The sequence below is a fragment of the Candidatus Methylospira mobilis genome (assembly GCF_009498235.1).
In the GTDB taxonomy this organism is placed as follows: domain Bacteria; phylum Pseudomonadota; class Gammaproteobacteria; order Methylococcales; family Methylococcaceae; genus Methylospira; species Methylospira mobilis.
Map to the genome: position 1 here is coordinate 4,428,499 of NZ_CP044205.1, position 115,343 is coordinate 4,543,841.

Below are 115,343 nucleotides of genomic sequence, written 5' to 3' on the forward strand. Positions count from 1 at the left end.
AATCACGATAATTACGCCGCACAGCAGCAGGCCTATGATAAAAACCGCCTTCAAGAAAGACAGGCACAGATCTGAATAACAGGGTTTTACCATCTTGATTGCGGAGGGAGAACGCGAGTCAGGACATGGCAGCTACCGCACTGCGGTATGCAGGCGCAGCGCGTTCCGCCATGAAGCGTTTTTCGTAGCGGTTTTGCAGCCGCGTCAAGTCAAGCAGAATAAAAACATCCATGACGTTGAAGTCTTCGTCCCAGTAAGGATCGCCGCAGACCCAGCACCCCAGACGAAGATAGGCCTGTAACAGCGGTGGGATGCCGCTTTCGTCATTAATGCAGCGTTTCCATTGCGGCACCGGCTTCAAAGGCCTGACTTTCAGGGAATCGGGGCCGAATTGGTGGCTTTGAATCTGGCGATAAACCGCATCGACAGCAAATCCGCTGGTTCCGGGGGAAATGCTGGCGCAGCCCATCAAATAATTAAAGTTTCCTTCGTGCACATATTCGGCCAATCCATTCCATAGCGTGCCGAGCACCACGCTGCCGCGATGCGACGGATCCACGCAGGTGCGGCCGATTTCCAGAAAACGTCCCGGCAGCGTCAATACTTTGCTCAGGTCGAATTCGCCTTCCGAATAAAACCGGCCGAGACGCGCGGCCTGGGAGTCAGTCAATAGCCGGGTACATGCGACAACTTTACCGGTACGGGTTTCTCGTACCAGCAGATGGTTGCAATAATCGTCGATTTCATCGTAGTCGAGCCCTTCCGTGCGTGTATGCAAGTGGGCTCCCATTTCCTCTGCGAAGATGCGGTAGCGCAAGGCCTGCGATTCGCGGACGCCCGCCTGATTTTTAGCTACCTCGGACACATAACGGCGAACCGGCAGATTGAGGGATATGGATGGTGACGTTCCCGGCATTCAGTGACTCCAGAAGGATAGGCGGATAAATAATCTCGGGAACTTACTTTAGGACTATAACATGAAGATCTTGTTACCGTTTCATTATGATTTGAAGACAGCGCGCCTGTATTTAGGCTGTACGCCAGGGTTCCGCGCTTTTTGCTGCCCCGGTTGGGATAAATGTCGATTGTTTATTTCTAACACTATAATATAAAAGTATTTTATTTCTATAAGCGGCTAACTCCAGTTTTTGGGCCGGTTATGTTACAATTGCTCAGTTTCCGGAGTTATCGCAAAGAACGTCTTTGAACGGGGCATACGCAATGCCTGGCGCAACGCATTCCCTGCACCCTGCCGTAATCAATTTCGTATCTATTCGGCATCACCGAGAGCGATGGGGATAGGGGCGTCTGTCTATGGCGGGAAGACAAAAAACGAGCCACCCTGGGCACGCTTCCGCGCGTCTCTACGACCCTTACCCCGCACTAAAAGCTGCGGTAGCTGAATAGTCTTAAAATTCAGACTCTTTGAATTCTTAATAGGTACAACATGGCTGTTAAAAACCGCTTACATCGTAGTGAGCTTGCCGTACCCGGCAGCAATAAACGCATGCTTGAAAAAGCTCCGGACGCTGGCGCGGATGTCGTTTTTCTTGATCTGGAAGATGCGGTTGCACCGGACGACAAGGCACAGGCTCGCCTGAATATCATAGATGCCTTGAACGGCTGCGACTGGTCGAAATGCGCAGTTTCCATCCGCATGAACGGCTTGGATACGCACTACGCCTACCGGGATCTGGTCGAGATCGTCGAAGTCTGCGGAGACAAGCTCGATACTATATTGATTCCCAAAGTCGGCTCGGCGGCCGATGTGTATTTCGTATCGACCCTGTTGTCGCAAATAGAGGAAGCCAAGGGTTACAAACTCATCAACATTCATGTTTTGATCGAAACTGCAATGGGAATGGCGAATGTGGAAGAAATCGCGCGCTGCTGTCCCGAACGCATGGAGGCCATGGTGTTCGGCGTGGCGGATTATGCTGCGTCGGTGCGCGCGCGAACGATCAATATAGGGGGTTCGAATCCGGATTACGGCATGCTGACCGACCCTGACGAAGCCGGTCGGCGCGATTTTCATTGGGGCGATCAATGGCATTTCGGCATCTCGCGCATGGTTGCAGCGTGCCGTGCTTACGGGTTGCGTCCCATTGATGGTCCCTTCGGCGACTTTAATGATCCGGACGGTTTCCGTGCCGCAGCTTACCGCGCGGCGGCATTGGGCTGTGAAGGCAAGTGGGCGATTCATCCGTCGCAGGTCGCGCTGGCGAATGAAGTTTTTACGCCGACTGAAAAAGAAGTCACGCGCGCCTATCGTATCCTGGAATCCATGGAGCAGGCTGCGCGTGAAGGCAAGGGTGCGGTATCGCTCGACGGGCGTTTGATTGACGCTGCATCGATACGCATGGCCGAAAACGTTGTGCGCCAGGTCAAGCAAATCGAATCGAGAAGCAGCTGAGTGCGGCGGCGGGGGCTGTCTGACCCGTGAAGCGCGCCTGAGATGACTAATGAAGGCTTGCAATCAAGCCACCCTTAAACCGGAGATTTTTTTGAATATCCATGAATATCAGGCCAAGGAGCTGCTGAAATCCTATGGCGTCTCGGTACCCTCGGGGGGGGTAGCGTATTCAGATAAACAGGCCGCCCAGGTTGCCGAAGATATCGGCGGCGCGAAATGGGTGGTTAAAGCCCAGATACATGCAGGCGGGCGAGGTAAGGCCGGCGGCGTAAAGGTCGTTTCTTCCATTGATGAAGTGAAGAAGACCGCCGACGCGATGATCGGGACGCATTTGGTAACGCATCAGACCGGCCCGGAAGGTTCGGTCGTGCAGCGCGTATGGGTGGAGCAGGCCAGCCAGATTCGCAAAGAATACTATCTGGGTTTTGTGATCGACCGAAGCAGCCAGCGTATCACGCTGATTGCCTCAAGCGAAGGCGGCGTGGAAATCGAAGACATAGCAAAAAATCAGCCTGAAAAAATAATTACCGAAGTCATTGATCCGGCTATCGGACTGCGCGATTTTCAATGCCGCAAAGTAGCCACGGCGGTCGGTCTGAAAGGCAGGCTCATGCCGCAGGCCGTCAAACTGATGAAAGCCATATATCGTGTCATGCGCGACAAGGATGCGTTGCAGGCGGAGATCAATCCACTGGCGGTGGTTGCTGTGGGCGAAGACGAACAACTGATGGTGCTGGACGCCAAATTCAACTTCGACGACAACAGCCTTTATCGCCAAAAGGAAATCGTTGAACTGCGCGATCTGGCCGAAGAAAACTCCAAGGAAGTCGAAGCCTCCGGTCATGGTTTGAATTACATCGCACTGGACGGTAATATCGGTTGCATCGTGAATGGCGCCGGGCTGGCGATGGCTTCTCTGGACGCCATCGCCCTGCACGGCGGAAAACCGGCCAACTTCCTGGACGTGGGCGGCGGAGCATCGCCGGAAAAAGTGACCAACGCTTGCCGCATCGTTCTGGAAGACCCCAATGTCAAATGCATACTGGTCAATATTTTTGCCGGCATCAACCGTTGCGACTGGATAGCACTGGGTCTGATCCAGGCCTGCAATACGCTGCAAATCAAGGTGCCGCTGATCGTACGGCTGGCCGGCACCAATGTGGAAGAAGGCCGCCGGATTCTGGATGAGTCCGGCCTTGCGTTCATTAGTGCCGAAAACCTGGATGCCGCAGCCGCCAAGTCGGTTGAAATTGTGAGGGCTTGATCGTGAGCGTATTTGTCAACAAGGATTCCAGAGTCATTTTTCAAGGATTTACCGGCGAGCACGCTACCTTTCATGCGCAGGATGCGATAAAAATCGGCACCAACGTTGTCGGCGGCGTAACGCCCGGCAAGGGCGGCACCACACATTTGGGGCTGCCTGTATTCGATACCGTTGCCGAAGCGGTGCGCGAAACCGGGGCAAACGTTTCTGGGGTTTTCGTACCGCCGCCATTTAGCGCCGACGCGTTGATGGAAGCCATAGATGCCGGAATCAAGGTCGCGGTAACCATAGCCGACGGTATTCCCATTCACGACATGGTGCTGCTGCAACGCTTCCGTGTCGGCAAGGACAGCATTTTGATCGGACCGAATACGCCCGGTATCATCACGCCCGGTGAATGCAAGGTTGGCATCATGCCGTCGCATATCTATAAGAAAGGTAATGTCGGCATCGTTTCCCGTTCGGGCACGCTTAACTACGAAGCAACCGAACAGATGGAAGCGCTCGGGCTGGGCATCACCACTTCGGTGGGCATAGGCGGCGATCCGATCAACGGCACTGATTTCGTCACCGTGCTGCAAGCATTCGAAGCCGATCCGGAAACCGAGATCGTGGTGATGATCGGCGAAATCGGCGGACCGCAGGAAGTTGCTGCGGCGCGCTGGGCCAAGGAAAACATGAAAAAACCTGTAGTCGGTTTCGTTGCCGGCGTCGCAGCGCCTGCCGGACGCCGCATGGGCCATGCCGGGGCCATTATCGCCAGCGAGGAAGACACCGCCAAGGCGAAAATGGACGCGATGGAGAGCCTGGGGCTCTATGTCGCCCGCAATCCGGCGCAGATAGGGCAAACCGTGTTTCGTGCGATGCAGAAAAACGGCATCCAGCCTTGACTCATAAAACACAACTATATTGGCATGTGGTTATGCACTCAGAATTTAAGGAATCGCTACGACCATGAACACGATTACCGCGGCTGAACTGGCCGAACGCCTGCAATCGTCTACGGACGGCCCTGTGCTGCTGGATGTGCGCGAGCCGCACGAGTTTCAGTTTTGCCATATTCCCGGCAGCATCAATATTCCTATGAGCAAACTAGCCAGTGCTTTGAATACGCTGGATAAAGTTCGGGAAACGGTGGTGATTTGCCATCATGGCATGCGCAGCGCGCAAAGCGGCCAGTTTTTAATCGGCAACGGCTTCAGCAATATCATCAATCTTAAAGGCGGAGTCGCGGCTTGGGCGGCGGAAGTCGATCGTAAAATGCCCACCTACTGAACAAGAGAGCACGGCATGATTGCCGTCATCCAGCGGGTTAGCCGCGCTTCGGTCGAAGTGGATGCGGTCTGCGTCGGGCAAATCGGGCGCGGGGTTCTTGCTCTGGTTGCGATCGAGCCTGCGGATACGGAAACCTGCGCCGAGCGGCTGGCCGAGCGCATCCTCAGCTACCGGATTTTCCCTGATGCCGATGAGCGGATGAACCTCAGCCTGACCGATATTGCAGGCGGATTGCTGGTCATTTCGCAGTTCACTCTTGCCGCCGATACACGCAAGGGCAGCCGTCCGGGATTTTCCACCGCCGCCGCGCCCGAACAGGCGCAACTCCTGTTCGATTACTTTCTGGCCATATTGAAAGCAAAGCACGGCCATGTCGAAACCGGGCGCTTTGGTGCCGACATGCAGGTTGCGTTGATTAATGACGGGCCGGTTACGTTTACGCTGTCTGTTCGATAAATCGTGTTTTGTGCAGGACAATGTGCGTTTGCACTGATTCTAAAGACATACTCTGTGCTGCCCGAAGCATTAATATCGCAACCACGAACGCTCTATGGTACCGCCGCCGAGACATTGGTCTCCATAGTAAAAAACCACGGCTTGGCCCGGCGTAACCGCGCGCTGAGGTTGCACGAAATGAACACGGCAACGATTTCCAGGCAGAGGAGTCACATCGCAAAGCTGATCAGGCTGGCGATAGCGGGTTTTGGCGGCGCAATGTAGTTGCGCATCGAGCATTCGGTCGTCTACCCAATCCAGGTTTCCTGCTTCCAGCCCATCGGTAAACAATGAAGCGTGGTCATGTCCTTGAGCAACGTTCAGCACGTTACGCGCCATGTCCTTTCCGACTACGTACCATGCTTCCTGGGCAGCCCCGTGCACACCGCCGATGCCCAAACCCTGCCTTTGCCCCAAGGTGTAATACATCAAGCCCTGATGACGGCCTATGGTCTCGCCGTCCACCGTGACGATATCGCCGGCCTGCGCGGGTATATAACGCTGTAAAAATTCACGGAAACGACGCTCGCCAATGAAACATATGCCGGTACTGTCTTTTTTGGTGGCATTTTCAAATCCGGCCTGCCGCGCCAGCTTGCGCACTTCGGGCTTTTCCATGCCGCCTAACGGGAACAGCGTTCGCGAGAGTTGTTTCTGCCCCAGGGTATAGATGAAGTAGCTTTGATCCTTACCGGTGTCTACGCCCTTGAGCAAGCGGTACACGCCGTTATCTTCTGCGACGCGCGCGTAATGTCCTGTGGCGATCAGCTCCGCTCCCAGCTCCAGCGCATAATCCAGAAAAGCCTTGAATTTGATTTCGCGGTTGCACAGGATATCGGGATTCGGAGTACGCCCTGCGGTATATTCCGACAGGAAAGCCTCGAACACCCGATCCCAGTATTCGGCGGCGAAGTTGACGGTATGCAGTTTGATGCCCAAACGCTCGGACACTTTGCGCGCATCCTCCAGATCGCGCATCGCGGTGCAGAGTTCGGTGCCGTCATCCTCGTCCCAGTTTTTCATGAACAGGCCGCTGACATCGTAACCTTGCTCCAGCAGACACAGCGCGGTTACGGAAGAGTCTACGCCGCCCGACATACCGACAACGACATGCCGGCTCATGCCGCGGAGCCCGTCGGCGGTTTCAATACCGATAAGGGATAGCGCTCTCCCGATAAATAATCGCTGATGGTATCGAGCACCAGCGGGCTGCGTAACCGGGCGCTACGCTCCAGCAAAGCCGCGTGGCTTAGCCAGACCGCCTGTTCGATACCATCGTCCAGGGCGCGGGCGGGGTCGTGATCAGCCGCCCGGCCGGCAAAGCAGACTCTTAAAAAACTGGTGTCGGCACGCGGATGTTTCCACAGATAGACGCCAACCAGAAATTCCGGAATAAAATGCCAGGCGGTTTCCTCCAAAGTTTCGCGTATTACCGCCTCCACCAGCGATTCGTTCATTTCGACATGACCGGCAGGCTGGTTGATTACCAGTTCTCCGGCAGCGTTCCGTTCTTCCACCATCAGGAAGAGACCCTGCCGCTCTATAATCGCGGCGACCGTTACGCGCGGGCGTCCTTGAATGGAAATATCAAGCATCCCGGTAGCGGATGTCTGTTCTTCAATAGAGGTATTCATGCAAATTGTCGGTCGTTAGGGACGTAACTTGTTGGCCTTGCCGGTGAGTGAACCGGACGTTGCGCTCAAGCGGTTATGGACAGCGCGCGTTTGGCTTGTTCCCAGCACAGATCCATTTCTTCGAAAGAACAATCGGCCATCTGCTTTCCTTTCTCTTGCAGCAAGCGCTCCATGGCCTGATAGCGCCGGGAAAACTTGTGGCTGCCGGCGCGCAAGGCGGTCTCGGCATCCACATGCAAATGTCTGGCCAGATTAACCACGGAAAAGAGCAGATCGCCCAACTCTTCCTCAATCTGCGCCGCGCTGCCCACAGTAAACGCTTCGCGCATTTCCCGAAGCTCTTCCTGCACCTTTTCGAAAACAGGGTCTATGCCCGGCCAATCAAACCCCTGGCGCGCAGCGCGAGTTTGCAGTTTTTGCGCAAACATCAGAGCAGGCAATGTATTGGCAACGCCCGACAACGCGCTTTTTTGCGCCGTGTCGGAGGACTGTTCAAGCTTGCGCGAGCGCTCGAGCTCCTTGCTTTGCTCCCAGTGATGGATACGCGCCTCATCGTTCTCAAAAACCATGCCTTGAAAAACGTGAGGATGCCGCCGCACCAGCTTCGAACAGATGGCCGCTGCCACCTGTTCGAAGTCGAACAGGCCCCGCTCTTCGGCAATGCGGGAATGAAAGGCGACATGAAGCAACAAATCGCCCAGTTCGTCGCGCAAATCGTCGTAATCTTCGCGTTCGACGGCATCGGCGACTTCGTAGGCTTCTTCTATCGTATAAGGCAGCAGTGATGCAAAATCCTGTTTTAAATCCCAGGGGCAGCCCTGCGCCGGGTCGCGCAGCAAAGCCATGAATTCGATCAGCCGGCGCGTATTTTCCATATTAAAATCCGGCGCCGAAATTTTCCCGGTAGCGCTCGCGGAATGCACTCATGGTGAAGGTATGATTTTGCGTGCCCGCAGTTTCTATTTTGATAGCCCCCATCAACGAGGCGATGCGTCCTGTTTCCGACCAGTTTAATCCTTTGAGCAGCCCATAAATCAAACCGGCCCGGTACGCGTCTCCGCATCCGGTCGGATCAAGCAAGCTCTGGGGTTTGGCTACGGGTATTTCATGAGTCTGGCCCTGCGCATAAATGATCGAGCCTTGTGCACCGCGCGTAATAATCAGCGCGTCGACGCGCTGTGCAAGCTGTTCCAGAGTTAAGCCGGTGCGCTCCTGCATAAGCTGGGACTCGTAATCGTTCAGGGTAATCCAGCGCGCCAGATCGGCGAACGCCAGCAAGTCGTCGCCATTAAACATCGGCATGCCTTGACCGGGGTCGAATATGAATGGGATACCGGCACCCGCGAATTCCTTTGCGTGCTGTATCATGCCGTCCTTGCCGTCGGGAGCGACGATTCCAAGCTGGATGCCGCGTTCGCGAGGCACATGATTATGGTGCGAAAACGACATTGCTCCCGGATGGAATGCGGTAATCTGGTTGTCGCTTTTATCGGTGGTGATATAAGCCTGCGCGGTATAGCTGTCTTCCAGTGTCAGAATAAATTCGCGCGATAATCCGTAAAGGGCCAGCCATTGAGCATAGGGATCGAAGTCCTTGCCTACCGTCGCCATAATCAGCGGGTCTACGCCCAGCAGTTTCAGGTTGTAGGCGATATTACCCGCGCAACCGCCGTATTCGCGTCTCAGCTCCGGTACCATAAAGCACACGTTCAGGATATGCACCTGCTCGGGGAGGATATGATTTTTGAAATGGTCAGGAAACACCATGATGGTATCGTAAGCCATGCTTCCACAAATAAGCGCCGTCATTTTTCCAGTTATTCCTTGTAGTAAATATTGTAATAAGTATTCGCATCCAGCAGCTTTTCAAATTCGGTGCTATCCGACGGCGCAATGCTGAACAGCCAGGCCGACCAGGCATCCCGGTTGATGAGTTCGGGCTCGATGGTCAGGGTCTCGTTCACGCCGACCACCGTACCGGCAACCGGGGTGTATACATCCGATGCGGCCTTGACGGATTCCACAACTGCGCAGGGTTTGCCGGCTTCCAGTACTTTGCCGACAGCCGGTAGCTCGACATAAACCAGGTCGCCCAACTCAGCCTGGGCAAAATCGGTAATACCTATGCGCACCGAACCGTCCGTCTCTTTTCTGGCCCATTGATGTGTTTCCGTATAACGGTAATCTTGTGGAAGCTCGCTCATAGTTCTCTCCTTGACTCGCGTTGCACTGATCTGATGATTATTTCGACGAGGAAACGCTACCCGGCGGGAAGCCTTTAAACATTTCCACGATAGCGTCCCTGGTATTTTTTACATTGGTCGAGGGATTGTCGGAAATTGTACCGGACGCGGTTCCTTCCCAAATCGCATTTTTGGTTTTGGTATCGAAAATATCCACAATCAGCGTGCCTATGGTAACGTGATAAACAGTGGAAGTTGACATACCGCCCATCCCCATTCCGCCGCCCCATCCCCCCCAACCCCAGCCTGGGCCATATCCATACCCCATGCCGTTGCTCATCGTATCAATGCGCTCTTGATCTTTGGTCGCTACGGTCGCGGAAAGCGCCGCATCGGCCGACTCGTGGGAGTCAACGTTTTTCCAGCCATGCTGAGCCAACTGAAGGTCAATATCGTTAACCATGCGTTCATCCATCAACGGATTTTGTGTTGTCGGCTTTTTAATCCAGGCGTAAGTCCTGATATGGGAAAAATCCGTTCCGGGTATAAAATCGGTGTGTACGACATCTTCCGCGCAGGCGGTCAAAAGCATAATGGGAAAAACCAGCATGATGAAACGCATGAGGACTCCTGATAACGGTTTTAACACTTTAAAAGTTCGACTCCGATGTCGTCCGGCGCTTCGATGAGATTCGAGAGCCGGAAGGGGGAAATTGCGTAGTTCAGGTTTTAATATTACTAATATACAGTGGTCGACGGAATACGCCCACTGTATATAGCCGATAAAAATAGCCGATAATCGGCATTATTCTGATCCGCGTAGCGTAAAGCAAACTCCAGCACCGCGGATTGCAGTGTATCGCTCTGGCCGATATAGCCGGAAATCATCGCAGCGTCGCCCGATTTCGCATGACCCAGCGCCAGCGACCAGCCGCACAGCGCGCAGTAGTCCTTGAATATCTTCGCATTGAGATGTTTGGTGCTGATGCGGATGCCTCCTTTCATGTCGCGCAATTGCCGGACATAGAAATCGGATTTTCCGCTGCGCCGCTCCAGGCGCCCATGCCCAAGAAACATATCCGGCGCGCCTTGCAGCTGATGCTGGCCGACAACGACGCGCTGCCCCTGGTTTTTGAACAGCGAACGTTTCACATAGGGCGCGAGTACCGATAACCCGGCGCCCTTGAATTGCAGAAACAACGGATCGCGCTCGCTTGACCCTTCCAGGTAAAAAATCCAGCAAGGCATGCCCACGCTGCCTATTCCTACTACCTGACGCGCAAAATCCACCAGCCGGTAACGCGCGAGCAGCATGCGCCGGTTGGCCGGCAATGAGCTCATATAACCGTCCAAAGCCTGATTGACCAGCGGCAAAATAGGGTCGCCCTCTTCCGTATGGTCTTCATGCACGATAAACGGCGGACGGTCGATCAGGCGGTGGGATTGGTCGACCAGGTCGGTCATTTTCTCCAGCACCTGCAGGTTGTTTCTGCCCCTGGCCTTGGTTATTGATTGTTCCAGAGCCGCCTTGAAGGCATTGGAGAATGGCATCAGCAGGCTTTCGCTGTCGATATGAGTTTGCGCCAGTTCGATATACCCCATTGCTGCAAATTCATACATGCGCGACTTGTATGCGCCAAACATGGCCTTCACCGCTTGTATGGCCAGCGCCTGGGTATAATTCAAATCCTGCGCGGCTACCACGATGCTGGCGGCAAGCCGCTTTACATCCCATTCCCATGGTCCCGGCAAGGTTTCGTCGAAGTCGTTGATGCCGAATACCAGACGGCGTTCGGTCGTCGCAAACAGTCCGAAATTGGACAGATGCATATCGCCGCAAGCCTGGACATAAAGTCCTGAAACCGGCGTACGGGCCAAATCCTCCATCATGATCGCTGCGGCTCCGCGAAAGAAGGCAAGGGGAGACTGCGCCATTCTTGCATGCCGCATCGGAATCAGCGACTGCAGGCGATGCCGCGCCTGGGATTCCAGTATCGCCACAGGATCGGCGCGAAGCGCGGCCGGGACGAGTTCGGCATGCACCGGTCTGGAAACCCTTTTTCTAAGCGCGCGTCCGGCAAGCAAACGATCGGCGATGCTGGCGTAGGGCCGATCCAGCATCAGTACATTGACCGGTTCGGACTCGGACATAACTGCATCCGGCACGGTCAGAAACAATCCTTCAGCGATCTTACTGCGGCAAAAACCTTTGCATCGCCCGCATCCGCGTCCAAGCCCAAATGCGCTCTGATCTCGGCGCTTTCCGGACGTAAAAAAGGATTGGTAGCCAGCTCGTCGCCGAGCGTGGATGGCACAGTAGGCAAGCCCTGCCGGCGCAGGCGGTCTACCTGACGCGCCCGGCCCTGCAATTCCGGGTTTTCCGCTTCCAGCGTCAGTGCGAAACGCGCATTGGCTTCGGTGTATTCGTGCGCGCAGTAAACATGAGTCTCCGGCGGCAAGCGGCGCAGACGATCCAGCGACTGCCACATCTGTTCGGCGTCACCTTCGAACAAACGTCCGCAGCCTAGGGCGAACAAGGTGTCGCCGCAAAAAAGGGCATGTTCGTCCTCGAACCACCAGGCGGCATGCCCGCGCGTATGCCCGGGTACCGCCAGTACGCGCGCAGTCGCCTCGCCTATTGCGACCGAGTCGTTATCGGCAACGACTCGGTCGATGCCGGGTATGCGCTCGGCATCGCCGGCCAGCCCGATAACCTGACAACCGGTAATGCGCTTCAGTTCCAGATTACCGTCGGTATGATCGGCGTGGTGGTGGGTATTTAGAATGAAGTCCAGCTTCCAGCCGCGCTCATTCAGGGCTTCGAGCACCGGCGCGGCAACTGCCGGGTCCACGGCGGCGGTGACTCCGGATACCGGCTCATGTATCAAATAAACGTAATTATCTTCCAGTACGGAAAGTTGCAAAATTTCGATGTTGCTCATAAGCGCTTCGTTTCCTTTTTTCCATCCAATTCCATCAACCTTATCCGTCTTTAAGCAAATTAGCGATATCTTCGCGCGAAAAACCAATTTTTTTCGCGACGCGGTCGGCGTGGCTGACGGTAGAAACGCCCGGTATCATCCGGTAAGTTGGATGGTCCTGACTGAACTCCGCTTGTCTGGCCTGCCCGATGTGCTGTTGCTGAAAATGTAAAACAAGTTCGTGGTTGTGTGTAATCAACAGTGTGGAGCAATGCTTTTGAAGGAAACCGTTCAGTATATCGGTGGAAATCTCAATTTTCTCCACATGCGTCGTTCCTTCCGACAACTCATCCATAATCACCAGGCTTTGCGCGCTGCTGGCGATAAAGATTTCGCGCGTGCGCTTCAGCTCGGTGCCGAAACGTCCTTCTCCGTCGCTCAGATGGCTGATTTCCGGTACCTGATAAAAAATTCGGTCCGCAACGCTCAACTTCGCCCGTTCGGCAGGCACATAACAGCCGATTTGCGCCAGCAACTGCGTCTGCGCCAGGGTTTTGCAAAACGCGGTCTTGCCTCCGCTGTTGGGGCCGGTAACAAAAGTGAGGCGTTCCTGCGTCAAAACCAGATCGTTGCCGACGTAATCGGGATTGTTTTTCGCCAGCACCGGATTGCGCACGCCGCTTAATTCAAGCTGATGATTTTCGGCCTGCACGATCTCGGGCAGCGGCAGCGGGCGCTTGAACGTCTGTGCATAACGATGGAAGCTGATCAATTCATCCAGTTTACCCAGGGAGTCCATCGTTTCCTGCAGTTCGACGCAACGTTTATAGATATTTCTGAGCGGGTAGATACAGGCGTCGCGGTCGAAGCTGCCGACTACCGGCACATAGATCATACTCATCGGCAACAGAAACAGCCAGAATACCGGGGTGACGGCAGAGGCGATTTCCAGTGCGAACGGTAAAAACTGCACAGCCAGGACTATCCCTACCATTGTCGACAACAACGCCATCGGTTTGAACATCGTCGGGCTAAAACGCACCGTTGGAATATACCAGCGCTTTTCCGCCCTGGTCAGCACCGTTTTTTCTGAGCGGTAAACCGGCCCCTGCATCAACGTATAGGCGCGCGAGCGCGCAAACCCGCGGATGTCGGCGATCAGATTATTCAGATAATCGCTTTGCGCCGGCGGCAGGCTCTCGGCGGCTGCGACCAGATCCAGCATGAAGCGCGTGCCTTTGACGTAAGACTCGTAACCGTAGCCGCCCATCTCCAGCGGATTCGCGGAAGCGCCGGTCAGCCCTAAAAAAGTGCCGTACAGTAGATTGTAAAAATCGTTTTCCAGCTGCGCCGCCTGCGCCAGCAGCTGCTCCAGACCTGACCGCAATGCCTCGTGTTCGGCAAGTTCGCGTAACGCGTCCTGTTTGGCGGCGATGTCGTCGCGTGACTGCAACGGCTGCAGCAGGGAGCGGTATAGCGTGGAACGACCGATGCGCGTCGAGGTCTCATTCAACGCTTCGAACAGCTTCTCGACCTCTATGGTGCGAAAAGTGGACTCATCCAGCACACCCTCGCCGGTTGCCGCAGGCTGCAGATCGGACAACACGGGTGGTGCAACGGAGTCGGACTGCAGCAATGTCGGATACAGCGTACTTTTATTTTTTTGCATGCGCTTTCGCCTCCCGGATTTTCAACTACCTTTTACCCGCTTTGGCAAGCGAAGGAAGGTATCCGACATATCGGAGTTCATTTACTCGCCAAGGCTCTATTATAGATACAGCTTGTACCATCAGCAGTCTGTTGAATCTCGGCAGTCATGCCGTCAGACGTTTCCTGCCAATAAAATACTAATTCTATATGCAATTAGTATTTTATTGACAGAGCACTCCATGCAACATACACTCTCACCCAACTACTAACGGCATTATAAATTAGTAGATAGCCAATGAAACTACCTCTTGCTCCACCCGATGCGAAAAAAATACTGGAAAATCTATCGCCAGACACCATGGCGCGCCTGTTTTTGGCGCGCCCTACTGCTCTGGTCAATGGAGAATACCTGCATTGGGATCAGCTGCGCCACCGCTCGCCTCCCGATGGTTTTAGTATCGAACATTGGTGGTTCGGCATCAAAATGGCGCGTCAAGGACTTTTGCAATCGCTTCCCTTACTGGACAAGTTGGGTCAGCCCTTCGTTTTCGGCGTACCCGAACCGCTACTGATTCATCTGCACCACATCGACCAGGATGCCGCCGGGCATATCCGTTTCGAGAGTGAAGTTGCCACGCCCGGCAACCGCGATCGTTACCTGCTGCAATCCTTGGTGGAAGAAGCCATTACTTCCAGCCAGCTGGAGGGCGCCTCGACAACGCGCCGGGTTGCGGAAGCCATGCTGCAGGAAGGGCGTCAGCCGCGCGATCACAGCGAACGCATGATTTTCAATAATTTCAGAACCATGCAGGCCATACAGGGTTTACGTGCCCAAGCCATTACCCCGGAAACAGTCCTGTCGCTGCACAGCCTGCTCACCGAAAATACCTTGCATGATTCCGCCGATGCGGGCCGACTCAGGCGCTCCGATGATGTGCGCGTCGTTGATAACCCCGACGACACCATTCTGCACCAGCCGCCGTCGCATACCGAACTGCCGGAACGCTTGCAACGCCTGTGCGGCTTCGCCAATGCGGATGAAAATGCGCGGCCTTTCGTACACCCGGTATTGCGCGCGATCCTGCTGCATTTCATGATCGGATACGACCACCCGTTCGCCGATGGCAATGGCCGCACCGCACGCGCGTTATTCTACTGGGCCATGGCGCGCAACGGTTACTGGCTGACCGAGTTCACTTCCATTTCCCATTTTTTACGGAAGGCGCCTGCGCAGTATGTCCGTGCCTATCTGCACACGGAATCGGACGGCGGCGATACCACCTACTTCCTGTTTCATCAACTTGAAACCATGCGCAAAGCCATCACCGCCCTGCATGACTATCTGGCGCGCAAAACCCAAAAGCAACGCAGCACCGAACTGCTGCTCGCCGCATCGCCGGAATTACGCGCGGAACTCAACCACCGCCAGATCGATGCGTTGACGCATGCGTTAAAATATCCCGGCGCGAGTTACCGCATCGACAGCCACCAGCGCAACTACGGCGTGGTGTACCAGACCGCACGCGCCGACCTGCTGGCTTTGGCGCAACTGGGCTTACTCGATCAAATCCGTTGCGGACGCGCATTCCTGTTCATTGCGCCAGCCGATCTGGAACAACGCATTGCCGATGCCGCCAAACGGAAGGCATAGCAGCGTCAACCTTGCAGCCAGCGTACTATCGAACCGGCATCCATTGCGCCCGATTGACGCCTTGTTTCATGTCCCCCGACAAACTCGATAAGCGTCGGAATACTGCGGACGTTATATTGATCACCCAATTTCGGATACTGTTCGGTATTGAGCCTGGAGAACCTGAAGCCGGGTTCGAGCCGATGCGCAGCCTGTTCGAAAGCGGGAGCCATCGTTCGGCACGGCGCGCACCACGGCGCCCAGAAATCTACGACGACCGGAATATCGTTACGCAACAAATGTGCGCCGAAGGCCGAGGGATTAAGCTCCACCGGTTTGCCGGTAAACAGCGGATGTTTGCAATTTCCACAAAGGCTCCGCTCTTCGATTCGCGCCAGCGGTAAACGATTGACGGTGACACAATGAGGGCAAACGATTTTAAGTGAGTTGGACATGGCGGAAACTCCCTAATATTATCGCTGGTGCAGGCCGGCGTATCTTCTGGTCAATATGGGATGCGTCCTCCGCGCGACATGGCTTGACCGTGCGAAACCTGTAGTTTCTGGTTGACTCGCCGTGCAGCCATTACCATAATCACTGAAGATGCATGTCTCAACGCGTGGTACGCCGTGTAACGACATTCCCGAATATTACCCTAATTTCATTCTTTATGGAGTCTAACTATTATGTCTCGTTTTCTTGCTACCGTCATTGATGGTTTGGTCTGGGGTTTTACCATGGCCGTCGGCTGGTTTGCCGCAGTTCTATTGATAGGCGTTGTCGCCGCCTGATCGGCGGCTTCGGGTTTTTTCAATCGATCGGCTTAACCGCGAAAGATGAAGTGAGCCAAACTGGGCGACACGTTTTGCGGTCGCGGATGACCGCAGCGCCGCCAGGGACAGACTTGCAGCGTGGTTAAATTTCCCGGCGCGCTTCCGCGCATCTCGACTGGCTTGCTTCATCCGACTGTATTGGTCTTGATTTAAAAGTTCAAGCTGAGTGGTTACGCTTTATTTTTGGGGTTATCCGTGCCCATACAGGAGCATTCATTCCCGGCACACAGGTCTTCTCCATGACTCTTCAGCGCGCGGCAATTAAATCGGAAAACGCGACAGGCAGATTTTACCAGACATCCAATAGAACAACGCTTTCGCCTGTTCGCTGGTATCATTTCCTTTGGCATCGTCGCTATCAAAACGGTTTGTCCGGCCCCCATGTAGTAAAATTACTCGGTGATTGTTAAGCTTATATTGCGGCAGGCCTGCTGGCCGTCTTCGTTAGAAAAAGACCGGATGCGTCTACTATTGATGACCCAAGTCGTATGCGATGGAATTTTTCAAAGTTCTCAGCCTGATTATCGGTTTATTCTTGTGCGCTACGGCTGTGGCAGAAGACTTGATATTGTCACGGGAAGTGTTCGAAGATCCCGGCGGCAATCTGACGTTGGAGCAAGCCGAACAGGCCTCTTTTCAGCCTATGGCGATCACGCTTTCCAGGGGGCATAGCGACTCCGCTTTCTGGGTACGGCTACGGATCAGGCGGCCGGCGGCGGGCGGGTTAGCGGTGCTTCGCATCGATCGTCCCGCTTTGGATGTAATACGGCTTTACGCGCCCGATCCGGCGCATCCGGGCCGCTGGACCAGCCGTGCGACCGGAGATCGCTACCCTTATGAACAGCGCGATCTGCTTGCGATCCCCTATGAGTTTTCTATAACGCCAGGCGCGCCGGATACGACCTATTACCTGTGCATCAAATCCACCAGTTCCATTATTACACATATCGAAGCGTTGGAGCCCCGTTCCGCCGATATGAAAAACAACCGGATTTTTGTAATCCAGTCGTTTTATTTTATCGCGATGTTGTTTCTGCTGTTCTGGTCATGCCATGACTACGCCGAAAACCGTCAGCCCGTTGTCGCCCTGTTCATCCTTTATCTGGCAACCTATATTCTCAACAGCATTGCCGCATTTGGCTATATACCCGCCATTGCTCCAGCCGGGATTTCACAATTTGCTGACGGAATTGCGAACAGTCTGCTCTGCTGCCTGATTTTTACTTCCCTGTTGTTTCATCAGAAGCTGCTCGCGCTGTTTTCACCTCCGCCCCTGCTGATGTACGGAGCCAGGCTGCTGTTGCTGTTGTTCCCGCTGGAATTGGGAGCGATGATGCTCGGCTATACGCGCCTTGCGCTGCAAACCAATAGTACGGCGATTTTATTCGCCGGGCCTTATTTGCTGATCCTGGCTCTCTTTGCCAAACGCCAGGTCGCGCCGGGCCTCAAGGTGCTCAGATTGGTGTATGGCATCAATGCGGTTTTATTGCTGTTTCTCGCGAGTATCGCTTTGGGGTTAATCAAGTTTTTTCAAGCTGATATGTTAGGATTTTTCGTGTATATGCATCTCGGTCATGGCTTGATTTCCAGCAGCCTGATCTTCACGATGATACATTTGCGCTCACGGCAGTTAAAACGCGAAATGAGTCAGTCGGTCTTAGCCAGGCATCAGTTGGAACAACGCTTCCGGATGTTCATGGATGTGAGCCCGACCATAGCCTGGATCAAGGACGCGGCGGGACGGTTTCAGTACGTCAACAGAACTTTCGAACAACGCTTCGGCCTGACTGCGCAGGACTTGCTGGGCAAGACCGACGCGGCTTTGTGGCCGGCGGATATCGCCGAAAAAACCAGAAAACACGATCTGGAAGCCATGACGACGAACCTGGTGGTCGAGGTCGAAGATACACTGCGGAGCGGCGATAATTCCGCCTCCTATTGGCATGCATTCAGAATACCGTTTCAGGATATAGCCGGAGGAAGTTTTCTCGGCGGTATCGCGGTGGACATCACCGCGCGTAAACAGGCGGAAGCGGCATTGGAGCGCAGTCTGGAAAAACTGCGTCAGGCCAATATCGCCTACGTCAATACCCAGGAAGGTATTTGCATCACTGATTTCGATACCCGAATAATTGCGGTCAATCCGGCTTTCAGCACCATTACCGAATACGGCGAAGAAGATATCATCGGCCAAAGTCTGAGCCTGTTGCGTTCCGATAGGCATGACCGCGAATTCTATCGCCGCATGTGGGACGACATTCTAAAGGCCGGACTATGGCAGGGGGAGATCTATGGTCGGCGCAAGGGCGGAGAAACTTTTCCGTTGTGGCTGTCGATCAGCACAGTGCATGACGATGCCGACAAAGCTGTCGGCTTTGTCTGTGTATTGAATGATATGACGCGCATCCGCCATGTGCAAACGCCGCTGGAGCGTCTCGCTTATTACGATGCGCTGACCGGCCTGGCTAACCGCAAGTTACTATTGATGCAGTTGGATCATGCGCTCGACCGCGCTATACGCGTGGGTAACCAGGGCGCCGTCCTGTTCATTGACCTGGATCGTTTCAAACCGGTCAACGATACCTACGGTCATGCCGCCGGCGACGAATTGTTGCAACGGATTGCCAGACGCTTGCAGGAACGCTTGCGTAAAATCGATACAGTGGCGCGTTTGGGCGGCGATGAATTCGTGGTTCTGCTGGAAGATTTGCCGGATCGGCAAGCGGTCGTATCTCTCGCGGAAGATTTGATCGATACGTTGGCAGCGCCCTTTCAACTGTCGGGAGGGCAGCAGGTCAGCCTCGGCTGCAGTATCGGCATCAGCCTTTATCCGCAGTATGGGACTGATCCCGATCAGTTGCTGCAGCAAGCCGACGAGGCGCTTTACCAAGTGAAAAAAAGCGGACGTGGCGCCCATCATTTTTATGCTCCCGCCGCTTGATATCATTTAAATTGCTTGTGGGCGCGTCAAACGCCGCCGTGACGTCATTGAAGGCCAATAGTCAGGCCGTTGTTGAATATTTGAAAACCGTCACCGACGATGCCCAGAGAGCCAGCGATACCATGCGCGGGGGCTGTAGGCGAGATGGACTGGAAAAATTATGCACTGGCCGGACTGACCGGGATATTCTCGGCGATTATCGTGAGCGCATTGTTGATCGGGCAAATGCCTTTCATCGCCACCCGGAACAGGTAGCCGCGCTCTACTCAAGCCCGCTGTGATCGAGGCGTTAAAAGTGAGTACCGGCGGAAACGATCCTGCCCAGTTTCAGCAGACGCTTTGCCAAGCGACATTTTAAAGTTCAAAGGCCTCTGGGGACAAATAGCCCAGTTTTTAATGAAACCGCTTTCTATTGTAATACACTTCGATATAATCGAAGACACGCTGTTTGGTATCGTCCCTGGTCAGAAATCGCTCTCCGTGGATAGCCTCGACTTTAAAGCTGTGATTCCAACCCTCCATAGAGCCATTATCATAGCAGTCACCTTTCTTGCTCATACTGCAAATCAGTTGGTGTTTTGCCAGCAAAGCCTGATAGGCGTTTAAGCAATACTGACTTCCTCGATCGGAATGGACGATAACCCCGGTGGGTAAATGCCGCAGCCACAAGGCCATCATCAATGCATCACCGACCAGCGTAGCGGTCATGCGTTCAGCGATGACCCAGCTCAGGACTTTACGCGAAAACAACTCAAGCACAACCGCCAAATAAAGCCAGCTTTCGTCCGTCCAGATACAGGTTATATCCGACACCCATTTTTTATTTTTCACCGGCGCTTCAAAATTCTGCTCCAGCCGGTTGGGCGCTACCGGCAAGTTATGGTTGCTGTTGGTCGTGGCCTTGTATTTCCGTGCGGCTTTCGCACGCCGGCCGCGATATTTCATGATGCCGGCCACAGTATTGCGACTGGTACAATGCCCTTCATCGTTAAGAAGCTGTTCACGATTTTTGCTGAAAAGTTGTAAAATAGTGGAATGAGAAAAAAATACCCGAGCGATATCAGTAAAGAAGCCTTTGAGCAAATCCAACCGATCCTGGGAAGCGTGCGCAAACGAACGAAACCGCGTACGGTCGATCGTTGATGCGCAGAGCGTCAGGAACACGGATAGCGCGCGGCATAAGGGTTACGACGCGGGCAAAAAAGTTTCAGGCATCAAGCGGCATAGTGCCGTGGACACGCAGGGTTTGCCGCATGCGATGCGGTCAGTACCGCAGAAGTAACCGATCGCCAGGGAGCGCTGGCGGCCTTCGATCGATGGTTTCTCGAATCTTCAGCAGGTGCGTAGCTTGCTGGTTGATGGCGGTTGCAGCGGACAACCGTTTGCCCGGGCGGTTAAAGAGAAACCGGGGGCAACCGTGCAGGCAGCCAAGCGTAACGAGCTACATACCTTTGCGGTAATACCTCAACGCCGGGTGGTTGAACGTTCTTTCGCCTGGTTGGAAAAATGCCGGCGTTTATGGAAAAACTGCGAGCGTGAGCTCAATACCGGCTTGCAGTTTGTCCATTTGGCCTTCCTGACGTTATTACTGAAAAGATTATAAACAGCTTCCAAGAGACAATTTGTCTACTAATGCGGTGAAAAACGATTTTGTGTCCATGCTTTTCTATCGCAGTTAGAGCGTACATAAACGCATAATATTATAGACACTTAGCCGCTAACTTACGTTTCTGTACCGTTGAACTTCAAATCCCAATACTAATTAAATACAGCTTATCGAAGGTTCATCGCTAATTGTCTTCATCGATTCCAAGAAGCGTTGCCGCCGTTAGCTCCGGTAGCGCTGCCTGAACCATCGCCAGCGGATACCGTGCTGCCGTTAGCCGAAGTCGCAGTACCACCCGACCCCGCATTCCAGGATGCACTGCCGCCTCTGGCGCCGGAGGCGCTTCCTGAGCCATCGCCTCCGGATACCGTGCTGCCGTTGGCCGAAGTCGCAGTACCGCCGGAACCCTTGCTCCAGGAGGCGCTGCCGCCTCGGGCGCCGCTGGCGTTTCCTGAGCCATCGCCTCCGGATACCGTGCTGCCGTTGGCTGAAGTCGCAGTGCCACCGGAGCCCCTGTTCCAGGAGGCGCTGCCGCCAAAACGGCCGGACGCGCTGCCGGAACCATTTTCGCTGGAAACGCTGCCGCGATATCCGGAAGCAGACCGCTCTCGCGCTTGAGCCGATGCGGAAAGAATTGCCGCGAAAAGAGTTACAACCAGAATAACAATATTATGATATTTCATTTTTTGGCACATAATCATACCCTCAGATGATGAACTTACTAGGTCCGCCCTTTCGCATACCGTCAAGATCATAGCTGTTTTCACCAAACCGAGTGATGCATACGCAGTCCGTAATGCAACAGGCTAAATGCATCCTGTCCTACACAGCGGGTTCGACAACATCAGCACTCGCCTCAGCGTAGGATGATCTGGAAAATATACCGAATACGAGCGTTATAACGATTATCGATACTATCAGAGCAATATTACAAATTGCTATTCCGCGCAGCCGATGAAGAGGGGCAAGTCTGGCGAGAACGTCGGCCAGCGGCTTGCTGCGTGCCTCGGCTAGCAGAGCGCCTACTCACTTACCGTTGCGGGGGCCGCGCCGGACTGGATCGAAATCGCACCGGCTTCCCGTTCAACCTGTTGCGTAGGATTACAACAGGCACCTGAATCAGGCCGAATATTCTACAACAAAGCTACCAAAAACCGACATAACGCCGAAGATCTAAATCATCTGTGCTTGCCCGCTGCGCATCGTCCGTGACGACCTTCAAATCTTCAACAAACGGCCTTTTATTAACCATACGTCACGCCCGACCAACGCTAGGGCAACCGCCAGATTAACCGCTAGTGTAACTAGGTTCTGTTGACGTATCAACGCAATCAAATGAGAGCTGAGACGAAGTGAAGGAAGGCCATGTAGTTGCGAGCCGTTTTTTCAAAACGCGAAAATATTCGCCGCTAATGTTTGATTTTGTTGAAGAAGCATTCAATCAGACGGCGTTCCTTGTAAATAAGCCAATCGCATTCGCGCACCTTGTTCCGATTGCAGCGCCGGAGGAATGGCGGCTTTCATATCCCTTGCTACGATAGCCTGGAGCAGCGCATCGCTGTCATGGCCTTTGTCGCCGACAAACGCACGCGCACCCGCCGGCGTCAGCGCCGGCAAGGTTTCGGCCGGCCCTCCGGTCAGCACGAATTCAAGCGGATTCCCCAAGGCATCCGTGATGGCGTGAATCCTGGTAGTAAAGCGCCCTTCGATCGTCCCAAGGTTTCGTCCCCGGCGTTGCCGCCCGCCGCGCCACCGGCGCAGGGATGAGCCCGGTTGATGGTGGAGTCGATAAACACGCTTAGCAAATCAGGATGATGGATGCATCCGGCGAACAGCGACCGCCAGACCCCATGCTCCAGCGGGAAAAACGCTTGAACACGGCGTTCCAGTTGCCATGCGCTTCCGGCAGCAAACGCCATTGCGATCCCGATCGAAGAATTTGCAGAACGGCGACCAGAAAGGCCCTGCTCTGTTCCCCGGACGTCGACCGGGCATGCCGATGTTTCATCAGTATGGGATAGATGACGCTCCAGTCTTCGGCGCTAATGTCGAGCCGGTTAGAGCCATTTTCGAAATGGCTCCAGCTTCACTGGTGGCGCTTGCTCATGTCAACAGAACCTAATATATTGATTGCAAAAATTTCTAAGCATATGTCAGTCGCTCTACTAATCATCGGAATCGCCATCATCTGCTTCGCCGCTGAGCGAGCGCTTCCCGGACGCGCGTTGCCAATTTCACAGGGTTGGTATTTTCGAGCATCTATCCTGAATCTTTGCCAATCAGGGGTCGTCATGCTCGCCGGAGTTTCGTGGAATATCTGGCTCCGTGAGCTCTCAATCCTTGATATTTCACAACGCTTGTCTGCGCCTGCTCAAGGGTTCCTGGCTTGGTTCATAGGCACGTTTGTTTTCTACTGGTGGCATCGCGCACGTCACGATTCAAAATTCCTGTGGCGAAGCCTGCATCAAATCCATCACAGTGCGTCGCGTATCGAAATGCTGACTGCATTCTACAAGCACCCGATTGAGATGGCGTCAAACTCCATTATCATCAGTTTCATGTTGTTCACAGTTCTTGGAGCCTCGCTTGAAGCGGCTGCCTGGTTCAATCTCTTTGCGGCAAGCGGAGAGCTTTTCTACCATTCAAACCTGAAAACACCGCATTGGGTAGGCTACGTCATGCAGCGCCCGGAACATCATTCAATTCATCACCAGTTCAATGTACATAAATTCAACTTTGGTGACATCACCTGGTGGGATAGACTATTTGGAACATTCCAAGACACTGACAAGTTTGCGCCGCGTTGCGGCTTCAAAGAAGGTAGCGAGCAGAGCGTTGGTAAAATGCTTCTGTTCAAAGACGTCTATTGAGGCCCAACCGGGTAGCCAGGAGCATCCCGGCACGGGGGTCCGCAGGCGCAGGCGTTTCCGCCGCTTTCGCGGCGGTCCTCAGTCCGGCGGCATGACGACCTCAACGACATCAGGATTCGATGGCTTACGTAGTATTTAAAGCCTCGCATATAAAACTTTCACTTAGCCCGCTTACCCCCAAAGATTGGGTCCATAGCCGGACTATTGGGGATTAACCGATTGCTGATAAATCGGCTAATTCTTCATTTTGAGTATATCTGATCGAAAATACCGCCATCGCTGAAATGTTTTTTCTGCGCGTTTGCCCAGTCGCCCGCTATCTGCTCGACGGTCGGCAATTTCAGCTCGGGAAATTCGCCGCGACTCTCCTGCAAAATTGCAGCTACGCTGGGACGAAAATAATGTTTGGCGATCAGCCGCTGTCCTTCATCCGACCATAAATAATTCAGATAGGCCTCCGCCGCCTCGCGCGTGCCTTTTTTGTCGACTACCGTGTCGACCACCGCGACCGGGGCTTCGGCTTCGATACTTGCCGGCGGCGTTACGACGTCGAAGTCTTTTGAATTAAGCTTCCTGGCAATCAGATAGGCTTCATTTTCAAAGGTGAGCAATACGTCGCCGATTCCGCGTTCGACAAAAGTCGTGGTTGCCCCGCGGCCTCCTGTGTCCAGAACCGGAACGCGTTTGAACAATTTGCCGACGAACTCGCGAGCCTGTCCTTCAGAACCATACTTTGCCGTAGCGTAGCCCCATGCGCCTAGATAACTGTATCGGCCGTTGCCCGATGTTTTAGGGTTCGGAATGATGGGGCTGACGCCGGCTTTGATCAGGTCGTTCCAGTCCTTGATACCCAACGGGTTGCCCTTTCTGACCAGGAACACAATGGTTGAATGGTAGGGCGAGCTGTTGTCGGGAAAGCGCGTCCGCCATTTTTTGTCCACCAGACCTTTTTCCGCCAGAATGTCGATATCGGTCTGCTGGTTCATGGTTACCACATCGGCATTCAAGCCGTCGATCACCGCGCGCGCCTGCTTGGACGATCCGCCGTGAGATTGGTTAATGCTGACGGATTTACCGGTCTTGCCTTGCCAAAACCTAATGAACAGTGTGTTATATTCATTGTAAAACTCGCGGGTTACGTCGTAGGAGGCATTCAATAAAACGTCATCATCCGCCATTGCCGGGAAGACGGGCAGTATCAGCGGAGAGAGTAGGAGGATAACGATTTTTCTTATCAACATGGTTGAACCCCGGTTTTTGAAGAAAAGAAGGCCGGTAAGATGCCGTGCTTGCCTGACACAATTATTCAGTGCGTGTTTGAAAATACCATATGGCGCAGCTAAAGTTATAGACGAAAAAAGCGCCATTCCGACACGGTTTGGAATAACGCACCGTTATTAGCCGTGCTTTCCCTGCGCAGGGGCTGCCGGTCGCGGTTTTTTTCCTGTCCAGGGTAGTTCCCATGTCTTATTCGGCAATAAGCTGTTCGGGCCGAGCATGTTCGGCTTCACTTACGCGGATACCAGCCCTTTCGTCTACCCCAAGATCGGCTATGTTTGCAAAGCGGTATTTCTCGAAATGGCTCTGGCGCGTCAAATGCGGGTATTACGGCGCCGTATCGACAACGGGCTGCGTCTGCATTTGGCCAAATGCGGAAAGTTTGCCGGCGAACGCCCCGGACATGCCTTGGGCTTGTATATCGCACATGGGCTGTGCGAGCAATCAGGCCATCGGCTGACGATAAGCGGCGCGGCAGTACGTTCACTGTTTGGATTCCGTTACAGCAGAGCAAAACGGATGAATTTCGAAAACCGATAGTCATATCAGAGTAGAATCCTTCGTTCGCTTGCGGGCGGATCAGTTTTCGCTATCCGCACGCGAGCAATTTTTTGCACATTGCCTCTCATCAATGCATAGCCATGAAATGAGAGCCATTTTATGAGAGTAGCGATGAAAAACAACAGGCTGACTGTCGCCATTTTGATCGCCATGCTGCTGGGTATCGGCTGCGGCGAGTTTGTGCATCGCACGATACCTTCCGCCGCTGCAATTGAAGCATTTGCCGGTTATGTTTCCATCCTCAGCGATATCTTCATGCGCCTGATCAAGATGATAATTGCGCCTTTGGTATTCTCGACGCTGGTGGTCGGAGTCGCAAAGCTGGGCGATGTGGCGGCCATCGGCCGCCTGGGCGTCAAAACCTTGTTTTACTTCCTCAGCGCAAGCCTGGTGTCGCTGACGCTGGGCCTGATTCTGGTCAATCTGTTGCAGCCTGGTATGCATCTGCACTTGCCCATACCCGCGGAAAACGGCAGCTCCGGCGTTTCTGCTAGCCGTTTCGATCTCAAGTCTTTCCTCCATCACGTCATTCCGCAAAATCTGGTGGAAGCGATGGGAAACAACGAAATTCTGCAAATCGTCGTGTTTTCGCTGTTTTTCGGCATCGCGGCCACGGCGATCGGAAAGCAGGGCAAGCCGGTCGTCAATGTGCTGGACGCCCTGGGCCATGTCATGCTGCGCATAACCTCCTACGTGATGCTGTTTGCGCCACCGGCGGTTTTCGGCGCCACCGCCGGCATTATTGCGCAGAAGGGTCTCGGTGTATTGGCGACCTACGGCCTGTTGATCGGCGAATTTTATCTGGGACTCGCGCTGCTGTGGGGAGTATTGGCGCTGGTAGGATTTTTATTTGTCGGCGCACGGGTAAAAAACCTGCTGTCATGTCTGCGTGAGCCGATGCTGCTGGCTTTCAGCACTTCCAGCAGTGAATCGGCGTTTCCGAAAACCTTGCAGGAACTTGAAAATTTCGGCTGTCCAAACCGGGTCGCCAGCTTCGTATTGCCCTTGGGCTATTCGTTCAACCTGGACGGCTCGATGATGTATATGAGCTTTGCGACGCTGTTCATAGCGCAGGCTTATGGCATCGCGCTTTCATGGCAGCAGCAGATCATCCTGCTGCTCACCTTGATGCTGACCAGCAAAGGCATCGCAGGCGTGCCGCGCGCTTCGCTGGTTATCATAGCCGGCGCGCTGGCGATGCACGGCATTCCCGAAGCGGGATTGCTGCTGTTGCTGCCTATCGACCATTTTCTGGATATGGGACGTTCGGCAACCAACATACTGGGTAATGCGCTGGCTACGGCAGTGATGTCGAAATGGGAAAAACAGTTGCGGGATTGATTGCGGGCTGCCCCGCGTCCCGGCTACGCATGAACTCTCATTTCCACCTTGCTTGAGGGTACTATTGAGCGCCCGCAACGCCGGGCTTTTCTTCAGTGCATCGGGCGTGTCGTCCTCATGACCCCTCATCCGCGCACCTCGCCAACGCGCTTCAGATACTCCTCGTATTCAAGCGCCTTGGATTTCCGAGCGGTGATGGTTTCGTCCAGCAAGGCCGAGACGCGCTCGAAACAGGCCGGGTCGTTCAGGTGGCCGGTCAGTACAACGTTTGCAGCGCCTGCACTGTCCATCTATGTTGCGCATGCTCGACGGTAACGCATTTCGCCCTATCACCGAGCGCAGCCGATGACTCGGCTGCGTACCCAGCTTTCGGTCCGGCGTAACAACACGGTTGGCGATTAACCGGTTCACATCCAACCCCGGAAGCACTCCGGGTATCAAGGCTTACGGGCAAGACTGAACTTTCCTACCCCGCATATTTCACACTGCAGCCATAAGGCTTGGTGCTGGATTTTGCTATCGGCTTGCCGGAGGCCAGATCCTTCAAGGCCGCGCTGATATAGTTTTCCGCCCTGGCGACGTCGGCTTTATCGGTCGAAGCAATGCTGTCTATGCCGCCTTTATAAACCAGCACGCCTTGCGGATTGATGATGAAAAACTGCGGGGTATTGGTAGCGCCATAGAGCTTGCCGATGGCGCCCGTGGAGTCGAGCACGGTATTGGCCGGCGTAGCGCCGCGTTCGATGTTGGCTTTTCTGGCCGTTTCGCCATCGACATAGCCTTGCTTACCCGGAGCGGAAGAAATAACCTGCAGCCAGACCACGCCTTGCGCGGCAGCCTGTTTTTGCAGGCCTTGAATATTGCCGCTTTCGTAATGCTTTTTCACGAACGGGCATTCGTGATTGGTCCATTCCAGTATCACGGTCTTGCCTCGCAAGTCGGCCAGAGTAACAGTGCCGCCGTCGGCTGCCGCGCCGGAAAACAACGGCGCCGGCTTGCTGACGGCAGGCTCAGCATTAGCAACGGAAAATGCGAAAACAAAAAAGAAAACGGCTAAGAACAATAGGGGAAAACGATGCATTAACATGGCGGCTCCTTCATGGTAAGGTTTGGCGGTTGTTTGCGGGCTGAAGCCCGCTCCTGTGAGATATGCAGTAACCGGATTTTACTATATACCATCCGCTTTCACTGGGAAACGGCCGATCCCGGACTTGCCGCAACCCTGATGGATTCGATCACGATTTCAGGCGTCAGGATTTGCGGCAGGACGACCGGATATGCCGATGTTCCGGCTGGATAATAGAGATAAAGCGGCACGCCGCCGCGCCCGAACTCGGCGAGCACCCCGGTAATTTCCTGATCGCGATTTGTCCAGTCGCCCTTTAGATAGGTAATGCCGAAGGTCTCGAATGCATTTTTTACCGAAGTTTGACTCAGCGCCACCTGTTCATTGACCAGACAACTGATGCACCAGGCCGCGGTAAAATTAACGAAAACCGGTTTTCCCTGCGCCCGCAATTGTTGCAGACGTCCCGTGCTATAGGTCTCCCATCGTTTGTCCTGTGTATTGGCGTTTTTCGCAGTAATAGCCGATAGCGGCGCCTGAATTCCGAAGTAGCCGCCGAGTACCGCCGCAACCAGGGCCAGAGCCACAAACCCCATGCATGGATACCTCACTTGGGTTCCATGGGTTTTGCTGATTTCATAAAGCCAGGCTGCGAAGGCGATTGCGATCATCCCGCCCAGTGCAACAGCCGCCGCGTTGACGCCTGCTTGCTGCGCCAGCACCCAAACCAGCCAAACTGCGGCCCCGTACATCGGAAACGCCAGAAACTGCTTCAGCCTGTCCATCCACACGCCGGGTTTGGGCAGGCAGCGCTGCAGGGACGGCCAATAGCACAGCAACAAATAAGGCAGAGCCAAGCCCAACCCCAACCCGAGAAACACCGCCAGCAGTATCGCAGGCGGCTGGGTTAGCGCGAACCCAAGCGCAGCGCCCATGAAAGGCGCGGTACACGGCGTGGCGACGACGGTCGCCAGCACGCCGGTAAAAAAACTGCCCGTATAACCGGAACGTTGCGCAAGGCCGGAACCTACGCCGGTAAACGCCCCCCCCAGGCTGAAAACGCCGGACAGACTGAGTCCCACAGCGAACATTAAATAGGCGACGGCCAGCACGAACAATGGCGACTGGAATTGGAATCCCCAGCCGATCTGCGCACCGCCGGCCTTTAGCAAGATCAACAACCCGCCCAAAATCGCGAAACTCAGCAGTATCCCCAGTGTGTAAGCCAGCCCGTGCAGCCGGACCTCCGCTCGGGACTGCTGTGCATGCGTCAGTAAGGATAAGGCCTTGAATGAAAGTATCGGAAACACGCACGGCATCAGATTCAGGATCACGCCGCCCGCCAACGCCAGCAACAGTGCGCTGGAAAGCGGCAAATCAGACTGAGCTGCGGAATGATCCGGCGGCACGGCGGCTGCTTCTAAAACAACATCGACCCTATAGCCCCGCGTAGCCGCTCCTTCCCCGCTGTTTTCGGTAACGGCGAGGACACCGGCCAGCATGCCGCCCGATGCAAGCGGATCGTCGCCGGGTTTCAGTTGCAATTCGAGGACATCGCCGGATACTTTGCTGATTTGATCGGCGCCATGCGCGATTCGCCCCCACTGCTCAGGGTAAAACCAGATGTCTTTCAGGCCGGCCCATTGCGCCGCTTTGCCGCTGATCCGCAGGCTCAATCTGTCGCCGATTTTTTCAAGACGGAAAGACCAGGGGCTGGCCACCGGCAGGCCGGCGCGCGCCTGGGCTATCAGCGGGCTGCCTGTTCCGATAGCCGCGCCGGGGCCTACAACCGGAAGCGTTAACTGCAGTTCGACCTGTTGGGGTATGCATTCTTCCTTGCAAACCAGCCAGTTCACCCTGGCTTTGACCGGAAACGCCGAACCAGCCACGCTGTCCCCGGGTATATTCAAAGTGGACAGCAGAGTTACTTCATTCTGATAACCGTAATTGACAACCGAGCCCATACTGATGCGGCTGGGCGTCGGCCACTGAATTTCACCGGCGGCCGAGCCGGGCGGTAAATCGTACTCTATCCGGGTGGCCAGTCCCGAATCGCCCGGATTGACCCAATAGGTGTGCCAATGCGGAATAATGCTCTGCCGCACGCCGATCAGAATTTCATCGCCGGGATGCACCGCATCAGCGGAAGCGATCAGTTGCGCTTTTACCTGTCCGGTAGCGGCTTCGCTGGAAGCGGCAACCGCGTGCAGTCCGCTCGTCGACAGAATAAAAGCAACGATAAGGGGAAACAGGCGCGCGTTAAACATATTAAAATCTGGCGTTAGGGTTACATATGGCGGATAGTCTCTGAACCGTCCCTTGTTTTTGATACTATCACGTTTATATTTATTGTTGTTTCGTTATTCCCGCTCCGGGCCGGCTCGCAAGGTGGAGCGGACTGAGCGCGAAACCAACGGGATACAAACCATACTGCGCCGGATTTAGTGATCATTTTGCACATCTGCCCGCTGTGCGCGCACGCCTCCCGCTTTTACGCGGAAGATTTTCAGCGCGCTTTTTCTCAATGTTCCGAATGCGGCCTGGTATTCGCCGATCCGTCCAGCCATCCGGATGCCGCGGCGGAAAAAGCTGTCTACGACCTGCATCAAAACGATCCCGGCGACGACCGCTACCGCGCGTTTCTGGCACGGCTGGCGAAGCCGCTGATAAAACGTCTGCAGCCCGGCATGGAAGGCCTGGATTACGGCTGCGGCCCTGGGCCGGCCCTGGCGCAAATGTTAAGCGATGCCGGGATGCGCATGGCGCTTTACGATCCGTTCTATGCTCCTGAAACTGCCGTTCTGGCGCGAACTTACGATTTTGTTACCTGTACAGAAACCGTAGAGCATTTTCGTCGTCCCGCCGAGAACTGGGACCGTTTGGCGGCCTTGCTGCGCCCCGGCGCGTGGCTGGGCGTGATGACGCAACTGGTAATCAGCCGGGAGCGCTTTTGCGGCTGGCAATACAAAAACGACCAGACTCATCTATGCTTTTACAGCCTGACAGTTTTTCAATGGCTGGCGGACCGCTATTGTCTCGAACTGCAACAGGTCGACCGCGATGTTCTGCTGCTGCGAAAACCGGGTCGGCCTATTTAGTGTCTGAACGGAAACGCTGCAAGCTATATGAATCAAGGGATTCAGAGATATTTTGAACACGAAGAAGTAAACTGTCCACGAAATACACGAAAATTTTTATATTTTTTTCGTGAGTTTCGTGGACAAAAAATCTTTCCTGCTTTACTTGTGTGAACATAGAACAAATTATAGCTTCATATTTCAACGATCTTCGATCAAGGATTTTGTCGGAAACCTTAGGTGGATAAGGCTTGTTGAATTTCCGCCCAAGCACTACCTAGCTTTTATATCCCTTTTCGTTTTCCAGCGCCTTATCCATGATTTCCTTATAGAGCCCGACAGCGCTCACGTAGATCTCCTGGTATTCTGGATGGTGTTCAATCTGCGGCTGGAAACTTCGGGCATCTGCGAAGATTTCGTGCAGGAAGGCGATAGCTTCGTCGTCAAGATGTTCGCCTCGTTCGACTTGTTCCTGAATAGCCCGCACTTTAGGTAAAACATCGTTGGTAAACCGGCTCAGGATCGCGGTAGCGACCCCTAAATCCCTAGATGAATCCGTCATGTCAGTCCTCGCTATTTATGAGTTAAGAAAATATGGCCTTTGTTTCCGCCTAAGCCACCCAACTCCCTCCATGGCCCGATAGAGCTTGATTGCGGCGGCGATATTCGAACTCTTGACGTCCGCCAGCTCGACCTGGGCGTCGAACGACTGCCTTGGCGAATCGAGTGCGGTTTTAGTAAGAGGACTGTCACCTGCTTGCCGCATTGCGCTTGCAATCGCTGTCGTTTTAGGGTTACTGGGCTTACCAGCCGGAAGTATCAATGCTTGGGAACTCCCGCGTCAAAGACTGAACAGTCACCCCGGTTTTATCTCAGCGGTATCGTCAACGCCGGGCCTACCGATTTCGCCGCCCCGGCTTCCAGGCGGAACAACTGCGTCAGCAACATGAAGGTCGATTTCGATTCGAGATCGTTGTCGGCAAGGTAGAACCAATAGCCGCGATACGGTATCGCCACGAACGCCTTTTCCGGATAGGTATCGCTTTGCAAAATATGAAAGGATTTCCCGGCCGCTGTTTTTCCCCAGTCGAACTCAGTTCCATGCTTGTCTCTGGTTACAGTCACCAGTCCTTCCTGTTTGTGCAATTCCGGAGAATCGACATGATGGGAGAGATAAAACATGATGCTCATCAGTGAGCGCGTGCGTATCGATACCGTATCCGGGCGCGGTTTGGTGAATTCGCCGTTTATCCTGTATATATCAATGTTCTCATCAAGACCCAGCAACTGTTTGATCTCGCTGGTCACCGCGCTATGATCGGGAGACGCGCTGATTCCCAGCATCGGTTCTTTTGTTTTCGGATCGGCATGCAGCATAACAACCTTGTTGTCGACCGCTTTTACCATAAGCTCCATCAGCCGGTTGAAAGGCTGGTCTTTTTCAGGGGCCAAACTGGGCGTAGGTCCGGAGGCGGAAGGCGCATTTTCGAGTCCGTTCACCCGTTCCACGCACACGCCGAATACCCGTCCGCCATTCCATCCCGACGCGATCAGGGAAAACAGGGCCTCGACCGGTATCGGGCTCAGCATGCTTTTAACAAAGTTTTCTCCCTGCAGCGGAGAATAGGAAATAGTGGGCTGCGTGGAGTAGGTGCTCAGCGCATTCAGTTTTAATATGTCGCTGCCGCTCCCGAGCGAGGACTGATAGAGACCGCCGCTGAATTCGAGCTTCAGCGTTGCGGCGACATTGGATACGTCAAGGAAAAAAGTAGGATCTCGGTAGTGCAGCCGGACTATGTTCTGTACGAATTGTTCGTTGATGGTCGATACGATCGCTTCGTTATACAGCGGGTGGGTGCCTCTTAGACCGTCCGGCCCGAAAGAATTGTTGCAACCGGAGATCAACAACGAAAAAATTGCCGAAAACAATCCGGCGATATATTTATACGAACCGAGCGGCGCTTTTATTCTACGATTCATGGGTGCATGCAGCTTTACATCATCGGATTATTATAGCAACACGCAAAGCGGCGGCTGACTGAATAACAACACGATTATTTTTCGCTACGTCTGATAATTTCACCGGCCAGCGCCAGATAAGCCACCGATCCTCTTGATGATTTATCGTATTGCATCGCCGGCAAGCCATGACTGGGCGCTTCCGCAAGACGCACATTGCGCGGTATCACCGTTCTAAAAACCTTGTCCGAAAAATGCTTGAGCAGTTGTTCGGAAACTTCGTTGGCCAAACGGCTGCGGGTGTCGTGCATGGTGCGCAGCAAGCCTTCTATCGCCAGACCGGGATTGACCGAGTTCTGCACGTTGCCCACGGTTTCCATCAAGTCGGTCAAACCTTCCAGCGCGTAATATTCGCATTGCACCGGTATCAGCACGCTGTCCGCCGCCACCAGCGCGTTCAGCGTCATGATGTTCAGCGAGGGAGGGCAATCGATCAGTATAAAATCGTAACTGTCGCGGACTTTATCCAATTCCTGCGCCAGTTTCCTTTCGCGGTTCTGATGTTCGAGCAATTCTATCTGCGCTGCGGTCAAATCGGCGTTTCCCGGCAACAGGTCGAATCCGAAGGCGTCGAGTCTGATCAGGGTCTGATGGACGTTAGCCTGTCCCATCAGCACGTCATAGGAAGAAAACCGCACGTTTTTCTTGTCGACGCCGCAGCCCATGGTGGCGTTGCCCTGAGGGTCCATGTCCACCAGCAGAACCCGGCGTTGCGCAGAAGCCAGCGTAGCCGCGAGATTAACCCCGGTCGTGGTCTTGCCGACACCGCCCTTCTGATTGGTTATTGCAATCACTTTACCCATAGGCCTACTCCTGAACCCCGATTCTGATCAGATGACGCTCGGCAGACAGCCCGGCGATATCGAGCGCGATTATCTGTGCGCTGAAGCCGGTCAAAGTCCTGATTTCCTCGTCCGAGGCCTGCCCTTTCAGCGCCAGTATACAGGCGCCCGGACGCAGCAAATGTTTCGTTTTTTCGAATATTTCCGGCAATGACGCAAACGCGCGCGTCAATATCGTATCGTAACCGCCGCCGGCCGGTGCGGCAAACTCCTCAACCCGCGCCTGCACGACGACGGCATTTTTCAAGCCGAGCTCGATCAATGCCTGCTGCACGAACCGGGTTTTCTTACCGTTGCTGTCCAGCAGGGTAAAGCTGCGCTCCGGCGACGCGATCGCCAGCGGGATGCCCGGCAGACCGGCGCCGGTTCCCACGTCCAGCACATCGGCGCCGGACAGATGCGGTAAAACCGCCAGACTGTCCAGCAGATGCAGATCGACCATCGCATCGGGCCGGGTAATGCGGGTGAGGTTATAAACGCGATTCCATTTCCGCAATAACGCCAGAAAATCCAGCAGGCGTTTTTGACGGTCGCGGTCGCAGGATAGGCTCATGATCTCCAGGCCTTCGGCCAGACGCAAGGCGCTACGCTCCATTTCAGCCCGCCTGTTTTTTCAGGTGGACCAGCAACAGCGACACCGCCGCAGGCGTCATACCTGGTATCCTCGCGGCATGACCCACGGTTTCGGGGCGCTGCGTCCTGAGTTTTTCCCGGACTTCATTGGACAGTCCCGGCACCGACGCATAATCGAACTGCCCCGGTATTTGCCAGTGTTCATGGCGTTGGCTGCGCGCTATTTCGGTTTGCTGACGCTGGATATAGCCCGAGTATTTGCTGCGGATCTCCACCTGTTCCAGCACAGCGGCATCGTTCTCACTGCTTAATGCGGCGGACAGCGGCTGTAACTGCGTGATGCTCAGCTCGGGGCGTCTCAGCAGTTCTTCGCAACTGGCGTCGCGCTGCAGCAACACGCCTGTGTTCGCGGTAAGCAGATCCGCTCCCGGAGTGTTCGGCTTGATCCAGGTCGTTTCCAGCGCACCCTGCAAACGTTCGATGCGCTCGCGTTTTTCGGAAAACGCCAGCCAGCGCGCATCGTCGACCAGACCCAGGCGGCGTCCCTGTTCGGTCAGGCGCAGATCGGCGTTGTCTTCGCGCAACAGCAAACGGTATTCGGCGCGGCTGGTAAACATGCGATAGGGTTCGCTGGTGCCGCAGGTAATCAGATCGTCGATCATCACGCCGATATAGGCTTCCTCCCGCCCCGGAAACCAGGGTTCGAGATCCTGCGCCTTGCGCGCCGCATTCAGTCCGGCGATCAAACCCTGGGCGGCGGCTTCTTCGTAGCCGGTAGTGCCGTTGATTTGCCCGGCAAAAAACAGATGCTCGACATGGCGGGTTTCCAGCGAGCTTTTCAAATTGCGCGGATCGAAAAAATCGTATTCGATGGCGTAACCGGGGCGCACGATATGCGCGCGCTCGAATCCGCGTATGGACCGCACCAGCTCCAGCTGCACGTCGAACGGCAGGCTGGTGGAAATGCCGTTTGGATAAATTTCACGGCTCTCCAAGCCTTCCGGCTCGACAAAGATCTGGTGCGAATCGCGCGCCGCGAAACGCACGACCTTGTCCTCGATCGACGGGCAGTAGCGAGGCCCGACGCCTTCGATAACCCCGGCATACATCGGAGAGCGATCCAACCCGCCGCGTATGATGTCGTGCGTACGGGCGTTGGTGCGGGTGATATGGCAGCACACCTGGCGCGGATGCTGGTTGCGCGCGCCGATGAAGGAAAACACCGGCGTCGGCTCGTCGCCCGGCTGTTGTTCCATCGCCGAGAAATCGATGCTGCGGCTGTCGATGCGCGGCGGAGTCCCGGTTTTTAGCCGGTCGACCCGGAACGGCAGTTCGCGCAGACGTTTCGACAGCGCATTGGAAGGCTCGTCTCCCGCTCTGCCGCCCTCGTAATTTTCAAGGCCGATATGGATGCGTCCACCCAGAAACGTGCCGGCGGTCAGCACCACGCAACGCGCATCGAAGCGCAATCCCATGCGCGTGACTACGCCGCATACGCGGCCGTTTTCCAGCACCAGATCGGCGGCCATTTGCTGAAACAGCACCAATCCGGGCTGGTTCTCCAGTGCATGACGCACGAATTGGCGGTACAACTGACGATCGGCCTGCGCCCGGGTGGCTCGCACGGCAGGCCCTTTGCTGGCGTTGAGGATGCGGAACTGTATGCCGGCATGATCGGCCGCTGTCGCCATTAACCCGCCCAGCGCATCGACTTCCCTGACCAGATGCCCCTTGCCGATACCGCCTATGGCCGGGTTGCAGCTCATCTGTCCCAGAGTTTCGATATTCTGCGTCAACAGCAGGGTGCTGGCTCCGCAGCGTGCGGCAGCCATGGCCGCTTCCGTCCCGGCATGTCCGGCGCCTACGACAATTACATCAAATCTGTTGGGAAACTGCATGAAATTCAGAAAAATGTCTGTTTACCCTAAACCTTATGATTTTACACGATTCTCCAGACTAGATGTTTCAATTATATCCATTCAGGCTAATAGTGTTAGCCTGGCATGTCAACCTATTGATTTATAGGTATTGTGTGGATTCAGTCCAGTGCAATTCGTAATCGGCAAACGCAATCCGGCATGTCTGACTTTTCAAGCTTTCCGACTATTGAAGACTCAGGGCTAACTATAAGTCGCATCAGTTAAAACAAATTAGATTTTTAAAAGATTATTACTACTACTATCAAGGCTTATTTTCTGTATAAGTATTAGATTGTACATATAAACAATATGTTATAAACAAGACAAGCTGTGAGCGATTTATTGCGGTTGAGGTGCACGATCTGTGGATAGCTTTGTCTTTAACTCGCCTTGTGGATAAACAGCCTGGTTATTCACAGGGTTTCACCTGTTTATACAGGCTTATTACACTGCCGGAACCGATATCCATACTGAAAAGATGTTGCCGTTTTAGGCAGTCGATGGCTCTAAATCGGCTTGATCTCCTTTGACGGAGGTTCAGTGACGTTTATACCATAATTTTAATATGGTATTTATCGGTTGCCGGTCAGCTTTTGGGTCGGAAGCAGAACTTCAATGCTGGAGCTGAAAAATCAAGCGATCCGATCCTTTTTAATCCTGTTCAGAACGAAAATGGAAGAGGCCAATCGTAAATAAATATTCTTTTTTTAAGGAAATTTATTATTATTACGCAAGCTATTTTCTTGTATAACCAAACTAATATATTTAAAATCAATATGTTATTTTTAATTTAAGCTGTGCGCCAATGCGCTGGTTCAGGTGTATGTCCTGTGGGTAACTTTGACTGTTCTTGTAGTTGTGGATAAAGGCTACAGATATCCACAGTATTTGACCATTTTATACAGGCGTCATCCACGGCCAAAAAAGCGTCGCAGTCCCACTGATTCAGAAACGAAAACAGCAGCGCCTTGCATACCCCAACCTGGACAGCGCATGGGCTCTACCACTCGAACCAGTAGGGGTTCATGCTGCTTTCTGATAAAGTTTCATAGGGAAGATAATGGATTTTGAAGCTTCATTTTTAAACATGGCGGAGTCTTACGTGGAAAATTTTCGTTCCGAATTGTTTTTGATCGCGCTGGTTGCGGCATTGGCGCCGCTGATTGCCGAAATCCCCAAGAGTTTTCGCGTACCGGTGGTGATAATGGAATTGCTGCTGGGTATAGTGATCGGCCCGCATATGCTGGGCGTCGCGGTACCCGACGGTCTGGTAGGCGCCATGGGCGAACTTGGATTGACCTTTTTGCTGTTCATGGTCGGCCTGGAAGTCGAGCCGGGCGCGTTGCGCGGCAAGCCGTTGAAATTGGCGGCGGGAGGTTGGCTGTTGTCGTTTGCGGTTGCCTTGCTGAGCATGTATGCATTGCAGGCTATAGGGCTGATACAAGCGCCTCCGGTGATGGAGGCGGTGGCGCTTTCGACTACGGCGCTCGGCATATTGGCGCCCATTTTGCGCGATGAAGGTATCCTGGATACGGATTTCGGCAGGCTGATTCTGTCCGCCGCGACCATGGCCGAATTCGGGCCGCTAATCGTGATTTCGCTGCTGGTACTGCCTACGCACAGTTTCGGCGTGCATACCTTGCTGATGCTGGGTTTTGTCGCCATTGCACTGTTGACCGCGTGGATGACGACTCGCATGCGTTCGGCCAAATGGCTGGAACTACTTACCCGCACCATGCAAAGCAGCGGGCAATTGCCGGTGCGTTTGTGTATTCTGCTGCAGGCTTTATTGGTGTTGCTGGCCGCAAAGTTCGGTTTGAATGTGGTGATGGGTGCGTTTGCCGCCGGCATGGTCGTCGGCATGGCGAGCAAGGGCGAAGGCGGTGTTGTGCTGCGCGAGAAACTGGATGCGATCGGCTACGGCTTTCTGATTCCGTTTTTCTTTATCGTTGTGGGCATGAAATTTAATGTCGGTGCGCTGTTCGCAAGTCCCTTGGTGCCGTTACAGGTAGTTGCATTGCTGGCTTTGATGGTGCTGATACGCGCCGTCCCGGTTTTTCTATATAAACAGGAGCTGGTTGTTCAAGACCGCGTGCCGTTCGCGCTGTATTCTTCCACCAGTTTGACTTTGATCGTGGTAATAACTGAAATCGGCGTTTCTTCCGGTTTAATGGGTTCCGATCATGCCGCGGTGCTGGTCAGTGTCGGTATGATCTCGGTGCTGGCGTTTCCTATATTGGCTGGAAAAATTCGGCATCAACAATAAGCATATGGCTTAAAATTACTTCCCGAATATGATGTATCCGGATTTTTTGGCGGATTGCGCGTAGCGCATCCGCCAAATGGCCTTCCGGCGCAGTCGGTTACGGGAAGTTATTGTTGATAAAATCCTAATGGTATCTGGGGACCCGGCTGCGGCATTCCTGCCGCTAATTCGGCCAATGTATCTACATAAAGCTGATGTTCCACATTCAAAACGCGCTGGGCCAGCGTCTCGGGCGTATCGTCCGGCAGAACCGGCACCTTGCGCTGAGCCAGTATCTCGCCATGATCGTATTCGCCGTCCACCAGATGCACGGTCGCGCCGCTTTCTGCTTCTCCGGCGGCCAGCACAGCCCTGTGCACGTTGATGCCGTACATGCCTTGCCCGCCGAATTTGGGCAATAAAGCCGGGTGGATATTGACGATGCGTCCGCGATAAGCTGACAGCGTAGCTGCACCCAGTTTGCGCATGTAACCCGCCAGCACTACCCAATCAGCGCCATGTTGCTGTAGTGCTGCGAGTATTGCATGGTCCAGCGCCTCAGTGTCGCGATGTGTCTGCAAACTCAGGTGCACGCTGGGAATACCTTCCTTTTGTGCGCGCGCCAATGCACCGGATTCGCGATTGTTGCTGATTACCAGCACCGGCTTGCAAGCCAGCTTGCCTGAGTTGCAGGCGTCGATGACAGCCTGCATGTTACTGCCGTTATGGGAGGCCAGGAATGCCAGTTTCATTTTTATAATTAATTCGTTTGTATGTTTTCAGGTGGCTTGCCCGGTTGATGGAAACAACATTTCCGTAGCGTGCCTGATATTCAGGTCGCATCATAACCCGCGCCGGCAATTCGTGCAGTTGCTGAATCGGATAGCGGGTGCGATTTGTGATCATTAGCCTCGTGTCAGTCAGATTGGGCGACAGTGAGTCAGTGTTAATAAGGAAATATTATGCGATTACACGCCAGTCACCGGCTTCAAATGCGAAATGTTGCCGTATTCATGTTGCTGCTGGTCATCGGCTGTCAACTGTCGTTTGTCCTGCTGGCGTTGTACGGCTCTCATATCGTTGATAATTATCTGCCGCTGCATACGATACTCGAAACATTTACCGTGGTGGTGGCGTCGCAGGTATTTTCGGTAGGCTGGAATGCTTATCGTCGAGGACTCCCCAGCAACATTCTGCGAATTGCCTGCGCGTTTCTTGGCGTAGGGCTGCTTGATTGTTCGCATATGCTGTCTTATACAGGCATGCCTGATTTCGTGACTCCGAGCGGCCCGCAGAAAGCAATCATTTTCTGGCTGGCTGCGCGCGTGCTGGCCGCTGTTACTCTGTTTACGGTCGCCGTTACGCCCTGGCGACCGCTTACATCGGCGGTCAACCGTTATTTTCTGCTTGTTCCCGTACTGCTTCTGGTCGCTGCTCTGCACTGGCTGTTCCTGTTTCATGCTGATTTACTTCCCATTTTTTTCATCCCTGGAAAGGGATTGACGCTGTTCAAAATTTACATCGAATACACGATTATTGCGCTCAATCTGGTTACTGCCTTGATTCTGTTGCTGCGCATGCGTAATCCGCTGCCGTTCAATGCGGCCGGTCTGGTCGGCGTGGTGTGTACGATGGCGATGAGTGAATTCTTTTTTACGCGCTATGTCGATTTCACCGATACTTTTAATCTGTTGGGACATATTTATAAAATCGTCTCCTATCTGTTTCTGTATTTTGCAATTTTCGTAGAGACTATCGAGCATCCTTACAACCAGTTGCAAGCATCGCAAAATCAAATGCAGGCCATGCTGGACGCCATGCCAGAAATGATGTTAGAGCTGGGATTTGATGGACGACTCTATTACTACCATGCCGCAAAAACAGGTTTTCTGGCTGTTCCCGTCAGCGAAATTCCAGGCAAGTCGATAAGCGACATTATGCCGGGGACCGCAGCTGAAATTCTGTTCTCCGCATTGCATGAAACCGAACGGAAAGGACATTCCCAGGGCAGGCAGGTCGAGCTAAACCTGCCGGAGGGGGGGCGATGGTTTGTACTTTCAGCATCCCGCAAGACCGCTCTCAAAGGAGAGGAACCCCACTTTATCGTACTGCTGCACGACATCACTGATCGTAAGCGCGCGGAGGAAGAACTTGGGCGCTACAAAGACCAGTTGGAAGAAACTATACAGCGCCGTACGGCGGAATTGCTGCTGGCGCGCGATGCGGCTGAAGCGGCCAATAAGGCCAAGAGCCTGTTTCTGGCCAATATGAGCCACGAGCTGCGCACCCCGATGAACGCCATTCTCGGTTTCTCCAATATGATGAGCCGCGATCCGTATTTGACGGAAAGCCAGTGCGAAAATCTCGGTATCATCAAACGTAGCGGCGAACACCTGCTGAGCCTGATTAACGATGTGCTGGAAATGGCCAAAATCGAGGCTGGACGGCAGCAGCTGGAGATCGCTCCGTTCGACCTGTCCGGCATGGTGCGGGATGTTACCGAGATGATGAGCGTGCGCGCCCATGAAAAAGGTTTGCTGTTGCTGCTTGATCAATCGTCCGAATTTCCGCGTTATATCAAGGGCGATGAGACGCGTCTGCGTCAGGTGCTGGTCAATCTGGTTGGCAATGCGCTAAAGTTCACCACACACGGGGGCGTGACCATTCGTCTGGGCGTGAAACAGAACGCGAAGCGGCACTTGCTGATTGAGGTCGAGGATACCGGCATAGGCATCAACCCTGAAGACCAGAAACGTTTGTTCGAGCCTTTTGTGCAATTGGCGAAAGCAGGAGAGCAAAAGGGAACCGGACTGGGTTTGGTCATTTCACGCCAGTTTATACAATTGATGGGTGGGACCATGGCCGTCGAAAGCGCGAAGGGTAAGGGATCGCTGTTTCGGGTTGAATTGCCGGTGGAACTGGCAGACATGGCCGACGTGCTGAAAGGGGAGAAACAAGGCGAAGTTATAGGACTTGCCCCGGGTCAGCCGCGCTACCGCATATTGATCACCGAGAATCAGTATGAGAACCAGCTGTTACTGAGCAGATTGATGACCTGCGTAGATCAGGACGTAAAAATAGCCGAAAACGGCGAACAGTGCGTGAAAATTTTCCAGGAATGGCATCCTGATCTGATCTGGATGGACCGGCGCATGCCGGTCATGGATGGCATGGAAGCCACGCGGCGCATCCGCCAATTGCCCGGCGGCGGAGAGGTAAAGATCGTTGCGGTTACCGCGTCGGCCTTCAAGGATCAACAACAGGAAATGCTGGATGCCGGCATGAACGAATTCGTACGCAAGCCTTACCGTTTCGAGGAAATTTATGACAGCCTGGCGCGGCAGCTGGACGTAAAGTACCGCTATGCTGCCGACGCCTGGCACGACCGTGCATCCGTCGAGCTGACATCGGCAATGCTGCTCGCGTTGCCTGCGGCGCTGCGCAAGGAACTTAAGTCGGCCCTGGAAAGTCTGGACAGGGATCGAATATCGGCAGCGATCCGGCAGGTCTGTGAAATTGATTCGAAATCAGGCGGAATTCTGTTTCTTTTGACGGAAAACTTCGACTATCCGGCAATTCTGAATGCGCTTGATGGGATCGGATAAATCCGTCATAAAGCGTAATTGCAAGACTGGCAATCCATGCTGACCAGCGCTGATCGCCTGCAGTTTGAGCGTTTCGACCGAGTACGGTCAGACCGGCTTTGTGGGGGGCTGCTCCATCGGCGCGACGTCGGCGCAATACAACCCCGGCCGTCTAACCAGCGGAGGCGCAACTGCGGCAACCAGTCAGGTAATCAATCGCCCTGACGAAAAAGTTATCATGCACCGCTCTTAGTTGTTTTTTTAAGTAAGGGTTCAAAGTCCCAACAGTGGTTGGCTCATGAAACTTATCCTCGGTTTTGTTCCTACTTTTGTGATTAATGCGAACTGAAGCAATGAAAGAACTTTGGAGCAACAGCATTCGGGGCCTCGAGCCTTACAGTCCTGGGGAACAGCAGGCAATTGACCGGCTTATCAAGCTGAACACCAACGAGAATCCCTATCCTCCATCGGCCGCCGTTCTCAGCGCCTTGCGGGATGCGGTTAACGCGGATCTCCGGCTGTATCCCGATCCGGAAGGAAAAGCGCTCAAGCAAACGATCGCCGATATGCACGGACTTGACCCGGCCAATGTTTTTGTTGGCAACGGTTCGGACGAAGTTCTGGCGCATGCCTTTTTCGCATTGCTCAAACACGAATTGCCCATTCTATTTCCCGATGTCAGCTACAGCTTCTATCCGGTTTATTGCGCGCTTTACGGAATCAAATACGAAACTGTGCCGCTGGACGACAATTTCCGGGTCAATGTCGCCGATTATGCACGCCCGAACGGAGGTATTGTGCTGCCTAACCCGAACGCGCCTACCGGTATGGCCCTCCGGCCCGATCAGTTCAGGTCTTTGCTGGAGCGGTGCAGAAATAGCGTCGTGGCAGTCGACGAAGCCTATGTCGATTTTGGAGCCGATAGTCTAGTACCGCTGGTTAAGGAGTTTCCCAACTTGCTGGTTGTTCAAACCCTGTCCAAGTCGCGTTCACTGGCCGGACTACGCGTCGGTTTCGCCATCGGTGACGCGAACCTGATTGCAGCGCTCGATCTCGTCAAGGGCTGTTTTAACTCCTACCCGCTGGATCGGCTCGCGCTTGCCGGTGCTGTAGCGGCGTTGCGAGACCGGGAGTATTTCGAAACGACGCGCGCGCAAGTGGTCGAAAGCCGGGAATGGCTCGCAAAAGAACTCTCGATGCTCGGCTTTCAGGTGTTGCCGTCTTCGGCAAACTTTATTTTTGCTCGGCATCCGTTGCATGACGCCCTGGAAGTGCAGCAGCAGCTTCGCGAGAAGAAAATCCTAGTCCGGCATTTTACACAGCAGCGTATCGCCGGGTTCCTGAGAATTTCCGTCGGTACCGACGAAGAGTGCAGGCGGCTTGTTGAAGCTATGCGTGGCATATTGCGAGATAGCGGGAGCCGACCTTAGCGCAGTAGCTGCTGCTCGCGCCATAGCATGGCTTCCGTTTCGCACAAGCCGGGCGCGGTCCGGCTCTCCTGAAGCGGTAATATCTTCCGATTGCTTGTGATCTGGGCGAACCTGACTGTGCGGATATTGCGTTTCCTGTTTCTTCCCGGAAGACAACAACCTCTCCGGCAGGCTATACTTTGTGGGTATTCTTATCCCCTGTCCGCTCCCTCCCTGCCGAAGGGGTAGAGGCAGAAAAACCGGGGTTCCGATTAAAATCTTTACATTCCATCAATCAACCCGGCAAACATTGAGGCGACAGCGGTGAACGGGGAAGTCATTCGTATAGCAACAAGACAAAGTCCGCTGGCGTTATGGCAGGCCGAGCATGTCGCCCTGAGATTGCGTGAAGCGCATCCCGGTTTGACAACCGAACTGGTGCGCATGACCACGCGCGGGGACCAGATGCTGGACGCGCCGCTGGCGAAAGTCGGCGGCAAGGGGTTGTTCGTCAAGGAACTCGAGCAGGGCATGCTTGAAAACCGCGCGGATATAGCTGTGCACTCAATGAAGGATGTGCCGGTGGAATTTCCGTCAGGCCTGCATCTCGCCGCGATATTGACGCGCGAAGATCCGCGCGACGCCTTAGTCTCCAACCGTTATGCATTCTTCCGCGATTTACCTGCAAATGCGCGCATCGGCACCTCCAGCCTCAGACGCCAATGCCAGATCAAGGCGCATTTGCCCGGCTGTGAAATCCTGAATTTGCGCGGCAATGTCAATACCCGTCTGGCCAAGCTCGACAGCGGCGAATTCGACGCCATCATACTCGCCGGCGCCGGCCTGAAACGCCTGGGTATGGGAGAACGCATTACCGAATCGCTTGCCGTCGAGCTGAGTCTGCCCGCGATAGGACAAGGCGCAATCGGCATCGAATGTCGAAGCGGCGATGTGCGCATCAACATGTTGCTGCAGGCTTTGAACGATGAAACTACCGCAATGCTGGTGGGAGCGGAACGTGCGATGAACCAGCGCCTGCAAGGTGGCTGCCAGGTGCCGATAGCCGGATATGCGCAAATGCTGGAAGGCCGGATAGCGTTGCAAGGACTGGTGGGTTCGCCTGACGGTAAAACCATCATCCGCGGCAATGTCCGTGGCGCGCCGAATGAAGCCCAGGCGCTCGGCGTGCGGCTGGCGGACGATCTGCTCGGACGCGGCGCCGAAGATATATTGAAGGCTTTGTACGCTGCCTGATCCCGTTTCCATGGGCAACACGCACAAAAAATCGCATAGGCTGACGGTTCTGGTCACTCGTCCTCCGGGACAGGCGGACGAATTGTGCTACATGCTGGAAGCGGCGGGAGTGCGCGCCGTTCATCTGCCGTTGATGGAAATCGACGCCTGTGGGCTGGATGCGGGCGTACTTGAACGGTCGGCGCAGGATAAATCGTATGACTGGCTTATATTTATCAGCGCCAACGCCGTACAATACGGCGCAGGCATGGTTGCCTTGCTTGCCGGACATGGCAGTAATCCGGCTTGCGCGGCGATAGGAAAGGCGACGGCGCATAAACTCGATAGTATGGGAATAGCGGTAGATCTGCTCCCGGAAGAACCTGCCGGCAGCGAAATGCTGTTGGCGTGCGCGCAATTCGAAAACGCCGCCGGACTGAAATGCCTTATCATACGCGGCGAAGGCGGACGTGAACTGCTGGCGGATGAGTTAAGAAACAGAGGCGCTACAGTAGATTATCTCGAAGTATATCGGCGCGTGCCGATAGTAATAAACCCGCAGCGCTTCATCGAACTATCCCGGCAGGATAAGGTCGATATCGTAACGGTAACATCGGGAGAAAACCTGGGACACCTGACCCGGCAACTCCCCGCCGATATGCGCGAGGCGTGGCTGAAAAAGCCTATAATTGTCATGGGAGAACGCATGAAGCAGCAGGCGCTGGCGCTGGGTTACGATACGGTAGTATCGACCGGGGCAAATAATCAGGCTATCGTGGATGCAGTGACGGCGCTCGGCCGCAACAGGTTTCAGTTTTAAGCAAATTCGAATGGGGATACGACATTGGCAGATTTCGAAGACGAAGCGAAAACAACGGAGCACGCTGCGACGGATACACCGGGAAAAGCGGAAGCAGCCCAGAAAAATGCAAAGCCGGCCAAAACGAAGGCGCCTAAACAGCGTAGCGGCGCGTGGCTGGGTTACATTGTCCTGATACTGATCCTTATCATGGCGGGAGGCGGTTTTTTCCTGCTCCATGAGTTGCGCGCCAAGCAGGAAGGTTTGGGCAGCGGACTGGATAAAGGCGATAAGCAGATTCAGGACTTGCTGCATCAGATCAGCGGCCTGCAGACCGAACTGGCAGCGGTCCACTCCGAAGTTGCGCTGCTGCAGTCGCGAGTCAACAACGAGGACTCTAAATTCGAGCGTGAAATTGCCGAACAAAGCACCAGTATCGGCGAACGGATAGAGTCCACCCAGGACGATCTGGCCGGCGCCATCGACCATATTCAGCAGCAAATGAATCTGACCCGCGGCGACATGATGGTGGCCGATGCCGAATATCTGTTGAGCATCGCCAATCAGAAGCTGCATCTGGTCGGCGACGTAAAATCGGTGCTATCGGCCATGGAAGCTGCCGACCAACGCCTGCACGACAGCGGCGATCCCGCCGTTTTCCGTGTACGCGAAGCGCTGGCCGACGAAATCAGCACCCTCAAGAAAATCGAACCGGTGGACAGTGTCGGAGTTTCGGCAAAGATACTGGTTATCGAATCCAAAGTCGGCGATATCCCGTTATTCCTGCCCCATTCCGATCGCGTCAGCGAGAACCACGAGCTTGCCGCGAGCGCGGCTGCGATTACCCCCAAATCGACTGCCGGCGGTTTTATGGACAAAGCGCTCGACAACATGAAGGATCTGGTCACCATACGCAGAACCGATCGCCCGATTCAGGCCATCCTGCTGCCGGAAGAAGTCGAAGCGCTGCGCCAGATACTGCTGTTGAAACTGGAAATGGCGCGCTCCGCCTTGCTGCGCAACGACGAGGCGGCTTACAAAAGCAGTCTCGATTCGGCGCTCGGCTGGCTGCATGAGCATTTCGATCATGACGCCGTTATTACCCAGGGCATCATTGATGAAATCAAACAGCTGAAGGATCTGCAAATACAGATACCGTTCCCGGACATCAGCAAATCCCTGACGCTGCTGCGCAATTCCGGTAAATTGCGTATGGAAGCCGAAAAAAATCCGGCGCAGCACAAGGCGGTGGCCAAATCGATAGACGCAGGCGGATCGCAGCAGCCTGCCCCTGCTGTAACGCCGGAACCCGCCGCTGAGGGAGTCAAACCGTGAAAACGCTGATCTATCTCTTCATCTGGCTGGTAGCCATCATTGGGACAGTTATCCTGCTGCATTTTCAGGCGGCCGCGTACGGTCCCGGTCAGGTAACGGTTTCTCTGGGACACTGGGAGATTGAGGCCACGCTCTTTTTTGTCGGCGCGGTGCTGCTCATCGGTTTTATATTCCTGTATATAGCCATACGCTTATCCATCGGAATTTTTCATCTGCCGCGGTTTCTCAAACGGCGCTCGCAAGAGCAGCGCGCGCTTATTTCCCAACAGGCGCTGGTCGCCGGCCTGATCGAATCGGCGGAAGGAAACTGGGAAACCGCTGAACAGTACCTGATCCGTCACGCCGCCAATAGCGGCACCCCGTTGATCCATTACCTTACCGCCGCGCGCGCCGCGCAGTCGAGAGGGGCGCACAGCGAGCGTGATTCCTATCTGAGCAAGGCCCATGAGCTGATGCCGGAAGCCGAGCTGGCCATCGGTCTGACCAAAGCCGAACTGCAGCTTTCGAATCAACAGTTCGACGAAGCGCTGGCCAGCCTGACGCACTTGAATAAAATCGCGCCCAGTCACGCCAAGGTGCTGAAAATGATGCATCAAGCCTATGCGCAAATGGAAGACTGGGACGGCGTCACCAAACTGCTGCCGCAAATGCACAAAAACAAGGTGCTGATGGAAGCGGAAATCAAACTGCTGGAAACCGAAACCTTCAGCGCGCTGCTCAAACGCAAGTCTGAGGCGCATAGCGCCGAAACCATGCGCAATACCTGGCTCGACGTGCCGGAGCACATACGCGCAGTACCGGGCATACAGCAGATCTATATCGCCGCGATGATCGAAGCCGGTTCGGGCGCGGAAGTCGAACCGATGCTGCGCAAGGCGCTGGACAAGGAGTGGAGCGAAACCTTGCTGGTGTTGTACGGACACATCAACCTGCCGGACCCGCAAAAACAGCAGCAGCAGGTTCTGGCGTGGCTGTCTAAAAAGGGCGAAAGCGCGGTGCTGCTGCGCGTACTGGGGAAACTCGCATTGCGAACCGGCGACAACGTAGCGGCGCGAAACTATCTTGAAAAAAGCCTGGGCCTCGAGCCTAGCGTGGAAGTCTATCAACTGACCGGCGACCTGCTGCTTAAGCTTGGCAATGCGCTGCTGGCCTGCCAGTACTTCAGAAACGGACTGCTGTTTGCTTCCGGCGGCGTAGTCGAACAGATTATCGAACCGCTGGAAGATCCGGTGACGGTTGCCATGGCGGAAGAAACGCCGGAGTCATAGTCAGAATGGCGTAACCAGCAGCCGTTTTTTAAACAGTTGAATAAGCCGCCGGTAAATGCAACAAAAACTGTCGAAATCCACAAAACCGGTCCATGAACGGCATAGCGGGATAGAGCTACGCTACGGCCTTGATGACCGGCTGCCGGCTCGGGAAACCGCACTCTATGCCATGCAATGGCTGGCGATGTCTCTGCCCTTTATTGTCATCGTCGGCGCGATTGCGGCTACGCATCATTCCAACGATTCGGGACTGCGAACCCTCTATCTGCAAAAAACCACCTTCGCCACAGGATTGATGCTGTTCGGGCAGGCGCTGCTTGGACACCGCCTGACGCTGGTCAGCGGCCCCGCCACGGTTTTACTACTTGGAATACTGGAAAGTAGAACCGGTCCGGACGCAATTTATACGGCCATTGCCGTTTGCGGCACGCTTCTGGCGATCGTCTCGGCGGCGGGTCTTTTCAGCGCATTACGCACGATATTTACTTCGCGCGTGACTGCTACGGTCGTTCTCCTCATCGCTTTCACAATGACGCCCATGATAGTCGAGCTGCTGACCGTGGGGGACGCCGGGACATGCAGCGTACGACTCGCCTTCGCAAGCGGATTTGTTCTGGCCCTGTTTTTGGCGCACCGTCTGCTTCCGCCGGCAGTACGTGCACTTCTGATAGTCGCTGGAATGGCGGCGGGAACAGCATTGTTCTCCGTCATCTTCGGTATTAACGGCACAGTGGCAAATCAGGAAACAATAGCGTCGTTTTTTTCGGGAATTACCACACCGGTCTTCGATATCGGCACGATTCTGTCGTTCTTTTTCTGCTTTATCGCCCTGTCACTGAATGAAATCGGCTCGATACAAGCGATTACGCCATTGTTGCGGCCGGATGGAATGGACGGACGCGTCAGGAGAGGCATGACCCTGACCGGGGCCGTCAACGCTGTAGCCGGACTGCTGGGCGTCATAGGCCCCATTGATTATTCGCTCAGCCCCGGCGTCATCGCCGCCAGCGGCTGCGGCTCTCGCTTTCCATTAATCCCCGCGGCAATAATACTCCTGCTGGCCTCGTTTTCTCCAGCGGTTCTGTCGCTGGCAGGGATAATTCCGCCGGCAGTGGTGGGAAGCGTTCTGATATACACACTCTCCGGGCAAATCTCCTCGGGATTGACTGCCGCCTTCAACGGGAAGGCTTTCACCTTCGAGGATGGCATGGTAATCGGACTACCGTTGCTGGCTGGAACGGTGACGACGCAGCTCCCGGCAGCGCTAGTAGACACATTTCCCGCCATCCTGCGCCCGATGGCTGGAAACGGGTTCGTAGTCGGCGTTATAGCCGTGCTGATTCTTGACCGGATATTCCACCGTCCGGTGCGGTAAAGCCAACAGGCTTCCGGTCTCTGGCGCCGTTTCAATTCGTTTCAGTCCACTCCCGGCGGTCAGGCCGGGAGATGTCCGTCTGTTACAATACTCCGTCATCCGACGGCAGTCCCAACCAATCCGGGCGGGTATCCGATGATAGCCCCATGGCTTTTTCGATGGCGCCGAGCCGATCGCGCGTTACGTTGGTTTCGTGGGACTTGCGCACCAGGTCCAGCACGTAGGCCAAGCGTGTACCGTCCAGGCAATCTATTCTGCCGCTGCGCATGTCCCGGTAAACGGCGGCCATTTCACGCCGTATGGTTTCAACCGATTCGTCGACGGCCGGCAGTTTGCCCAGTTTTTCATAGAGGGCCTCCACCGTTTCCTGTGCGGCGGAATCGGCGCCTGCATGCTGTTTCTGTTCATTTTTCGGCGAGGGGTGCGTCTCCGCCCACCAATCGGCAAGGCTCTTTTTAATCATTGTTTTTTCCTGTGCGTATGGTTTAAAAGGTTGTTTTTGTGCAGCTTGGGCGATTTACGGAGTGCTTTATCCGAAGTGCTGCGCTTGTCTTGTCATTAAACGCCCTGAGCGCAGGGTACGCTATGCGCACTGTTAACTGTACAGCGTAGTGCTGGTGCTACAATACAGGCAAAGATTATCCGGAAATCCGGCCTAATAATACACTCATCAACCGGTAAAGCCGCCATCTTGCCATGAAATTAGAATATTTTGCACCCGGAGTCAGCCCGGCACCCAATTCCCTGAAACTGCATCGGCGCGGCGTTGAACTGGGCTGGATTGGCTTTTTTGATAGCGCATCCATGCCTGCTGCGGAAACTGTAATACAAGCCTGGCATGCGCACAGCGCCGTATTGCTGCCAGACATGTTGAACGACGCGCTTGCCGGTCTGACGGAACAATTAGCTCAATCGCAATTGTTGATGAATCAGATACTGGAGGGCGAGGAGTTATCGGAGCTTTTCGAACAATCCTGCTACAGCGAGCGCCTGACGCCCGATTTCGAACTGACCGGCGCCAGTTTCGAAGATCATGACGATCAGGGCATCGAGAAAGTTTACTTCGATTGCTGGCGCGAAGACGAGTTGATCGCCGACGACCTGTGGTGCAAGGCATCCTGGCTATCGCTGGAAGACGACGATCCCAGCCTGCGTTTTCGTTTTTCGTTCGGCATGGAAGGTTACGAAGACGTCGCCTCCGACCACGAGCGTCAATTGTGCGCCGCGCGTTTGACCGATGCGATATTTCCGGAATCTTCGGCGATTACCGCCCATGTCAAACTGAATGCCTTGCTTGGTCAGGTGCTGGACGGCGCGCCGCCGGTTTATACCGAGCGCATTGTATATTTCAATGCGCCGAACGGCGGTGCGCAGATGCATCACGATGTCGAACGCGGTCATGAGGGCGTGGTGTTTGCCCAGCTCAGCGGCGCGACGTTCTGGCTGGCGCTGTCCAAAGACCGTTTGATCGACGAAATTAAGGCCTACCTCGACACGCAAGCCGGCGAAAATTGGACGCTGTTGCGCGACCTGCTGAAAGATCGAGAGCAATTCGCGCATTATCTTGAAGATGAGCACGAATTGGCGGAAGACTTGATGGACCGGCATCCCGATTTTTTTCGTTACCTGATTGATAAACAATATGCCTACATCCTGAAGCCCGGCGATGTATTGTTGCTGCCGCAGGCCGGTCTCGATACCTGCGTCTGGCATTCGGTGCTTTGCCTGGGAGACGAAACGGGCGAAGCGTTGAGCTTCGCGTTGAAAAAAGCCGCGGATGACGCCGTATGAGTCCATCCGATCCGGCCAATACAGAGTGGTTGCTTTATATCCTGATCGGCATCGGCGCGTTGACTTTAATATTGCAACTGATCTCTGCAGCGATGCAGTTGCTGCGTTCAGGCCGCGCCGCCGGCCTTGAAAACCGGCTGTTGCAGTTGGAACAAGCGTTGCGCCAGGAAATAGCCGGAAATCGGGGTGAACAGAATCAAGCCCTGCGTCAGCTGGGCGAGGCCTTGCAGAGCGAAGCGCGTCAAGGCCGCGAGGAAATGCAGAACGGTCTGCTGCGTTTCAATGAACAGATCAGCCAGCAGTTTTCCATACACAGCCAGCGCACAGCGGAGAGTCTGAAAGATCTGCGCGAATCGGTTGCTGCACGGTTATCCGAAATTCAACAGGACAACAGCCGAAAACTGGAGCAGATGCGCGTCACTGTCGATGAAAAGCTGCACAACACCCTCGAACAGCGTTTGGGCGAATCCTTCCGTCAGGTCAGCGAGCGCCTGGAGCTGGTGCATAAAGGGTTGGGCGAAATGCAAACGCTGGCTTCCGGAGTAGGCGATCTGAAAAAAGTGCTGTCCAATGTCAAGGTGCGCGGTTCCTGGGGCGAAGTGCAGCTGGACAGTCTGCTGGAGCAGATGCTAAGCCCGGCTCAATACGAAAAAAACGTCGCGGTGCGTCCCGGCAGCAACGAGCGAGTCGAGTTTGCGATCAAACTGCCCGGACGTGACGAGCATGGCGGCGCGCCGGTGTGGCTGCCGATAGACGCCAAATTCCCGCTGGAGGATTATCAGCGGCTGGCCGAGGCGCAGGAAAGCGGCGATATAGCCGGCATGGAGTTTGCTTCCAAGGCGTTGGACACCCGTATCCGCAGCGAGGCCAAATCGATACGCGACAAGTATCTCGAACCGCCGCACACCACCGATTTCGGCCTGATGTTTCTGCCGGTCGAAGGGCTATACGCCGAAGTAATCCGGCGTCCGGGGTTGATTGACAACCTGCAGCGCGATTACCGCGTTACCGTGGTCGGCCCCACCACGTTGACGGCGATACTCAACAGCCTGCAAATGGGATTCCGCACGCTGGCGATAGAAAAACGTTCCAGCGAAGTCTGGACCGTACTTGGCGCGGTCAAGAGCGAGTTCGGTAAATTTGGCGATGTGCTGGCCAAAACCCGCAAAAAACTGGAAGAAGCCAGCAATACCATAGCGGCCGCGGAGCAGCGCACCCGGGTCATCGGCCAGCGCTTGAAGACCGTCGAAGCCGTGCCGTCGAGCGAAGACGAACCGGTTTTGCTGTTCGGCGCGCAGGAACAGAACGGCGAGGAGTAAAAACCGCCTTTATTCAGCTACCGTTGCGTATCCCTTGCTATTCGCGGGCCAAAGCCCGCTCCTACAAAATATAGAGCACTGAGAAAACAAAGATACATTATCACCCTCTCCCTTTGGGAGAAAGTTGGGATGAGGGGTTTTTTGTTCGGTTATCTATACTTCCGCCGAACGCTTTTTTGCGCGGCCACCCTATGCGGACTCCACTGCTAAAAAATTATCTTCAGCTTTTCAATATCCCATACTGATAGGCCAGACGCGTCATCTCCGCAGCTGTGTTTACACCCAGTTTGCTTTTGATCAACGTAACGTAATTGGCGACGGTTTTATAGCCCAGACACAGCTCCTCGGCAATTTCACGCGTGGTGCTCCCGTTTACCAGTAAATGGAAGATATCGAACTCGCGCGCCGTCAATGTAGTCAATATGGCTGGTGACCCGTTGCCGGCTGCCGGCTGCACCACCATGCGCGAGGCGATGTCCGGGTCGATATAAGTTGCTCCGTGCGCTACCTTGATTATCGCCTCGACCAGAATTTCCGGAGCGCTGCTTTTGGTGACATAGCCTTTACACCCCGCTTCAAGCGCACGCGTGACGTAGAGCGGTTCATCGTGAACGCTGAACGCCAGAATTCTGGCATGCGGGTCGCGGCCGCAGATACGGCGTATCGCCGCCAGACCGCCTATGCCGGGCAGATTCAGATCCATGACTACTATATCGGGCCGGACCGTCACAAAGATCTGACAGGCTTCTTCGCCGCGCGCCGTTTCCGCCATCACGGCGATATTGTCGTATTGCGACAGCAACATGCGGTGGCCGGCGCGGACTACCGCATGATCGTCGACCAGCATGACCGTAATTTTCGCCATCATCCCGGCTCTCGCGGACATGGTACACGCACCGTAATCGCGACCCCGCCGCCGGGACGCGTAGTCAGATCGAATTCGCCGCCCAGACTCGCGATGCGCTCTTTCATGCCCAACAGCCCGAAACCGCTTCGGGTCTGCTCGGGATTGAATCCCTTGCCGTCGTCGCTGATGTCCAGGATGATGCTATGCAGCGGTGTTCTGGCGGACAGCCGAAAATCGATGCTGACCTGCCGCGCGCCGGCATATTTGACGATGTTGGTCAGGCATTCCTGTACGATGCGGAATAAATGAATCTTGGCGTCTCCTGCGTATTGCTCCACTTCGTCGTCGTAATGAAAATCCACCTCGACGCGCTGATTGCGGTTGCGCCAGTGAGCTATCAAATCCTCCAGCGACGCACGTAGACCCAGTTCGTCCAGCAGCATCGGCCGTAAGCGGCGCATCATTGCGCGCACTTCGATAAACATGTGGTCGCATGATTCGATTATGGCCTCCACGGCCATCAGACCGTCGTCGTCAACCCGTTTTTTGAGCGAGGCCGCCATGACCTTGACTGCGCTCAGCGACTGGCCGAATTCGTCGTGCAATTCCTGTGATATGTAACGGCGTTCCTCTTCCTGTATCGCCAGCGATTGCTGCGTCAGCGCGCGGTTTTCGCGGCGCGATCGGGTCAGGGCTTCCGCTGTGTGATTAAACGCCTGCGAAATCCGGTCGAATTCCAATAAATCCAGGTGCGGCAGCCGCTTTTCATAGTTGCCTTGCTCTATGCCTTCCAGCCCCTGCAAAATGACGCCCACCGATACAAACGCGCGCCCCAGGGTAAAATGAACCACGGCATAAACCGCGGCCGCCAGGATTATCATGAGATACAGAAAGTCCTCGGCCTCGCGCCAGGCTTCGGCTATTTCATCGCTGGGATCGGCTTCCACACTGATGCGGATCGGATTTCCGCCGCTGCTTTCCACCATTTTCTCACCGGTCATCAATTCCGGCGTGACCGCCCAGGCGAACCACGAAGGCACCGGGTTTTCGGCTTTATCGCGTGGAGGCGAGTCGAGCTTGATGATTTTCTCCGGCAGTTGCTGAACATGTATGCGCAAATGGCGGGTGTTTTCCAGATGCGCCAGTTCCGAAAGCCAGGCCCGCAGACGCGCTTCGTCGCCGCCGGTCTGCTGCAGCCCGGCGTCTATCAGTTGCAAGGCCATGTTGACCGACGACCGCACTTCTTCCAATACCGAGCGCCGCGCATTATGGGTGATGAACAGCGCGCCGACGCTGACGATGATGAACATGGTCAGAGAAATCGTCAGATTCAGGCGAAAGCGTAAGCTCAATATCGTCTCCGTTCAGGTGGCCGTCTAGAATGCATGAATTTTACCGCTCTTAATACAGGAAAATTTCCCTTCTGTAGCTGCTTGTACAGCTAAATGCAGGGTACACGCTCCATTCGTAGTTTTCCTCGAAGCGCAATTTTCGCAGATCAGCCTGACTTGCCTCAGTTTTACTGCATCAAACCGGCTTGCGCATGGTGACAAACTCCTCGGCGGTAGTCGGGTGTATGCCTATGGTCGAATCGAAAACGGCTTTCGTCGCACCCGCCCTGACGGCAACCGCGATGCCTTGTATGATTTCGCCGGCATCGGCGCCCACCATGTGTACACCCAGCACTTTGCCGCTCCCTGCTTCGACCACCATTTTCATCAATGTCTTTTCTCCCTGGCCGGACAGCGTGTGTTTCATCGGCGTAAACACGGATTTATAAATATCGATGGCAGGATAGCGTTTTCTGGCCTCGGCCTCGGACAAGCCCACCGTACCGACATTGGGTTGACTGAAAACCGCTGTTGGAATGTTGTCGTAATCGACCAGCGCGTTTAGTCCGGCATAAAGCCGGTTGATAAGCGCCATTGCTTCCGCCGTGGCAACCGGCGTCAGATTGATGCGGTTGGTCACATCGCCTATTGCGTAGATCGATGGAATATTGGTCTGATATTGTTCGTTCACCCTGACTGCTCCGGCTGCGTCCAGATACACACCGAGCGCTTCGAGCCCCAGACCGGCAGTATTCGGCTTTCTTCCGGTTGCGTATAACACCAGATCGGCTGCGATGGACTGGTTCTGTCCTGTATGCGCCATCAATTCGTCGCCGATTTTTTTAATGCTGTCGATGCTGGTATTGAGCCGGATGTCGATACCCTTGCTGCGCATTTCCTGACTCACGAACTCCCGGATATCCTCATCGAAACCGCGCAACAGTTGCGCGCCGCGATAGCAAAGCGTGGTTTGCACGCCGAGTCCGTGCATGATGCCGGCGAATTCCACGGCGATATAGCCGCCGCCGACTATCAGCAGTCTTTTCGGCAGCTTTTCCAGCGCGAACATTTCGTTGGAGGTAACGACCCATTTTTTGCCCGGTATCTCCGGCACCGAAGGCCAGCCGCCTGTGGCGATTAAAATACGCTCGCATGTGTAAACCCGATCAGCAACCGCCACGGTGTGAGCATCCAGCAAACGGGCTTGCCCCTCTATCACCTTGACACCGGATTGATTCAGCAATCCTTGATAAACGCCTTGCAGTCTGCCGATCTCCCGGTTTTTCTGCGCCAATAAGCGCGTCCAATCGAATTGCGGCTTTTGCAGCGACCAGCCGAAGCCTTTCGCGGCGTCGAACTCTTCACTAAAGCGGGAGGCATACACAAACAGTTTTTTCGGCACGCAACCGACATTCACGCAGGTGCCGCCAAGGTGACGGTTTTCGGCAACCGCGACCCTGACGTTCAATGCGGCGGCCATCCGCGCCGCGCGCACGCCTCCGGAACCGGCGCCGATAACGAACAAGTCAAAATCATAGTTAGACATGGGTATATTCTCATTCATGATAAATAGTGCTTGGACGGAAATTCTACAAGCCTCATCCGCCAAAGGTTTCAGACAAAATCCTTGATTGAAGATCTTTGAAATATGAAGATATAATTTGTTCAATAAAGATTTTTTGTCCACGAAACTCACGAAAAAAATATGTCAAAATTCTCGTGTATTTCGTGTATTTCGTGTATTTCGTGTATTTCGTGTATTTCGTGTATTTCGTGTATTTCGTGTATTTCGTGTATTTCGTGTATTTCGTGTATTTCGTGTATTTCGTGTACAGTATATTTCTTTGTGTTCAACAATCTCTGATTCCCTTGATTCATATAACCTGCAGCATTTCCGTTCAGGCACAAAATAGCGTTCAGGGACATGAATATGCCCCTGATCTCCGGCAACGTTAACGTTGTTTTAGAAATCCGATCATCGTATCGGCATCGCTAACCGTGAACGGGTCTTCAGGGTGATTGTCGGCTTGCCCCGGCTCACTGAACAATTGTACGATTTTGCCGCCCTCGACCAGCATTGAATAGCGCCAGGATCGATAGCCAAATCCGAGATTCTCCTTTTTGACCAGCATCCCCATGCCGCGGGTAAAGTCGCCGTTGCCATCGGGCAGCATCTTCACATGTTCGACCCCGAGGTGTTTACCCCACTGAAACATGGTGAAGGCGTCATTTACGCTCAGGCAATACACTTCATCCACGCCTAGCGCAATGATTTCGTCGTATCTGGTTTCGTAGCCGGGCAGATGCGTGCTGGAACAGGTCGGCGTGAAAGCGCCGGGCAAAGCAAAAACGACTATCTTTTTGTCCTTGAAAATATCGTCGCTGCTGACATCCTGCCAACGGAACGGATTGTCGCCGCTTATGCTTGCGTCGCGGACTCGGGTTTTAAATATTACATTCGGTACATTTGCGTTCATGTCGATTCTCCAGGTCATAAAATCAGGAATACGCCGGTTGTTCGATACTCGCCACACGGCATAACGTTCATTGAAACTATCTGAAGTCAGTGTTCTTCTTCAGATCGGGGATAGTCTATCGATGATAATATCTCATGTATAATCGATTGTTTTTATGATAACGATAGATATAAGCTATCAGTAGACCGAAATGAACCTCCGAGACCTGCAATTCCTGATTGCCGTCGCCGACCTGCGCAGTTTCGGTCAAGCCGCCGAACGCTGTTTCATCAGCCAACCCACGCTGAGCACCCAAATCAAAAAACTGGAGGAAGCGCTGGGCATACAGCTCTTCGAGCGCAGCAACAAAAAAGTGCTGCCGACCGAAATCGGCGAACAAATTATTGGATCGGCGCGACGGATGTTGGAGGAAGAACAAATCATCAAGGAGTTGGCCGCCTCCGCACGGGATCCGCTTGCCGGAAACCTGCGCCTGGGGGCGTTTCCGACCCTGGCGCCGTATCTGTTTCCGCAGCTGGTACCCCTCATCAGGCGGGAACTGCCCAAAATCCGCCTGATGCTGATCGAAGATAAAACCGATACATTGCTACGGCAACTCAGCAGCGGACAAATCGATGCGGCGTTATTGGCGATGCCGGTTGAAGACGAATCTCTGCAGATAACCGCGCTGTTCGAAGACGAATTTCTGCTGGCTGTCGCCTGCGGCCATCCGTTGGCGAACAAAACCATTGTTACTCTTGATGATTTGACCGGCTTACCGTTATTATTACTTGATGAAGGCCATTGTTTGCGCGGACAGGCGTTGCAGATTTGTCAAACAGCCGGCCTTTCCGAACAACAGGATGTGCGCGCGACCAGCCTGGAGACCCTGCGGCAAATGGCGCGCGCCGGCACGGGCATCACCTTGATTCCGGCCATAGCGGTTCGCGAGGAGGACGGCCTTTGTTATCGACCGTTTCAAGCCCCGCCTCCCCGCAGGACAATAGCTCTTGTTTGGCGAAAAACCACCGCGCGCCGGGTTCTGTTCGAAAAGCTGGTGTTTTCCGTATTGGCTATACGGCGGAAAGCATTACGGATGGAGTAGCGCCGTTCATTTTCGGGCCGTGCTGATGAGATAAAGTATAGTTGAGGCTAGGAATGTACGAAGGAGGTGGAGGTTTGACCGCAGTTGCTGACGATATTTGTGCGATATTGCGTGAACTTGCGCAATCTAAACAGGAAACGGGTCGATAGTTTCGAGATACGGGCGGCATCATCCAGAACTCGTCGCGCGATATAGATTGCAAATAAAGGAAGTAACGACCAGTATCGGTAAATTTGCCAACCGGCTGGGCGATTATATCGAGGAGGCGGTGCGTCCTGTTTCTTTTACGCGTTTGGTGCATGTCTGGGTTGCGCTGTTTCTTCCCGTTTTTGGTGGATGACGGCGCATGGATCATCGTTGCATCCACCGCCGTTGAGCAGCAAGCCCTTCTGTTTCAAGGTTCCGGTGATTGCGTTCATGATCTCCACCGTCAGTTGATGAGGTGACGGAAGTTTAGAATCGTTGTTTCGACCGACATGGTTTCATCAAACAAATCCAGCCGTGCAAAAGCTCGCATGCACGTTGTATCGCAGAGCGCGTCTTCCCGCCTGATCGGAGAGTGCGAACCACTGCTGCACGAAATAGATGCGCGGCATGGTTTCCAAGTCCCGTGGACGACGTCCTTTGCCTGCCTTGGTGTCGTATGGTTCAATCAGGGCAGTCAGAGTTGGCCATTCATTACATCCAGAAAACGTTCGCGGGCTGAAGCTCCGCTCCTACAGGATTCATCAAGTCTGCCAACAGCAGGGAACGCGCGCGGGATTCATTTTCCTATGCAGAAACTGGAAAACACTCGATCCAGTAACTGCTCCGTAGTGAATTTTCCGGTAATTTCGGATAACGCCTGCTGGGCCAGACGCATTTCCTCGGCGCTCAGCTCCAGCGGGCCGCTATGGGCGATTAACGTCAGCGCGCTACCGATATGGTCCTGTGCTTGCCGCAATGCGTCGAGATGCCTGCGCCGTGCGGTAAATACCGTTTCTCCGCTGTCGTCGTCGTAACCGGCGATTTGTTTCAGGTGCGTTTTCAGTATATCCATTCCCTTTCCTGTTTTTACCGATAGATGGATATGCACGTTCCCGCCTATTGTTTGTATACCAGGCCGTGCTCCACTTTTATCTATTTTGTTGTGAATACAGGTAACAGGTATATTGCCGGGCAGCAGCTCGGGCAGGATTTCGTTATCTTCGGGTCGCTTGGCGCTTTCATCCATGATAAACAGGATGCGTCCTGCGTTCCGCATGGCTTCCCTGGCGCGGCGCATGCCTTCCTGTTCAATCGGGTCGTTGCTGTCGCGCAGTCCTGCGGTGTCGATCAGGTGCAAGGGCATACCGTCGATCTGTATGTATTCGCGCAGGATATCGCGCGTGGTGCCGGGTTGGCTGGTGACGATGGCGGTTTCCCTGCCGGCCAGATAATTCATCAGGCTCGATTTTCCGGCATTGGGTTTGCCTGCGATTACCAGCGTCAACCCTTCGCGCAGCAGCGCGCCCTGGCGCGCCGATTGCCGCGTACGCTCAAGCTGATCCAGCAGGTTTTGCATTTTTTGTCTGACGCCGTGTTCGCTTATAAAGTCGATTTCTTCATCGCTGAAGTCGATAGACGCTTCAACGTATAGCCGCAGTTGGATAAGCTGTTCGACCAGCGTATTGACTGTCCTGGAAAATGCGCCTTGCAGGGTGTTTTGTGCTGAGCGTGCGGCGGCTTCGGTCGAGCTTTCGATCAGGTCGCTGATGGCTTCGGCCTGGGCCAGGTCGATTTTGCCGTTCAGAAACGCGCGCAGAGCGAATTCGCCGGGACGAGCCAGACGGACGCCCAGGGTTTGCAGTGCGCGCAGCAGAATGTCCAGCACCATCGGGCTGCCGTGGCATTGCAGTTCCAGTATGTCTTCGCCTGTGAACGAGTGAGGGGCTGGGAAGTACAGCGCGATTCCGGTATCGGCGACGCAGCCGCTTTCATCGTGGAAAGGGGTATAGCAGGCCTGGCGCGGCGCAATTTCCCTGCCCAGCAGCGGCTGCATGAGTTGCCGGACAAGTTCGCCGGAAATGCGCACGACCCCGATGCCGCCGCGGCCGGCCGGCGTGGCAATCGCGGCGATGGTTTCCTGGTTCATTGGTTTGCCGGGCGTGTTACTGTCTATCTGTTTTAGGTTCGGATGATCTGTTTTTATTCGAAATAATAGCGCATGCTCCGAGTCGCAGGGTTGAAGTCCGCATGGAGCTCGAAATGCGGGTTGTGCGTGTGTTCCCTTACCCAGGATGATGCCACAGCTCCATCCCAGCCAGGCATCGATACAGTTTCCGTTTTGTTTATATCCTTGCAGGAGAGAGTATTAACCCGCCAATGCCATTGGGGCTTTCAAGGATAAAATCTTTCATGCCCGCGACGGCGCTGCTTTTCCTTCTATCTGCCGGGTAATTACCCATTGCTGCAGTATCGAAAGCGTATTGTTGATCACCCAGTACAGTACCAGCCCTGAAGGGAAAAAGGCGAAGAACACCGTGAATATCAGCGGAAAATACTGCATGACCTTGGCTTGCATCGGGTCTTGCGGTTGCGGGTTCAGGCGCTGCTGTATGAACATGGATATGCCGTAAATAACCGGCAGTATGAAATACGGGTCTTTCGATGAAAGGTCCTGCAGCCAGAAGATAAACGGCGCCTGACGCAGTTCTACCGCTTCCACCAACACCCAGTACAGTGAAATGAATACCGGTATCTGCACCAGCACCGGCAGACAGCCCCCCAACGGATTAACTTTTTCCTTGCGATAAAGCTCCATCATCGCGACATTGAATTGCTGCTTGTCTTCGCCGAGGCGGTCCTTCAGTTCTTTGAGCTTGGGCTGCAGTTTGCGCATGTTGGCCATTGAGCGGTAGCTTGACGCCGAAAGCTGGAAGAACAGCAGTTTGATGGTGATAGTGACGAAGACTATCGCCCAACCCCAGTTGGTGAACAGTACATGATATTTATCGAGCAGCCAGAAGATCGGCTTGGCGATAAAGGTCAGGTTGCCGAAATCGACGGTCAGTTCCAGTCCCGGCGCGATAGTTTCCAGCGTGCGCTGCAGTTTAGGACCTACGAACAAGCTTGATTCGAAGGTTTTTTCCGATCCTGGCGCAACCGCGGTTTCCGGAGAAATCGCGCCGATTACAAAAAATTTGTCCGGGAGCGCTTTGGTGTAGAAGCTGTCTTCTTCGCCGGTTTGCGGTATCCAGGCCGCCAGAAAGTAATGCTGTATCATCGCGATCCATGCATCTTTACCTGTGCGAGCCAGATTGCTGTCAGCCATATCGTCGAACGATATTTTTTCGTACTTTTCGGACTGCGTATAAAGCACGCCGCCTGTATAGGCGCGGTCTTCGGAGGAAGTGGATAAGGCTGACCCGACTTTTTTCTCCGGTTCCTTGCGCTGCAACTGAATGTATTGACGGCCGCTCCATTCCTGGTTCGACTTGTTCAGCACGGTTTGTTTCATATCAATCAGGTAGCTGCCCCGTTTGAATGTGTAAACCTTGGTTACCTTCAGCCCGTTCGGACTGGTCCAGGTAAATGGAACCTGAACGCTGTCTTCACCGTCTTTCAGCGCATAAGTATTGCCTGCGCTGTTCCATATGCTGTGGTGATTAGGTGGCGAGCTGCTATCGGACAGCAGGCCGGTTTGCGAAATAAAGCGTTTTGTAGGGTCGTCATTTAACAATTCGACCGGGTTGTCGGTTTGATCCTTGTTGATAGGGTACGTGGTGAGCTGGATCGAATGAATATCGGCGCCGCTGGTGTCTATGACAATACGCAGTACGTCGGTAGTGACTACCACTTTTGCCGAGGCCGCTGCGGGAGCTACGCCGTTGTCGGTCGGCGCCGACATGGCTGACGCCGTGCGGCCGCTAGCCGTTACCACGTCGGCAGGAGGCGTTTGCGGCGCTCCGGGCTTATTATTTTGCTCAGCCTGCTGCTGAGCAACGACTTGAGGCGGCTTGGGGCCATAATCGAGCTGCCATTGTTCCCAGAGCGAATAGCTTAGGAATATGAAAAAAACGAAGAGAACAAACCTCAAGTTATCCATTTATTTTCACCAATTTTTTCGGGTACTGGATCCAGGCCGCCTTCGTGCCACGGATTGCACTTTAACAGTCTTCTTATAGTCAGGTATGACCCGCGCAAGGCGCCGAATCGTTCAATCGCGACGATAGCGTAACTCGAGCAGGTGGGATGAAAGCGACAATGATAGCCCAGCAAGGGGCTAATCAGGTAGCGGTAGATTTTGATGAACTGCACCAGTGCGAATCGCATCGTCTTTTCAAGATGTCCCAGTGCTTTTCAATTGAGGTTCTAAGCGTTTTGCGGTCGGCGCGGCTAGCCGCTTTCCTGGCCATTACAACAATGTCCAGATTGCGCAGGGTGGACCGGTTCAATCGGAAACTTTCCCGTATCTGCCTTTTGATACGGTTGCGTTCGGCGGCATGTCTGACGTTTTTTTTGGATATCGCCAAACCCAGCCGGGTTTCGCCCTCTTTCTTTTTGTGGGCCAAAACCGTCAGGTATGCGTCGCTCGATCGCAACGATTTATCGAAAACGGGTTTATAATCTTTCGCTTTCGTTAAACGGTAGCGGGTAGGGAAACTGAAGCCTCCCATTCCGCCGGCGATCAGACTGCGAGTTTCTTACGGCCTTTGGCGCGGCGCGCATTGATTACCGCACGACCGCCTCGCGTTTTCATGCGGGCGCGGAACCCATGGGTGCGCACGCGCTTGATTTTGCTAGGTTGATAAGTTCTTTTCATGATTATCTCCGATTGTCGCTACCGCGTAGCGACTGTCAACACGATATAGGACTTATCATTTTATTTTAGCCATGTCCTGTCTGTCAATGCTGTGGATAACTTTTTCGTAATCGCGTATAGTTGGTAGTCATTCAGCTACCCGTTGTATATCGCTGTAGGCGTGTGAGGTTTAGTTTGCGAAAAAGGCCGATTTCTGGCTGAAGCCCCTTCCTAAAAACTTGATTCATATGAATATGTTGTTGTAGTATCTTTTTTTCGTTTTCCATAAACGGCGTTAATGCGCTGAATAGATGATAGAGTTCTGTCATTGTCAGGCGCTCCTTATATAACATAACATATAAATCAAAAGGTTAGTTTCATTTCGTCAGTGTTTGTCACGGACTTGCTACGGGGGAGTTACGTCGCATTCATTTCTGAACCCGGATTTCACCATAAATCCGCTTGCAGCGTATTTGCTTTTACCCTTTAGAGCTCCGGGCGGGATTGTCCGGCGTGAGTCCGTTCCGGAATGACGATTTCTCTCTTTAGATCCATGATTAAGACATTGATATGACATTTCTGTTTTTAAATCTTACGTCAACAGTAGTTGGAACATCGGGGAGTAGCTATCTGTGACTCCGCTTTGGAGCATCTGTTTAGGTAAGCTGGAAGGAGAGCTATCGCCGCAACATTTCAATACCTGGATACGACCGTTGCAGGCAGTAGAGCAGGGGGCTGAGCTTAAGCTTCTTGCGCCTAACCGCTTTGTGTTGGACTGGGTAAGGCAGCATTTTTACGAACGCATTGAACAGGTTCTGGCTGAGCAGCAATGCAGCGAGCCTTTCCGGCTGACGCTGGAAATTGGCACGCGTTCGTTGCCTGTTAACGCCGCTGGCGAAGCGGCTGACGCGGCCGAGTCGCGTTCCGTAAAAAAAATGCCAGTCAAGATAAGACAAAGCAACAATATAAACCCGGCATTTACTTTTGACAGCTTTGTCGAAGGCAAGTCCAATCAGCTGGCTCGCGCCGCATCGGTTCAGGTTACGTGCAATGTCGGGCAAACCTATAATCCGTTACTGATTTACGGGTCTACCGGACTGGGCAAAACGCATTTGATGCATGCCATCGGCAATGAAATTATCAGGCACAATCCTTTCGCAAATGTTGTGTATCTGCATTCCGAACGCTTTGTGTCGGATATGGTCAAGGCCCTGCAGCATAATGCTATCAATGCCTTCAAGGACTTCTATCGCACCGTCGACGCATTATTGATAGACGATATTCAGTTTTTTGCCGAGAAAGAGCGCTCACAGGAAGAATTCTTCCATACTTTTAATAACCTGCTTGAAAATAAGCACCAGGTTGTTTTGACATGCGACCGTTATCCAAAGGAAATCAAGGGATTGGATGAGAGATTGAAGTCGCGTTTTGGCTGGGGGCTGCCTGTTGCCGTGGAGCCGCCCGATCTTGAAACCCGTGTCGCCATTTTGTTGAGCAAGGCGCAGCAGTCTCATGTCGAGGTGCCTGCAGAGGTTGCTTTTTTTATCGGCAAGCGTATGCGTTCGAATGTGCGAGAGTTGGAGGGCGCATTGCGCAGAGTTGTCGCCAACGCACAGTTCACCGGCAAACCGATTACGCTGGAGTTTGCGAAGGAAGCTCTGCGCGACCTTATCGCGTTGCAGGATCGCACGGTCAATGTCGACAATATTCAAAAAACTGTTGCCGAGTATTACAAAATCAGGGTTTCAGATTTAATATCGAGTAAGCGTACGCGTAGCGTTACGCGCCCCCGGCAAATTGCGATGGCATTGGCAAAAGAGCTGACCAATCATAGTTTACCTGAAATCGGACACTACTTTGGTGGCCGTGATCATACTACGGTGCTGCATGCGACACGCAAGGTTCAGGAATTGCGAGACAGCGACGGCCAGTTCGAAGAAGATTATTCCAATCTGATGCGCACCCTTTCGCATTGAGGTTATGCGGCTGAGATGCTATTCGCGTACGGAAGTATTTGACGGTGCGATTCATGACAGCTGGCGCAATATAAGATCGCAGCGGGCCGAGTGTACTGCCTCTCCTCCGGATCAGATTCGGAGCAGGCTCTGATGCATCAGGCCTACTTGTCTATTGACAGTACGCGTTGCGCCAACAGAGCATGGTGTTTCTTATATATTTTGCGGATAGTAGTAACCCCGCTTGCACAAGCTGTTTCTTTTTCGATAGGCTCAGGTGTTTTGATGAAACTTTCAGTATCCAGGGAAAATCTTCTCGGTCCTTTGCTTTTGGTGGTAGGTGTAGTAGAGCGGCGTCAGACCATGGCGATTCTTTCCAATGTACTGCTCCGGACGGTTGGCGATCGCTTGCTGGTAACGGGTACCGATCTGGAGGTGCAGATGATCGCCAGCGCAACAGTGGAGATTTCTGTACCGGGAGAAGTTACCGTGCCGGCAAGGAAACTGCTCGATATTTGCCGTAGCCTTCCTGACGGTTCCACGCTCAGGATGGAGTGCCTGCAAGACAAGATTACCCTGCAGGCGGGTAAAAGCCGTTTCACGCTGTCGACCTTGCCCGCTGAAAACTATCCTGCATTCGATGCTTCATCCGGTTTCGACGTTGTTTTTGATATTCGTGCGACCATGTTGCAGCGCGCGCTGGATAAAACACTTTTTGCGATGGCGCAGCAGGATGTTCGTTATTATTTGAACGGATTGATGCTGGAGTTGAGCGAGGGAGTATTGCGCGCCGTCGCCTCCGACGGTCATAGGCTTTCCCTGTGCGAACAGTCTTTTGATGGCGCCGATATTCAAGGTTTTCGTCAAATTATTCTACCGAGAAAGGGCGTGCTGGAGCTGCAGCGCCTGCTGGCCAATGAGTCCAATGATACGCTGCTTACCTTTGAGCTATCTTCGAATAATCTGCGCATTACGCTAGGGCATATCATTTTCTTTGCAAAACTGATAGATGGGCGTTTCCCTGATTACCGGCGCGTATTGCCCAAGGAAATTAAATGGCTGCTCAAGATTGACCGTCAGGTGATAAAGTCCGCGCTAACGAGGGTGTCTATTCTTTCCAACGACAAATTCAGAGGAATACATCTAGCTCTTGAGCAGAATCAGCTTCGTCTTGTTGCCCAGAATCCTGAACATGAAGAGGCTCAAGAGGAAATCGAGGTTGAGTATTCCGGTAAACCCTTTTCAGTTGGTTTTAATGTTTCCTATCTGCTTGACGCCATCAACAATGCTGATTCTGCCGAAATCCTGTTTTTATTTCCTGATGATGCCCACAGTTGCGTGATACAGGACACGGAGGTTCATGACTTCAAATTCATCGTTATGCCAATACGTTTTTAATATAGCCGATTTCGTGCTGTTGAATGAGTATAGAGCGGTTATCAGTAAGCAATGTGCGTAATATCGAGTCTGCTGTGCTTGATCCTGGCGAGCGGGTTAATCTACTGATAGGTGAAAATGGGAGTGGGAAAACATCTCTGCTGGAGGCCATTTATATTCTGGGGCGCGCACGCTCATTCAGAGCAAGAGTTGCTGCACAAGTCATACGAGAGCGTGCAGAATCGTTGGTAGTCTCCGCTCGCGTGGCTTCGCAATCGCGTGCGCCGGTTCAGATCGGCGTACGCTTATCCGGGAGACACCGCGAAATATCTGTTTCCGGTCAGCGAGTATTAAGCTCCGCTGAACTGGTCGCAGCATTACCTATATTATTGATACAGCCATCAAGCACCGCGCTTATGGTTGAAGCGCCCAAGGCGCGGCGTCAGATAATGGACTGGGGAGCGTTCCATGTGGAACATCGGTTTTTAGATCATTTGCGTGGATACTCCCGTGCGCTGAGTCAACGTAATGCTGCGCTTAGATCCGGTAACATCGATACAAATCTCGCGATATGGGATCAGGAGATGGCTATTCATGGCGAAGCCGTGGCTGATGCTCGACATATTTATTTTGAGATGCTGCAGCCCTATTTTGCTGCTGCGACGGCAGCTTTGTTGGGAGACGAGAATTTTGTACTCAAATTGAACAAGGGGTGGCCGACAGGACAAACATTGTTGACTGCACTAGCTGCCGAAGCTCAAGCCGACCAGAGGCTGGGGTATACAGGTTCTGGTGCGCATAAGGCTGATTTTTCCATTTTGTTAAAGGGGCGGCCTGCCAGACTTACTTTGTCTCGAGGACAAATGAAGCTGTTAATTATGGCATTATTATTAGCGCAAGTGAGATTGGTAGACGAGCAAGGCGAAGCCGGGTGTACCGTGCTGATAGATGACCTTGCATCCGAACTGGATAATAAAAATTTGAAAAGAGTCATGCATTTTATTATGAATCAGCCATCGCAATTTTTTGCTACTTTTGTTGAGCATCCTGAGTGTGCAGCAAACGTAATTGCGGGATCAGCCATGTTTCACGTGGAACATGGCAAGGTCATACACTCGAACTGAAGCGGTTGTATGGGCGCACAGATTGATAACTATCTCACTCTCCAACCCCTCTTGTGGGTGAAGAATAATCGCATAAGGATAACTGATGAGTATGCAACAAGCCAACGAATACGATAGTAGCAATATCAAGGTACTGAAAGGGCTGGATGCGGTAAGAAAACGCCCGGGTATGTATATCGGTGATACCGATGACGGCACCGGCCTGCATCATATGGTTTTCGAGGTTGTAGATAACTCAATCGACGAAGCGCTTGCCGGGTATTGCAAAAGCGTAAAAGTGATTATCCATCCTGACGAATCCGTGAGCGTGAGCGATGATGGGCGCGGCATACCGGTAGACATCCATCAGGAGGAAGGGCGTTCGGCGGCGGAAGTGATTATGACGGTGCTGCATGCCGGTGGAAAGTTTGACGATAATGCCTACAAGGTATCGGGTGGGTTGCACGGCGTGGGCGTGTCGGTGGTCAATGCGCTTTCGGAAACATTGGAGCTGGAGGTGCGAAAAAACGGACGTTTATACAAGCAAAGCTATCGTCATGGCGACCCGCTTGCACCGCTCGCTGAAGTAGGAGAAGCGCAAGGGAGCGGCACGAAGATACGTTTTAAACCCAGCGCCGAAACATTTACGCACATAGAATATAGTTACGAAATACTGGCCAAGCGCTTGCGAGAGCTTTCGTTCCTGAATTCCGGTGTGCGCATCGAGCTGCATGACGAACGCACTGCGCGTGAGGATGTATACGAATACGAAGGCGGGATACAGGCTTTTGTTCAACATCTGAACAAAAACAAGACGCCGTTGTTCGATAAAGTATTTTATTTCAGTACAGAGCGTGAAGACGGCATAGTTGTCGAGGCTGCGTTACAGTGGAACGACTCCTACCAGGAAAATATCTATTGTTATACCAACAATATCCCACAGCGCGACGGCGGAACCCATCTGGCCGGTTTTCGCGGCGCGCTGACGCGCACGCTGAATCAATATATCGAAGCTCAGGGTATACAAAAGAAACAAAAAATTGTTACCTCGGGCGACGATGCACGAGAGGGTTTGACCGCCATACTTTCGGTGAAGGTGCCGGACCCCAAATTCTCATCGCAGACCAAGGACAAGCTGGTTTCATCGGAAGTTCGTCCGGCGGTGGAGTCGTCGATGAATGAAAAATTTGACGCATTCCTGCTGGAAAACCCGTCGATAGCGCGTTTAATTGCGGGCAAGATGATCGATGCCGCCAGAGCGCGCGAAGCGGCGCGTAAGGCGCGAGAAATGACGCGTAGAAAAACGACGCTGGATATCGCCGGATTACCAGGTAAGCTGGCGGATTGCCAGGAACGTGATCCGGCTTTGTCCGAACTGTTTATTGTCGAAGGCGACTCGGCCGGCGGATCGGCAAAACAGGGACGAGACCGGCGGACCCAGGCGATTTTGCCGCTGAAAGGAAAAATCCTGAACGTGGAGCGAGCCCGATTCGACCGCATGTTGTCGTCTGAAGAAGTCGGAACGTTGATAACGGCGCTGGGCTGCGGCATAGGCCGTGATGAATATAATCCGGACAAGCTGCGATACCACAGAATTATTATCATGACCGATGCCGATGTCGACGGCTCACATATCCGTACCCTGCTGTTGACATTTTTTTACCGCCAAATGCCGGAACTGATAGAGCGCGGATACATTTACATCGCGCAGCCGCCCCTGTACAAAGTGAAAAAAGGTAAACAGGAATACTACGTCAAGGATGACGGAGAGCTGGATAATTACCTGTTGCAAATGGCGCTGGAAAAAACCCGGCTGTATATCGGTGAAGGCGCACCGCCTATACAGGGCGCCGGGCTTGAACAGCTTGCAAAAGAATATCTGACCGTGCGCAGCATTATTGCGCGGCACAGCCATCGTTTTGATGAGGCTTTCCTGGAGGTATTGCAGGAGTTGCCGCAGATGCGCGCGGATACCATGAAAGACGGTCCGCGCTGCCAGGAATGGTTCACGGCATTGCAGCGGCAACTCGATAAAACGGTAAAAACAGCCGTATACAGCATAGAATTCAACTTTGACCCATATGCGGAAGAGTTTGCGGTCAAGGTCATGAAGCGCCAGCATGGCGTGACCAATTATTTTGAAATAACGCCGACATTTTTTGCATCAAACGATTACGCACGTATCATGGCGCTGGGAGCAAAAATGGAAGGACTGTTTGGCGACCAAACCAGCGTTGGCTCAGAAGACAAAAAGGTGCCGGTAAAAAACTTCAAACAGGCATTCGAATGGATGATGGCCGACGTCAGGAAAGGCCAGCATATACAGCGCTATAAAGGGCTGGGTGAAATGAATCCCGAGCAGCTATGGGAAACCACGCTGGATAGCAACACACGCCGTCTGCTACAGGTGAAGGTTGATGACGCGATCACCGCCGACGAAGTATTTACAACCTTGATGGGGGATGAGGTGGAGCCTCGCAGGGCGTTTATCGAGCACAATGCTTTGGAAGTATCCAATCTGGATATCTGACAGGCTGGCGGGCTGTCAAATGATACGTCAAACGTCTCACGATATCGGCGAGCTATCTCGGTAGTCCGGTTTTAGAAGAAGCGCTTCGAACTGGTCTATCGGTACAGGCTTGCCAAACAGATAGCCCTGGAAGTTGGTACAGCCGTTATCGAGCAGAAACTGTCTTTGCTCTACCGTCTCGACACCTTCGGCAATGACATTAATATTTAAACTTTGCGCCATGGCAATAATGGCGCGCACGATTTCCTTATCGCTGTTATCGGTGACGATATCGCGCACGAATGACTGATCTATTTTAAGTTGAAATATCGGCAGACGTTTAAGATATTGCAGGGACGAGTAGCCGGTGCCGAAGTCATCAAGCGAAAACTGAATTCCGATTTCGCTCAAGGATTTCATGGTGTCGATAGTGCTGTCAATATCGTCTATCAACATGCTCTCGGTCAACTCTAGCTTTAGCAGTGCCGGATTGATGTCATGGCGCAATATGGCATCCCGCACCTGGGCGGCAAATTCCGCCTGGTGATATTGTCTGGCGCTCACGTTCAGCGATAACACAAGGTCATGGGCCAGGGCGCTTTGCTGCCAGCTCTTGAGCTGGGCGCAAGTCGTTTCCACTACCCATTGGCCGATGGGTAGTATCAATCCGCTCTGTTCCGCAAGCGGGATGAATTGCGCGGGAGGAACCAGCCCTCGCCCAGGATGTATCCATCGAATCAACACTTCGGCCCCTACCGGCCGATTCGAACTGTCTACCTGAATCTGGTAGTACAACTGGAATTGCCGACGCTCGAGTGCGTGGTGTAACTCAGCTTTCAGCGTTGCACGCGCCATGATGCTGGCCTGCATTTCAGGGCTAAAGTATCTTATAGCGTTGCGTCCGGCTTTCTTGGCCTGATACATCGCGATGTCGGCCTGCTTTAACAGCTCATCGGCGGAAAATTCACTATCGCCGAAAAAAGCAACGCCGATACTGCAGCTGTTGTTATATTCGTGCTTATCGAGCTGGTAACGGCGGTTGATTCTGACCAGAATTTTCTCGGCAATGGCTTTTGCCAGCTGCTCCGCTTCGAGGGCCTGTTTGCCCAGGTCATTCAGAATTAACACGAACTCGTCTCCGCCATGGCGGGCAACGGTGTCACCATCTCTGACGCATGCGGCCAGCTGCGCAGCAATCTGTTGCAACAGCAAATCGCCCAGATCATGACCCAGGCTATCGTTCAGAAGCTTGAAGTTGTCGAGATCTATGAACAGCAGCGCGCCTATTGTTTCGTAGCGGGCGCTGTATGCGAAAGCCAGGCTGAGCCGGTCGAGAAGCAGCCGTCTGTTGGGCAGTCCCGTTAGAAAGTCGTAAAAACCCAATCGCGTGATCTGCTCTTCCGCCGTTTTGCTTCTGGTGATATCGAAAATGGTGCCGACATAATTGGTAATGGCGCCATCCGCGTCTTTCACTGCGGTGATGCTGAGGTGTTCAGGGTAGATTTCTCCATTTTTACGCCGGTTCCATATTTCACCCTGCCAACTGCCCGTATTGCTGACGCTATCCCAAATCATGTTATAAAAACCGGCATCCTGACGGCCCGATTGCAGAATACGCGGATTTTTGCCGATGACTTCGTCAGAGGTATAGCCGGTGATGCCGCTGAAGGCCTGATTTACCCGGATGATATTGGCGTCGGCATCGGTGATTATCATACCCTCCATCGATTCGAAAGCTGTGGCGGCTATTCTAAGTTGCTGCTCGGCAAGTTTGTGCTCGGTAATATTCTCTGTGGAGATAATGATGCCGCCCGTATTGCCATGTTCATCGGTCCAGGGAGATACCGACCAGCGTAGCCAATATTTACTGCCGTCTTCCCGTATCCAAAAGTCATCGTCACTCTTCAGGGTGGCTCCGGTCAGCCCCTGCTGATGGATTACCCTCCATTTGGACGCTGACTCAGGATGCAGCTCATAGTAGTTATGACCGATGAGAGTTTCGTGATCTTGACCGAACTCCATTAACCATCTATCGCTGACAGCCAGGTAATTCATGTGCTGATCGAACATGGCAATGCTGAGCGGCGCCTGTTTGATGAAGGTTTGCATGTTCTGGCGGGATTTTAGCAGAGCGGCTTCGAATTTCTTGTACTCGTCTATATCGGTGCAAGTGCCAAACCATTTGCAAATCTGTCTGTTTTCGTCAAAAACCGGCACGCCGCGGATCAGCCACCAGCGAAAAATGCCGTCGGCTCCACGCAGCCGGCATTCGTTATTATAAGAAGCAATATTGTTTACTGCGTGCTGCCATGCATCCCAGGCGTGTTGCCGGTCGTCGGGATGAAAAGGCTTGGTCCAGTTATGGCCGTAGCTTTCATCCAATGAAAGGCCGGTATAATCCACCCATTGATGGTTGATATAAATTACCCAGCCGTCAGGCCGGGTGATCCAAACGATTTGCGGCATGGCTTCGGCCAGCAAGCGAAACTCCTTTTCGCTGTGAACAACCGCTTGCTCGGCCTTTTTGCGGGCAGTAATGTTCTCGAACACTGCGACAAACTCATCGGGCCGGGGACGGTAGACGGAAACCGAAAACCAGATATCCAGCGCTGCCAGATAGGTTTCAAACTGCGCCGCTTCGCCGGTCCGCGCAACTCGTCCGTAAATCTCGATCAACTCGGGATTGTCGCGCCTGATACCGGGGATGAGCGTGCTGACTTTCTTGCCAATGACATTCCGTAGGCCGGTCAATCGCTCGAAAGCAGGGTTGACGTTGAGGTATTCGAAGTCCGTGGCAAAACCGCTGATGTAAATCATGCGGCAATGGGCATAGCCGTTGAGCATATTTCCGAACAAAATCTGAAATTGCGCCGTTGTTTTACGGTTATTGATGCCCTTGCACAGACTGAACAGTATGCCCATCGCGATGAAACCGGCTATGGTGTATTGCGACGAGCGATTTCCGGTGGGAAGTGCAACCAGGGAAGGAGTAAAGAAAAAATTAACCAGCAAAACAGATAGCGCCGTTGCCGCCAGCCCGGCGTAAAGACCGGCCAGTTCGGCGGCAAAAAAGACCGCAGGATAGAATAAAAACAGGACCAGCGGCTGGATATGCGTCCATAGCAGCGATTGAGCCGCCAGTGCCAGCAAAGGCAGCAGGATTGCGAGCACGAATGGCGTTAGTTTTTTGTTCATTAAACAGATACCGGGCTGGATGTACGGCAAGTGCTATTGTAGTCTATCCGCAACTGCTCAACCCGTTTGATAAGAGCCAAGGCTGGGAATAGCATCTATTCCATATTATAAATACCCGGTCTGTATGTATAGCTACAGTGATATAGGGAATCAGGCAAGGCGCCTCTAATTACTGTACACTAATTAGAAGATAACGCGGAGCATGCCATGAAAGATTCCATACCACGACAAAGAAGCCCTGGGGCAGGCCGTAAACCGGGCGCGGGGCCTTTTGGTGAAGCTACGACCGCGGTGCGTGTGCCTAACAGTCAGCTTGACCGGGTACGCGGATTTCTGGAGCAGAGCAAGCGCGCCGCCAGCTCTTGTTCAGTTGTCCGAATCAGCGCCGAATTCGGAAAAATCGGGCGCGCGGCTGAAAGGCCGGCGCTGCTCCCTTTGCCTCTGTTTCTCAACCGCATATCGGCGGGCTTCCCTTCACCGGCAGACGATTATGTGGAAGATCGTATAGACCTGAATGAGCAGTTGATCCGTAATAAGGCGGCTACGTTTTTTCTGCGCGTCCAGGGCGAATCCATGACCGGCGCCGGCATAAACCCCGGCGATACGCTGATAGTGGATCGCTCGCTTGCGCCGGCCAGCGGAACCGTAGTGATCGCGGTGCTGGACGGCGAATTGACGGTGAAACGGTTGTGGTTTGATCAGAGCGGCGTCGTCGAGCTGCGGGCGGAAAATCCCCGGTTCCCACCCATCCCTGTAGGGGAGTATCAACAGCTGGAAATTTGGGGCGTAGTGACCAGCGTTATACACAAGCTGCTGCCATGACCCGTGTCATTGCGTTGGTGGACGTCAATAATTTTTATGTTTCCTGCGAGCGGGTTTTCAACCCGAAACTTGCCGGCAAGCCGGTGGTGGTGTTATCCAATAACGACGGCATTTGCATTGCCCGTTCCGAGGAAGTTAAGGCGCTCGGCGTCAGGATGGGCGCGCCCTGGTTTCAAATTCAGGATCTGGCCCGGCGTCACGGCGTTGTGGCGCTGTCGAGCAATTACACGCTGTATGCCGATTTGTCGAACCGGATTATGGCAACGCTTGCAGAGTTCAGTCCTCAACAGGAAGTCTATTCCATAGACGAGTGTTTTCTCGACCTGGCCGGCATGCATCAAGGCGAAGTCAACACATACGGATTATCCATGCGCGCCCGTGCCCGGCGCTGGGTCGGGTTGCCGGTATGCGTCGGTATGGGACAGACCAAAACGCTGGCCAAGTTCGCCAATCATGTCGCCAAAAAACAGCCCCGATTCGGCGGCGTATTTCATTACGGACAGCTTTCTCCGCACGAACAAAAGCAATTAATGTCCGCAGTGGATGTAGGCGTAGTGTGGGGTGTCGGCCGGCGTATTGCCGAGCGCCTGAAACGGCGCGGCATACACAGCGTGCAGGAATTACGGGATGCCGATCCCAAGTCAATGCGTAAGGGATTTGGCGTGGTGCTGGAGCGTATCATACTGGAGTTGCAGGGGGAGCAGTGTCTCGAGCTGGAAGATATCATTCCGCCGAAGCAGCAAATCATGTGTTCCCGCACTTTCGGTCAATTGGCGACCGGCCTGCCGGAGCTGAGCGAAGCGGCGACGGCCTATACGAGCCGCGCTGCTGAAAAACTGCGCTCCCAGGGGGCTGTGGCAGGCGCGGTGCAGATTTATGTCCGCACAAATCCGTTCCAGGATCGAGAGCCGCAATACCAGGCCGCGCTGACGGTCGCGCTGACCGCCCCGACCGACGACACAATGCGATTGGTAAAAGCCGCGCTGCATGCATTGCAGAAAATCTACCGTCCCGGCCATCGCTACCAGAAAGTAGGCGTTATATTGCTGGAGCTTGACACACCGCGCAGCAGGCAAATGCAGCTCTTCGATGATCCTGAGCCGGCCGGCATAAATAGGCGCAAAGCCTTGATGAGTACGCTGGACTCCATCAACCGGCAAATGGGCCGGGGGACTTTGCGTCTGGCGGCAGAAGGATACGAACAGCGATGGAAGGTGAAATCTGCAATCAAATCGCCGCGTTACACCACCTGTTGGGATGAGCTGGCCGTAGCCAGCGCCCGGTGATTGCTTGAATAATCGGGTTGTTCGTTCCCGATGCGTACACAGCCAGCCTTAAAAGCAAATCTAAACCTGAATCCGTGGTCGATTTTCGGAATATTCATGGAATTCATATGGATGCGCCGCTTTTTGCTTCACCCAAAATGAACGTTAATTTCTTTTAAAATCATACTGTTGATTCTAACTACCACGGATTCAGGCTAAAGAGATAGGTAATGGCAGCTGAATAGATACAAGGCTCTTATCCATAAGTAAATCCCTTCGCCACCAGCGCATCGTTTATGGCCTGTTCGAAAGCCCGCACCACGCTCACATCATTGTCAGCGCGCGGAGCGGCGTTCATTAATGCTCGACGACGCGCTGTACGCGCCACAGGATCACGGCATTCCCCCGCGAGCCGCATCGCAATATCCAGGTATTCCTTTGTAGAGGCGGCTATGGTGTCTGTCATGCCTGTCTGGCGCAACAATCCGGCGGCCAGTCTCTGGCGCATGAATTGGCCTTCAAGGGTAATAATAGGGAGTCCACGGTGTATAGCCTGCCATGCCGTGGTGTATCCTGAAAATGCCGGACAATCGAGATAGACATCGCAGAGATCCAGCAAGCCATAAAATCTTGCTCTGGATAGCCAGGGTATAGCCAGTAAGCGCAGGCCAGGGTCCAGCCCTTGTGTGCGGAACGCATTGCCGATCCGCACAAGCAACCGGTCCGTAGCCCAGGCATAATTGGGATGCTGAAGAAGAATGAAGGTGCTCCCGCTTATGGCGGAGGCAATATCGCTCAAAAGAGCGTCATCTGCAGGATCGAATTTGTATGGCATTTGTGCGATCAGGAACACCGGACCGCTAAGACTGGTCAGGTACTCGGATAATTGAGGAAGCTGTTCCGCCGCTATTTCGATGGGCGTCGTGCAGCAGCCGGTGCCGGGCAAGCGTATAAGATGCTCGCGGTAGTGGGCGTCTGCGTCAGGTGGTTCCAGTAGTTCGCCTGAGAAAAAAACATCGATTTCCGGCAACCCGGTGGTAATGGGATGGCCCCAGCCCGCTATCTGTAGCGGCGCAAGCCGAAAACAGGCTAACTTCGACGCGAGCGGTTCCATTCCGATTTCCGGGTAATAGATGACATCGGGCCGATCAGCGGCTAAAACATCGAGTAAGCCGCGCAGACCGGCAACGCTGTGGGCGTCACGCCAGGTATCGGCCGCTGCTCTGGCAAGAGCGGTTTGTTCGTCTTCATTGTTACCGGTGTGATACAGAAACACCTCGAAGCGTTCGCGGTCAAGATGCGCCAGCAGTCCGCGGATAAGGACGTCCCAGACCGAATGCCGGTAGAAATGGTGCGTGACGACTGCAAGGCGGATTCTGTCATGTTTTGCGCAGGGTAAGGCCGGTATTGGTTCGAGGCATGCCGTAAGCATATCGCCGTAACGGGACAGGCGTTCCTTGTGGTCGCCCGGCCGGTAGGCAAGATAAAAAGGCTGCTCGTTCTCATGCGCCGCGAAAGATTCGCGACAGAACGGATGACAGGCCAGCCATTCTGTCAGCGCTTGTAAAGCGCCGTCAAATTCCCTCGGAGCATTCGCGGCAGCGCCTGTATCCGCAGGAATCATCGGTAAAGTGTTCATTACCAGCGCGAGGCGGCATAGCGCATACTCCGGCTTGATCTCGAGAGCCCTCAGGTAGCAGGCCTCGGCCTCGTTTTGCCGGCCGAGCCCTTTCAGGGCGACGCCCAGATTGTAATGCGCATTCGCGCGGTCCTGTTTGAGCAATAGCACCTGGCGAAAACAGGATTCGGCTATATCGTAATGCTTCAACTCCTGAAACAGGATGCCGAGATTGTTGTGCGCCTCGGCAAAATCCGGTTTGAGCGCCAGCGCCTTACGGTAGCAGGCGGAGGCATCATCGTAACGCTTCAGTTCATGAAACAGGGTGCCGAGGTTGTAGTGCGCATCGGTTAGACCGGGGTTGAGCGCCAGCGCCCGACTATAGCAGGCTGCGGCATCATCATACTGTTTCAGTTCCTGAAACAGAGCGCCCAGGTTGTAATGCGCCTCGGTTAAATCGGGGTTAAGCGCGAGCGTGCGGCTATAGCAGGCGGCGGCCTCATCGTAACGCTTCGATATATAATGCAGATTGCCAAGATTATAGCATGCCTTGAAGTAGCCGGGTTTGAGCGCCAGAGCCTGGCGAAAACATGCTTCGGCTTCCTCGTAACGCATAAGCTCCATAAACAGATTGCCAAGGCTGTTGTGCGCTTCGGCAAAATCCGGCTTGATCATCAAAATGCGCAGAAAAAAAAGCGCGGCCTTGTCTCGTTGTTCTGATAAAACGGCACAGTCTGCGGCGTAACTCAGTAATTGAACATTGTCTGAATAATTGAGGCTCACGCCGCTCTCCAGCAAGGCAAGCGCTTCCCGATAACGTCCATCGGCATATAAAGACATTGCCTGCACGGGTAACGGCGGGGGAGGATCGGCGACTTGCGCTGGTAATGCTGAACTCGGTGGGGGCTTTTTGCTCATAAATATTGCGGCTCGAATTTATAGCCGTGATGGGGTCCCAATAATGGCGCACGGGCCGGATATGAAAGCTTGCCGTAGCCGCGGACAACGGATCTTTGGCGTAACTATCCAGGCACACCCGCGGGAAATGAAGCGAGGCGAGCCAGGTGAGACCTTCTGTACCCAAGGAGGGCTTTCTACGGTCTGCCCTGAACGTAGTCCGAAGGGGGTTGGACTCGCAACGCAGTTAAAATACCGACACGTTTCCGCGTGTCTCGACTGGCTTGCCTTATTTCCGGCCGCTTTGGTAATGACTCAATAATACTCGCTGAATAGTTACCTTTTGGCTTGCATTTATGCTGTTATAATAGACCATTATTTAGCTATTGCGCATGGTGGCTAAAAACCGCATGCAGCTCTTGTCAGAGCCAGGCTGAGCTTCATAGCAAGCCGTTAACCGCCTCTCTGCGGACCAGGCCCTGAATAAGACTGGAAAGACCAACCATGAAATATACCATGATGGAAAATCATTGGGGGAAGAAAGGGAGTGCAATCACGGCGCGCCCCGGCATATCTTAATCTCCCTGGTACACCATAGAAGGGTTTTGAGCGATTATCTCCCTTCCCTGATTTAAAGGAACTTAATGTGAGTAAGAATTTTATATTTACATCCGAATCCGTATCCGAAGGTCATCCCGACAAGATAGCGGATCAGGTATCGGACGCGGTATTGGATGCGTTGCTGGCGCAGGACCCCAAATCGCGCGTAGCGGTGGAAACCCTGGTCAAAACCGGAATGGTGGTGCTGGCAGGCGAAGTGACCACCAATGCCTGGGTAGATACCGAGGAGCTGGTACGCAACGTAGTGCGCGATATCGGTTACGACAAGCCGGAAATCGGCTTCGACTGGCAGAGCTGCGCGGTATTGAACGCAATCGGCAAACAGTCTCCCGACATCGCCATGGGTGTGGATGAAAGTAATGATCATGAACAGGGCGCGGGCGATCAGGGCCTGATGTTCGGCTACGCCAGCAATGAAACCGATGTGCTGATGCCGGCCCCGATTACTTACGCGCATCGTCTGGTGCAGCGGCAGGCTTATGTACGCAAGAACAATATCCTGCCATGGCTGCGTCCCGACGCCAAAAGCCAGGTTACCCTGCGTTATGAAGACAACAAACCGGTAGCGGTCGATGCGGTAGTGCTCTCTACCCAGCACTCGCCGGAAGTCAGTCAGGCGGATATACGCGAAGCGGTTATGGAAGAGATTATCCGCCATGTATTGCCCAAGGAATGGCTGCACAAGGAAACGCGCTACTTCATCAACCCGACCGGCCAGTTTATTATCGGCGGTCCCGTAGGCGACTGCGGATTGACCGGACGTAAAATCATCGTCGATACCTACGGCGGCATGGCGCGCCATGGCGGCGGCGCATTCTCCGGCAAGGACCCGTCGAAAGTAGATCGTTCCGCTGCCTATATGTGCCGCTATGTTGCGAAAAACGTGGTGGCTGCCGGATTGGCCGATCGTTGCGAGGTTCAGGTCTCCTACGCCATCGGCGTGGCCGAACCGACATCGGTTGCAGTAGAAACTTTCGGCACCGCGAAAATTGCCGAGGATCGCCTGTCGAAAATCATACGCGACACCTTTGATATGCGCCCGAAGGGCCTGATCAAAATGCTCGACCTGCTGCATCCGATTTATCGCCCGACCGCAGCATACGGACATTTCGGAAGAACGGAAAATACGTTCACCTGGGAAAAAACCGATAAGGCGGAAGCCTTGCGCGATGCGGCTGGTTTATAAGCTGTAGCGCGATACTCGAACACCGCCAGGTCCGGCGGACTGTGCTGGCTGAGGAGCGTTGCGACGGCCCGGATTTACGGAGCCCGCCAGGCTCAGCAAAGCACATGGGATTAAACGGCGCTCGGTTCGACTCTACCGGTTTCCGTCATCGTGACGGAGCAGGTATGGAACCGGTAGAGATGTATCAACTCTTGGGAGTAAACATGAACGCTGTAGTAAACACCTCTTTTAATGATTATGTCATCGCGGATATAAATCTCGCCGAATGGGGCAGAAAAGAAATCCGTATCGCGGAAACCGAAATGCCGGGGTTGATGGCCATACGCGAAGAATATGCAGCGGCCAAACCGCTGCAGGGCGTGCGTATATCCGGTTCGCTGCACATGACCATCCAGACCGCAGTACTGATAGAAACCCTGGTTGCGCTGGGCGCGGAAGTACGCTGGGCTTCATGCAACATCTTTTCCACCCAGGATCACGCCGCGGCGGCCATTGCAGCGGCAGGCATACCGGTATTCGCATACAAGGGAGAATCGCTGGAAGACTACTGGGATTACACCCATCGCATATTCGAATGGCCGGACGGCAAGCCTTCCAACATGATATTGGACGACGGCGGCGACGCCACCCTGCTGCTGCACCTCGGCGCCCGCGCCGAGAGCGATGCGTCGGTACTGGATGCGCCGGGCAGTGAAGAAGAGCGTGTATTGTTTGCCGCCATACGCAAAAGAATAGCCGATAACTCGGGCCAATACGCCGGGAAGCTGGCAGCTGTTAAAGGGGTTACCGAAGAAACGACGACCGGGGTGCATCGTCTATACCAGATGCACGCGCGCGGCGAGCTGAAGTTCCCGGCCATCAACGTAAACGATTCCGTGACCAAGTCGAAGTTCGACAACCTCTACGGTTGCCGTGAATCGCTGATCGACGGAATCAAGCGCGCCACGGATGTGATGATTGCGGGCAAGGTTGCCGTGGTTGCCGGTTATGGCGATGTCGGCAAGGGCTGCGCGCAAGCATTGCGCGCATTGTCCGCCCAGGTCTGGGTAACGGAAATCGATCCGATTTGCGCATTGCAGGCGGCTATGGAAGGCTACCGCGTGGTTACCCTCGAATACGCTGCGGACAAGGCCGACATTTTCGTGACCGCGACCGGTAATTACCATGTCATCACCCACGATCACATGGCGAAAATGAAGGACCAGGCGATCGTCTGTAATATCGGACATTTCGATAACGAAATTGACGTCGCTTCCATCGAAGGCTATGGCTGGGAAGAAATCAAACCGCAGGTTGATCATGTCATTTTCCCGGACGGCAAGCGTATTATTCTACTGGCCAAGGGACGCTTGGTGAACCTGGGCTGCGCGACCGGACATCCTTCCTATGTAATGAGTTCCTCATTCGCCAATCAGACCATCGCCCAGATCGAACTTTGGGGCGAGCATCGGAAAGGATCAGGAAAATACCCGGTGGGCGTATACACGCTGCCCAAGCATCTGGACGAAAAGGTGGCGCGCCTGCAGCTCAAAAAACTGAATGCGCAGTTGACCGAACTGAGCGAAACGCAGGCTGCCTATATCGGCGTGGACAAGGCCGGCCCGTATAAACCGGAGCATTACCGTTATTGATTTGACGCACTGACTATTCAGTCCCGCAGGGTACGCAGCAATGCGTACCCGCTTACAAAAAGTGACGAACAATCATGAATTCCCAACGAGCCTATCCAAAATCATTCAGTTTTGAACTGTTTCCGCCCAAGACCGAAGCCGCGGAGCTGGCGCTCAAAAACACAGTTGCACAACTCAGGCAAATCAACCCGTCCTATTGCTCGGTTACCTTTGGTGCCGGCGGGTCCACGCGTGAAAAAACCTTTGAAACGGTTGTAAGCATACAGGAGGGTATGGGGATCGCCTGCGCGCCTCACATATCCTGTATTGCCTCTACACGCAGCTACATCCGCGAAATGCTGGATGCTTACAGGGAGCAGGGCATCAAGCGCATAGTCGCATTACGCGGCGATATGCCTTCGGGCATGCTGACCACCGGAGAATTACGCTATGCCAACGAACTGGTGGAATTTATCCGGCAGGAAACCGGCAATGATTTTCACGTTGAAGTAGCAGGCTACCCGGAAGTGCATCCTCAGGCGGCAAATGCGGAAAAAGACCTGCTCAATTTCAAACGCAAGGTTGAAGCAGGAGCAGACAGCGCTATTACCCAGTATTTTTATAATGCCGAAGCCTACTTCCGTTTTATCGACGACTGCGAAAAGCAAAATATCAACATCCCCATCGTCCCCGGCATCATGCCGATTACCAACTATACCCAGTTGGCTCGGTTTTCGGAGCTATGCGGCGCCGATATCCCGCGCTGGATCAGAAAGCGACTGGAAGTGTTTGGCGATGACCGTGTCACGATCCGGACTTTCGGGATAGATGTTGTCAGCAAACTCTGCCGGCGGCTGTTGGAGCAAGGCGCGCCAGGACTTCATTTCTACACGCTCAATCAATCGGATGCGACGCTGGCTATTTGGCATAATCTTGGTTTGCACGGGAACAATCCGGCTTGACGGCACAAACCGGAATGGCTGATCAAAATCAGGCCTACGTCGACCGGGATCTCTCGGTGCTCTGGCACCCCTGCACCCAGATGAAGGATCACGAACAAGTGCCGATGATCCCGATACGGCACGGCCACGGCGTCTGGCTCGAAGATTATGCGGGCCGCCGTTATCTGGACGCCATCAGCTCCTGGTGGGTCAATTTGTTCGGTCACTCCAACCCCGTCATCAACGCCGCGCTGCATGAGCAGCTGGAACGACTGGAACACGTCATTCTGGCCGGCTTTACCCACGAACCGGCCATAAGCCTCGCAGAACGCCTGCTTAGTCTGACTCCAACCGGACTTGCACGCTGTTTCTACGCCGATAATGGTTCCTCGGCGATAGAGGTAGCGCTGAAAATGAGCTATCACTATTGGAAAAATCGCGGCGACACGCAAAAAACGCGTTTTATCACGCTGACCAACAGTTATCATGGTGAAACACTGGGCGCACTGGCGCTGGGCGATGTGGCTATATACAAGCAGACCTATGCGCCGTTGCTGATGGATGTGATATCGGTTCCATCCCCGGATTGTTATTATCGTGATGAGGGGGAATCCTGGCGCGACCACACGATCAAAAGGTTTGCCGACATGGAAGCCGCATTGACGCGCCATGCGGGAGAAATATGCGCGGTAATAATCGAACCGCTGGTGCAGTGCGCCGGATCCATGCGCATGTACGATCCGATTTATCTGAAACTGCTGCGTGTAGCCTGCGATCGCCATCATGTGCATCTGATAGCGGATGAAATAGCGGTGGGATTCGGACGCACCGGCACCCTGTTTGCGTGCGAGCAGGCAGATATCACCCCGGATATGCTGTGTCTTTCCAAGGGCTTGACTGGCGGTTATCTGCCGTTATCCGCCGTATTGACGCGCGAGGAAATTTACCAGGGTTTCTACGACGAATACACGACAGGCAAGGCGTTTCTGCACTCGCATAGCTACACCGGCAATGCGCTTGCCTGTACCGCCGCCCTGGCGACGCTCGACATCTTCGAAAAACAGCCTGTGCTTGAGCGCAACCGCGAACTGGCAGCTTATATGGGCTCAGCGGCGGCGCGCATGGCCGGACATCCGCATGTGGCCGAGATTCGCCAAACCGGCATGATATTAGCTTTGGAAATAGTGCAGGATAAACGACGCAGAACCGCTTATCCGTGGCAGCAGCGGCGTGGATTGCGCGTTTATAGACACGCACTCGAAAATGGCATGCTGTTGCGCCCGTTGGGCGATGTGGTTTACTTCATGCCGCCCTATGTGATTAACAGTGAAGAAATCGATTTGATGGTTGATGTAGCAGAGCAAGGCATCGATCTGGCGACTATGGATTAAAAAATGCGCATCTCACGATTTTACCTGCCGGTCAAGCTGACTGCCGGTTCGACGCTGACGCCGGATCAGGAGAGCGCGCACTATATGCACACGGTACTGCGTCTGCAAAAAGGCGCTCAGTTAAGCGTTTTCAATGGCGACGGGGAGGAATACACGGCAACCGTACTTGACGCAACCGGCGCTCGGTTCGCCATCCAATTGGGCGCAGTACCTACTTCGGTGGATCGAGAATCCGGTTTACATACACACTTGGGGCTGGGTATTTCGCGTGGCGAACGCATGGATCTGGCGATACAAAAAGCCGTGGAACTGGGCGCCAATATCATTACGCCATTGTTTACCGAACGCTGCGTGGTGCAACTCAACGCGGCGCGCAAGCAGCAGCGCTGGCAGCATTGGTTTAAAGTAATTCAAAGCGCCTGCGAACAATGTGGAAGAAATCGTATTCCTGAGCTGCGGCAGCCGCAAGAACTAGCCGAATGGATTCCAGGGCAGCAAGGCCTGCGCCTGTTACTGGATCCACTTAATGGAAAACGGCTGACAGAACTGTCTCCGGCAGCCGGCTTGGTCATATTATCGGGGCCGGAAGGCGGGTTTAGCGATAAAGAAAGAACGTTTGCATTACAGGCGGGATTCACCGGCTTGCGTCTGGGACCGCGCATACTCAGGACAGAAACCGCGGCGCTGGCGGCATTGGCGGCAGTACAAACCTTGTGGGGGGATTTGGGTTAGGAAAAGATTATGGTCCACGAAAGGCACGAAAAAAGGGTGGAAAAATGGTAACCATTCACCTTGTCGGCCTTGTACGAAGAAAAGCCGGCATTCCCTGCCGGAGCGACGCATTTATTATTCAACAAAATGCGCTGTAACCGTTCAGACACCCCTTGTCATTTTTTTCAATGTCGCTAAAGAATCCGTTCGTGGGCGTAGCGCCGCGAATGCGGCTGGAGAGCCTGTCGAACCATGAACGGATTAACTATCAACGCTATAGAATTTTCCACTCATCCTTCGACAAGTTCAGGACGAACGGAAAATTCTTAAAATCGTGGGGTGTCTGAGTGGGGTGTCTGAAAGGTTACAATGCGACAGTAGCGGAATTGCTTTTAATTTTTGTGCTTTTCGTGTCTTTCATGGACTTATATTTTTAAGAGCTTTTCCTGTTTCAGCGCTCAGTCAAATCCGATAACAGCGAAGACAGAAACCTTTTGAACAACCCCTGATTTCCGGCGCGCCTATTGCCGCTAAGCGTTTCGGCCAGTTTGAGTATGGAAAGCGTGACCGGCGATTTTGGCGCATATTCCGCAACCGGTATGCCGAGATTGGCCGCCGTACGCACATTTATGAAATCGTTGGGAAGCGATGTGACCGAGTCCAGTTCCAACGTGCGTTTAACATCGGCCAACTTGATCGCGTTATTGCTCTCGTAGCTGCCGCCAAAGAATACGGTGTTGATATCCAAGCGGATGCGGAAATCTACCCGGTAGCCGATGGTGTGAAGATTAAAGGCGGTTACATTGTGGCGCTCGCTCAATGGTCATGGCTACGCCGTGCCGCTCTCAGTGAAATACGGCGCACGCTACCATTTGAATATAGCAGGCGTTGCTTTGGAAGACTCAACCCAGATCGACGGCAAGTCTCAAGCCGTCATGGCCGTGCGGGGTACTCGCCGTCTGAAAAATGATATTGGAGAAGACCGGCTTATAAAGCCAGGAACCCCTTGTTACGCCATTGACCATTCTACCGTTTCAGCCAGCAGTGACCGTGGCGAATGTCCGCTTGTAGGCACTTATGCGGGAATGGTTAGGCGGCTGAATCCGCAGGACGAGTAAGCCGGCGGACAGGATCGCCGTCGAGTCGCCATGGGTGGGTACACGGGACGATTGATTGATCTACCGATACCTGACATCTACCGACACGCTTCCGCGTGTCTCGACAGTTTTATCTGCAGACCACCTGATGCAGGGCAATCGCGCTATGTTTTCTGTTCCCCAAAGATCAAGCGGGTACGGTAATCGTCGTTGAGCGATGCGCGAAGTTTACGACGGCGCAAGCTGTCTTTTGATGGCGCATTGTGGCGAATCACATTCGCCGAATCAACGCCAGATTCTCCGCCGAGTGATCCTTGCGCGCTCGGTTGGCATCCTCGCCGAATTGTACGTCCAGTACCCAATGCTGACCATTCTCGATTCCCCAATGTCCTCGTGTGATACCGGCAAAGCGTAATAAATCATTGAACGAACACAAGTAATAACGGCATTCCGTAGACGTTTTACCTCCGCACGTACGCGTTGACTCCACTCGTCCGACGGCTACCAGCCCCGCCCATTCCTGCTTTTGCTCCAACCAGTCAATATTCCCGCTCAGGCTGTAGCGCCGTATCTCAATTCGACCGTGATCTTTCTCTACCGTCTCATGCACGGGCAACGCCGCCTTCGTTGTTTCCGTCTCCAGCCATAATCGCACATCTTCGCAGAGCGTAGGATGCTTGTCCTTCAGTGCCAACACATAATCACCACCCGCTTCGGCAATCTGGCGGGCAATGTTTTTTTGACAACCCATTGCGTCTATTGTGACGACGGCCCCTTCCCACTCCAGCATGGATAACACATCGGGAATCGCATTGATTTCATTTGATTTGTTCGCCACCGCTTGTTGAGCCAACACCAGTCTTGCCTTGGCGGCATAGGCGCTCACCAAGTGAACTGCCTTGTCTCCTTCGCGACTTCCGCGCAATGTCTTGCCATCAAGGCAAATCTGCTCGCCCGACAAGCTCGGCAGCGCCACCTGAACCCAGCGCATAAAGGCATCGGCAAAGGCTTTCCTCTCAATCCGGCCCATCACGTCACTAATCGTATCATGCGAGGGAATGCCATTCGGCAGCTCCAGAAATCCGCGAAACCAGCTCTCCTTTTGCGTAGCGAATTCCTCCATGCCTACCCAATCCTCAATTCCACTCAGCACTGCGCACAGCACAATCATTAAAATGTCACTGAGTTTGTGGAGTTTGTTTCTGGTTTCACGGCGTGGATCGTTTAGTTCGGCAAAATACAGACGGGGATCTGGAAGCATTGGCGATTATTGGACAAAGATAAATATTTTATGTCATCGTTGTGTCAACCGGGTAGATAGCGCGATTGCCCTGCTTGCGTTCCGCCCGGACCCAGCGTCCCAGGGTACTTAATGATATGCCCAAATGATCGGCAGCCTGGTTCAGGCTGTAGCCTTTTTCAAGAACCAGCTTGGCGGCATCCTGCTTGAATTCCAGACTGTATTTGGGGCGCTTGTGTTTTGTCTCGTTTGTCTTCATGCTCACCTCTGCTGACAGTATAAATTCTGCCTTTGGAAGTGTCTGGGTTCACTAAACCATTACAATGCTCTACGGATATGCTAAAATTTCATCTGCAAATAGCGTGAGTCGGCGGCAGATGATTGCGAGCCTACGCGGATAAATTCAAGCTCATTTGCAATTAATCTGAGCCCAACCGGTTTTCATTTGCAGTTAATCTGGGCCAAAAATAGCGATAAATGCGAGCCCGACCGTTTTCAAACGCGAGCCCTTACACCTATCAATAGGGTCTTCATTCAGTGATAGTCCGTCTATCAAAACTCTAAAACGACTCTTGTGATAGGACTTTTGCGGATTCCACGTCCTCTCATACAAGCAGGGCCTATTGATATACGGACAAATTAACCAAATGAGGTTCCGTGATGAAAGTTAAAATATTCATTGTCATTTTATTTGTTTTATTGTCTGTCATCGCTTGCTCCGGCGGGCAGGAGGATGTTGATCGTATTGCACGTGTTATGCAAAAGAATCCTCCTGATGAATTTGAATCGGTAATGAATTTATTTATTGATTACGCCAGGAAAGGCGATCTTGATAAAATGATTTCTATGACAAGCGAGGTTACCATCCGGCAAGCCGGGACAGCGGAGCTGAACAGTGCCTATACTAGCGCCTATAAGTTTCTACAATCATGCATCAGTATAGATTATGGCAGCGACGTTTATTATATAGACAACCAAGCTTCTGGAACCGGGTCTGGCTGGAAGTTCGTCAAAACCTGCAACACCAGCGAAGAAAAAAAGGAAAAATTTCATATTACGCTTTTGAATGAGAATGACAGGATTGTTGTGACGTCAACCGGCCCGGAGCCTGAATAACAAGCTGACCGGGGTTCCATGAACAAACCGGCAGTTTTGAGAAGAAATAGCACAAGGAACACAATAGAGTCAGATACCGTCTTGTAAGTCAAGTCTGAGACTTGAATGATTGACATCAAACGGCTGCCCCGATTTGATTACCCCGTAAATGAGATGTGCCAGTTTGCGCATCACTGCTCCCACCACCGCCTTCGGCGCCAATCCTGTCGTACTCAGTCTATCTCCGAAAGCGCGTAGCACCGGATTGTGTCTGCGCGCCACCAGTCCAGGCATATACAGAGCGCGCCGCAAGTCTGCATGCCCGCTGCGGTGTTGTCGCTGACCGAAAACTGACCCATGTAGAGGTGGTTTGCTGATTCAAAAGTGACCCAGGTGTTCTACTTGCCCTGTCCAATTTTTGGGCAGGAGATAAAGGTGATCACTATGGAAATGATAGGCAAGATACGGCGGATGTATTTACGCGACAAAATGTCGCTGCATGCGATAGCAAAGCGCACGAGCTTATCGCGCAACACGATACGCAAATGGCTAAGGGCGGAAGAGAAAGCAGTACCGCCGAAATACCGCAGGATAAAGGCGGACTGCAAGCTCAGCGCGTTTCACCCCACACTGGAACAAGCCCTCAAAGCGGATTCCCATCGCCCCAAACAGAATCGGCGCACCGCCAAAAATCTGTTTGCACAAATCAGGACGGATGGTTACACGGGCGGTTACAGCCAGGTGACTGCGTTCATTCGCAACTGGCGTGCTGACTCAGGCAAGAAGCCCCACGCCTTTGTGCCGTTGAAATTTGAGTTTGGCGAAGCCTTCCAGTTTGACTGGAGCGAAGAAGGGTTGGTAATTGGAGGCATTTACCGGCGCATACAGGTATCGCACCTGAAGCTGTGCGCCAGTCGGGCATTCTGGCTGGTGGCGTATCCGGGCCAAGGGCACGAGATGCTGTTCGATGCCCATACGCGCTCCTTTGCGGCGCTGGGTGGCATTCCTCGCCGTGGCATTTACGACAACATGAAGACTGCCGTTGATCGCGTCAACAAAGGTAAGGGACGCGTGGTCAATGCGCGCTTTGCCGTGATGCGCGCGCACTACCTGTTCGATGCCGATTTCTGCAACGTGGCATCCGGCTGGGAGAAAGGCGTTGTCGAGAAGAACGTACAGGACAGTCGGCGGCGCATCTGGCTGGAAGCGCAGAACCAGCGGTTCGGTTCATTCGTCGAACTCAATGTGTGGCTGGGTGATCGCTGCCGGGCATTATGGGGCGAGTTGCACCATCCCGAGTACAAGGAGCTTAGCGTAGCCGACCTGCTGGAGCAGGAGCGCGCGCACATGATGCCCATGCCGGTTCAATTTGATGGGTATGTTGAAAATCCGGCTCGTGTATCGAGCACGTGCCTGATCAATGTACAGCGCAACCACTACTCCGTGCCATGCGAGCTGGCGGGAAAGATGGTCAGCGTCCGGCTCTATCCCAATCAAGTCATCGTTGTGTCGGACGACACACTTGTTGCCTGCCACGAGCGCCTGAGACAGAACGTGGACATGTTCGCTACGACTGGCAACACTACATCACGCTGATCGAACGCAAACCGGGAGCGCTGCGCAATGGCGCCCCGTTCGCAGACATGCCTGTACCACTCAGACAGCTCAGGCAGGGGCTGATGCGCGATCCGGGCGGAGATCGCTGCATGGCGCAGGTGCTGGCCGCCGTACCACGGGCGGGGCTTGAAGCCGTTATTGTTGCGGTGGAACTGGTCATCGAGTCCGGCGTGTTGAGTGTGGAACACGTCCTCAACGTACTGGGACGGCTGAATGCGCCGCCCCTTCCACCGAATGTGGAAACGAGTTTGCAGCTCAAGGATGTGCCGCTGGCCAATACCCGCCGATATGATGAGCTGAGGCATGACGCTGAAGCTCACCTCAATGCGGAGGAGATTGATCATGCGCTGTGATGTCACTGCTGAACTCAAGGATTTGCGGCTACATGGCATGGCCGGTGCATGGACAGACCTGATCGCACAAGGGTCTGCATCGACCGATTCGTCGAAATGGCTGATCGAACACCTGCTGCAAGCCGAAGCAACGGACCGGCACATGCGCTCAGTGAGAAACCAATTGAATGCGGCCAGGTTTCCGGTACATCGCGACCTGGCCAGATTCGACTTCGCCGCCTCCAAGGCTGATCGGCCGCTGGTAGAGCAATTGGCAACGCTATCATTCACCGAGACAGCGCAGAACGTGGTGCTTATCGGCGGGCCCGGGACAGGCAAGACGCATTTGGCGACCGCCATCGCGGTGTCGGGTATCACCACGCAGAGTAAGCGGGCGCGATTCCATTCGACGGTCGATCTGGTCAATGCACTCGAACGCGAGAAACAGGATGGCCGTGCCGGGCGAATCGCCGCATCGTTGATGCGCATGGATGTGCTCATACTCGACGAGCTTGGCTATCTGCCGTTCAGCCAAACGGGAGGAGCCTTGCTGTTTCACCTGCTCTCGAAACTGTATGAGCACACCAGTGTGATCATCACGACGAACCTGAGCTTCTCGGAATGGTCGGGTGTATTCGGTGATGCCAAGATGACGACGGCGTTGCTGGATCGGCTGACGCATCACTGCCACATTGTTGAAACCGGGAATGAGTCATACCGGTTTCAGCACAGCAGCATGGCCGCGAAGGCCCGCATCAAATCGAGAGAGCAAACACGAAGAGGAGGCAAAAACGCAGCAGTAGAAGAGCCGTTCTAACCAGGCACGCGCGGGGAGTTCACTACGGTCTCCAAACTTCGTGAACTTCCCGCGCATCTAAAAACTTCAAATCAACAATCTGGTAGACTTATCCACAGTTGCTGCAACACAAAACAGCAACAGGTCCTGGGTCAAAATTCAATCAGCACTCTGGGGCATTATTCAATCAGCGTTAACAGTATTCCGCAACGGGCTCTTTACGACAACATGAAGACGGTGGTGTTGGAGCGCGACGCATCGGGTGAAGGTGAGCATCGTTTCCACGCTGGATTTCTCGATTATGCGCGGCATTGCGGTTTCGTTATAAAACTGTGTCGCCCTTATCGCGCCAGGACCAAGGGTAAAGTCGAGCGTTTCAACGGCTATCTGCGCCGCTCTTTTTATGTTCCGCTGGTGGCACAGCTCAAGCAGTCCGGGCTGACGCTGGACGTGGTCACTGCCAATGCTGAAGTGCGACGCTGGCTAAAAGACGTAGCCAATGAACGCATACATGGCACCACGCAAGTGCGTCCCTCGGAGCGCCTGGGAGAGGAACGCCTGCAAGAACTGCCCGCTCCCTGGCGCGGAGATATCCGCGCGGCGCGCCCGCAATCTGAGGCGGTGGTAACGGCGGCAGATCGTCCGGTCGTTGTTATCGAACGGATGGCGCAGGAAACGCCATTACAACACCCGCTCGCGGTCTATGACGGGCTTCTGGAGGCTATCCAGAGTGAAAGGGAGGTGGCGGCATGAACCTGCAACACGAAAGAATACAAACCCTGTGTGAATCGCTGAATCTGCCGTTCATAGCGCAGGGTTACCCGGCTGCCGCTCAGCAGGCCGCGCAACAGGAAAGCGCATATAGCGACTTTCTGGAAGACATGCTCAAAATGGAAGCAGCGGGGCGAACGGTAAGAAAACAGAGTCTATTTACACGCCTTGCCGGTTTCCCGGCGATCAAAACTCTGGAGGCGTTCGACTATGCCTTTGCCCCCGGAGTCAAACGCAGCCAGATTGACGAACTGGCAGGGCTGGGTTTTGTCGAGCGTAACGAGAATGTCGTGCTTATCGGCCCGTCCGGTGTCGGTAAAACCCATTTGGCGATTGCCTTGGGATACAAAGCGGCGCAGGCTGGCATTAAGACCCGCTTTACCACGGCAGCCGATTTATTGCTGACGCTGGTGGCTGCGCATACCCAGAATCAGTTGAAGGCCGTCATACATCGGGCGATCAACGCTTACCGCCTGTTGATTATTGACGAAATCGGCTACCTGCCGATGAATCGGGAACAGGCCAACCTGTTCTTTCAGGTCATCGCGGCGCGCTATGAAAAAAGCAGCCTGATTGTAACCAGCAACTTGCCGTTCGGACAGTGGGACGCGACCTTTGCTCAGGACGCAACGCTGACTGCCGCTCTGCTGGATCGCTTGCTTCATCACGCCCATATCGTGCCGATTGCCGGCGACAGTTACCGGTTAAAACATCAACGGGCAGCCGGTATGGTCAAGGCTAAAGGTGAGCCGACAACGATAGTGCCAGCGCGATAATGAATTAGGGGAGGTGTATCAGATTTAAATCGGCATTTCTTCAAAAACTGTATCAATTTTAAATCGGCATTGACATAGCGAACATGCCCACGTTCTGTCAGGCGCTCGTGGCAGGCAACAAGTGTGTCGTCCGACACAACGATGACTTGATTGGGATAGAGAGCCGGACACTGACCATCTTGCCCGCCAGCTCGCACGGCACGGAGTAGTGGTTGCGCTGCACATTGATCAGGCAGGTGCTCGATACGCGAGCCGGATTTTCAACATACCCATCAAATTGAACCGGCATAGGCATCATCTGAACGCGTTCCTGATCCAGCAGGTCGGCTACGCTGAGTTCCTTGTACTCGGGATGGCGCAACTCGCCCCATAATGCCCGGCAGCGCTCGCCCAGCCACACATTGAGTTCGGCGAATGAACCGAACTGCAGGTTCTGCGCTTCCAGCCAGATGCGTCGCCTGCTGTCCTGTACGTTCTTCTCAACTACGCCTTTCTCCCAACCCGAGGCCACGTTGCAGAAGTCGGCATCGAACAGGTAGTGCGCGCACATCACGGCAAAGCGCGCATTGACCACGCGCGCCTTACCTTTGTTGACGCGATCAACGGCAGTCTTCATGTTGTCGTAAATGCCTCGGCGGGGAATGCCACCCAGCGCCGCAAAGGAGCGCGTATGGGCATCGAACAGCATTTCGTGCCCTTGGCTCGGATAGGCCACCAGCCAGAAGGCCCGGCTGGCGCACAGCTTCAGGTGCGATACCTGTATGCGCCGGTAAATGCCGCCAATCACCAAGTCTTCCTCGCTCCAGTCAAACTGGAAGGCTTCGCCTAACTCGAACTTCAGCGGCACAAAGGCATGGGGCTTCTTGCCTGCGTCAGCACGCCAGTTGCGAATGAACGCAGTCACCTGGCTGTAGCCGCCCTCGTAGCCAGCCGTCTTGATTTGCGCAAACAAATCCTTGCCCGTGCGCCGATTGTGTTTGGGGCGATGGGAATCCGACTTGAGGGCTTGTTCCAGTATGGCGTGAAACGAACTGAGCTTGCAGTCCGCCTTTATCCTGCGGTATTTCGGCGGCACTGCCTTCTCTTCCGCTCTGAGCCATTTACGGATCGTGTTGCGCGATAAACTCGTGCGTCTAGCGATCTCGTGTAGCGATATCTTGTCGCGTAAATACATCCGTCGAATCTTGCCTATCATTTCCATAGTGATCACCTTATATCTCCTGCCCAAAAATTGGACAGGCCAAGTAGAACACCTGGGTCACTTTTGAATCAGCAAACCACCTCTAACTGGGTCAGTTTTCGGTCAGCGACAACAGATGGCATCGTGCGTCCAAAAGCGATGACTGGAAATATGCGCGGATAACCTAATACCGCCAGCCGCCCCACCCGAGACCGCCCGGCATTCCGTAGTTTCCGCCGCCCATGCCGTTAATGCCATACCCTTGCATGCGATCGCCATATAAATCATAGTTATACATGCCGTTGCCATATGAGCCGCCACCTATACCGTTACCGTACATGCCGCCAGTCATTCCCATGCCTCCACCATACATGGCGCTGTAGTAGGGGTTGCCGTACCCGGCGTATCCAGCATTAGTATCGACGTCGTTCTGCCCGATACCGGCGCACCCATGAAAAAAGAACGTAAACCCGAAGGCGATGGCGCAAATAATTTTATTCATGTCCCAATGCCTGCTGAGTTTGATCTTGATAAACGGTTAAGCAAGACCCGATCTGTGGATCAATCCCGGAAATTGTCGAACTGCAAAGGCTGTTCCAATCCGGCGCTACGCAAAAAGGCAATACATTCCTGTAAGTCGTCGCGTTTTTTGCCGGTAACGCGTACCTTGTCTCCTTGAATCGCAGCCTGCACTTTCATTTTACTGTCCTTGATCAGCTTGACGATCTTCTTCGCCAATGTGCTGTCGATACCTTGCAGCAGAGTAACGTTCTGCTTGACCTGGCGGCCGACATTTTGCGGAGGATCGGTTTTAAGGCTGCCTATATCGACGCCGCGTTTGGCGAACTTGGCGTATAAAATTTCACGCATTTGCTGAAGCTGAAAGTCGGATTGTGCAGCCAGCGAAAGATCGGAGCCGTTAAGCGTGAATTGGGCGTTGGATCCCTTGAAGTCGAAACGCGTGTCGACTTCGCGCGTGGCCTGATCCACGGCATTGCCGACTTCGTGCAGGTCGACTTCCGAAACTATATCAAAACTGGGCATGGGCGGATTAAGGATTAAATTTTACGGGATTCGCAAATCATTTCGTAGGCCTTACGGATTTGCTGGGTTTTTTCATTGGCCAGCCGCACCATTTCCGCAGGCAAGCCGTTGGCGACCAGTTTGTCGGGATGATGCTGGCTCAGCAGTTTGCGGTAGGCGCGCTTCACTTCCTCGTTGCCGGCGGAAGACTTAAGGCCGAGCGCCGCATAAGCGTCCGCCAGACTGGGAGCCGCCCGGTAGGGTGATGTGTTTCTCTCGCCTTGATTAGTATGCTGACCGCCCCAGCCAAAGGCAACCTTAAGCTGGGCTTCCAGGGCTGCGCGCAGGAGATGGTACTCGAAGCGCGAAAACTTGAGCTGATCGCAAATTTGCAGCAGCAGCTGTTCCTGTCTTGGTCTTAACGCGCCGTCGGCCAGGGCTGCTTCCAGCTGTATCTCGAGAAAAACACGTTTCAGTCCGTAGCGCTTGTGACATACCTGGCCGCATTTTTCCAGCGCGGACTCCCAGGCAAAGTCGGCGTGTTTTCCTTCTTCGAACAGGCGAACGGCGTGTTTACGCATGTCGCCTGTGAGTTCCATGCGTAACATGATGCGTTTCGCAGCCGCAATTTCAGCTTCGGATACGCGACCGTCGGCTTTGGCGATATGCCCCATGATCTGAAACGTCGCGGCAAAGAACTCCCACTGTACCTCGTGTACCTCGGCACGATTCATGCGCCGGTCGGGGCTGCGTCCGGTGGAGCGGTCATATTGGTGACCCATGGCCGTTCCGAAAACCGCACCTACCGGCCCGCCCAGCAAAAAGCCGAACGCTCCCCCCAGCATTTTTCCCAACCAGCTCATGATGATGAAAATTCCAGACTTGTATGATTCTTTGCCGGCAAGAGCGGTATTTTCATTTTATCCATTTCTTTACAGGTTTTAAGTCCGCGTCCTGCGCGGAGTTTAGTCACGCCCAAAACGTCCTGTCAATGCGCCGTCACTGCGCGTTAACTCGATTTTCCTCTTCTTTTCCAATGCCAGCTCGTGTAAATAGTTTTGAATTCCCATGTCGAAACGGCGTGTGGTTTCAGCAAAGTTAAGTCCGACTATCAAACCTTGAGCTCTGCCATCGGAACTTACCTCGGTCAAACGGCAGATCCTTGCAGAGAATACATCTTTGGCAGAAAAAGGGTCATCATCGTCAGAAAAAGGGTCTGCGGCTGCGGAAGGACGGGAAAACCGGCATTTACGGAGAATCTGGCCGATCTCAACTTCTTCTTTGACAAGCTTGTCCCTATCCATAAAAGAAAAACCGGTTTGCGATATATTCAAGACCGGAAATCTTTGCATGCTCGAGTCGGACAACTGCACGATGCAAATCAACGGCCTTGCAAAAGGAATCGGTGCGCGGTAGCTGTTGCGCTGTTGTTTCCAGTACAACGAGTCAGGAATAGGAATTGCGAAAACCGCGCTGCCGTTGAGCGTCGCAGCACTCAAGCTTTGAGCTTTAAAGCGCACGGCGATCCCATCCAGCGTGGTGGTAAAAAGAAGCTCGTCGCTGGCTTGCAGTGCTTCATTAAGCGCTTCATTCTTGCTTATATCTATGGCGAAAAGGTTTTTAGCCGTCAAAACAGTAACTATCGTGGTCATGAAACCCATGTTCGGACTATGGGTAGGCGCAACATTGATCAAAACCGATGTCTGAGCCATCTGCTGCAGTCTTTCTATAATATACGACTTTCGCGTTATGGTATAAGACGCTGTATCGGTTTGAGTGTCTGTTGGGGCCATAGAGAGTCCTGTCCGGTAACCTTATCAGTAAAAAACTGTCCATTTATGTGTTGAACGGAATATTTTTACAAAACCTAAAACTCAACGGCCACAAAAACCAGGTAAATGCCGCCTGGTACATCTGTTCAATTTTCCTGTATCTTATAGGAAAACTCAAATCCTTATGCAGCCTGTCAACGCTAAGACGGGATGAGCGTTTTTTTCGAAAATGCTGCGGATATCCCAAAAGCCGGGGGGCGGTTTGAGTTGCGCCCCGCCGCGGTCATTAAGAAGGGTATCATCCTTTCAACCGCAAAACCGAAGATAGGGTTGTGTCGTGCGTATTAACCGTTTTGATTGGCATTGAGGAGGCCGTACCCTTGTGCCGACGGCACCGGAAATCTGCTTGCAAGCGCTTTTCGTGCTATCTTCTTCTTTTCTGAGTCAGCTCCTGCAACAGCTTTTTGATATCGTTTTCCAGTGCGGAAGACATTTTTTCAAAGCGCAACCCCAGCTTAAAGCTGCGGAGCTTGCCGTTGCGGCCTACTTCCTCGGTACGGCACAGCTTGGCGACAAAAGGTTCCTTGGACACCAGGGGTTTGGAAAATTGACATCCCTGGAAAACATGGCCGACTTGAACCGCGCTCATTACGAGCTGGTTTTCATCCAGCAGCGCAAAACCGGTCTGCGATATATCCAATACCGGAAACTTGTCCAGGTTCAAGCCGGGCAACAACATGGTGCAGGTTATGGGCTTCACAAGCGGAATAGGCATGCGATATGAGCGGCGACGCTCGCGCCAATAAAGTGATGTTGGAATCGGAGCGGCGAAAACAGGGTGGCCGGCGAGCGTTGCGGGAGTCACGCTCGAGGTATTGAAGCGCACCGCCACTCCGTTCACGGTAGCGCTGAATTGAAGCTGGCCCCCGGTTTTTATCGCTTCATTCAGCGCGGCATCGGCGCTGACATCAATGGCGAAAAGATTTTTGTCGGGCAAAATCTTGGTGATTATGGTGGTGATAACGCAGTTATCGGCGGCGGAAACGGGTTTTACATTGAGAAAAACCGACTGCGTTTGCATCAGCGCGAGCCTTTCGACTATATTTTCCTTGCGCGTTATAGTAAATGCTGCAGAGTCAGCATCCTGTGTAATGTTGTCTGTCATAGCGTGTGCCCTGTCCGGCATGTTTTTTAGTAAAGTGGCTCATACAATGGTTTGAGCGTTTCGCATAAAGTTAAAGCCCAAGTCTCCGATATAACCGGCCATCAGTTAATTATTAATAATGAAATCAACACCGATCCAGGGTAGGCTCGAATGTAAGCGTATTCCGTATCGTGCCGTAGCGTACGGTGTGCCGTTGCGATCTTTATTACTTCCGGAATGTTCGCCCTGACAATCCCATGTCCCGCGCCATCAGGTTTTGTCTCTTTTTAATTTGCGCCAGCTCATGCAGCAGATTTTGTATGCCCTTTTCGAAGGCCGGAGTCATTTTTGTAAAACGGAACCCCAGCTTGAAGCTGCGGAATACCCCGTTGCTGCCCACCACTTCGCTACGGCACAATTCGGCCGTAAACGGATCCTTGAGGGAGGCAGGCCAGGAAAATTGACATCCCTGTAAAACCTGGCCGATGTCGAGCAGGTTTGAGGCGGCGCGCTGATTCTCGTTCAAAAGCGAAAAACCGGTCTGTGAAATATCCAGCACTGGAAACTTGTGAGATTTCGAATCAGTCAGCGGTACAGTGCAGGTAATCGGCGTAGCAAGAGGAATGGCCAGACGGTAGGAGCGCCGCCGCTGCCGCCAGTATAGCGATTTGGGTATGGTTACCGCGAAAACAAGGTTGCCGCCGAGCGATGCGGGAGTCAATCCGGGAGCTTTGAAACGAGCCGGCACTCCTTCCACTGTGGCTGTAAAAACGAGTTCGCCGACGTTTTTTAAACTTTTGTTCAATTCTTCGTTGGCGCTGACTTCTATGGCGAAAAGATTTTTGTCGGGTAATACCTTGGTGATGGTGGTCATGAAGCCGCTTGTGGCTGCGCGGGTGGGCTTTACGTTGATCAGAACCGCCAGACGCGCCATCTGCATAAGTCTTTCGACAATATGTGTCCTGCGAGTTATCGTATATGACGCATGATCATCCGGAGTATCATTGTCTGCCATTGAATATATGGATCCTGCCCTGTCAGTGTAAAGTGAGTGGGTTCGTACTCACTTTGCAAGAAACTTAAACGATCTTATTAGTATAACTATCCGACGGACGGGCCGCCGGTTGAATGCAGTTTCGCCAGCTTTGCCCGTAGCGTAGTAATCACATCACATATCGGCGCTGCTGCCAAGCTACTGAATAGTTAATTTATTTTAAAACTTTTATGGTACAGAGTTTTATAGGGAAATTCAAATCGGGCTTGTAGGGAGATTCTAAATTTTCCGATCCTCGGTTGCCGCATTCACCGGGGGCTCCGCAGTGGTTTTTACTGGTTCTTTTGACGCAAGCTTGAAAAGAGTAACTACCGGATCAAACGGCCATGATGGATCGAAAGAAAAAACGTCATTCCGGCATGGGTTGCCGGACTTTGCGTTTGGAAAGATTAAGGACGTACGAAGTGCGGTGAGCAGACCAGGCTTCGGGGGTAAGTTCAGCGTAACGCCCGAGAATAAAATCCGGAGCAGGTTATGGGCGTATGATGCCAACTCTTTGATTAATAGCTTAGGTTATGTCAACAGGGCTCAGGCCATACCCTGCTAGCGCACACAGCATGGAAGGGGCAGGGTACGATGTTTCATTGAAACCGAAATGCACTATTGATTCTGATTTCCCTGATTTGCGGGACTGTCCTTAATTTGGTTGCGGCAACAGCACTCGAACCGTTGCAGGCATACCCAGGCGTAAATCATCGCTTTCGTCCGTAACGAACACCCTGACTTCATACGCCAGACTGGGGCGCAACTCTTCGGTTTGAACCGACTTGGGAGTAAATTCGGCTACCGGCGATATGAAACCTATCCAGCCGTGATAGCTCCGGTCCGGAAAACTGTCCACCGACACCTGGGCCTGCGCGCCGGGATGCAGGTGTCCCAAATCGGCTTCGCCGACATAAGCGCGCACCCATTTGGGATCGATCAGCGCCAGAGAGAAAACGGGCCGTACAGGTGAAGCCATTTCCCCCGGCTCCAGCAAGCGCGAACGCACTACGGCGTTGGAAGGAGCCAGTAACTCCGCATCCTTGAGCTGTTGACGCAGGTAGGCCAGTTGCGCCTCGTATGAATGCCATTGCGCCTCCGCCTGAGCGATGTCTTCCTTGCGCGGGCCGATAACCGCCAGATCCAGCGCTTTTTTATTTTGCATGAAACGGGCATCGGCGCTGCTTAAAGTATAACGGCTGCTGTCCAGGTCCTGTTGGCTGACAGCCTTGCCCGACGATTCGCCAGACAATAAACGGAGCCGTTCGTACTGCGCCCGCGCGTAATCGGCATCGGCGCGCGCGGCATCGGTATTGGCGCGCGCCTGCGCGATCTCTTCCGGCCGGCTGCCGTTGTGCATGCGCTCGACCACATGCTTTTGCGCCTCGGTCTGCGCTTCGACTTCGGCTACACGCGGAATCAGCCGCGAGGTATCCAGACGCGCCAGCACCTGGCCTTTCCGTATCCGGTCGCCTTCCAGCGCCAGCACTTCGCTGATGCGTTCGCTGTTGTTGAACACCAGCGAAACCTGACGCAGATCTATGTTGCCGTAAAGCAATAAACCCCGATCATCATGAGCCCGGTTGGACCATTGCCACGTCAGAAACGAGCCGCCTATTGCGGCGACACAGAGCAATAAAATCCACTTTTTTTTGAACACTGCGTTGAGCGGCATGTTTTTTACCTTTAGTTCAGTGGTTTTTATTTCTTTAGCTCACGTAATCCCGCCAGAGAAAATTCGGTAATCAGCCGTGCCGTGCGGTCAATTTCGGCCTGATCGGCAATGACCCCAGGACACACACGATCGATCAATGAGCGCGAATGACGATAAACCAGACATTGCCCCACGATGCTAAAGCTTATTCTGTGTCTGTCCATTTCCGCTATCGCTGTTCCCAGCACTGCGTCGATTATGTCATGTATCAATGCGCAACGTGGTTTCATACTGGTTTCCAAAACCTGATCCAGCGCCTTGGTCGGATCGGCGATCTCACGCGTAAACAGTTTGTAATGATGGCCGAGATAGGTATCGTCCAGCAGGCGTTTCAAAAAATTTTGAACGAAATAGAACAACCGCTCTTCTGCCGGCAAACATATGTCGCGCGCCATATCGTCAGGATAGCGCTCGCTCGCTTGCCTGCAGGAAAATTCCAGCACCTCAACGTAAAGGGCTTCCTTGCTGCGGAAATAGTAGTTTACCGAAGCGGCATTAACATCCGCCTTCGCGCATATCTCCCGCACAGTCGCCTCGCGGAATCCTTTTTCGGCAAAAATCTCCAGGGCCGACGACAGCAGGCGTTCGCGCGTCTGATCGTGTACCGCTTGTTCTTGCAAATTACCCTCCAAAAATTAAATGAATATTTCGAGCAACTGTATCAAACGCTTGTTTGATTTGTAAACCGCTGTGCATTATTATTAGTCATATCGACCAAAACGACTAACACTATGCGAGATATCCCTTATACATTGAAGCTGTGCGCCAGCGTGGTGCTGGTATTTCTGCTATCGGCATGCAGCCGCGGTACCGGCAATGCAAACACCGCAGCGCCGTCAATGCCGCCCTCTCCCGTCAAAACCGCACTGCCGGTCGTACGCACCCTGGTCGACTGGGACGAGTACAGCGGCAGGCTGGAATCGGTAGGCAGCGTTGAAATCCGCGCGCGCGTCAACGGCTATCTGGAAAAGGTCTGCTTCAAGGCGGGCGACAAGGTGCGCAAGGGCGATTTGCTGTTTGTGATCGATCAACGTCCATACCGGATCGAATTTCAGCATGCGCAGGCCGAAGTGGAGCGTACCCGCGCAAGACTGGATCTGGCGCAGAACGATTACGAACGCGCGGAGCGTTTGTTTCGCGCCAAAGCCATTTCCGCCGAAGAACAGGATGCGCGCAGCAAGGGCTTGCGCGAAGCCACCGCCACCATGAATTCCGCAGTGGCGACCATGGAAGCGGCGCGTCTGAATCTGACCTTCACCGAAGTGCGGGCGCCGATCTCCGGCCGCATCGGCCGCGAACTGATCACTACCGGCAACCTGGTTAACGGCAATGGCGGCGGCGCTTCGCTGCTGGCGGAGATCGTATCCATCGATCCGATATATCTTTATATCGATGCGGATGAACTTTCCATTCTCAAATACCGCAGGCTGACACGCGAAGGCAAGCGCGTCAACGATCGCGACACGGAGCTGCCGGCGGAAATGCAATTGATGAACGAAGCGGATTTTCCGCATCAAGGCGTGATCGATTACGTCGATCCGCGCATGAACGCCGATACCGGAACGCTGCGCATCCGCGCGGTATTTTCCAACGGCGACGACCAGCTATCTCCGGGATTTTTTGCGCGTCTACGCATACCCGGCAGCGAGCCGCACGATGCGATTCTGATACCGGACCGGGCGCTTGGAACCGATCAGGGCCAGAAATTTATCTGGGTGGTTGCTGCTGACAACACTGTCGAGTACCGCAAGGTGAAAACTGGGGCGCTGTCGCAGGGTCTACGCGTGATCAGCGAAGGCCTGGCTCCGCAGGAGCGCGTGGTAATAGAGGGCGTTCAACGCCTGAAGTCCGGTGCCAAAGTACAACCGGAGGCGCAATGACCCGTTTTACCCATTTTTTCATAGACCGTCCCATATTCGCTGCAGTCCTGTCCATCGTTATTACGCTGATAGGCGCTTTGGCGCTTGCGCGCCTGCCGATTGCGCAATATCCGGAAATCGCGCCGCCCAGCGTGGTGGTCGTCGCCAGCTATCCCGGCGCCAGCGCCGCGGTATTGGGCGAAACGGTGGCGACGCCGATAGAACAGGAAGTCAACGGCGTCGAAGATATGCTGTACATGTCTTCGCAGTCCACCAACGACGGCACCATGCAATTGTCGATTACCTTCCGCCCCGGAACCAATCTCGACAAGGCGCAATTGCTGGTGCAGAACCGCGTCGCGCTGGCGGAACCGCGCCTGCCGGAAGAAGTCCGCCGTCTGGGTATCAGCATCCGCAAACGCAGCCCGGATCTCAGTCTGGTGGTCAATCTGGTGTCGCCGGACGGTCGTTACGACAGTACCTACATGAGCAACTATGCGTTGTTGCAAATCAAGGATGCGCTGGCGCGTCTGCCGGGCGTCGGCGATATCACGCTGTTCGGCGCGCGCGAATACAGCATGCGCGTCTGGCTCGATCCCGATAAAATCGCAACGCGCGGGTTGACGGCGGGCGAGGTGGTGCGCGCGATACGCGAGCAAAACGTGCAGGTAGCCGCCGGCAGCGTAGGCCAGCCGCCGGTGCCGGCCGGAACCGACTTTCAATACACCGTCACTACTTCGGGGCGTTTGATCGACGAAGCGGAATTCGGCGCCATCATTATCAAAACCGGGCGTTCCGGCGAAATCACGCGTCTGCGCGATGTCGCCCGTATCGAACTGGGCTCCAAGGACTACACGTCGGCGCTCTATCTGGACGGGAAGCCTACGGTCGGACTGGTGATTTTCCAATTGCCGGGTTCGAACGCGCTCGATACCAAGGACGCCGTCGTTAATACCATGTCGACGCTGAAAGAACGTTTCCCGGAAGGACTCGATTACCGGATCGTTTACGACACCACCGTGTTTATCCGCGAATCGATACATGCCGTGGTCAAAACCCTGTTCGAAGCGCTGGTGCTGGTGGTTCTGGTGGTGCTGATTTTCCTGCAAAACTGGCGCGCCACGCTGATTCCGACGCTGGCGGTGCCGGTTTCGCTGATCGGCACTTTTGCAGTGATGTTGTCTTTGGGACTGTCGTTGAACACGCTGTCGCTGTTCGGGCTGGTGCTGGCGATCGGCATCGTCGTCGATGACGCCATCGTCGTGGTCGAAAACGTCGAGCGTAATATTGCGTTGGGACTGGATGCGCGCGAAGCTACGCGTAAAGCCATGGATGAAGTGGTCAGCCCTGTGGTGGCTACTGCAGTGGTTTTGGTTGCGGTATTCATGCCTACCCTGTTCATCAGCGGCCTATCCGGCGCATTCTATAAACAATTCGCGTTGACGATATCGGTTTCCACCGTGATATCGGCGTTCAATTCGCTGACCCTGAGCCCCGCTCTGTGCGCGCTGCTGTTGCAGCGGCACGAAAACAAGGACGGCGTGACGCGTTTGCTGGACAAATTCCTGGGCTGGTTTTTCAGCGGCTTCAATCGCATGTTTGCTTATCTCGATGCCCGCTATCATGCCGCCGTCCAGCGCCTGATCCGTTTCTCCGCCGTGGTCCTGGCAGGCTATGTCGCGCTGAACGGGTTGAACTTCGCACTGTTTACCCATGTGCCGACCGGGTTCATACCGCAGCAGGATCAGGGCTATTTCATCGTGTACGCGCAGCTGCCGGATGCGGCTTCGCTGGAACGCACCAATGCTACGGTGTTGCGTGCAACAAAGATGATAATGGAAACCGAGGGCGTTACGCATATCAACAGCTATGCCGGTTTCTCCATCGTATCCGGCACCACGCAGTCCAACGCGGGTACGCTGTTCGCCAGGCTCGCCCCGTTCGAAGAGCGCAAAGGGCATCCGGAACTCAGTGCGGACGAGGTTATTACAAAACTGCGCGCCAAGCTGTCGCAAATCGAAGACGGTTATATTGCCGTGTTTGCGCCGCCGCCGTTGCGCGGTCTGAGCGCGCTCGGCGGGTTCAAGGTGCAGATACAGGATCGATCCGGGGCCGGTTTCGACGAACTGGCATCCGGTGTGCAACAAGCTATCGGTCAGGCAACGGCCGGCTCGCAGTTCGTCGGGCTGCTCAGCAGTTTCAGAGCCAATGTTCCGCAGGTGTTTCTGAACCTGGATAGAACCAAGGTTAAATCGCACGATATCTCGATAGGCGATGTATTCGATACCCTGCAAATCTACATGGGCTCGCTCTATGTCAACGACTTCAACCGCTTTGGAAGAACCTTCCATGTCGTCGCCCAGGCCGATAGCGAATTTCGCGCGCTGCCCGAAGATATCGCACAGCTGGCTACGCGCAATCGCAAGGGCGAAAGGGTGCCGCTGGGATCATTGATGGATATACGCGAAATCACCGCGCCGGACCGCGTGATGCATTACAACCTGTACCCGAGCGCAGAAATCAGTGGTAACCAGAAACCGGGCATCAGTTCCGGACAGGCAATCAAAATGATGGAAGATGTGCTGAAACAGACCCTGCCGCGTACGCTGGGCTTCGAGTGGACCGAACTCAGCCTGCAGGAAGTGCTGGCCGGCAACACCACCGCTTTCGTGTTTCCGCTCAGCGTCGTTTTCGTATTCCTTGCGCTGGCCGCGCAATACGAAAGCTGGGCGCTGCCATTGGCGATCATCCTTATCGTGCCGATGTGTTTGATGTCGTCGATGACCGGCATCTGGCTGCGCGGCATGGACAACAATATTTTCACCCAGATCGGGTTTATCGTGCTGGTCGGTCTGGCCTGCAAAAACGCGATTCTGATCGTCGAATTCGCGCGCCGTCTGGAACGGGAGCAGGGCTACAGCCGTTTTGCCGCGGCGGCGGAGGCGGCGCGTTTGCGTTTGCGTCCGATACTGATGACCTCGCTGGCCTTCGTGATGGGGGTGTTCCCGCTGATGGTTTCGACCGGAGCCGGGGCCGAATCGCGGCGCTTTCTCGGCACTGCGATGTTCAGCGGTATGCTCGGCGTGACCGTATTCGGGCTATTGCTGACACCGGTGTTCTATGTCGTCGTACAGGGCTGGGTCGCGCGGATGAAGCGAAAGCAATAGTACGCGTTACCGTCATTCCGGCAGGGAACGCCGGAATCCATGTCGTGGATGGAGAGCGTAATCCAAAATGTTCTGTAAGGAATTGAAAGAGACCCGAGCCGTGCCATATAAGTTACTCTCCTATTTTCTATCTCTGCTTATCAGCCTGCTGCTGAGCGGATGCCCCGCCGTCGGCCCTGACTATGCGCGCCCGGAAACGCCGGTCGGAGACGAATTCGCCAACAAATCCGCTCCATTTTCGGCCTTGAGCCAGACCGACATAGCCTGGTGGAAGCAGTTCGACGACGATAAGCTCAATCGGATTATCACGCTGACGCTGGCGCATAACTACGATCTGAAAGCCGCTCTCGCCAATATCCGCGAAGCGCGTGCGCAGTACGTCGAGGCGGCGCTGGATTTTCTACCGACCGTCACTTCGCACGCCAATTACACCATGCAGCAACGCAGCTACAGCTCGCTCGGATCGAGTAAGGGCATTGCGCCGACCAATCTGAACCTTTACAACACCGGTTTCGACATGGCCTGGGAGCTGGACATATTCGGGCGTATCCGCCGCAACGTGGAAAGCCGGGATGCCGATATCGAGGTGGTTGAAGCGCAGGCGCGCGATGTCATGGTCAGCGTGATCGGAGAAGCGGCGCGCAATTATTTCGAGCTGCGCGGTTATCAGAACCAGCTGGCGGTTGCGCAGAAGAACGCCGAAAATCAGGCCAAGACCTTCGAAATAACCCAGCTGATGCTCGAAGGCGGGCGCGGCACCGAGCTGGACACCTCCAGGGCGGAAGCGCAGATGAAAACCACGCAGGCGATAGTCCCGCCGCTGGATACCGCGATACGCAAGGCGATACACCGCCTGAGCATACTGACCGGGCAATTGCCCGATGCGCTGACCGAGCAATTGGCTGTCCCGCAAGCCATCCCGCGTCATCCCGATGTTCTGAATATCGGCAACCCCACCGAGTTGCTGCGGCGGCGGCCTGATATACAGGCGGCGGAGCGCACCCTGGCCTCATCCACCGCCCGCGTCGGCGTTGCGGTTGCCGACCTGTTTCCGCGCCTGTTTTTTAATGGCGTGATGTCGCTGGAAGCCGGCGCGTTGATGGGGCTGGGATCGGCAGGCTCTACCGCCTATTCGCTCGGCCCCAGTCTGCGCTGGGAATTTCTGAACATCGGTCGCGTGCATGCGCGTATCGTCGGCGCCGAAGCGCACGCGGAAGCCAATCTGGCCCGCTATCAGCAGGTGGTATTAAACGCGCTGGAAGAAACCGAAAATGCGCTGGTCAACTACCGCAATCTACGCATTCGCATGGAGCAGCTCAAGCTGGCGGCGAGCGACAGCCTGGAAGCCACCGAACTGGCGCGGCTGCGTTATCGCGAAGGCGTATCCGACTTTCTGAATCTGCTTGATGCCGAAAGACGCCTGCTGGAAGATCAGGATCGCCTGGCCAACAGCCAAACCTCGGCGGCGGCGGCCCTGGCTACGCTGTACAAGGCATTGGGCGGCGGCTGGGAGGTGGATGAAAAAGCGATTAAAGAATACGATCATCTTTAAAAACGCGTAATTCGCGAAACATTATCTTCGTAGGAGCGGGCTTTAGCCCGTAAAAGAAGCCGCTCGCGGGCTAAAGCCCGCTCCTACGAAGTTTCCTCCGAATGATCATGTTGCAATTTCTTTCAAGCGCGAAGAGTGTCCTGCTTAAAACATCTCCACATCAATCTCCGCATCCATAAACGTCACTGCATGTCCAGACAGAATAACGCGATCGCCGTTCATTTCGCATAAAACCTCGCCGCCGCGTTTGGATGCCTGCCATGCGGCCAGCGTCGTTTTGCCAAGCCGGGACGACCAATAAGGCGCAAGTTCGCAGTGCGCCGAGCATGTAACGGGATCTTCGGAAATGCCGAATTTAGGCGCGAAGAAACGGCTTACAAAATCGTTGTCCGAGCCCTGTGCGGTTATGCATACCCCGCGCAAACATCAGAAGGGCGCTCCTCCCGTGCCGCGCATCTTGCTATGGAAAGGTTTTTCATCGCTCTGTTAATGAGTTACATCAGACTGTAATCTTATTAACGTACAGTGAATGTCCAAGTATGAATGCAGACGTAACCTTCTGCATTCATACTTTTCGCTTAATATTCTCATAATGATAAAACAGCGTTTCATCGTTTAAAAACCCATTTATTCAAAGTCTTACCATGATAACTACTGCCCAAATATCAGGAACGGAGCGTTACTTCGGCTTTGAAGCCGCCAACTTTCCGCCCGATACTTTTCAGGTGGTGCGCTTTGAAGGTGAAGAATCCATCTCTGAACTATACCGTTTCGAGCTGCTGTTGGCCTCCCGCGATGCGGATATTAATGAAACCACGATTGTGGGCATAGCGGCAAAATTCAGTTTGGATGACGGCTATGATGATAAAAAGCCGACGGTTTACTACGGACTGATTCAACAATTTACCCTATTGTATAAAATTGATGGCTGGGTTTTACATAAAGTGGTACTGATGCCTAAACTATGGAAGTTGGATATGTACCATTTATCCGAAGTCTACCTTGATAAAACCCGCCAGGAGATTTTTATCTCCGTGCTATTGAACGGCGGATTGAAGCTTGACGATATTGAAGTTCGGATACCTCAGCCGCCGGAACCATTAAAATTGGCTTACACCTGCCAGTATCAGGAAAGTTATCTGACTTTCATTGCGCGCTGGTTCGAACGTCTAGGAATCTATTGGTGGTATGAAGAAATTAACGGACAAGAAAAAATAATATTTGCCAACAACAAGCTGGCGCATACCGACCGGGCCATGCGGTTGCATTATCTACCGCCAGGAGAACTTGATGACGCGCCTATCTTATCGCGCAGGATTCAAAGCCTGATATTCGATACCCAATGCCTGCCGCGCAAGGTTTTACTGATGGGATACAATCAGAAACGCGCGAGCCAGGAAGTTCGCGGATCGGCGGAGGTGGATGAGAAGGGTATCGGGGAAGTTTATTTGTACGGGGAATTACTTAGGAGCGATGACGATGCCGAAAAAGTAGCGCGTTTGCGCGCCGAGGGCATCCGCTGCCGTGGAAAACAATATCACGGCAGCAGCAACGCGACCGGTCTGCGTTGCGGTCACTTCATGGAAGTAAGCGGTCACTTCCGGGCCGGCTGCAATCGCCGCTTCCTGGTGACTCGTGTACGCCATCAGGGTTCTCAGGCGCTCAGCCTGTTTGAAAAACTTAGAATCAGAACGCCGGAGCCGGCGGAGCAGAATTTCACCGATGACTTCTATGTCGCCGACTTTACCGCGATTCCATCGGATGTACAGTTTCGTCCGGAGTTGCGTCATCCCATTCCACGTATCGAAGGTACGCTGAATGCATTTATCGACGCGGAAGGCAGCGGGAAATATGCCGAGTTAAACGAGCGTGGCGAATATAAAGTGCAACTGCCGTATGATATTACAGATAAAATTACCAACAAGGGCTCGGCATGGATACGCATGGCCTCGCCTTATGCCGGTTCCGACCACGGTATGCATTTCCCGTTGCACAAGGGCACGGAAGTGCTACTGTCTTTCGAAAACGGCAACCCGGATAAACCGGTTATTCTCGGCGCTGTATGCAATTCTCTTTATAAGAATGTCGTTATAGATGAAAATCAAAAACATTCCGTGATTCAAACCGGAGGCGGTAACAGCCTTGAATTTCATGATAACGAGGGCGCGCAGGGAATTCATCTGTTCTCACCGGTAAGCAACACAAAAATCAGCATAGGCGCGCCGTTACCCGAAGCGAAAGGGGGCGGTGCGGATGCTACTGTTTATGGAAACAGTAATCCCGGTGCAGGTTATAATTGCGGTGGAGCTTATTTTTCTACCAGCGGCGATATGAACTTTACATGTGAAAATTCGTTTTCTAATATTTTAGGAACAAAAACCTCAAATGTCTTAGGCGTTAGCACTTCAATGTATGAGGGGCTTTCTACTTCTACTTATTTGCTTGGAGCATTTTCTACTTATATTGGATTTTATAAACCTACTGTTTTAGGTTACAAATACGACAACATATTCGGAGTTTCATTTAAAGGTGTTTATGGTACCAACACCGATGTAATAATTGGAGACGCCTTTAAAGTCGTGACAGGAGTTACGATGGAGGCTTTTAAAACCAAGGTAAGCGAAGCTAATAGCAAGCTGGAGGCGGCCAACTTTTTATCAGTTACATGCAATATAAAAGCCACACAGAATAATATAAAAACCGCTGCTAATGCATTTAAAGAAGAAAAAAGTGGCGTAGAAAAGAAAGCTGCGGCAGTTAAGTCGGAAGAGATTGCAACCAAGTTTTCAAATGTTATAACAAAATTGGATGAAACCGCAACAGAAGTATCAAATGTAGCCGCGAAAGTTGAAACACTTGGCACCGAAGTGACCGATATACAAGTGGCTATGAAAAGTGGCGTTCAAATTTTGGTGCCATAACACGGCGGTTAAAAACGCAGTAGATGGAGTTGAAATATAGTTATTCTGCCCTGCTAAAATATTTCATTCGTTCTAAAGTTTTTCAAATTACTTATTTGCGGTTATTTTTCATAAATTAAGGAGTATCGTCGTGCCGGTAGCTGGAATATTTGAGGTTAATGTAAAAACACCGATAGGTGAAAAAACAGGCATTCTTGAGCTTGTAGTTACCAATGAGGTTTTATCCGGCACGCTTACGGGCGCCAAAGGTAGATTTGATATAACTGATGGGACGGTAAGCGGCGGAAATATAAGTTTCAACGTGAATATTGACACACCTGCCGGAAATATGAAAGCCCATGTAACAGGCGCTGTTGAAGGTGATGTTTTAACCGCGATTGCTCAATTACCGATAGGGTCATTGGAGTTATCAGGTCTACGTAATCCTTCATTTTGAGTATATCTGATCGAAAATGCCGCCGTCGCTGAAATGTTTTTTCTGCGCGTTCGCCCAGTCGCCCGCTGTCTGCTTGACGGTCGGCAATTTCAGCTCGGGAAATTCGCCGCGACTCTCCTGCAAAATTGCAGCTAAGCTGGGACGGAAATAATGTTTGGCGATCAGCCGCTGTCCTTCACTCGACCATAAATATTTCAGATAGGCCTCCGCCGCCTCGCGCATGACTTTTTTGTCGACTATCGTGTCGACACCCGACCAGGGAGGCATAAGGGCAGACCACTGTTTAAAAAGGCAAGTAAACCATGGTCTGTCCCCTATTGCGTGTCTTTTACCTCATCCACGCCTTGTAAGCCGCATCAGCTATCGGATCAGGAGTTTTTCACCATCCTGCTAAGTCCATCATTACAGCATTCCATAATCTGTTGTTGCGACAAGCCCTCCCGAACCTCATGGCATTTCCAATGCCATGAGGAGAGATTATTGGACTTTTCCGCTACTCACACCGGGTTATATTGCTCTGCAGCTTCCGCTTTTGCTCGTCAGTCAGTAGTTTATAAATTGAATTATCCACGGTCGCTTTAAATATACTCAACTCTTTATGCAGAGATGCGGATTTGTCAAGCAAGGTCTGAATCTTTTTGTCGCTGAAATCATTCGAAAAACTCAGGCGATGCAGTTCCTCTTCAACTTTTTTTATTTCTTCCAGTTCTGGATCGAATTTGGCGCGGCTGTTATTTAATAAATTCTTGACATCCTCTTGTTGCTGGGCTGACAAATTGATACCACTCAAGAGTCGAGGAAAATGATCTGCTCCTTTGCCGGCGTGGCGATGATGATGACGGAAGTCACCATAAGCAGATCCTTCATAAAATGGCGGCTCCGCCAGCGCCATGCACGGTAATAACAAGGCCGCTATCATTAATGAGTTACGCATATAGAAATCTCCATTCAGGTAATTTAAATATATCGGAACACGTCTGGTCCCGGCGATTAAATTATGCATCCCACAAATGTAAATTGGCGTTAACGTAATGTAAGCTTTGGTAAACCTCGACTTTCGCTGCTGACTGAGGGCCCCATGTCACGTTATCATGCTATGCAAAAACATTAAGGTGACCGCAGTGACAAAAATTTTAATGATCGATGACGACGTGGAGTTGGTTGAACTGTTCAGGGATTATTTACAGACCGAAGGTTTCCAGCTCGATTTCAGCCATTTCGGTCTAAGTGGCTTGCAACTGGCCTTAACCGGAGCTTATGAACTGGTAATGCTCGACATCATGCTGCCGGATATTACCGGCACTGAGGTATTAAACCGAATACGGCAGCAAAGCCGGATTCCGGTGCTGATGTTTACCGCCAGAGGCGATGATGTAGACAAAATTATCGGTCTTGAATCCGGCGCGGACGATTACGTACCCAAACCCTGCACCCCGAGAGAACTTGTCGCACGCCTCCGGGCCATCTTAAGACGCACCAGTTACCTGGAGGATATCGCCACCGATTGGCCGGTTATTGCCGGCCCGCTGAAAATCTGGAGCGAAAGGCGCAAGGCATCCTGGTTCGACAAGGAACTGGAACTAACCAGTACCGAATTCAACCTGCTGGAAACCTTGGCGAACAATTTCGGTCGAGTCGTAACCAAACAGAAGTTGTCTGAAAGTAGCCTGGGGCGTCCTTTGGCCCATTTCGATAGAAGTATCGATGTTCACATGAGCAGTATCCGTCAGAAACTGGGGTGCCAGAGCGATGGCCGCTCTTATATACAAACCGTGCGCGGGCAGGGCTATCAATTAATTAAGGGTTGAATATGGGGCGATTATTCTGGAAGTTCTTTCTTGCTTTCTGGCTTGCTTTACTGTTGGCCAGCATCGGCGCCGGTACCGCCGTCTGGTTAAGGCATCAAGTTGAAACCGGCAATGACGAAATCGCCGGGCCGCTTAACGAAGCGATTGATATAAAACACGCAGCATCTTTGCTGCAAGTCGCCGAACTCGCCAACCGCTACGGAGGTTCCGAAGAGTTGCGCAGTTTTCTGGATAAATTGCGTTCATCGCATTTGCCTGCCGTCTATGCGGTAGACGATGAGGGTAACGAGATTCTGAAACGAAAACCGGACCCCAAAGCCGTTCAGCAAGCCCGCAGTCTGTTTTTAAACGGAAATAATCCTGATGCCGTTCGCCTGGTTTCTACAAAGGATGGAAATCGCTATTTATTATTTTTGCCTGTGTTCAAGCATGGCATAGTGATGCATCCGCCACATAACAGTTCGGGCAATGATGCGCATCAACGTTTTACCATAATTCCGCCGCCCCCCATCCCCATGCAGGACGGAACAGGTTTACCGGAACTCCTTGGACCAACGGCGTCATCACAGCAGCACGGACACCATGGCCGATTTGATCATAGCGCGCAGCGTTCGGAGCTGTTGCCGGTTTTATCCGGGTTTTTTGCCAGTTTGGCATTCAGCTTTGCACTAGCCTGGTATTTTGCCAAACCCATACGCCGGTTACGCCAGGCTATAGCCAGCCTGGCCTGCGGCAATCTGGATGTCCGCGTTGCCGATGCAATGGGTAAGCGGCGAGATGAACTCTCCGATCTCGGCCGCGACTTCGATCATATGGCCGAGCAAATTAATCATCTGGTACATGCCCAGCAACGGCTGTTACACGATGTTTCTCACGAATTGCGCTCGCCGCTGGCCCGAATCCAGGCTGCAGCCGGTCTGGCTCAACAGCAGCCCGAAAAATTGCAACCCAGCCTGACGCGTATTGAACGCGAATCGCAGCGCATCAGCGATCTGGTCGGCGAATTATTGGCTTTATCCCGTCTGGAAGCCGGCATTTCCGGTAGTAATATGCAAGAGATCGATCTGTGCGGTTTGTTGGAGGAAATCGTCGCCAATGTGAGTTTTGAAGCCGAGCAACGCCTGGTGCTGATCCGTACTGAAGGTCTGCGTGAAATGCTGGTCACCGCGTCTGGGGAGTTGTTACGCCGGGCTATCGAGAATGTGCTGAGGAATGCAGTGCAACATTGCCGGAATGGCGGAGAAGTAGACGTAACGTCAGATTTCGATAACAAAACCCGATTGTGGCATCTGCGTATTGATGATCAAGGACCTGGCGTTGCAGAAAGCGATTTGACTGAAATTTTTCAGCCATATTTTCGTGGCGGCAACTCCGAAAAGCACCAAAGCGTAGGCTTGGGGTTGGCGATTGCCAAGCGAGCCATATTAGCCCACGATGGAAAAATCAAGGCCTGCAACCGTCCGGAAGGCGGTTTGCGCGTCGATATGGAAATTTTATTTACAGAATAGCTTAGGTTCTGTTGACGTATCACCGCAACCAAATGAGAGCTGAGACGAAGTGAAGGAAGGCCATGTAGTTGCGAGCTGTTTTTTCAAAACGCGAAAATATTCGTCGATAATGTTTGATTTTGTTGAAGAAGCATTCAATCAGATGGCGTTCTTTGTAAATAAACCAATCGCACTCGCGTACCTTGTTTCGATTGTAGCGCGGAGGAATGACGGCTTTCATATCTCTCGCTACGATGGCCTGGAGCAGCGCATCGCTGTCATGCCTTTGTCGCCGACAAACGCACGCGCACCCGCCGGCGTCAGCGCCGGCAAGGTTTCGGCCTGTCCGATGTCACTGGCCTGCCCTCCGGTCAGTACGAATTCGAGCGGATTCCCCAAGGCTTCGTCCCGGCGTTGCCGCCCGCCGCGCCACCGGCGCAGGGATGAGCCCGGTTGATGGTGGAGTCGATAAACACGCTTTGCAAATCAGGATGATGGATGCATCCGGCGAACAGCGACTGCCAAACCCCATGCTTGCTCCAGCGGGAAAAACGCTTGAACACGGAGTTCCACTTGCCATGCGCTTCCGGCAGCAAACGCCATTGCGATCCAGATCGAAGAATTTGCAGAACGGCAACCAGAAAGGCCCGGCACTGTTCCCCGGACATGCCGATGTTTCACCAGTATGGGATAGATAACGCTCCAGTCTTCGGGGCTAATGTCGAGTCGGTCAGCCATTTTCGAAATGGTTCCAGCTTCACTGATGGCGCGTGCTAATGTCAACAGAACCTAGGCATTTCGGCACTGAAGTGTCTAATCGCTCAATGGATACACATTTATCCATCAAGCGTGCCAGAACATGGGACAGACCGTGCCGTTTTGTTATGTGGGTATTTTATGATTGCAAATAAGCCAACCAATCATTGTGATCATATAGTATGACGGCCTACCAAGACGCATAACCAATACCCGGCTGGATGGGCAAAAATGTCCACATACAAAACATTTGATAGGGTGTAAGCGTTCGATTAGAATTATTTATGTACTCGATCAAACCTCTTCCAGAATTTACCACTTGGCTGAACAGCCATTGCAAGACGGTATGACTCAGCGCCGGGCGGCAGCGATAAGTCTACGCAGACCGCAGACATTGCCAGGGCCGTGAAACGCGCGGTTCATATTGAGGATTAAGCCATGACCAGGAAAATTCGTGTTGCCGATCTGCCTGAATTTGATGTGACGGAATAGCATGGAAGCTATCTGGCGATAGCAGAATACCTGATGATCGTGCTGAAAGAAAATGACCCAGCACTATTGGCCGCCGCGCGTGGCGTGACTGAAATTGCAAAATCTTCTGGCTTGACACGCGAGGCGCCTTATAAGTCGCTGCGACCTGACGCACAGCCGCGTTTCGATACGGTTGCCAAAGTTTTTAGAGCGCTTGGGGTTAGAGCGCGTGCGGAGGCGGGTTAATCACCTGAAAAATCAGTTTCGCTTTATCCTCCATCATCAGGTTATGGAGTAGCAAACCGACGATCAGGTAGCCGTCAGTATGGTCGAGGAAAGCCAAAACCGATTTCCCACTTTACGCATAGCGAGCATGGACAAAGGTTTACATAGTCCTGTCAACCAGCGCGCTCTCGCGGAAATATTGGACCTTCCAGCTAGAAAATAGCATGCAAAAGATTTTCTCACTGCTTTGCGCGCTGATAGTAATCAGTCCGTTTTTGGGAGGATGCGAGCCTCCGGGACAACTCAGATCAAACGAGCGCTTTGGTCCGTCAGCGGTAATCAACCGCAGTACCCCGGTCCTGCTGGAAAAAACATCTGCAATCGATTACGAGCGCGATATCAAGCCGATACTGGATAGCCGTTGCGCGGTGTGTCACGGTTGCTACGATGCGCCCTGCCAGCTTAACCTGACCGCCTTTCCCGGAGTTGAGCGCGGCGCAAACAAGGCGCGCGTTTACGACGGCACGCGCCTGCTGGCCGCCAATCTGACCCGATTATTCGATGACGGGCGCTCCGTCGGCGATTGGCGGTCGAAAGGTTTTTCCCCGGTGCTGAAC

General features: G+C 53.6%; 104 protein-coding genes, 6 pseudogenes and 2 riboswitches (2 of these 112 only partly in view). Of the genes and pseudogenes, 53 read left to right on the forward strand and 57 right to left on the reverse strand.

Translation table 11 applies throughout. The annotated features are described in order from the left end of the window. Both F6R98_RS20215 and F6R98_RS20220 read right to left on the reverse strand, forming a co-directional pair. Positions 1–54: the start of a lysophospholipid acyltransferase family protein gene (locus tag F6R98_RS20215; protein ID WP_194270043.1), read on the reverse strand. The gene continues 693 nt to the left of window position 1, outside the view; the window shows 54 of its 747 coding nt (coding positions 1–54); it begins with the start codon at positions 52–54; its stop codon lies beyond the left edge, outside the window. Positions 55–118: 64 nt separating this feature from the next. Beyond that, the gene (locus F6R98_RS20220; RefSeq protein ID WP_153250617.1) at positions 119–916 is read right to left on the reverse strand and encodes a GNAT family N-acetyltransferase; all 798 of its coding nucleotides are present in this window, start codon (positions 914–916) and stop codon (positions 119–121) included. A 531-nt stretch (positions 917–1,447) separates the two neighbouring features. On the opposite strand from F6R98_RS20220, the gene F6R98_RS20225 reads away from it, so the two are divergent. The 5 genes from F6R98_RS20225 to dtd all read left to right on the forward strand — a co-directional run bounded on the left by F6R98_RS20225 (position 1,448) and on the right by dtd (position 5,408). Then, positions 1,448–2,413 (forward strand): HpcH/HpaI aldolase/citrate lyase family protein, encoded by a 966-nt coding sequence (locus tag F6R98_RS20225; protein ID WP_153250618.1) that lies wholly within the window; start codon positions 1,448–1,450, stop codon positions 2,411–2,413. Positions 2,414–2,504: 91 nt separating this feature from the next. Further along, positions 2,505–3,677, forward strand: coding sequence for an ADP-forming succinate--CoA ligase subunit beta (sucC, locus tag F6R98_RS20230; protein WP_153250619.1), 1,173 nt, complete (start codon positions 2,505–2,507; stop codon positions 3,675–3,677). A gap of 2 nt (positions 3,678–3,679) precedes the next feature. Beyond that, positions 3,680–4,567: a succinate--CoA ligase subunit alpha gene (gene sucD / locus F6R98_RS20235; protein WP_153250620.1), complete on the forward strand. Its 888-nt coding sequence runs from the start codon at positions 3,680–3,682 to the stop codon at positions 4,565–4,567. A 64-nt stretch (positions 4,568–4,631) separates the two neighbouring features. Beyond that, positions 4,632–4,952 carry a rhodanese-like domain-containing protein gene (locus tag F6R98_RS20240; RefSeq protein WP_153250621.1) on the forward strand — a complete coding sequence of 107 codons (321 nt, stop codon included), beginning with the start codon at positions 4,632–4,634 and terminating at the stop codon, positions 4,950–4,952. A 15-nt stretch (positions 4,953–4,967) separates the two neighbouring features. Beyond that, complete coding sequence (gene dtd / locus F6R98_RS20245) at positions 4,968–5,408, forward strand: D-aminoacyl-tRNA deacylase (RefSeq protein ID WP_153250622.1); 441 nt, start codon at positions 4,968–4,970, stop codon at positions 5,406–5,408. A 69-nt stretch (positions 5,409–5,477) separates the two neighbouring features. Here the strand turns inward: dtd and mnmA are convergent, their stop codons facing one another. The 9 genes from mnmA to F6R98_RS20290 form a co-directional block, all read right to left on the reverse strand. Then, a complete protein-coding gene (gene mnmA / locus F6R98_RS20250) occupies positions 5,478–6,569 on the reverse strand; it encodes a tRNA 2-thiouridine(34) synthase MnmA (RefSeq protein ID WP_153250623.1) in 1,092 nt (363 codons plus the stop codon). After that, positions 6,566–7,081, reverse strand: coding sequence for an NUDIX hydrolase (locus tag F6R98_RS20255; protein WP_228124991.1), 516 nt, complete (start codon positions 7,079–7,081; stop codon positions 6,566–6,568). The genes mnmA and F6R98_RS20255 overlap by 4 nt, the downstream gene beginning before the upstream one ends. Before the next feature lie 65 nt (positions 7,082–7,146). After that, on the reverse strand, positions 7,147–7,956 hold the full coding sequence (gene mazG, locus F6R98_RS20260; protein WP_153250624.1) for a nucleoside triphosphate pyrophosphohydrolase: 810 nt from the start codon (positions 7,954–7,956) through the stop codon (positions 7,147–7,149). Between the two features lies 1 nt (position 7,957). Further along, the gene (locus tag F6R98_RS20265; protein ID WP_153250625.1) at positions 7,958–8,890 is read right to left on the reverse strand and encodes a carbohydrate kinase family protein; all 933 of its coding nucleotides are present in this window, start codon (positions 8,888–8,890) and stop codon (positions 7,958–7,960) included. An 8-nt stretch (positions 8,891–8,898) separates the two neighbouring features. After that, positions 8,899–9,285 carry a glycine cleavage system protein GcvH gene (gcvH, locus tag F6R98_RS20270; protein WP_153250626.1) on the reverse strand — a complete coding sequence of 129 codons (387 nt, stop codon included), beginning with the start codon at positions 9,283–9,285 and terminating at the stop codon, positions 8,899–8,901. A gap of 37 nt (positions 9,286–9,322) precedes the next feature. Continuing rightward, positions 9,323–9,886, reverse strand: coding sequence for a DUF4136 domain-containing protein (locus tag F6R98_RS20275; RefSeq protein WP_153250627.1), 564 nt, complete (start codon positions 9,884–9,886; stop codon positions 9,323–9,325). A 116-nt stretch (positions 9,887–10,002) separates the two neighbouring features. After that, positions 10,003–11,415, reverse strand: a complete 1,413-nt coding sequence (locus F6R98_RS20280; protein WP_153250628.1) for a DUF2252 domain-containing protein — start codon at positions 11,413–11,415, stop codon at positions 10,003–10,005. Positions 11,416–11,432: 17 nt separating this feature from the next. Next, positions 11,433–12,206 (reverse strand): hydroxyacylglutathione hydrolase, encoded by a 774-nt coding sequence (gene gloB, locus F6R98_RS20285; protein WP_153250629.1) that lies wholly within the window; start codon positions 12,204–12,206, stop codon positions 11,433–11,435. 40 nt (positions 12,207–12,246) lie between these two features. Further along, positions 12,247–13,854: a MutS-related protein gene (locus F6R98_RS20290; RefSeq protein ID WP_153250630.1), complete on the reverse strand. Its 1,608-nt coding sequence runs from the start codon at positions 13,852–13,854 to the stop codon at positions 12,247–12,249. A 276-nt stretch (positions 13,855–14,130) separates the two neighbouring features. On the opposite strand from F6R98_RS20290, the gene F6R98_RS20295 reads away from it, so the two are divergent. Continuing rightward, a complete protein-coding gene (locus F6R98_RS20295) occupies positions 14,131–15,486 on the forward strand; it encodes a Fic family protein (RefSeq protein ID WP_153250631.1) in 1,356 nt (451 codons plus the stop codon). A 5-nt stretch (positions 15,487–15,491) separates the two neighbouring features. Here F6R98_RS20295 and trxC read toward each other — a convergent pair whose 3' ends face one another. Then, a complete protein-coding gene (gene trxC, locus F6R98_RS20300; RefSeq protein WP_153250632.1) occupies positions 15,492–15,920 on the reverse strand; it encodes a thioredoxin TrxC in 429 nt (142 codons plus the stop codon). An 871-nt stretch (positions 15,921–16,791) separates the two neighbouring features. Between trxC and F6R98_RS20305 the strand changes: the two genes are divergently transcribed. After that, positions 16,792–19,239: a diguanylate cyclase domain-containing protein gene (locus F6R98_RS20305; RefSeq protein ID WP_153250633.1), complete on the forward strand. Its 2,448-nt coding sequence runs from the start codon at positions 16,792–16,794 to the stop codon at positions 19,237–19,239. A 38-nt stretch (positions 19,240–19,277) separates the two neighbouring features. Then, positions 19,278–19,520: a hypothetical protein gene (locus F6R98_RS20310; protein WP_194270044.1), complete on the forward strand. Its 243-nt coding sequence runs from the start codon at positions 19,278–19,280 to the stop codon at positions 19,518–19,520. A 112-nt stretch (positions 19,521–19,632) separates the two neighbouring features. Here the strand turns inward: F6R98_RS20310 and F6R98_RS20315 are convergent, their stop codons facing one another. Further along, a complete protein-coding gene (locus F6R98_RS20315; protein WP_265588162.1) occupies positions 19,633–20,268 on the reverse strand; it encodes an IS3 family transposase in 636 nt (211 codons plus the stop codon). 46 nt (positions 20,269–20,314) lie between these two features. On the opposite strand from F6R98_RS20315, the pseudogene F6R98_RS20320 reads away from it, so the two are divergent. Then, positions 20,315–20,842 (forward strand): annotated as a pseudogene (locus tag F6R98_RS20320) (transposase). 267 nt (positions 20,843–21,109) lie between these two features. Next, the gene (locus F6R98_RS20325; RefSeq protein WP_194270046.1) at positions 21,110–21,463 is read left to right on the forward strand and encodes a hypothetical protein; all 354 of its coding nucleotides are present in this window, start codon (positions 21,110–21,112) and stop codon (positions 21,461–21,463) included. A gap of 347 nt (positions 21,464–21,810) precedes the next feature. Then, positions 21,811–21,979, reverse strand: a riboswitch (cobalamin riboswitch). Positions 21,980–22,282: 303 nt separating this feature from the next. On the opposite strand, the gene F6R98_RS20330 is transcribed toward F6R98_RS20325, so the two are convergent. After that, positions 22,283–22,510 carry a hypothetical protein gene (locus F6R98_RS20330; RefSeq protein ID WP_153250637.1) on the reverse strand — a complete coding sequence of 76 codons (228 nt, stop codon included), beginning with the start codon at positions 22,508–22,510 and terminating at the stop codon, positions 22,283–22,285. Positions 22,511–22,643: 133 nt separating this feature from the next. Further along, positions 22,644–22,892 (reverse strand): transposase, encoded by a 249-nt coding sequence (locus tag F6R98_RS20335; RefSeq protein WP_228125268.1) that lies wholly within the window; start codon positions 22,890–22,892, stop codon positions 22,644–22,646. 58 nt (positions 22,893–22,950) lie between these two features. On the opposite strand from F6R98_RS20335, the gene F6R98_RS20340 reads away from it, so the two are divergent. Beyond that, positions 22,951–23,715: a sterol desaturase family protein gene (locus F6R98_RS20340; RefSeq protein WP_228124992.1), complete on the forward strand. Its 765-nt coding sequence runs from the start codon at positions 22,951–22,953 to the stop codon at positions 23,713–23,715. 242 nt (positions 23,716–23,957) lie between these two features. On the opposite strand, the gene F6R98_RS20345 is transcribed toward F6R98_RS20340, so the two are convergent. Next, complete coding sequence (locus F6R98_RS20345; protein WP_153250639.1) at positions 23,958–24,956, reverse strand: sulfate ABC transporter substrate-binding protein; 999 nt, start codon at positions 24,954–24,956, stop codon at positions 23,958–23,960. Between the two features lie 256 nt (positions 24,957–25,212). On the opposite strand from F6R98_RS20345, the gene F6R98_RS20350 reads away from it, so the two are divergent. Next, the gene (locus tag F6R98_RS20350; RefSeq protein WP_153250640.1) at positions 25,213–25,533 is read left to right on the forward strand and encodes a hypothetical protein; all 321 of its coding nucleotides are present in this window, start codon (positions 25,213–25,215) and stop codon (positions 25,531–25,533) included. A 132-nt stretch (positions 25,534–25,665) separates the two neighbouring features. After that, complete coding sequence (locus tag F6R98_RS20355) at positions 25,666–26,895, forward strand: dicarboxylate/amino acid:cation symporter (protein ID WP_153250641.1); 1,230 nt, start codon at positions 25,666–25,668, stop codon at positions 26,893–26,895. 125 nt (positions 26,896–27,020) lie between these two features. On the opposite strand, the gene F6R98_RS20360 is transcribed toward F6R98_RS20355, so the two are convergent. The 3 genes from F6R98_RS20360 to F6R98_RS20370 form a co-directional block, all read right to left on the reverse strand. Continuing rightward, positions 27,021–27,185, reverse strand: coding sequence for a hypothetical protein (locus F6R98_RS20360; protein ID WP_153250642.1), 165 nt, complete (start codon positions 27,183–27,185; stop codon positions 27,021–27,023). Between the two features lie 176 nt (positions 27,186–27,361). Then, entirely contained in the window at positions 27,362–27,976 is a 615-nt protein-coding gene (locus F6R98_RS20365) for a redoxin domain-containing protein (protein WP_228124993.1), read from the reverse strand. A gap of 104 nt (positions 27,977–28,080) precedes the next feature. After that, the gene (locus F6R98_RS20370) at positions 28,081–30,228 is read right to left on the reverse strand and encodes a protein-disulfide reductase DsbD family protein (protein ID WP_153250644.1); all 2,148 of its coding nucleotides are present in this window, start codon (positions 30,226–30,228) and stop codon (positions 28,081–28,083) included. 177 nt (positions 30,229–30,405) lie between these two features. Between F6R98_RS20370 and F6R98_RS20375 the strand changes: the two genes are divergently transcribed. Then, positions 30,406–31,059 (forward strand): class I SAM-dependent methyltransferase, encoded by a 654-nt coding sequence (locus F6R98_RS20375; RefSeq protein WP_228124994.1) that lies wholly within the window; start codon positions 30,406–30,408, stop codon positions 31,057–31,059. A gap of 256 nt (positions 31,060–31,315) precedes the next feature. Here F6R98_RS20375 and F6R98_RS20380 read toward each other — a convergent pair whose 3' ends face one another. The 5 genes from F6R98_RS20380 to mnmG all read right to left on the reverse strand — a co-directional run bounded on the left by F6R98_RS20380 (position 31,316) and on the right by mnmG (position 36,370). Next, positions 31,316–31,600 (reverse strand): hypothetical protein, encoded by a 285-nt coding sequence (locus F6R98_RS20380; protein WP_153250645.1) that lies wholly within the window; start codon positions 31,598–31,600, stop codon positions 31,316–31,318. A 305-nt stretch (positions 31,601–31,905) separates the two neighbouring features. Next, positions 31,906–33,018: a hypothetical protein gene (locus tag F6R98_RS20385; RefSeq protein ID WP_153250646.1), complete on the reverse strand. Its 1,113-nt coding sequence runs from the start codon at positions 33,016–33,018 to the stop codon at positions 31,906–31,908. Between the two features lie 74 nt (positions 33,019–33,092). Next, positions 33,093–33,860 (reverse strand): ParA family protein, encoded by a 768-nt coding sequence (locus tag F6R98_RS20390; protein WP_153250647.1) that lies wholly within the window; start codon positions 33,858–33,860, stop codon positions 33,093–33,095. Positions 33,861–33,864: 4 nt separating this feature from the next. After that, entirely contained in the window at positions 33,865–34,494 is a 630-nt protein-coding gene (rsmG, locus tag F6R98_RS20395; protein ID WP_153250648.1) for a 16S rRNA (guanine(527)-N(7))-methyltransferase RsmG, read from the reverse strand. Between the two features lies 1 nt (position 34,495). Beyond that, positions 34,496–36,370, reverse strand: a complete 1,875-nt coding sequence (gene mnmG / locus F6R98_RS20400) for a tRNA uridine-5-carboxymethylaminomethyl(34) synthesis enzyme MnmG (protein ID WP_153250649.1) — start codon at positions 36,368–36,370, stop codon at positions 34,496–34,498. Between the two features lie 1,081 nt (positions 36,371–37,451). Here mnmG and F6R98_RS20405 point away from each other — a divergent pair. Then, the gene (locus F6R98_RS20405) at positions 37,452–38,657 is read left to right on the forward strand and encodes a cation:proton antiporter (protein ID WP_228124995.1); all 1,206 of its coding nucleotides are present in this window, start codon (positions 37,452–37,454) and stop codon (positions 38,655–38,657) included. Positions 38,658–38,764: 107 nt separating this feature from the next. Here the strand turns inward: F6R98_RS20405 and purN are convergent, their stop codons facing one another. Beyond that, the gene (purN, locus tag F6R98_RS20410) at positions 38,765–39,388 is read right to left on the reverse strand and encodes a phosphoribosylglycinamide formyltransferase (RefSeq protein ID WP_153250650.1); all 624 of its coding nucleotides are present in this window, start codon (positions 39,386–39,388) and stop codon (positions 38,765–38,767) included. A gap of 240 nt (positions 39,389–39,628) precedes the next feature. On the opposite strand from purN, the gene F6R98_RS20415 reads away from it, so the two are divergent. The 8 genes from F6R98_RS20415 to F6R98_RS20450 all read left to right on the forward strand — a co-directional run bounded on the left by F6R98_RS20415 (position 39,629) and on the right by F6R98_RS20450 (position 49,639). Next, entirely contained in the window at positions 39,629–42,241 is a 2,613-nt protein-coding gene (locus F6R98_RS20415) for an MASE3 domain-containing protein (protein ID WP_194270047.1), read from the forward strand. A gap of 64 nt (positions 42,242–42,305) precedes the next feature. Further along, positions 42,306–42,473: a hypothetical protein gene (locus tag F6R98_RS20420; RefSeq protein ID WP_153250652.1), complete on the forward strand. Its 168-nt coding sequence runs from the start codon at positions 42,306–42,308 to the stop codon at positions 42,471–42,473. Positions 42,474–42,573: 100 nt separating this feature from the next. After that, entirely contained in the window at positions 42,574–43,650 is a 1,077-nt protein-coding gene (hisC, locus tag F6R98_RS20425; protein ID WP_153250653.1) for a histidinol-phosphate transaminase, read from the forward strand. A 303-nt stretch (positions 43,651–43,953) separates the two neighbouring features. After that, complete coding sequence (hemC, locus tag F6R98_RS20430; RefSeq protein ID WP_153250654.1) at positions 43,954–44,883, forward strand: hydroxymethylbilane synthase; 930 nt, start codon at positions 43,954–43,956, stop codon at positions 44,881–44,883. Between the two features lie 10 nt (positions 44,884–44,893). Further along, positions 44,894–45,682 (forward strand): uroporphyrinogen-III synthase, encoded by a 789-nt coding sequence (locus tag F6R98_RS20435; protein ID WP_153250655.1) that lies wholly within the window; start codon positions 44,894–44,896, stop codon positions 45,680–45,682. Between the two features lie 24 nt (positions 45,683–45,706). After that, positions 45,707–46,996 (forward strand): uroporphyrinogen-III C-methyltransferase, encoded by a 1,290-nt coding sequence (locus F6R98_RS20440; protein WP_153250656.1) that lies wholly within the window; start codon positions 45,707–45,709, stop codon positions 46,994–46,996. Beyond that, positions 46,993–48,264 carry a heme biosynthesis HemY N-terminal domain-containing protein gene (locus F6R98_RS20445; RefSeq protein WP_153250657.1) on the forward strand — a complete coding sequence of 424 codons (1,272 nt, stop codon included), beginning with the start codon at positions 46,993–46,995 and terminating at the stop codon, positions 48,262–48,264. Before F6R98_RS20440 ends, F6R98_RS20445 begins: the two co-directional genes overlap by 4 nt. A 55-nt stretch (positions 48,265–48,319) precedes the next feature. Further along, a complete protein-coding gene (locus F6R98_RS20450; protein ID WP_153250658.1) occupies positions 48,320–49,639 on the forward strand; it encodes a uracil-xanthine permease family protein in 1,320 nt (439 codons plus the stop codon). A gap of 82 nt (positions 49,640–49,721) precedes the next feature. On the opposite strand, the gene F6R98_RS20455 is transcribed toward F6R98_RS20450, so the two are convergent. Next, entirely contained in the window at positions 49,722–50,102 is a 381-nt protein-coding gene (locus F6R98_RS20455; RefSeq protein WP_153250659.1) for a hypothetical protein, read from the reverse strand. 233 nt (positions 50,103–50,335) lie between these two features. Between F6R98_RS20455 and F6R98_RS20460 the strand changes: the two genes are divergently transcribed. Both F6R98_RS20460 and rmuC read left to right on the forward strand, forming a co-directional pair. Continuing rightward, positions 50,336–51,430 carry a hypothetical protein gene (locus F6R98_RS20460; RefSeq protein WP_153250660.1) on the forward strand — a complete coding sequence of 365 codons (1,095 nt, stop codon included), beginning with the start codon at positions 50,336–50,338 and terminating at the stop codon, positions 51,428–51,430. Then, a complete protein-coding gene (gene rmuC / locus F6R98_RS20465) occupies positions 51,427–52,749 on the forward strand; it encodes a DNA recombination protein RmuC (protein WP_194270048.1) in 1,323 nt (440 codons plus the stop codon). The genes F6R98_RS20460 and rmuC overlap by 4 nt, the downstream gene beginning before the upstream one ends. Positions 52,750–52,969: 220 nt before the next feature. Here the strand turns inward: rmuC and F6R98_RS20470 are convergent, their stop codons facing one another. The 5 genes from F6R98_RS20470 to F6R98_RS20490 all read right to left on the reverse strand — a co-directional run bounded on the left by F6R98_RS20470 (position 52,970) and on the right by F6R98_RS20490 (position 57,404). After that, positions 52,970–53,635, reverse strand: coding sequence for a response regulator transcription factor (locus tag F6R98_RS20470; protein ID WP_315699940.1), 666 nt, complete (start codon positions 53,633–53,635; stop codon positions 52,970–52,972). Beyond that, positions 53,614–54,948, reverse strand: coding sequence for an ATP-binding protein (locus F6R98_RS20475; protein ID WP_153250661.1), 1,335 nt, complete (start codon positions 54,946–54,948; stop codon positions 53,614–53,616). Before F6R98_RS20475 ends, F6R98_RS20470 begins: the two co-directional genes overlap by 22 nt. A gap of 175 nt (positions 54,949–55,123) precedes the next feature. Then, complete coding sequence (gene gor / locus F6R98_RS20480) at positions 55,124–56,473, reverse strand: glutathione-disulfide reductase (RefSeq protein WP_153250662.1); 1,350 nt, start codon at positions 56,471–56,473, stop codon at positions 55,124–55,126. Positions 56,474–56,619: 146 nt separating this feature from the next. Further along, positions 56,620–56,781, reverse strand: a complete 162-nt coding sequence (locus tag F6R98_RS20485; RefSeq protein ID WP_153250663.1) for a hypothetical protein — start codon at positions 56,779–56,781, stop codon at positions 56,620–56,622. Between the two features lie 98 nt (positions 56,782–56,879). Next, positions 56,880–57,404 carry a peroxiredoxin gene (locus tag F6R98_RS20490; RefSeq protein WP_153250664.1) on the reverse strand — a complete coding sequence of 175 codons (525 nt, stop codon included), beginning with the start codon at positions 57,402–57,404 and terminating at the stop codon, positions 56,880–56,882. A 190-nt stretch (positions 57,405–57,594) separates the two neighbouring features. On the opposite strand from F6R98_RS20490, the gene F6R98_RS20495 reads away from it, so the two are divergent. Continuing rightward, positions 57,595–58,488, forward strand: coding sequence for a LysR substrate-binding domain-containing protein (locus F6R98_RS20495; RefSeq protein ID WP_153250665.1), 894 nt, complete (start codon positions 57,595–57,597; stop codon positions 58,486–58,488). A gap of 268 nt (positions 58,489–58,756) precedes the next feature. Here F6R98_RS20495 and F6R98_RS23020 read toward each other — a convergent pair. The 6 genes and pseudogenes from F6R98_RS23020 to rpmH all read right to left on the reverse strand — a co-directional run. Continuing rightward, a pseudogene (locus F6R98_RS23020) lies at positions 58,757–58,861 on the reverse strand (IS5-like element ISCARN76 family transposase); the annotation flags it as partial. A 390-nt stretch (positions 58,862–59,251) separates the two neighbouring features. After that, a complete protein-coding gene (gene mnmE / locus F6R98_RS20505) occupies positions 59,252–60,601 on the reverse strand; it encodes a tRNA uridine-5-carboxymethylaminomethyl(34) synthesis GTPase MnmE (protein WP_153250667.1) in 1,350 nt (449 codons plus the stop codon). Positions 60,602–60,862: 261 nt separating this feature from the next. Continuing rightward, on the reverse strand, positions 60,863–62,554 hold the full coding sequence (gene yidC / locus F6R98_RS20510; protein ID WP_153250668.1) for a membrane protein insertase YidC: 1,692 nt from the start codon (positions 62,552–62,554) through the stop codon (positions 60,863–60,865). Beyond that, positions 62,542–62,781 carry a membrane protein insertion efficiency factor YidD gene (yidD, locus tag F6R98_RS20515; protein WP_153250669.1) on the reverse strand — a complete coding sequence of 80 codons (240 nt, stop codon included), beginning with the start codon at positions 62,779–62,781 and terminating at the stop codon, positions 62,542–62,544. Before yidD ends, yidC begins: the two co-directional genes overlap by 13 nt. Then, complete coding sequence (rnpA, locus tag F6R98_RS20520; RefSeq protein ID WP_153250670.1) at positions 62,736–63,125, reverse strand: ribonuclease P protein component; 390 nt, start codon at positions 63,123–63,125, stop codon at positions 62,736–62,738. Before rnpA ends, yidD begins: the two co-directional genes overlap by 46 nt. Positions 63,126–63,136: 11 nt before the next feature. Next, positions 63,137–63,271 (reverse strand): 50S ribosomal protein L34, encoded by a 135-nt coding sequence (rpmH, locus tag F6R98_RS20525; RefSeq protein WP_082054301.1) that lies wholly within the window; start codon positions 63,269–63,271, stop codon positions 63,137–63,139. Positions 63,272–63,882: 611 nt separating this feature from the next. Between rpmH and dnaA the strand changes: the two genes are divergently transcribed. The 4 genes from dnaA to gyrB all read left to right on the forward strand — a co-directional run bounded on the left by dnaA (position 63,883) and on the right by gyrB (position 70,215). Next, positions 63,883–65,226 carry a chromosomal replication initiator protein DnaA gene (dnaA, locus tag F6R98_RS20530; protein WP_153250671.1) on the forward strand — a complete coding sequence of 448 codons (1,344 nt, stop codon included), beginning with the start codon at positions 63,883–63,885 and terminating at the stop codon, positions 65,224–65,226. A gap of 264 nt (positions 65,227–65,490) precedes the next feature. Further along, the gene (gene dnaN / locus F6R98_RS20535) at positions 65,491–66,603 is read left to right on the forward strand and encodes a DNA polymerase III subunit beta (protein ID WP_153250672.1); all 1,113 of its coding nucleotides are present in this window, start codon (positions 65,491–65,493) and stop codon (positions 66,601–66,603) included. Between the two features lie 23 nt (positions 66,604–66,626). Next, the gene (gene recF, locus F6R98_RS20540; protein WP_153250673.1) at positions 66,627–67,706 is read left to right on the forward strand and encodes a DNA replication/repair protein RecF; all 1,080 of its coding nucleotides are present in this window, start codon (positions 66,627–66,629) and stop codon (positions 67,704–67,706) included. Between the two features lie 85 nt (positions 67,707–67,791). Beyond that, entirely contained in the window at positions 67,792–70,215 is a 2,424-nt protein-coding gene (gene gyrB / locus F6R98_RS20545) for a DNA topoisomerase (ATP-hydrolyzing) subunit B (protein ID WP_153250674.1), read from the forward strand. 36 nt (positions 70,216–70,251) lie between these two features. On the opposite strand, the gene F6R98_RS20550 is transcribed toward gyrB, so the two are convergent. Next, entirely contained in the window at positions 70,252–73,389 is a 3,138-nt protein-coding gene (locus tag F6R98_RS20550; RefSeq protein WP_153250675.1) for an EAL domain-containing protein, read from the reverse strand. Positions 73,390–73,596: 207 nt separating this feature from the next. Here F6R98_RS20550 and F6R98_RS20555 point away from each other — a divergent pair, with 207 nt between their 5' ends. After that, a complete protein-coding gene (locus F6R98_RS20555; RefSeq protein WP_153250676.1) occupies positions 73,597–74,211 on the forward strand; it encodes a LexA family protein in 615 nt (204 codons plus the stop codon). Beyond that, positions 74,208–75,497, forward strand: coding sequence for a Y-family DNA polymerase (locus F6R98_RS20560; protein ID WP_153250677.1), 1,290 nt, complete (start codon positions 74,208–74,210; stop codon positions 75,495–75,497). The genes F6R98_RS20555 and F6R98_RS20560 overlap by 4 nt, the downstream gene beginning before the upstream one ends. Positions 75,498–75,732: 235 nt before the next feature. Here F6R98_RS20560 and F6R98_RS20565 read toward each other — a convergent pair whose 3' ends face one another. Next, on the reverse strand, positions 75,733–78,012 hold the full coding sequence (locus F6R98_RS20565; RefSeq protein WP_153250678.1) for a tetratricopeptide repeat protein: 2,280 nt from the start codon (positions 78,010–78,012) through the stop codon (positions 75,733–75,735). A 625-nt stretch (positions 78,013–78,637) separates the two neighbouring features. Here F6R98_RS20565 and metK point away from each other — a divergent pair. The 5 genes from metK (at position 78,638) to F6R98_RS20590 (ending at position 84,472) form a co-directional block, all read left to right on the forward strand. After that, on the forward strand, positions 78,638–79,798 hold the full coding sequence (gene metK / locus F6R98_RS20570; RefSeq protein ID WP_153250679.1) for a methionine adenosyltransferase: 1,161 nt from the start codon (positions 78,638–78,640) through the stop codon (positions 79,796–79,798). A 44-nt stretch (positions 79,799–79,842) separates the two neighbouring features. Next, positions 79,843–79,928: riboswitch (S-adenosyl-L-homocysteine riboswitch) on the forward strand. Positions 79,929–80,001: 73 nt separating this feature from the next. Next, positions 80,002–81,429, forward strand: a complete 1,428-nt coding sequence (gene ahcY, locus F6R98_RS20575) for an adenosylhomocysteinase (protein WP_153250680.1) — start codon at positions 80,002–80,004, stop codon at positions 81,427–81,429. Between the two features lie 74 nt (positions 81,430–81,503). Then, complete coding sequence (metF, locus tag F6R98_RS20580) at positions 81,504–82,370, forward strand: methylenetetrahydrofolate reductase [NAD(P)H] (RefSeq protein WP_153250681.1); 867 nt, start codon at positions 81,504–81,506, stop codon at positions 82,368–82,370. Between the two features lie 14 nt (positions 82,371–82,384). After that, entirely contained in the window at positions 82,385–83,740 is a 1,356-nt protein-coding gene (locus F6R98_RS20585) for an adenosylmethionine--8-amino-7-oxononanoate transaminase (RefSeq protein ID WP_153250682.1), read from the forward strand. 3 nt (positions 83,741–83,743) lie between these two features. Beyond that, entirely contained in the window at positions 83,744–84,472 is a 729-nt protein-coding gene (locus F6R98_RS20590) for a 16S rRNA (uracil(1498)-N(3))-methyltransferase (protein ID WP_153250683.1), read from the forward strand. Between the two features lie 430 nt (positions 84,473–84,902). On the opposite strand, the gene F6R98_RS20595 is transcribed toward F6R98_RS20590, so the two are convergent. Further along, complete coding sequence (locus F6R98_RS20595) at positions 84,903–85,271, reverse strand: P-loop NTPase family protein (RefSeq protein ID WP_153250684.1); 369 nt, start codon at positions 85,269–85,271, stop codon at positions 84,903–84,905. A gap of 16 nt (positions 85,272–85,287) precedes the next feature. On the opposite strand from F6R98_RS20595, the gene F6R98_RS20600 reads away from it, so the two are divergent. Beyond that, positions 85,288–85,569, forward strand: coding sequence for a hypothetical protein (locus F6R98_RS20600; protein WP_153250685.1), 282 nt, complete (start codon positions 85,288–85,290; stop codon positions 85,567–85,569). Between the two features lie 250 nt (positions 85,570–85,819). Here F6R98_RS20600 and F6R98_RS20605 read toward each other — a convergent pair whose 3' ends face one another. Together F6R98_RS20605 and F6R98_RS20610 are read right to left on the reverse strand one after the other, a co-directional pair. Continuing rightward, positions 85,820–86,809, reverse strand: coding sequence for an ISAs1 family transposase (locus F6R98_RS20605; RefSeq protein WP_153250686.1), 990 nt, complete (start codon positions 86,807–86,809; stop codon positions 85,820–85,822). A gap of 28 nt (positions 86,810–86,837) precedes the next feature. Continuing rightward, positions 86,838–87,047 carry a transposase gene (locus F6R98_RS20610; RefSeq protein ID WP_153250687.1) on the reverse strand — a complete coding sequence of 70 codons (210 nt, stop codon included), beginning with the start codon at positions 87,045–87,047 and terminating at the stop codon, positions 86,838–86,840. 401 nt (positions 87,048–87,448) lie between these two features. On the opposite strand from F6R98_RS20610, the gene F6R98_RS20615 reads away from it, so the two are divergent. The 5 genes and pseudogenes from F6R98_RS20615 to istB (F6R98_RS20640) all read left to right on the forward strand — a co-directional run bounded on the left by F6R98_RS20615 (position 87,449) and on the right by istB (F6R98_RS20640) (position 92,175). After that, entirely contained in the window at positions 87,449–87,904 is a 456-nt protein-coding gene (locus tag F6R98_RS20615) for a hypothetical protein (RefSeq protein WP_153250688.1), read from the forward strand. A 423-nt stretch (positions 87,905–88,327) separates the two neighbouring features. Next, a pseudogene (gene istA / locus F6R98_RS20625) lies at positions 88,328–89,853 on the forward strand (IS21 family transposase). Beyond that, complete coding sequence (gene istB, locus F6R98_RS20630; RefSeq protein WP_153249941.1) at positions 89,843–90,649, forward strand: IS21-like element helper ATPase IstB; 807 nt, start codon at positions 89,843–89,845, stop codon at positions 90,647–90,649. Before istA (F6R98_RS20625) ends, istB (F6R98_RS20630) begins: the two are co-directional and overlap by 11 nt. Positions 90,650–90,829: 180 nt before the next feature. Beyond that, positions 90,830–91,381, forward strand: a pseudogene (locus F6R98_RS20635) (IS21 family transposase); the annotation flags it as partial. Then, positions 91,378–92,175, forward strand: a complete 798-nt coding sequence (istB, locus tag F6R98_RS20640; protein WP_153250689.1) for an IS21-like element helper ATPase IstB — start codon at positions 91,378–91,380, stop codon at positions 92,173–92,175. The pseudogene F6R98_RS20635 and the gene istB (F6R98_RS20640), both read left to right, overlap by 4 nt. A gap of 74 nt (positions 92,176–92,249) precedes the next feature. Here istB (F6R98_RS20640) and istA (F6R98_RS20645) read toward each other — a convergent pair. The 9 genes and pseudogenes from istA (F6R98_RS20645) to F6R98_RS20685 all read right to left on the reverse strand — a co-directional run. Next, a pseudogene (istA, locus tag F6R98_RS20645) lies at positions 92,250–93,376 on the reverse strand (IS21 family transposase); the annotation flags it as partial. Positions 93,377–93,539: 163 nt separating this feature from the next. Beyond that, positions 93,540–93,857, reverse strand: a complete 318-nt coding sequence (locus F6R98_RS20650) for a hypothetical protein (protein ID WP_153250690.1) — start codon at positions 93,855–93,857, stop codon at positions 93,540–93,542. Between the two features lie 59 nt (positions 93,858–93,916). Continuing rightward, a complete protein-coding gene (locus F6R98_RS20655) occupies positions 93,917–94,399 on the reverse strand; it encodes a YajQ family cyclic di-GMP-binding protein (protein ID WP_153250691.1) in 483 nt (160 codons plus the stop codon). Between the two features lie 14 nt (positions 94,400–94,413). Beyond that, the gene (gene djlA, locus F6R98_RS20660) at positions 94,414–95,241 is read right to left on the reverse strand and encodes a co-chaperone DjlA (RefSeq protein ID WP_153250692.1); all 828 of its coding nucleotides are present in this window, start codon (positions 95,239–95,241) and stop codon (positions 94,414–94,416) included. A gap of 102 nt (positions 95,242–95,343) precedes the next feature. Next, positions 95,344–96,171: a flagellar brake protein gene (locus tag F6R98_RS20665; protein WP_153250693.1), complete on the reverse strand. Its 828-nt coding sequence runs from the start codon at positions 96,169–96,171 to the stop codon at positions 95,344–95,346. 403 nt (positions 96,172–96,574) lie between these two features. Next, on the reverse strand, positions 96,575–97,315 hold the full coding sequence (locus F6R98_RS20670) for a flagellar brake protein (protein WP_194270051.1): 741 nt from the start codon (positions 97,313–97,315) through the stop codon (positions 96,575–96,577). A gap of 205 nt (positions 97,316–97,520) precedes the next feature. Further along, positions 97,521–98,309 carry a flagellar brake protein gene (locus tag F6R98_RS20675; protein WP_153250695.1) on the reverse strand — a complete coding sequence of 263 codons (789 nt, stop codon included), beginning with the start codon at positions 98,307–98,309 and terminating at the stop codon, positions 97,521–97,523. A 676-nt stretch (positions 98,310–98,985) separates the two neighbouring features. Further along, complete coding sequence (locus tag F6R98_RS20680) at positions 98,986–100,005, reverse strand: efflux RND transporter periplasmic adaptor subunit (RefSeq protein ID WP_153250696.1); 1,020 nt, start codon at positions 100,003–100,005, stop codon at positions 98,986–98,988. A gap of 26 nt (positions 100,006–100,031) precedes the next feature. Beyond that, positions 100,032–100,664 carry a CerR family C-terminal domain-containing protein gene (locus F6R98_RS20685; protein WP_153250697.1) on the reverse strand — a complete coding sequence of 211 codons (633 nt, stop codon included), beginning with the start codon at positions 100,662–100,664 and terminating at the stop codon, positions 100,032–100,034. A 111-nt stretch (positions 100,665–100,775) separates the two neighbouring features. Between F6R98_RS20685 and F6R98_RS20690 the strand changes: the two genes are divergently transcribed. The 3 genes from F6R98_RS20690 to F6R98_RS20700 all read left to right on the forward strand — a co-directional run bounded on the left by F6R98_RS20690 (position 100,776) and on the right by F6R98_RS20700 (position 106,622). Next, positions 100,776–101,924: an efflux RND transporter periplasmic adaptor subunit gene (locus F6R98_RS20690; RefSeq protein ID WP_153250698.1), complete on the forward strand. Its 1,149-nt coding sequence runs from the start codon at positions 100,776–100,778 to the stop codon at positions 101,922–101,924. Then, positions 101,921–105,070: an efflux RND transporter permease subunit gene (locus tag F6R98_RS20695; protein ID WP_153250699.1), complete on the forward strand. Its 3,150-nt coding sequence runs from the start codon at positions 101,921–101,923 to the stop codon at positions 105,068–105,070. Before F6R98_RS20690 ends, F6R98_RS20695 begins: the two co-directional genes overlap by 4 nt. Positions 105,071–105,170: 100 nt before the next feature. Then, positions 105,171–106,622 (forward strand): efflux transporter outer membrane subunit, encoded by a 1,452-nt coding sequence (locus F6R98_RS20700; RefSeq protein ID WP_228124996.1) that lies wholly within the window; start codon positions 105,171–105,173, stop codon positions 106,620–106,622. A gap of 144 nt (positions 106,623–106,766) precedes the next feature. Here the strand turns inward: F6R98_RS20700 and F6R98_RS20705 are convergent, their stop codons facing one another. Then, entirely contained in the window at positions 106,767–107,045 is a 279-nt protein-coding gene (locus tag F6R98_RS20705) for a PhzF family phenazine biosynthesis protein (RefSeq protein ID WP_153250701.1), read from the reverse strand. A 221-nt stretch (positions 107,046–107,266) separates the two neighbouring features. Here F6R98_RS20705 and F6R98_RS20710 point away from each other — a divergent pair, with 221 nt between their 5' ends. Together F6R98_RS20710 and F6R98_RS20715 are read left to right on the forward strand one after the other, a co-directional pair. Beyond that, a complete protein-coding gene (locus F6R98_RS20710) occupies positions 107,267–109,543 on the forward strand; it encodes a type VI secretion system Vgr family protein (protein ID WP_153250702.1) in 2,277 nt (758 codons plus the stop codon). A gap of 130 nt (positions 109,544–109,673) precedes the next feature. After that, complete coding sequence (locus F6R98_RS20715) at positions 109,674–109,979, forward strand: hypothetical protein (RefSeq protein ID WP_153250703.1); 306 nt, start codon at positions 109,674–109,676, stop codon at positions 109,977–109,979. On the opposite strand, the gene F6R98_RS20720 is transcribed toward F6R98_RS20715, so the two are convergent. Both F6R98_RS20720 and F6R98_RS20725 read right to left on the reverse strand, forming a co-directional pair. Next, positions 109,971–110,246 (reverse strand): hypothetical protein, encoded by a 276-nt coding sequence (locus tag F6R98_RS20720; protein WP_153250704.1) that lies wholly within the window; start codon positions 110,244–110,246, stop codon positions 109,971–109,973. The genes F6R98_RS20715 and F6R98_RS20720 overlap by 9 nt on opposite strands. 226 nt (positions 110,247–110,472) lie before the next feature. Beyond that, positions 110,473–110,913 (reverse strand): Spy/CpxP family protein refolding chaperone, encoded by a 441-nt coding sequence (locus tag F6R98_RS20725; RefSeq protein WP_194270052.1) that lies wholly within the window; start codon positions 110,911–110,913, stop codon positions 110,473–110,475. 187 nt (positions 110,914–111,100) lie between these two features. Between F6R98_RS20725 and F6R98_RS20730 the strand changes: the two genes are divergently transcribed. Both F6R98_RS20730 and F6R98_RS20735 read left to right on the forward strand, forming a co-directional pair. After that, a complete protein-coding gene (locus F6R98_RS20730; RefSeq protein ID WP_153250706.1) occupies positions 111,101–111,787 on the forward strand; it encodes a response regulator transcription factor in 687 nt (228 codons plus the stop codon). A gap of 2 nt (positions 111,788–111,789) precedes the next feature. Next, positions 111,790–113,295 carry a HAMP domain-containing sensor histidine kinase gene (locus F6R98_RS20735; RefSeq protein WP_153250707.1) on the forward strand — a complete coding sequence of 502 codons (1,506 nt, stop codon included), beginning with the start codon at positions 111,790–111,792 and terminating at the stop codon, positions 113,293–113,295. A gap of 19 nt (positions 113,296–113,314) precedes the next feature. On the opposite strand, the gene F6R98_RS22945 is transcribed toward F6R98_RS20735, so the two are convergent. Genes F6R98_RS22945 through F6R98_RS20750 form a run of 3 tightly spaced genes read right to left on the reverse strand, consistent with a single transcriptional unit; the run spans position 113,315 to position 113,942 of the window. Continuing rightward, a complete protein-coding gene (locus F6R98_RS22945) occupies positions 113,315–113,515 on the reverse strand; it encodes a hypothetical protein (RefSeq protein WP_407079267.1) in 201 nt (66 codons plus the stop codon). 8 nt (positions 113,516–113,523) lie between these two features. Next, entirely contained in the window at positions 113,524–113,673 is a 150-nt protein-coding gene (locus tag F6R98_RS20745) for a hypothetical protein (protein WP_153250708.1), read from the reverse strand. Continuing rightward, entirely contained in the window at positions 113,646–113,942 is a 297-nt protein-coding gene (locus tag F6R98_RS20750) for a transposase (RefSeq protein ID WP_153250709.1), read from the reverse strand. The genes F6R98_RS20745 and F6R98_RS20750 overlap by 28 nt, the downstream gene beginning before the upstream one ends. Before the next feature lie 613 nt (positions 113,943–114,555). Here F6R98_RS20750 and F6R98_RS22950 point away from each other — a divergent pair. The 3 genes and pseudogenes from F6R98_RS22950 to F6R98_RS20760 form a co-directional block, all read left to right on the forward strand. Continuing rightward, entirely contained in the window at positions 114,556–114,747 is a 192-nt protein-coding gene (locus F6R98_RS22950) for an addiction module antidote protein (RefSeq protein ID WP_407079268.1), read from the forward strand. Positions 114,748–114,754: 7 nt separating this feature from the next. Beyond that, positions 114,755–114,931: pseudogene (locus F6R98_RS22325) on the forward strand (ISNCY family transposase); the annotation flags it as partial. Positions 114,932–114,950: 19 nt separating this feature from the next. Continuing rightward, a protein-coding gene (locus tag F6R98_RS20760; RefSeq protein WP_153250710.1) for a fatty acid cis/trans isomerase crosses the window boundary here: on the forward strand, positions 114,951–115,343 show its beginning. It continues 1,992 nt past the right edge of the window; the window shows 393 of its 2,385 coding nt (coding positions 1–393); its start codon is at positions 114,951–114,953; its stop codon lies beyond the right edge, outside the window.

Excerpts from the sequence above, each read along its gene's own strand:
- F6R98_RS20220 (WP_153250617.1), bottom strand. The coding sequence starts at position 916 with ATGCCGGGAACGTCACCATCCATATCCCTCAATCTGCCGGTTCGCCGT.
- F6R98_RS20225 (WP_153250618.1), top strand. The coding sequence starts at position 1,448 with ATGGCTGTTAAAAACCGCTTACATCGTAGTGAGCTTGCCGTACCCGGC.
- F6R98_RS20240 (WP_153250621.1), top strand. The coding sequence starts at position 4,632 with ATGAACACGATTACCGCGGCTGAACTGGCCGAACGCCTGCAATCGTCT.
- dtd (WP_153250622.1), top strand. The coding sequence starts at position 4,968 with ATGATTGCCGTCATCCAGCGGGTTAGCCGCGCTTCGGTCGAAGTGGAT.
- mnmA (WP_153250623.1), bottom strand. The coding sequence starts at position 6,569 with ATGAGCCGGCATGTCGTTGTCGGTATGTCGGGCGGCGTAGACTCTTCC.
- F6R98_RS20255 (WP_228124991.1), bottom strand. The coding sequence starts at position 7,081 with ATGAATACCTCTATTGAAGAACAGACATCCGCTACCGGGATGCTTGAT.
- mazG (WP_153250624.1), bottom strand. The coding sequence starts at position 7,956 with ATGGAAAATACGCGCCGGCTGATCGAATTCATGGCTTTGCTGCGCGAC.
- F6R98_RS20265 (WP_153250625.1), bottom strand. The coding sequence starts at position 8,890 with ATGACGGCGCTTATTTGTGGAAGCATGGCTTACGATACCATCATGGTG.
- gcvH (WP_153250626.1), bottom strand. The coding sequence starts at position 9,285 with ATGAGCGAGCTTCCACAAGATTACCGTTATACGGAAACACATCAATGG.
- F6R98_RS20275 (WP_153250627.1), bottom strand. The coding sequence starts at position 9,886 with ATGCGTTTCATCATGCTGGTTTTTCCCATTATGCTTTTGACCGCCTGC.
- F6R98_RS20280 (WP_153250628.1), bottom strand. The coding sequence starts at position 11,415 with ATGTCCGAGTCCGAACCGGTCAATGTACTGATGCTGGATCGGCCCTAC.
- gloB (WP_153250629.1), bottom strand. The coding sequence starts at position 12,206 with ATGAGCAACATCGAAATTTTGCAACTTTCCGTACTGGAAGATAATTAC.
- F6R98_RS20290 (WP_153250630.1), bottom strand. The coding sequence starts at position 13,854 with ATGCAAAAAAATAAAAGTACGCTGTATCCGACATTGCTGCAGTCCGAC.
- F6R98_RS20295 (WP_153250631.1), top strand. The coding sequence starts at position 14,131 with ATGAAACTACCTCTTGCTCCACCCGATGCGAAAAAAATACTGGAAAAT.
- trxC (WP_153250632.1), bottom strand. The coding sequence starts at position 15,920 with ATGTCCAACTCACTTAAAATCGTTTGCCCTCATTGTGTCACCGTCAAT.
- F6R98_RS20305 (WP_153250633.1), top strand. The coding sequence starts at position 16,792 with ATGGAATTTTTCAAAGTTCTCAGCCTGATTATCGGTTTATTCTTGTGC.
- F6R98_RS20340 (WP_228124992.1), top strand. The coding sequence starts at position 22,951 with ATGTCAACAGAACCTAATATATTGATTGCAAAAATTTCTAAGCATATG.
- F6R98_RS20345 (WP_153250639.1), bottom strand. The coding sequence starts at position 24,956 with ATGTTGATAAGAAAAATCGTTATCCTCCTACTCTCTCCGCTGATACTG.
- F6R98_RS20350 (WP_153250640.1), top strand. The coding sequence starts at position 25,213 with ATGTTCGGCTTCACTTACGCGGATACCAGCCCTTTCGTCTACCCCAAG.
- F6R98_RS20355 (WP_153250641.1), top strand. The coding sequence starts at position 25,666 with ATGAAAAACAACAGGCTGACTGTCGCCATTTTGATCGCCATGCTGCTG.
- F6R98_RS20360 (WP_153250642.1), bottom strand. The coding sequence starts at position 27,185 with ATGGACAGTGCAGGCGCTGCAAACGTTGTACTGACCGGCCACCTGAAC.
- F6R98_RS20365 (WP_228124993.1), bottom strand. The coding sequence starts at position 27,976 with ATGCATCGTTTTCCCCTATTGTTCTTAGCCGTTTTCTTTTTTGTTTTC.
- F6R98_RS20370 (WP_153250644.1), bottom strand. The coding sequence starts at position 30,228 with ATGTTTAACGCGCGCCTGTTTCCCCTTATCGTTGCTTTTATTCTGTCG.
- F6R98_RS20380 (WP_153250645.1), bottom strand. The coding sequence starts at position 31,600 with ATGACGGATTCATCTAGGGATTTAGGGGTCGCTACCGCGATCCTGAGC.
- F6R98_RS20385 (WP_153250646.1), bottom strand. The coding sequence starts at position 33,018 with ATGAATCGTAGAATAAAAGCGCCGCTCGGTTCGTATAAATATATCGCC.
- F6R98_RS20390 (WP_153250647.1), bottom strand. The coding sequence starts at position 33,860 with ATGGGTAAAGTGATTGCAATAACCAATCAGAAGGGCGGTGTCGGCAAG.
- rsmG (WP_153250648.1), bottom strand. The coding sequence starts at position 34,494 with ATGGAGCGTAGCGCCTTGCGTCTGGCCGAAGGCCTGGAGATCATGAGC.
- mnmG (WP_153250649.1), bottom strand. The coding sequence starts at position 36,370 with ATGCAGTTTCCCAACAGATTTGATGTAATTGTCGTAGGCGCCGGACAT.
- F6R98_RS20405 (WP_228124995.1), top strand. The coding sequence starts at position 37,452 with ATGGATTTTGAAGCTTCATTTTTAAACATGGCGGAGTCTTACGTGGAA.
- purN (WP_153250650.1), bottom strand. The coding sequence starts at position 39,388 with ATGAAACTGGCATTCCTGGCCTCCCATAACGGCAGTAACATGCAGGCT.
- F6R98_RS20415 (WP_194270047.1), top strand. The coding sequence starts at position 39,629 with ATGCGAAATGTTGCCGTATTCATGTTGCTGCTGGTCATCGGCTGTCAA.
- hisC (WP_153250653.1), top strand. The coding sequence starts at position 42,574 with ATGAAAGAACTTTGGAGCAACAGCATTCGGGGCCTCGAGCCTTACAGT.
- F6R98_RS20435 (WP_153250655.1), top strand. The coding sequence starts at position 44,894 with ATGGGCAACACGCACAAAAAATCGCATAGGCTGACGGTTCTGGTCACT.
- F6R98_RS20450 (WP_153250658.1), top strand. The coding sequence starts at position 48,320 with ATGCAACAAAAACTGTCGAAATCCACAAAACCGGTCCATGAACGGCAT.
- F6R98_RS20455 (WP_153250659.1), bottom strand. The coding sequence starts at position 50,102 with ATGATTAAAAAGAGCCTTGCCGATTGGTGGGCGGAGACGCACCCCTCG.
- F6R98_RS20460 (WP_153250660.1), top strand. The coding sequence starts at position 50,336 with ATGAAATTAGAATATTTTGCACCCGGAGTCAGCCCGGCACCCAATTCC.
- rmuC (WP_194270048.1), top strand. The coding sequence starts at position 51,427 with ATGAGTCCATCCGATCCGGCCAATACAGAGTGGTTGCTTTATATCCTG.
- F6R98_RS20470 (WP_315699940.1), bottom strand. The coding sequence starts at position 53,635 with ATGTCCGCGAGAGCCGGGATGATGGCGAAAATTACGGTCATGCTGGTC.
- gor (WP_153250662.1), bottom strand. The coding sequence starts at position 56,473 with ATGTCTAACTATGATTTTGACTTGTTCGTTATCGGCGCCGGTTCCGGA.
- F6R98_RS20490 (WP_153250664.1), bottom strand. The coding sequence starts at position 57,404 with ATGAACGCAAATGTACCGAATGTAATATTTAAAACCCGAGTCCGCGAC.
- F6R98_RS20495 (WP_153250665.1), top strand. The coding sequence starts at position 57,595 with ATGAACCTCCGAGACCTGCAATTCCTGATTGCCGTCGCCGACCTGCGC.
- mnmE (WP_153250667.1), bottom strand. The coding sequence starts at position 60,601 with ATGAACCAGGAAACCATCGCCGCGATTGCCACGCCGGCCGGCCGCGGC.
- yidC (WP_153250668.1), bottom strand. The coding sequence starts at position 62,554 with ATGGATAACTTGAGGTTTGTTCTCTTCGTTTTTTTCATATTCCTAAGC.
- yidD (WP_153250669.1), bottom strand. The coding sequence starts at position 62,781 with ATGCGATTCGCACTGGTGCAGTTCATCAAAATCTACCGCTACCTGATT.
- rnpA (WP_153250670.1), bottom strand. The coding sequence starts at position 63,125 with ATGGGAGGCTTCAGTTTCCCTACCCGCTACCGTTTAACGAAAGCGAAA.
- rpmH (WP_082054301.1), bottom strand. The coding sequence starts at position 63,271 with ATGAAAAGAACTTATCAACCTAGCAAAATCAAGCGCGTGCGCACCCAT.
- dnaN (WP_153250672.1), top strand. The coding sequence starts at position 65,491 with ATGAAACTTTCAGTATCCAGGGAAAATCTTCTCGGTCCTTTGCTTTTG.
- recF (WP_153250673.1), top strand. The coding sequence starts at position 66,627 with ATGAGTATAGAGCGGTTATCAGTAAGCAATGTGCGTAATATCGAGTCT.
- gyrB (WP_153250674.1), top strand. The coding sequence starts at position 67,792 with ATGAGTATGCAACAAGCCAACGAATACGATAGTAGCAATATCAAGGTA.
- F6R98_RS20550 (WP_153250675.1), bottom strand. The coding sequence starts at position 73,389 with ATGAACAAAAAACTAACGCCATTCGTGCTCGCAATCCTGCTGCCTTTG.
- F6R98_RS20555 (WP_153250676.1), top strand. The coding sequence starts at position 73,597 with ATGAAAGATTCCATACCACGACAAAGAAGCCCTGGGGCAGGCCGTAAA.
- F6R98_RS20560 (WP_153250677.1), top strand. The coding sequence starts at position 74,208 with ATGACCCGTGTCATTGCGTTGGTGGACGTCAATAATTTTTATGTTTCC.
- F6R98_RS20565 (WP_153250678.1), bottom strand. The coding sequence starts at position 78,012 with ATGAGCAAAAAGCCCCCACCGAGTTCAGCATTACCAGCGCAAGTCGCC.
- ahcY (WP_153250680.1), top strand. The coding sequence starts at position 80,002 with ATGAACGCTGTAGTAAACACCTCTTTTAATGATTATGTCATCGCGGAT.
- metF (WP_153250681.1), top strand. The coding sequence starts at position 81,504 with ATGAATTCCCAACGAGCCTATCCAAAATCATTCAGTTTTGAACTGTTT.
- F6R98_RS20585 (WP_153250682.1), top strand. The coding sequence starts at position 82,385 with ATGGCTGATCAAAATCAGGCCTACGTCGACCGGGATCTCTCGGTGCTC.
- F6R98_RS20590 (WP_153250683.1), top strand. The coding sequence starts at position 83,744 with ATGCGCATCTCACGATTTTACCTGCCGGTCAAGCTGACTGCCGGTTCG.
- F6R98_RS20605 (WP_153250686.1), bottom strand. The coding sequence starts at position 86,809 with ATGCTTCCAGATCCCCGTCTGTATTTTGCCGAACTAAACGATCCACGC.
- F6R98_RS20610 (WP_153250687.1), bottom strand. The coding sequence starts at position 87,047 with ATGAAGACAAACGAGACAAAACACAAGCGCCCCAAATACAGTCTGGAA.
- F6R98_RS20615 (WP_153250688.1), top strand. The coding sequence starts at position 87,449 with ATGAAAGTTAAAATATTCATTGTCATTTTATTTGTTTTATTGTCTGTC.
- istB (WP_153249941.1), top strand. The coding sequence starts at position 89,843 with ATGCGCTGTGATGTCACTGCTGAACTCAAGGATTTGCGGCTACATGGC.
- istB (WP_153250689.1), top strand. The coding sequence starts at position 91,378 with ATGAACCTGCAACACGAAAGAATACAAACCCTGTGTGAATCGCTGAAT.
- F6R98_RS20650 (WP_153250690.1), bottom strand. The coding sequence starts at position 93,857 with ATGAATAAAATTATTTGCGCCATCGCCTTCGGGTTTACGTTCTTTTTT.
- F6R98_RS20655 (WP_153250691.1), bottom strand. The coding sequence starts at position 94,399 with ATGCCCAGTTTTGATATAGTTTCGGAAGTCGACCTGCACGAAGTCGGC.
- djlA (WP_153250692.1), bottom strand. The coding sequence starts at position 95,241 with ATGAGCTGGTTGGGAAAAATGCTGGGGGGAGCGTTCGGCTTTTTGCTG.
- F6R98_RS20665 (WP_153250693.1), bottom strand. The coding sequence starts at position 96,171 with ATGGCCCCAACAGACACTCAAACCGATACAGCGTCTTATACCATAACG.
- F6R98_RS20670 (WP_194270051.1), bottom strand. The coding sequence starts at position 97,315 with ATGACAGACAACATTACACAGGATGCTGACTCTGCAGCATTTACTATA.
- F6R98_RS20675 (WP_153250695.1), bottom strand. The coding sequence starts at position 98,309 with ATGGCAGACAATGATACTCCGGATGATCATGCGTCATATACGATAACT.
- F6R98_RS20680 (WP_153250696.1), bottom strand. The coding sequence starts at position 100,005 with ATGCCGCTCAACGCAGTGTTCAAAAAAAAGTGGATTTTATTGCTCTGT.
- F6R98_RS20690 (WP_153250698.1), top strand. The coding sequence starts at position 100,776 with ATGCGAGATATCCCTTATACATTGAAGCTGTGCGCCAGCGTGGTGCTG.
- F6R98_RS20695 (WP_153250699.1), top strand. The coding sequence starts at position 101,921 with ATGACCCGTTTTACCCATTTTTTCATAGACCGTCCCATATTCGCTGCA.
- F6R98_RS20710 (WP_153250702.1), top strand. The coding sequence starts at position 107,267 with ATGATAACTACTGCCCAAATATCAGGAACGGAGCGTTACTTCGGCTTT.
- F6R98_RS20720 (WP_153250704.1), bottom strand. The coding sequence starts at position 110,246 with ATGCCTCCCTGGTCGGGTGTCGACACGATAGTCGACAAAAAAGTCATG.
- F6R98_RS20725 (WP_194270052.1), bottom strand. The coding sequence starts at position 110,913 with ATGCGTAACTCATTAATGATAGCGGCCTTGTTATTACCGTGCATGGCG.
- F6R98_RS20735 (WP_153250707.1), top strand. The coding sequence starts at position 111,790 with ATGGGGCGATTATTCTGGAAGTTCTTTCTTGCTTTCTGGCTTGCTTTA.
- F6R98_RS22945 (WP_407079267.1), bottom strand. The coding sequence starts at position 113,515 with ATGAAAGCCGTCATTCCTCCGCGCTACAATCGAAACAAGGTACGCGAG.
- F6R98_RS20750 (WP_153250709.1), bottom strand. The coding sequence starts at position 113,942 with ATGTCCGGGGAACAGTGCCGGGCCTTTCTGGTTGCCGTTCTGCAAATT.
- F6R98_RS22950 (WP_407079268.1), top strand. The coding sequence starts at position 114,556 with ATGATCGTGCTGAAAGAAAATGACCCAGCACTATTGGCCGCCGCGCGT.